The organism is Scandinavium manionii (assembly GCF_024764775.1).
In the GTDB taxonomy this organism is placed as follows: Bacteria; Pseudomonadota; Gammaproteobacteria; order Enterobacterales; family Enterobacteriaceae; genus Scandinavium; species Scandinavium manionii.
Window position 1 is genome coordinate 402,221 of the sequence record NZ_JALIGC010000039.1, and the last position, 115,343, is coordinate 517,563.

At 54.8% G+C, this 115,343-nt stretch carries 101 protein-coding genes and 1 riboswitch (2 of these 102 running past the window's edge); of the genes, 42 read left to right on the forward strand and 59 right to left on the reverse strand.

Going from position 1 to position 115,343, the window contains the following annotated elements; translation table 11 throughout:
* Positions 1 to 1,006 carry the 3' portion of an L-serine ammonia-lyase gene (locus MUU51_RS16315; RefSeq protein WP_159770466.1) on the forward strand. It extends 365 nt beyond the left edge of the window, so only the last 1,006 of its 1,371 coding nucleotides appear in the window; its start codon lies beyond the left edge, outside the window; the stop codon is at positions 1,004 to 1,006.
* Positions 996 to 1,385, forward strand: a complete 390-nt coding sequence (locus tag MUU51_RS16320) for a helix-turn-helix domain-containing protein (protein WP_159770813.1) — start codon at positions 996 to 998, stop codon at positions 1,383 to 1,385. Before MUU51_RS16315 ends, MUU51_RS16320 begins: the two co-directional genes overlap by 11 nt.
* On the opposite strand, the gene fghA is transcribed toward MUU51_RS16320, so the two are convergent.
* Positions 1,374 to 2,222: an S-formylglutathione hydrolase gene (gene fghA, locus MUU51_RS16325; protein WP_258968135.1), complete on the reverse strand. Its 849-nt coding sequence runs from the start codon at positions 2,220 to 2,222 to the stop codon at positions 1,374 to 1,376. The two genes, MUU51_RS16320 and fghA, sit on opposite strands and share 12 nt — an antisense overlap.
* A gap of 138 nt (positions 2,223 to 2,360) precedes the next feature.
* Here fghA and MUU51_RS16330 point away from each other — a divergent pair, with 138 nt between their 5' ends.
* The 8 genes from MUU51_RS16330 to MUU51_RS16365 all read left to right on the forward strand — a co-directional run bounded on the left by MUU51_RS16330 (position 2,361) and on the right by MUU51_RS16365 (position 12,157).
* On the forward strand, positions 2,361 to 3,509 hold the full coding sequence (locus MUU51_RS16330) for a YbfB/YjiJ family MFS transporter (protein WP_159770472.1): 1,149 nt from the start codon (positions 2,361 to 2,363) through the stop codon (positions 3,507 to 3,509).
* Positions 3,510 to 3,610: 101 nt separating this feature from the next.
* Complete coding sequence (gene folE / locus MUU51_RS16335) at positions 3,611 to 4,276, forward strand: GTP cyclohydrolase I FolE (protein ID WP_159770475.1); 666 nt, start codon at positions 3,611 to 3,613, stop codon at positions 4,274 to 4,276.
* Positions 4,277 to 4,295: 19 nt separating this feature from the next.
* Positions 4,296 to 5,453: a DUF418 domain-containing protein YeiB gene (gene yeiB, locus MUU51_RS16340; protein ID WP_258968136.1), complete on the forward strand. Its 1,158-nt coding sequence runs from the start codon at positions 4,296 to 4,298 to the stop codon at positions 5,451 to 5,453.
* Between the two features lie 155 nt (positions 5,454 to 5,608).
* Positions 5,609 to 6,634 carry an HTH-type transcriptional regulator GalS gene (gene galS, locus MUU51_RS16345; RefSeq protein WP_258968137.1) on the forward strand — a complete coding sequence of 342 codons (1,026 nt, stop codon included), beginning with the start codon at positions 5,609 to 5,611 and terminating at the stop codon, positions 6,632 to 6,634.
* Positions 6,635 to 6,917: 283 nt separating this feature from the next.
* Positions 6,918 to 7,916: a galactose/glucose ABC transporter substrate-binding protein MglB gene (gene mglB / locus MUU51_RS16350; RefSeq protein WP_159770484.1), complete on the forward strand. Its 999-nt coding sequence runs from the start codon at positions 6,918 to 6,920 to the stop codon at positions 7,914 to 7,916.
* Between the two features lie 71 nt (positions 7,917 to 7,987).
* A complete protein-coding gene (mglA, locus tag MUU51_RS16355; RefSeq protein WP_159770487.1) occupies positions 7,988 to 9,508 on the forward strand; it encodes a galactose/methyl galactoside ABC transporter ATP-binding protein MglA in 1,521 nt (506 codons plus the stop codon).
* Between the two features lie 15 nt (positions 9,509 to 9,523).
* Positions 9,524 to 10,534: a galactose/methyl galactoside ABC transporter permease MglC gene (gene mglC, locus MUU51_RS16360; RefSeq protein WP_110509419.1), complete on the forward strand. Its 1,011-nt coding sequence runs from the start codon at positions 9,524 to 9,526 to the stop codon at positions 10,532 to 10,534.
* Between the two features lie 255 nt (positions 10,535 to 10,789).
* A complete protein-coding gene (locus MUU51_RS16365) occupies positions 10,790 to 12,157 on the forward strand; it encodes a GGDEF domain-containing protein (RefSeq protein WP_159770490.1) in 1,368 nt (455 codons plus the stop codon).
* Between the two features lie 40 nt (positions 12,158 to 12,197).
* Here MUU51_RS16365 and sanA read toward each other — a convergent pair whose 3' ends face one another.
* From sanA to MUU51_RS16385, 4 genes are all read right to left on the reverse strand, one after another.
* Positions 12,198 to 12,911 (reverse strand): outer membrane permeability protein SanA, encoded by a 714-nt coding sequence (gene sanA / locus MUU51_RS16370; RefSeq protein ID WP_159770493.1) that lies wholly within the window; start codon positions 12,909 to 12,911, stop codon positions 12,198 to 12,200.
* 123 nt (positions 12,912 to 13,034) lie between these two features.
* Positions 13,035 to 13,919: a cytidine deaminase gene (cdd, locus tag MUU51_RS16375; protein WP_258968138.1), complete on the reverse strand. Its 885-nt coding sequence runs from the start codon at positions 13,917 to 13,919 to the stop codon at positions 13,035 to 13,037.
* A 125-nt stretch (positions 13,920 to 14,044) separates the two neighbouring features.
* Positions 14,045 to 14,740, reverse strand: coding sequence for a CidB/LrgB family autolysis modulator (locus tag MUU51_RS16380; RefSeq protein WP_159770499.1), 696 nt, complete (start codon positions 14,738 to 14,740; stop codon positions 14,045 to 14,047).
* Positions 14,737 to 15,138 (reverse strand): CidA/LrgA family protein, encoded by a 402-nt coding sequence (locus tag MUU51_RS16385; protein WP_159770502.1) that lies wholly within the window; start codon positions 15,136 to 15,138, stop codon positions 14,737 to 14,739. Before MUU51_RS16385 ends, MUU51_RS16380 begins: the two co-directional genes overlap by 4 nt.
* A 222-nt stretch (positions 15,139 to 15,360) precedes the next feature.
* Between MUU51_RS16385 and dusC the strand changes: the two genes are divergently transcribed.
* Positions 15,361 to 16,308, forward strand: coding sequence for a tRNA dihydrouridine(16) synthase DusC (gene dusC / locus MUU51_RS16390; RefSeq protein ID WP_258968139.1), 948 nt, complete (start codon positions 15,361 to 15,363; stop codon positions 16,306 to 16,308).
* Positions 16,309 to 16,310: 2 nt separating this feature from the next.
* Here the strand turns inward: dusC and MUU51_RS16395 are convergent, their stop codons facing one another.
* Positions 16,311 to 17,045: a class I SAM-dependent methyltransferase gene (locus MUU51_RS16395; protein WP_258968140.1), complete on the reverse strand. Its 735-nt coding sequence runs from the start codon at positions 17,043 to 17,045 to the stop codon at positions 16,311 to 16,313.
* Between the two features lie 229 nt (positions 17,046 to 17,274).
* Between MUU51_RS16395 and mdtQ the strand changes: the two genes are divergently transcribed.
* On the forward strand, positions 17,275 to 18,708 hold the full coding sequence (gene mdtQ / locus MUU51_RS16400; RefSeq protein ID WP_258968141.1) for a multidrug resistance outer membrane protein MdtQ: 1,434 nt from the start codon (positions 17,275 to 17,277) through the stop codon (positions 18,706 to 18,708).
* Between the two features lie 57 nt (positions 18,709 to 18,765).
* Complete coding sequence (locus tag MUU51_RS16405) at positions 18,766 to 19,539, forward strand: SDR family oxidoreductase (RefSeq protein ID WP_258968142.1); 774 nt, start codon at positions 18,766 to 18,768, stop codon at positions 19,537 to 19,539.
* Between the two features lie 13 nt (positions 19,540 to 19,552).
* Here the strand turns inward: MUU51_RS16405 and MUU51_RS16410 are convergent, their stop codons facing one another.
* Positions 19,553 to 20,137 (reverse strand): DedA family protein, encoded by a 585-nt coding sequence (locus MUU51_RS16410; protein WP_258968143.1) that lies wholly within the window; start codon positions 20,135 to 20,137, stop codon positions 19,553 to 19,555.
* A 174-nt stretch (positions 20,138 to 20,311) separates the two neighbouring features.
* Here MUU51_RS16410 and MUU51_RS16415 point away from each other — a divergent pair, with 174 nt between their 5' ends.
* Both MUU51_RS16415 and pbpG read left to right on the forward strand, forming a co-directional pair.
* Positions 20,312 to 20,899, forward strand: a complete 588-nt coding sequence (locus MUU51_RS16415; RefSeq protein ID WP_159770566.1) for a Yip1 family protein — start codon at positions 20,312 to 20,314, stop codon at positions 20,897 to 20,899.
* A gap of 177 nt (positions 20,900 to 21,076) precedes the next feature.
* Positions 21,077 to 22,024 carry a D-alanyl-D-alanine endopeptidase gene (gene pbpG / locus MUU51_RS16420; RefSeq protein ID WP_159770569.1) on the forward strand — a complete coding sequence of 316 codons (948 nt, stop codon included), beginning with the start codon at positions 21,077 to 21,079 and terminating at the stop codon, positions 22,022 to 22,024.
* Positions 22,025 to 22,066: 42 nt separating this feature from the next.
* On the opposite strand, the gene MUU51_RS16425 is transcribed toward pbpG, so the two are convergent.
* A complete protein-coding gene (locus MUU51_RS16425; RefSeq protein WP_159770572.1) occupies positions 22,067 to 22,621 on the reverse strand; it encodes a GNAT family N-acetyltransferase in 555 nt (184 codons plus the stop codon).
* Between the two features lie 234 nt (positions 22,622 to 22,855).
* Entirely contained in the window at positions 22,856 to 24,619 is a 1,764-nt protein-coding gene (dld, locus tag MUU51_RS16430) for a D-lactate dehydrogenase (RefSeq protein WP_258968144.1), read from the reverse strand.
* A 211-nt stretch (positions 24,620 to 24,830) separates the two neighbouring features.
* On the opposite strand from dld, the gene bglX reads away from it, so the two are divergent.
* The 5 genes from bglX to MUU51_RS16455 all read left to right on the forward strand — a co-directional run bounded on the left by bglX (position 24,831) and on the right by MUU51_RS16455 (position 31,034).
* Positions 24,831 to 27,128 carry a beta-glucosidase BglX gene (bglX, locus tag MUU51_RS16435; protein WP_258968145.1) on the forward strand — a complete coding sequence of 766 codons (2,298 nt, stop codon included), beginning with the start codon at positions 24,831 to 24,833 and terminating at the stop codon, positions 27,126 to 27,128.
* A 174-nt stretch (positions 27,129 to 27,302) separates the two neighbouring features.
* A complete protein-coding gene (osmF, locus tag MUU51_RS16440; RefSeq protein ID WP_159770581.1) occupies positions 27,303 to 28,211 on the forward strand; it encodes a glycine betaine ABC transporter substrate-binding protein OsmF in 909 nt (302 codons plus the stop codon).
* Between the two features lie 4 nt (positions 28,212 to 28,215).
* Positions 28,216 to 29,373, forward strand: a complete 1,158-nt coding sequence (locus MUU51_RS16445) for an ABC transporter permease (RefSeq protein ID WP_159770584.1) — start codon at positions 28,216 to 28,218, stop codon at positions 29,371 to 29,373.
* The gene (locus tag MUU51_RS16450; RefSeq protein ID WP_258968146.1) at positions 29,366 to 30,313 is read left to right on the forward strand and encodes an ABC transporter ATP-binding protein; all 948 of its coding nucleotides are present in this window, start codon (positions 29,366 to 29,368) and stop codon (positions 30,311 to 30,313) included. Before MUU51_RS16445 ends, MUU51_RS16450 begins: the two co-directional genes overlap by 8 nt.
* Positions 30,297 to 31,034, forward strand: a complete 738-nt coding sequence (locus MUU51_RS16455) for an ABC transporter permease (protein ID WP_159770590.1) — start codon at positions 30,297 to 30,299, stop codon at positions 31,032 to 31,034. Before MUU51_RS16450 ends, MUU51_RS16455 begins: the two co-directional genes overlap by 17 nt.
* On the opposite strand, the gene MUU51_RS16460 is transcribed toward MUU51_RS16455, so the two are convergent.
* Together MUU51_RS16460 and mlrA are read right to left on the reverse strand one after the other, a co-directional pair.
* A complete protein-coding gene (locus tag MUU51_RS16460) occupies positions 31,009 to 31,122 on the reverse strand; it encodes a protein YohO (protein ID WP_159753519.1) in 114 nt (37 codons plus the stop codon). The two genes, MUU51_RS16455 and MUU51_RS16460, sit on opposite strands and share 26 nt — an antisense overlap.
* Positions 31,123 to 31,181: 59 nt before the next feature.
* Positions 31,182 to 31,913, reverse strand: a complete 732-nt coding sequence (gene mlrA / locus MUU51_RS16465; protein WP_159770593.1) for an HTH-type transcriptional regulator MlrA — start codon at positions 31,911 to 31,913, stop codon at positions 31,182 to 31,184.
* A gap of 211 nt (positions 31,914 to 32,124) precedes the next feature.
* On the opposite strand from mlrA, the gene MUU51_RS16470 reads away from it, so the two are divergent.
* The 3 genes from MUU51_RS16470 to MUU51_RS16480 are packed head-to-tail and all read left to right on the forward strand — an operon-like array spanning position 32,125 to position 35,050.
* Complete coding sequence (locus MUU51_RS16470; RefSeq protein WP_258965365.1) at positions 32,125 to 33,813, forward strand: sensor histidine kinase; 1,689 nt, start codon at positions 32,125 to 32,127, stop codon at positions 33,811 to 33,813.
* Positions 33,807 to 34,526, forward strand: a complete 720-nt coding sequence (gene btsR, locus MUU51_RS16475) for a two-component system response regulator BtsR (protein WP_258968147.1) — start codon at positions 33,807 to 33,809, stop codon at positions 34,524 to 34,526. The genes MUU51_RS16470 and btsR overlap by 7 nt, the downstream gene beginning before the upstream one ends.
* A gap of 44 nt (positions 34,527 to 34,570) precedes the next feature.
* Positions 34,571 to 35,050 (forward strand): YehS family protein, encoded by a 480-nt coding sequence (locus MUU51_RS16480; protein WP_159770619.1) that lies wholly within the window; start codon positions 34,571 to 34,573, stop codon positions 35,048 to 35,050.
* Positions 35,051 to 35,093: 43 nt separating this feature from the next.
* Here the strand turns inward: MUU51_RS16480 and metG are convergent, their stop codons facing one another.
* Positions 35,094 to 37,127, reverse strand: a complete 2,034-nt coding sequence (gene metG / locus MUU51_RS16485) for a methionine--tRNA ligase (RefSeq protein WP_159770643.1) — start codon at positions 37,125 to 37,127, stop codon at positions 35,094 to 35,096.
* A 163-nt stretch (positions 37,128 to 37,290) separates the two neighbouring features.
* Between metG and apbC the strand changes: the two genes are divergently transcribed.
* On the forward strand, positions 37,291 to 38,400 hold the full coding sequence (apbC, locus tag MUU51_RS16490; protein WP_159770646.1) for an iron-sulfur cluster carrier protein ApbC: 1,110 nt from the start codon (positions 37,291 to 37,293) through the stop codon (positions 38,398 to 38,400).
* A gap of 56 nt (positions 38,401 to 38,456) precedes the next feature.
* Here the strand turns inward: apbC and MUU51_RS16495 are convergent, their stop codons facing one another.
* The 3 genes from MUU51_RS16495 to MUU51_RS16505 form a co-directional block, all read right to left on the reverse strand.
* Positions 38,457 to 38,906, reverse strand: coding sequence for a hypothetical protein (locus MUU51_RS16495; RefSeq protein WP_159770649.1), 450 nt, complete (start codon positions 38,904 to 38,906; stop codon positions 38,457 to 38,459).
* A 135-nt stretch (positions 38,907 to 39,041) separates the two neighbouring features.
* Entirely contained in the window at positions 39,042 to 39,467 is a 426-nt protein-coding gene (locus MUU51_RS16500) for a GNAT family N-acetyltransferase (protein WP_159770652.1), read from the reverse strand.
* Between the two features lie 65 nt (positions 39,468 to 39,532).
* Positions 39,533 to 39,862, reverse strand: coding sequence for an RcnB family protein (locus MUU51_RS16505; protein ID WP_159770655.1), 330 nt, complete (start codon positions 39,860 to 39,862; stop codon positions 39,533 to 39,535).
* Positions 39,863 to 40,085: 223 nt separating this feature from the next.
* On the opposite strand from MUU51_RS16505, the gene MUU51_RS16510 reads away from it, so the two are divergent.
* The 6 genes from MUU51_RS16510 (at position 40,086) to MUU51_RS16535 (ending at position 48,636) form a co-directional block, all read left to right on the forward strand.
* Positions 40,086 to 41,000 carry a LysR family transcriptional regulator gene (locus MUU51_RS16510; RefSeq protein ID WP_258968148.1) on the forward strand — a complete coding sequence of 305 codons (915 nt, stop codon included), beginning with the start codon at positions 40,086 to 40,088 and terminating at the stop codon, positions 40,998 to 41,000.
* Positions 41,001 to 41,216: 216 nt separating this feature from the next.
* A complete protein-coding gene (locus MUU51_RS16515) occupies positions 41,217 to 42,647 on the forward strand; it encodes a GGDEF domain-containing protein (RefSeq protein ID WP_159770661.1) in 1,431 nt (476 codons plus the stop codon).
* A 63-nt stretch (positions 42,648 to 42,710) separates the two neighbouring features.
* Positions 42,711 to 45,194 carry a bifunctional diguanylate cyclase/phosphodiesterase gene (locus MUU51_RS16520; protein WP_159770664.1) on the forward strand — a complete coding sequence of 828 codons (2,484 nt, stop codon included), beginning with the start codon at positions 42,711 to 42,713 and terminating at the stop codon, positions 45,192 to 45,194.
* Between the two features lie 27 nt (positions 45,195 to 45,221).
* On the forward strand, positions 45,222 to 47,831 hold the full coding sequence (locus tag MUU51_RS16525; protein WP_258968149.1) for an EAL domain-containing protein: 2,610 nt from the start codon (positions 45,222 to 45,224) through the stop codon (positions 47,829 to 47,831).
* 104 nt (positions 47,832 to 47,935) lie between these two features.
* Complete coding sequence (locus MUU51_RS16530) at positions 47,936 to 48,361, forward strand: GNAT family N-acetyltransferase (RefSeq protein ID WP_159770670.1); 426 nt, start codon at positions 47,936 to 47,938, stop codon at positions 48,359 to 48,361.
* 5 nt (positions 48,362 to 48,366) lie between these two features.
* The gene (locus MUU51_RS16535; RefSeq protein WP_258968251.1) at positions 48,367 to 48,636 is read left to right on the forward strand and encodes a dihydrodipicolinate synthase family protein; all 270 of its coding nucleotides are present in this window, start codon (positions 48,367 to 48,369) and stop codon (positions 48,634 to 48,636) included.
* Between the two features lie 160 nt (positions 48,637 to 48,796).
* On the opposite strand, the gene MUU51_RS16540 is transcribed toward MUU51_RS16535, so the two are convergent.
* The 11 genes from MUU51_RS16540 to MUU51_RS16590 form a co-directional block, all read right to left on the reverse strand.
* Positions 48,797 to 51,214: a DUF3772 domain-containing protein gene (locus tag MUU51_RS16540; RefSeq protein WP_258968150.1), complete on the reverse strand. Its 2,418-nt coding sequence runs from the start codon at positions 51,212 to 51,214 to the stop codon at positions 48,797 to 48,799.
* 293 nt (positions 51,215 to 51,507) lie between these two features.
* Complete coding sequence (locus MUU51_RS16545) at positions 51,508 to 52,362, reverse strand: tagatose bisphosphate family class II aldolase (RefSeq protein ID WP_159770679.1); 855 nt, start codon at positions 52,360 to 52,362, stop codon at positions 51,508 to 51,510.
* A 20-nt stretch (positions 52,363 to 52,382) separates the two neighbouring features.
* The gene (locus MUU51_RS16550) at positions 52,383 to 53,573 is read right to left on the reverse strand and encodes an SIS domain-containing protein (protein WP_159770682.1); all 1,191 of its coding nucleotides are present in this window, start codon (positions 53,571 to 53,573) and stop codon (positions 52,383 to 52,385) included.
* Complete coding sequence (locus MUU51_RS16555; RefSeq protein WP_159770685.1) at positions 53,570 to 54,868, reverse strand: D-tagatose-bisphosphate aldolase, class II, non-catalytic subunit; 1,299 nt, start codon at positions 54,866 to 54,868, stop codon at positions 53,570 to 53,572. Before MUU51_RS16555 ends, MUU51_RS16550 begins: the two co-directional genes overlap by 4 nt.
* A 15-nt stretch (positions 54,869 to 54,883) precedes the next feature.
* Entirely contained in the window at positions 54,884 to 55,669 is a 786-nt protein-coding gene (gene agaR, locus MUU51_RS16560; RefSeq protein ID WP_159770688.1) for a transcriptional repressor AgaR, read from the reverse strand.
* Positions 55,670 to 55,993: 324 nt separating this feature from the next.
* The gene (locus tag MUU51_RS16565) at positions 55,994 to 56,911 is read right to left on the reverse strand and encodes an ROK family protein (protein ID WP_258968151.1); all 918 of its coding nucleotides are present in this window, start codon (positions 56,909 to 56,911) and stop codon (positions 55,994 to 55,996) included.
* Positions 56,912 to 56,943: 32 nt separating this feature from the next.
* Positions 56,944 to 58,242 (reverse strand): Gfo/Idh/MocA family protein, encoded by a 1,299-nt coding sequence (locus tag MUU51_RS16570; RefSeq protein ID WP_159770694.1) that lies wholly within the window; start codon positions 58,240 to 58,242, stop codon positions 56,944 to 56,946.
* 37 nt (positions 58,243 to 58,279) lie between these two features.
* On the reverse strand, positions 58,280 to 59,401 hold the full coding sequence (locus MUU51_RS16575; RefSeq protein WP_159770697.1) for an ABC transporter ATP-binding protein: 1,122 nt from the start codon (positions 59,399 to 59,401) through the stop codon (positions 58,280 to 58,282).
* 31 nt (positions 59,402 to 59,432) lie between these two features.
* Complete coding sequence (locus MUU51_RS16580) at positions 59,433 to 60,215, reverse strand: carbohydrate ABC transporter permease (protein WP_258968252.1); 783 nt, start codon at positions 60,213 to 60,215, stop codon at positions 59,433 to 59,435.
* Between the two features lie 106 nt (positions 60,216 to 60,321).
* Positions 60,322 to 61,293, reverse strand: a complete 972-nt coding sequence (locus MUU51_RS16585; RefSeq protein WP_159770703.1) for a carbohydrate ABC transporter permease — start codon at positions 61,291 to 61,293, stop codon at positions 60,322 to 60,324.
* Positions 61,294 to 61,360: 67 nt separating this feature from the next.
* Positions 61,361 to 62,641 carry an ABC transporter substrate-binding protein gene (locus tag MUU51_RS16590; RefSeq protein ID WP_258968152.1) on the reverse strand — a complete coding sequence of 427 codons (1,281 nt, stop codon included), beginning with the start codon at positions 62,639 to 62,641 and terminating at the stop codon, positions 61,361 to 61,363.
* A 470-nt stretch (positions 62,642 to 63,111) separates the two neighbouring features.
* Here MUU51_RS16590 and MUU51_RS16595 point away from each other — a divergent pair, with 470 nt between their 5' ends.
* Positions 63,112 to 64,815, forward strand: a complete 1,704-nt coding sequence (locus tag MUU51_RS16595) for a DUF4091 domain-containing protein (protein WP_235033634.1) — start codon at positions 63,112 to 63,114, stop codon at positions 64,813 to 64,815.
* 61 nt (positions 64,816 to 64,876) lie between these two features.
* Here the strand turns inward: MUU51_RS16595 and MUU51_RS16600 are convergent, their stop codons facing one another.
* Positions 64,877 to 65,494, reverse strand: coding sequence for a TetR/AcrR family transcriptional regulator (locus tag MUU51_RS16600; protein ID WP_159770709.1), 618 nt, complete (start codon positions 65,492 to 65,494; stop codon positions 64,877 to 64,879).
* 205 nt (positions 65,495 to 65,699) lie between these two features.
* Between MUU51_RS16600 and MUU51_RS16605 the strand changes: the two genes are divergently transcribed.
* The gene (locus MUU51_RS16605; protein WP_258968153.1) at positions 65,700 to 67,391 is read left to right on the forward strand and encodes an amidohydrolase; all 1,692 of its coding nucleotides are present in this window, start codon (positions 65,700 to 65,702) and stop codon (positions 67,389 to 67,391) included.
* Between the two features lie 58 nt (positions 67,392 to 67,449).
* Entirely contained in the window at positions 67,450 to 68,622 is a 1,173-nt protein-coding gene (locus MUU51_RS16610) for an MFS transporter (RefSeq protein WP_159770714.1), read from the forward strand.
* Positions 68,623 to 68,693: 71 nt separating this feature from the next.
* Here the strand turns inward: MUU51_RS16610 and denD are convergent, their stop codons facing one another.
* The 5 genes from denD to otnK all read right to left on the reverse strand — a co-directional run bounded on the left by denD (position 68,694) and on the right by otnK (position 73,753).
* A complete protein-coding gene (gene denD, locus MUU51_RS16615; protein WP_159770717.1) occupies positions 68,694 to 69,677 on the reverse strand; it encodes a D-erythronate dehydrogenase in 984 nt (327 codons plus the stop codon).
* A 20-nt stretch (positions 69,678 to 69,697) separates the two neighbouring features.
* On the reverse strand, positions 69,698 to 71,014 hold the full coding sequence (locus tag MUU51_RS16620; RefSeq protein ID WP_258968154.1) for an MFS transporter: 1,317 nt from the start codon (positions 71,012 to 71,014) through the stop codon (positions 69,698 to 69,700).
* Positions 71,015 to 71,079: 65 nt separating this feature from the next.
* A complete protein-coding gene (gene otnI, locus MUU51_RS16625) occupies positions 71,080 to 71,859 on the reverse strand; it encodes a 2-oxo-tetronate isomerase (RefSeq protein ID WP_159770822.1) in 780 nt (259 codons plus the stop codon).
* Entirely contained in the window at positions 71,859 to 72,488 is a 630-nt protein-coding gene (gene otnC / locus MUU51_RS16630) for a 3-oxo-tetronate 4-phosphate decarboxylase (protein WP_159770723.1), read from the reverse strand. The genes otnI and otnC overlap by 1 nt, the downstream gene beginning before the upstream one ends.
* The gene (otnK, locus tag MUU51_RS16635) at positions 72,485 to 73,753 is read right to left on the reverse strand and encodes a 3-oxo-tetronate kinase (RefSeq protein ID WP_159770726.1); all 1,269 of its coding nucleotides are present in this window, start codon (positions 73,751 to 73,753) and stop codon (positions 72,485 to 72,487) included. The genes otnC and otnK overlap by 4 nt, the downstream gene beginning before the upstream one ends.
* 221 nt (positions 73,754 to 73,974) lie before the next feature.
* Between otnK and MUU51_RS16640 the strand changes: the two genes are divergently transcribed.
* Complete coding sequence (locus MUU51_RS16640) at positions 73,975 to 74,745, forward strand: DeoR/GlpR family DNA-binding transcription regulator (RefSeq protein WP_159770729.1); 771 nt, start codon at positions 73,975 to 73,977, stop codon at positions 74,743 to 74,745.
* Positions 74,746 to 75,061: 316 nt separating this feature from the next.
* On the opposite strand, the gene fucP is transcribed toward MUU51_RS16640, so the two are convergent.
* The 7 genes from fucP to MUU51_RS16675 form a co-directional block, all read right to left on the reverse strand.
* The gene (fucP, locus tag MUU51_RS16645) at positions 75,062 to 76,291 is read right to left on the reverse strand and encodes an L-fucose:H+ symporter permease (RefSeq protein ID WP_258968155.1); all 1,230 of its coding nucleotides are present in this window, start codon (positions 76,289 to 76,291) and stop codon (positions 75,062 to 75,064) included.
* 112 nt (positions 76,292 to 76,403) lie between these two features.
* A complete protein-coding gene (locus MUU51_RS16650) occupies positions 76,404 to 76,748 on the reverse strand; it encodes an L-rhamnose mutarotase (protein WP_159770735.1) in 345 nt (114 codons plus the stop codon).
* Positions 76,745 to 77,521, reverse strand: a complete 777-nt coding sequence (locus MUU51_RS16655; RefSeq protein ID WP_258968156.1) for an L-fucose dehydrogenase — start codon at positions 77,519 to 77,521, stop codon at positions 76,745 to 76,747. Before MUU51_RS16655 ends, MUU51_RS16650 begins: the two co-directional genes overlap by 4 nt.
* The gene (locus MUU51_RS16660; protein WP_159770741.1) at positions 77,499 to 78,359 is read right to left on the reverse strand and encodes an amidohydrolase family protein; all 861 of its coding nucleotides are present in this window, start codon (positions 78,357 to 78,359) and stop codon (positions 77,499 to 77,501) included. The genes MUU51_RS16655 and MUU51_RS16660 overlap by 23 nt, the downstream gene beginning before the upstream one ends.
* A 22-nt stretch (positions 78,360 to 78,381) precedes the next feature.
* Positions 78,382 to 79,665: an L-fuconate dehydratase gene (locus MUU51_RS16665; protein ID WP_258968157.1), complete on the reverse strand. Its 1,284-nt coding sequence runs from the start codon at positions 79,663 to 79,665 to the stop codon at positions 78,382 to 78,384.
* A gap of 22 nt (positions 79,666 to 79,687) precedes the next feature.
* Positions 79,688 to 80,530, reverse strand: coding sequence for a fumarylacetoacetate hydrolase family protein (locus tag MUU51_RS16670; RefSeq protein WP_159770747.1), 843 nt, complete (start codon positions 80,528 to 80,530; stop codon positions 79,688 to 79,690).
* Between the two features lie 60 nt (positions 80,531 to 80,590).
* Positions 80,591 to 81,331 (reverse strand): SDR family oxidoreductase, encoded by a 741-nt coding sequence (locus MUU51_RS16675; RefSeq protein WP_159770750.1) that lies wholly within the window; start codon positions 81,329 to 81,331, stop codon positions 80,591 to 80,593.
* 222 nt (positions 81,332 to 81,553) lie between these two features.
* Between MUU51_RS16675 and MUU51_RS16680 the strand changes: the two genes are divergently transcribed.
* Positions 81,554 to 82,315: a FadR/GntR family transcriptional regulator gene (locus MUU51_RS16680; RefSeq protein ID WP_159770753.1), complete on the forward strand. Its 762-nt coding sequence runs from the start codon at positions 81,554 to 81,556 to the stop codon at positions 82,313 to 82,315.
* 200 nt (positions 82,316 to 82,515) lie between these two features.
* Here MUU51_RS16680 and MUU51_RS16685 read toward each other — a convergent pair whose 3' ends face one another.
* From MUU51_RS16685 to MUU51_RS16700, 4 genes are all read right to left on the reverse strand, one after another.
* Complete coding sequence (locus tag MUU51_RS16685) at positions 82,516 to 83,685, reverse strand: dihydrodipicolinate synthase family protein (protein WP_258968158.1); 1,170 nt, start codon at positions 83,683 to 83,685, stop codon at positions 82,516 to 82,518.
* A 16-nt stretch (positions 83,686 to 83,701) separates the two neighbouring features.
* Entirely contained in the window at positions 83,702 to 84,943 is a 1,242-nt protein-coding gene (locus MUU51_RS16690; protein WP_258968159.1) for an MFS transporter, read from the reverse strand.
* A gap of 66 nt (positions 84,944 to 85,009) precedes the next feature.
* Positions 85,010 to 85,843, reverse strand: coding sequence for a sugar phosphate isomerase/epimerase family protein (locus MUU51_RS16695; RefSeq protein ID WP_258968160.1), 834 nt, complete (start codon positions 85,841 to 85,843; stop codon positions 85,010 to 85,012).
* 10 nt (positions 85,844 to 85,853) lie between these two features.
* A complete protein-coding gene (locus MUU51_RS16700; protein ID WP_258968161.1) occupies positions 85,854 to 87,005 on the reverse strand; it encodes a Gfo/Idh/MocA family protein in 1,152 nt (383 codons plus the stop codon).
* 199 nt (positions 87,006 to 87,204) lie between these two features.
* On the opposite strand from MUU51_RS16700, the gene MUU51_RS16705 reads away from it, so the two are divergent.
* The 4 genes from MUU51_RS16705 (at position 87,205) to MUU51_RS16720 (ending at position 90,701) form a co-directional block, all read left to right on the forward strand.
* Positions 87,205 to 87,876 carry a TetR/AcrR family transcriptional regulator gene (locus MUU51_RS16705; RefSeq protein ID WP_159770768.1) on the forward strand — a complete coding sequence of 224 codons (672 nt, stop codon included), beginning with the start codon at positions 87,205 to 87,207 and terminating at the stop codon, positions 87,874 to 87,876.
* A gap of 332 nt (positions 87,877 to 88,208) precedes the next feature.
* A riboswitch (TPP riboswitch) is annotated at positions 88,209 to 88,306 on the forward strand.
* A gap of 35 nt (positions 88,307 to 88,341) precedes the next feature.
* Complete coding sequence (gene thiM / locus MUU51_RS16710; protein ID WP_159775630.1) at positions 88,342 to 89,121, forward strand: hydroxyethylthiazole kinase; 780 nt, start codon at positions 88,342 to 88,344, stop codon at positions 89,119 to 89,121.
* Entirely contained in the window at positions 89,118 to 89,918 is an 801-nt protein-coding gene (thiD, locus tag MUU51_RS16715; protein WP_258968162.1) for a bifunctional hydroxymethylpyrimidine kinase/phosphomethylpyrimidine kinase, read from the forward strand. Before thiM ends, thiD begins: the two co-directional genes overlap by 4 nt.
* A gap of 36 nt (positions 89,919 to 89,954) precedes the next feature.
* Complete coding sequence (locus MUU51_RS16720) at positions 89,955 to 90,701, forward strand: GntR family transcriptional regulator (RefSeq protein WP_159775626.1); 747 nt, start codon at positions 89,955 to 89,957, stop codon at positions 90,699 to 90,701.
* On the opposite strand, the gene MUU51_RS16725 is transcribed toward MUU51_RS16720, so the two are convergent.
* The 3 genes from MUU51_RS16725 to MUU51_RS16735 are packed head-to-tail and all read right to left on the reverse strand — an operon-like array spanning position 90,675 to position 93,909.
* Positions 90,675 to 91,628 (reverse strand): PfkB family carbohydrate kinase, encoded by a 954-nt coding sequence (locus MUU51_RS16725; protein WP_258968163.1) that lies wholly within the window; start codon positions 91,626 to 91,628, stop codon positions 90,675 to 90,677. The genes MUU51_RS16720 and MUU51_RS16725 overlap by 27 nt on opposite strands.
* A complete protein-coding gene (locus MUU51_RS16730) occupies positions 91,622 to 92,629 on the reverse strand; it encodes an ADP-ribosylglycohydrolase family protein (protein WP_159775622.1) in 1,008 nt (335 codons plus the stop codon). Before MUU51_RS16730 ends, MUU51_RS16725 begins: the two co-directional genes overlap by 7 nt.
* Complete coding sequence (locus tag MUU51_RS16735; RefSeq protein ID WP_258968164.1) at positions 92,626 to 93,909, reverse strand: nucleoside permease; 1,284 nt, start codon at positions 93,907 to 93,909, stop codon at positions 92,626 to 92,628. Before MUU51_RS16735 ends, MUU51_RS16730 begins: the two co-directional genes overlap by 4 nt.
* A gap of 249 nt (positions 93,910 to 94,158) precedes the next feature.
* Between MUU51_RS16735 and fbaB the strand changes: the two genes are divergently transcribed.
* Positions 94,159 to 95,208, forward strand: a complete 1,050-nt coding sequence (fbaB, locus tag MUU51_RS16740; protein ID WP_110509497.1) for a class I fructose-bisphosphate aldolase — start codon at positions 94,159 to 94,161, stop codon at positions 95,206 to 95,208.
* 49 nt (positions 95,209 to 95,257) lie between these two features.
* On the opposite strand, the gene yegS is transcribed toward fbaB, so the two are convergent.
* The 11 genes from yegS to MUU51_RS16795 form a co-directional block, all read right to left on the reverse strand.
* Positions 95,258 to 96,157, reverse strand: a complete 900-nt coding sequence (yegS, locus tag MUU51_RS16745; RefSeq protein WP_159775618.1) for a lipid kinase YegS — start codon at positions 96,155 to 96,157, stop codon at positions 95,258 to 95,260.
* Positions 96,158 to 96,288: 131 nt separating this feature from the next.
* A complete protein-coding gene (gene arsC, locus MUU51_RS16750; RefSeq protein ID WP_258968165.1) occupies positions 96,289 to 96,714 on the reverse strand; it encodes a glutaredoxin-dependent arsenate reductase in 426 nt (141 codons plus the stop codon).
* A gap of 12 nt (positions 96,715 to 96,726) precedes the next feature.
* Complete coding sequence (locus tag MUU51_RS16755; protein WP_258968166.1) at positions 96,727 to 98,016, reverse strand: arsenic transporter; 1,290 nt, start codon at positions 98,014 to 98,016, stop codon at positions 96,727 to 96,729.
* A 45-nt stretch (positions 98,017 to 98,061) separates the two neighbouring features.
* Complete coding sequence (locus MUU51_RS16760) at positions 98,062 to 98,382, reverse strand: metalloregulator ArsR/SmtB family transcription factor (RefSeq protein ID WP_159775612.1); 321 nt, start codon at positions 98,380 to 98,382, stop codon at positions 98,062 to 98,064.
* 334 nt (positions 98,383 to 98,716) lie between these two features.
* Positions 98,717 to 100,078, reverse strand: a complete 1,362-nt coding sequence (gene trhP / locus MUU51_RS16765; RefSeq protein ID WP_258968167.1) for a prephenate-dependent tRNA uridine(34) hydroxylase TrhP — start codon at positions 100,076 to 100,078, stop codon at positions 98,717 to 98,719.
* Between the two features lie 196 nt (positions 100,079 to 100,274).
* Positions 100,275 to 100,997 carry an envelope stress response regulator BaeR gene (gene baeR, locus MUU51_RS16770; protein ID WP_159775608.1) on the reverse strand — a complete coding sequence of 241 codons (723 nt, stop codon included), beginning with the start codon at positions 100,995 to 100,997 and terminating at the stop codon, positions 100,275 to 100,277.
* A complete protein-coding gene (gene baeS, locus MUU51_RS16775) occupies positions 100,994 to 102,421 on the reverse strand; it encodes an envelope stress sensor histidine kinase BaeS (RefSeq protein WP_159775606.1) in 1,428 nt (475 codons plus the stop codon). Before baeS ends, baeR begins: the two co-directional genes overlap by 4 nt.
* Positions 102,418 to 103,833 (reverse strand): MFS transporter, encoded by a 1,416-nt coding sequence (locus MUU51_RS16780; RefSeq protein ID WP_159775604.1) that lies wholly within the window; start codon positions 103,831 to 103,833, stop codon positions 102,418 to 102,420. Before MUU51_RS16780 ends, baeS begins: the two co-directional genes overlap by 4 nt.
* A 53-nt stretch (positions 103,834 to 103,886) precedes the next feature.
* Positions 103,887 to 106,973, reverse strand: coding sequence for a multidrug efflux RND transporter permease subunit MdtC (gene mdtC, locus MUU51_RS16785; protein WP_258968168.1), 3,087 nt, complete (start codon positions 106,971 to 106,973; stop codon positions 103,887 to 103,889).
* The gene (locus MUU51_RS16790) at positions 106,974 to 110,096 is read right to left on the reverse strand and encodes an MdtB/MuxB family multidrug efflux RND transporter permease subunit (protein WP_159775600.1); all 3,123 of its coding nucleotides are present in this window, start codon (positions 110,094 to 110,096) and stop codon (positions 106,974 to 106,976) included.
* A complete protein-coding gene (locus MUU51_RS16795; protein WP_258968169.1) occupies positions 110,096 to 111,337 on the reverse strand; it encodes an MdtA/MuxA family multidrug efflux RND transporter periplasmic adaptor subunit in 1,242 nt (413 codons plus the stop codon). Before MUU51_RS16795 ends, MUU51_RS16790 begins: the two co-directional genes overlap by 1 nt.
* A 289-nt stretch (positions 111,338 to 111,626) precedes the next feature.
* Here MUU51_RS16795 and MUU51_RS22220 point away from each other — a divergent pair, with 289 nt between their 5' ends.
* Positions 111,627 to 111,686, forward strand: coding sequence for a type I toxin-antitoxin system Ibs family toxin (locus MUU51_RS22220; protein ID WP_125354338.1), 60 nt, complete (start codon positions 111,627 to 111,629; stop codon positions 111,684 to 111,686).
* A 100-nt stretch (positions 111,687 to 111,786) separates the two neighbouring features.
* On the opposite strand, the gene yegD is transcribed toward MUU51_RS22220, so the two are convergent.
* Positions 111,787 to 113,139, reverse strand: coding sequence for a molecular chaperone (gene yegD / locus MUU51_RS16800; protein WP_159775596.1), 1,353 nt, complete (start codon positions 113,137 to 113,139; stop codon positions 111,787 to 111,789).
* Between the two features lie 135 nt (positions 113,140 to 113,274).
* Between yegD and alkA the strand changes: the two genes are divergently transcribed.
* Complete coding sequence (gene alkA / locus MUU51_RS16805; protein ID WP_258968170.1) at positions 113,275 to 114,117, forward strand: DNA-3-methyladenine glycosylase 2; 843 nt, start codon at positions 113,275 to 113,277, stop codon at positions 114,115 to 114,117.
* Here alkA and MUU51_RS16810 read toward each other — a convergent pair.
* Positions 114,114 to 115,343, reverse strand: partial view of an MFS transporter gene (locus MUU51_RS16810; protein ID WP_258968171.1) — the 3' portion only. 21 nt of this gene lie beyond the right edge of the window; 1,230 of the gene's 1,251 nt are visible here — the last part of the coding sequence; the start codon falls outside the window, past its right edge — the gene reads right to left on this strand; the stop codon is at positions 114,114 to 114,116. The genes alkA and MUU51_RS16810 overlap by 4 nt on opposite strands.

Consider the following 115,343-nt stretch of genomic DNA (forward strand, 5'->3'; position numbering starts at 1 on the left):
GACGTTCCGCGCCAGGGATGATTGGTTTACGCTCTATGAAGAAACCTGGTTTTCCATCGGCGATGGACAGACACGCAAAGCCGGGGAGGCAAAGGATCACTCTGCTACGTTAGCCACCTTATCACCTTTCGAATTTCAAAATGCCTGCGAACTGTCGCTGCTATGCCAGCGAAACGGCTTATCTGTGGCGGCGTTGATGATGAAGAATGAACTTGCAACACGTTCAGCGTTATCCGTGCAGGAGGATCTGAACCGGAAATGGGCCGTCATGAAGGAGGCGGTTCAGCGCGGTTTGAATACTGAGGGATTGCTCCCGGGCCCCTGGCAGGTCCCACGCCGGGCTTGCGCGCTTCACAAATTATTACTGGTGAAAGGGGAGGCGAATGATTTTTTGACCGCGCTGAACTGGGTCAATGTTTTTGCCATTGCCGTCAGCGAAGAGAATGCGGCGGGTGGCGTGGTGGTGACGGCCCCGACCAACGGCGCCAGCGGAATTATTCCGGCGGTATTGTGCTGGTATGAAAAATTTATCGGCGAACTGAATCCGTCATCCGTCAGCCGTTTTTTTCTGACCGCAGCTGCTGTGGCGATGCTCTTTAAACGTAATGCGTCCATTTTAGGGTCGGAGGTAGGATGCCAGGGAGAGATTGGCGTGGCCTGTTCAATGGCCGCAGCAGGGTTAGCGGAATTGATGGGGGCGTCGGTCGGACAGGTGTTGAGTGCGGCGGAAATCGCCATGGAGCACCACTTGGGGCTGACCTGCGACCCGGTTGGCGGTCAGGTACAAATACCGTGTATAGAGCGTAACGCGATATCAGCAGTGAAAGCCATCAACGCAGCAACCATGGCGATGAGTCGCGTAAGCGAGCCTTGTGTTTCACTGGATGAGATCATTGCCGCGATGTACGAAACCGGGAAGGACATGAGCGCGAAATACCGTGAAACTTATCATGGCGGCCTTGGCAAAGTGCAGCCAAGAAGAAGGGGAGCATCCAGTGAAATTTAATACCATGAATAACGATGAGATTATTTTATCGTTGTGCGCCCGCATTAAAGAGACGCGGATATCATTAGCGCTGACCCAGCAACAGCTGGCTGAACGGGCGCAGGTAGGCATTGCGACGATCAAACGGATTGAAAAGGGAGGCGGCCTGAATCTTGACACGCTTATTTCTGTGCTTCGGGCGCTGGATAAATTACATAACCTTGATGCGATATTATTTGAATCAGAGATGCGTCATTTTCACGATTCTCATGAAGGGGGCGAGCGGATCGGGCGGCTACATGTCCGACAGCCAGTGGCTGAGCTGAAAAAGAAATCATTAGCGCCGCAGGCTGACGAACTGAATTTCAGTACGGCGCTGGAAAAGACATTACGCTGGTGATGACGACAGCAAATGCCGGGCATGGAAGCGCAGATGGTCCTCAATAAAAGACGCAATAAACCAATAGCTGTGATCGAACCCGGACTGAATGCGCAGCGTTAACGGCCACTGGGTCTGGCGGGCGGCTTCGGCCAGCACCGCAGGTTGCAGTTGATCCGCCAGGAACTGATCGGTATCACCCTGATCGATTAACGTCGGAATGGCGCTGGCCGCGTCACTCGCTAACATCAGCGCACAGCTGTCCCACGCTTGCCAGCTGGATTTGTCTTCACCGAGATAAGCACTAAACGCCTTCTGGCCCCACGGCACGCGGGTCGGGTTAACGATTGGTGCAAAGGCGGAAACGCTGGTGTATTTGCCCGGGTTTTTCAACGCCAGAATCAACGCGCCGTGGCCACCCATCGAATGGCCGGAAATCGCGCTGCGCTCGGCGACGTTAAACTGTGCCTGAACCAGCGCGGGGAGTTCGTCGCGCAGATAATCGTACATCCGGTAATGCGCGGCCCACGGGGCCTGCGTCGCGTTGAGGTAGAACCCGGCGCCTTTGCCGAGATCGTAGCCTTCGTTGTCCGCTACGTTTTCGCCGCGTGGGCTGGTGTCTGGCATGACCAGAACGATACCGAGTTCGGCTGCGACGCGCTGGGCCCCTGCTTTTGTCGCGAAATTCTCGTCGTTGCAGGTCAGGCCTGACAGCCAGTACAGCACTGGCGGCGGCGTATTATCGCGCGGCGGTGGCAGAAAAATACTGAACGTCATGGCGCAGTTCAGCGTGCTGGAGTCGTGCCGCCAGCGTTGCTGCCAGCCCTCAAAACAACGGTGCTCTTCGAGCAATTCCATGCAAGGCCCCCGGGTGAGTGATTGAAAATGTTCTGTTTCATCATACAGATCATGCGCAGTGATGAATAACTTTCGCTTCCGCATTGCAGTTACATGCTGCATCATAAACATAACTTTACATTAACATGCGAGACTAACATGGCGCTACGTACCGCGCTGAGTGGGTTTGTCATGCTGGTGGTCGCCATGGGGATTGGGCGTTTTGCCTTTACGCCTCAGGTGCCGCTGATGATTGCTGACGGACAGCTTACGCTGACCAGCGCCGGGCTGGTCGCCGCGATGAATTATCTGGGATATTTACTGGGGGCATGGGATGCAATGCGTGCCCATCGCGGCGTGGAAGGGCGATTGTACGCTGGGATCCTCGGCGCGGTGGGGCTGACGTTTCTCTCTGCCTGGGCCGATAACGCCTGGTTGCACGCCGTTCTGCGACTGGTGATTGGCGCAATGAGCGGCTGGGCGATGGTGTTGACCGCAGCCTGGACCAATGAGCGTCTGGCACAGGCCGGACGTCCCGGCCTGAGCGCCGCGGTGTTTGCCGGGCCGGGGGCGGGGATTGCGGTGAGTGGCCTGTTGGCAGTCTATATCCATGCACAGCAGCTCAGCGCCGCCGCGGGCTGGTTGCTTTACGGTCTGCTGGCGCTGGTGTTGATTGCCTTTATTTCTCGTTGGTTACCGCGTCCTGGCGATTTTCATCGTCCGGGCGGCCAGCCTGAACCTTTGCATTTGACGGCAAGCCTGAAACGGCTGGTCTGGAGCTACAGCCTGGCGGGCTTTGGTTATATTCTGCCCGCCACCTTTTTATCGCAAATGGCCGCCACGCGTTTTCCCGGTAGCCTGTTTGCCCAGTTTCTGTGGCCGGTATTTGGCGCGGCGGCGGTGGTTGGGATTGGATTGAGTATTTTGCTGCGCGATGTTGGCCACAGCTATCAGCGACTAGCGATTGTGTTGTGGTTACAGGGCGTCGGCGTGCTGGCCGCCTGGTTGGTTCCGGGAATGAGCGGTCTGGTGATCGGCGCGTTGCTGGTGGGCGGCGGCTTCCTGTGCGCGGTGCAGCTTTCACTACTCTACGGACGGGAACTCGCACCGCAGCATACCCGTTACATGGCGGGTTTACTGACCACCGGTTATGCCATTGGTCAGCTTGTCGGGCCGATGACTTCCGCGCTTTCCACCTGGCTTACCCAACGCCTTGAACCGGCCCTGGGCGTGGCGGCTATCGCGCTGTTGATAGGCGGAATGCTGGTCTGGCGTTCGCCGCAAGAAAGGTTAAGCCAATTTCAATAATTATCGCCGTGAATACTGGATTCTGTGCGCGGCCTCACGCACAATGAGTGCTCACTTTGCCCTCAGAGTGCAAAGGTCGCCACACCTGCAGGAGAACAAGAATGCCATCATTGAGTAAAGAAGCCGCGCTGGTTCATGAGGCGCTGTTAGCGCGTGGTCTGGAAACGCCGCTACGTCCCCCGGTTGAACTGGATAATGAATCACGCAAGCGTCTGATTGCCGGTCATATGACTGAAATTATGCAGCTGCTGAATCTCGATCTCAGTGATGACAGCCTGACGGAGACGCCGCACCGCATCGCCAAGATGTACGTCGATGAAATCTTCTCTGGCCTCGATTACGCCAACTTCCCGAAAATCACCGTCATTGAGAATAAAATGAAGGTCGATGAAATGGTGACCGTACGTGATATCACCTTGACCAGCACCTGTGAGCATCACTTTGTCACCATCGACGGCAAAGCGACCGTGGCCTACATTCCGAAAGAGTCGGTGATTGGCCTGTCGAAGATTAACCGCATTGTGCAGTTCTTTGCCCAGCGTCCGCAGGTGCAGGAGCGTCTGACGCAGCAAATCCTGACCGCGTTGCAGACTCTGCTCGGCACCAATAACGTGGCGGTTTCCATTGATGCTGTGCATTACTGCGTGAAAGCGCGTGGCATTCGTGATGCGACCAGCGCCACAACGACCACTTCGCTCGGTGGACTGTTTAAGTCGAGCCAGAACACCCGCCAGGAGTTTCTGCGCGCCGTTCGTCACCACAACTAATTCTTAAAGCAGGTACTTAATGGAGCGAAACGTCACGCTGGATTTTGTTCGCGGCGTCGCTATTCTCGGGATCCTGCTGCTTAATATCGTTGCCTTTGGCTTGCCAAAGGCGGCGTATCTCAATCCTGCCTGGTACGGCGATATCACTCAACGCGATGCGTGGACGTGGGCCGCTCTCGACCTGTTTGCACAGGTTAAATTCCTGACGCTGTTTGCTCTCCTGTTTGGCGCTGGCCTGCAGTTGCTGCTTCCTCGCGGCAAACGCTGGATCCAGGCGCGGCTTTCTCTGTTAGCAATACTCGGTTTTGCACATGGGCTGCTGCTCTGGGACGGCGATATTCTGCTGGCGTATGCACTAGTAGGCCTGGTCTGCTGGCGGATGGTGCGTGAAGCGCAAAGCGCTAAATCGATGTTTAACACCGGCGTGGTGCTGTACCTGATTGGCATTGCGGTCCTGGTGTTTTTAGGGCTTATCTCCGGCGATACGCCAAACCGTTCCTGGGTCCCGGACCCGGCCAACCTGCAATATGAGCAGTACTGGAAGCTGAAAGGCGGAATGGAGGCTATCAGCAATCGTACGGATATGCTGTCCGACAATCTGCTGGCGCTTGGTGCACAGTACGGCTGGCAACTGGCGGGTATGATGCTGATGGGGGCCTCGCTAATGCGCTGCGGCTGGCTGAAAGGCCAGTTCAGCCTGTCACATTACCGTCGCGTGGGCATGCTGTTGATAACCCTTGGCGTGCTGATAAACCTGCCTGCGACGATCGCGCAATGGCATTTTGACTGGTCTTATCGCTGGTGTGCGTTCTTGTTACAGGCTCCGCGCGAGCTGAGTGCGCCGTTTCAAACTATCGGATACGCCGCGTTAGCGTACGGCTTCTGGCCACAAATTTGTTTTTCACGCCTGGTAGGAGCGATAGCCTGCGTCGGGCGTATGGCGCTTTCCAACTACCTGCTGCAAACCCTCATCTGCACCACGCTGTTCTACCGGTTTGATTTGTTTATGAAATTTGACCGATTGACGCTGCTCGCCTTTGTGCCAGCCATTTGGCTGGTGAATATCCTGTTCTCCGTTATCTGGCTGCGCTATTGCCGTCAGGGGCCGGTGGAATGGCTGTGGCGGCAGTTGACCGCACGTGCCGCAGGGGTATCCATTTCTAAAACATCCAGATAACGATCTGGATCACAATCATTAACAAAACGGATGTAACCGTTTCCATCAGTGTGACCTTCTTCACGTAGTCCTCGCCCACTCGCTGCCAGAATAGCCACCTTGCTCAACACAGGGGGTGACTGTGAGTTGCTGCCAATTTCAACAGGACGGTGGTTATGATCACCATTCGTGATGTGGCCCGCCATGCGGGTGTTTCCGTCGCGACCATTTCCCGCGTGCTGAATAACAGCCCGCTTGTCAGTCCTGAAACCCGGGAAATCGTAATGAAAGCCGTCTCGGCGCTGGGGTATCGGCCCAACGCCAACGCGCAGGCGTTAGCGACCCAGGTCAGCGACACCATCGGCGTGGTGGTGATGGACGTGTCGGATGCGTTTTTCGGGGCACTGGTAAAGGCCGTCGATACCGTTGCTCAGCAGTTTCAGAAAAACGTGCTGATCGGCAACAGCTATCACGAAGCGGAAAAGGAACGTAACGCCATTGAGGTGCTGATCCGCCAGCGCTGCAATGCGTTAATTGTGCATTCTAAAGCATTGAGCGACGCAGAAATCAGCGAGTTCCTCGAGCACATCCCCGGCATGGTGATGATTAACCGCATTGTGCCTGGCTATGAACATCGCTGCGTTGGGCTGGATAACGTCAGCGGCGCAATGATGGCGACCAGGATGCTGCTTAATCAAGGGCATACCCGCGTGGGTTATCTGGCCTCCAGTCATGGTATTGAAGATAACCAAATGCGTCAGGAAGGCTGGCTGCGCGCGATGAGCGAGCAGGGCATTGTTGCGCCGGAATCCTGGATTGGCACCGGCTCACCGGATTTGCAGGGTGGCGAAGCGGCGATGGTCGAGCTGTTGGGACGCAATCAGGGCCTGACGGCGGTGTTTGCCTACAACGACAACATGGCGGCCGGGGCGCTGACGACGCTGAAGGATAACGGTATTGCGGTGCCGCAGCATCTGTCGCTCATTGGTTTTGACGATATTCCGATTGCCCGTTACACCGATCCGCAGCTGACGACGGTGCGATACCCGATTGTGTCGATGGCAAAACTGGCGACGGAACTGGCATTAATGGGCGCGGCGGGGAAGCTGGATCCTTTGGCAACTCACTGTTTTATGCCGACCTTAGTGCGTCGTCATTCGGTGGCATTGAAGCAATCTGTGGGGTCGATCACTAACTTATAAAGTGCCGTGATGTAACCGCTTTCAATTTGTGAGTAAATTCACAGTATCTTAACATTTGCCTGTCTATGATGTCAGCGTTTGTAAGGCTGAAACACTATGTAACGGTGATTAATCACTTTTAGTAGTGCAATAAAGCGATAAGCAATCAATTAAACGCACGTTGGAGCGTTACCGAACACGGAAGAGGATTTTTGGATTAATTTTACTTCGGCGGTCAGTAACAATTCATTAACGTTGTGCCTGCCGACATAAGCTACCCTGCATAAAAATAACCGGAGATACCATGAATAAGAAGGTGTTAACCCTGTCCGCTGTGATGTCTTGCATGTTGTTCGGTGCCGCTGCTCATGCAGCTGATACCCGTATCGGCGTAACCATCTACAAATATGACGATAACTTCATGTCTGTGGTGCGCAAAGCAATTGAGAAAGACGGCAAAGCAGCGCCAGACGTTCAGCTGCTGATGAACGACTCGCAAAACGACCAGTCAAAACAGAACGACCAGATCGACGTACTGCTGGCGAAAGGCGTGAAAGCGCTGGCCATCAACCTCGTTGACCCGGCTGCGGCAGGCACCGTAATCGAAAAAGCACGTGGTCAGAACGTGCCGGTGGTGTTCTTCAATAAAGAGCCGTCCCGCAAAGCGCTGGACAGCTATGACAAAGCCTTCTACGTCGGTACTGACTCTAAAGAGTCTGGTGTGATCCAGGGCGATCTGATTGCTAAACACTGGGCGGCTAACCCAAATTGGGACCTGAATAAAGATGGTCAGGTTCAGTTCGTGCTGCTGAAAGGCGAACCGGGTCACCCGGATGCTGAAGCGCGTACCACCTACGTTATCAAAGAGCTGAACGCGAAGGGCCTGAAAACCCAGCAGCTGCAGTTGGATACCGCAATGTGGGATACCGCTCAGGCGAAAGACAAAATGGACGCATGGCTGTCCGGCCCTAACGCTAACAAAATCGAAGTGGTTATCGCCAACAACGATGCGATGGCAATGGGCGCAGTTGAAGCTCTGAAAGCACACAACAAATCCAGCATTCCTGTGTTTGGTGTGGATGCGCTGCCAGAAGCCCTGGCGCTGGTGAAATCCGGTGCAATGGCCGGTACTGTGCTGAACGATGCAAACAACCAGGCGAAAGCAACCTTCGATCTGGCGAAAAACCTGGCTGATGGCAAAGAAGCCGCTGCGGGTACCAACTGGAAAATCGAGAACAAAGTGGTTCGCGTTCCTTACGTTGGCGTCGATAAAGACAACCTGGCTCAGTTCATCGGTAAGTAATTTTATTTCAGTGTATATCTCCCGTGCTGGATAGTCAGCACGGGAAAATATTAGCGCAGCCAGGGTTAACTATGGTCAGCAATAAAACAGAATCGTCAGGTGAAATCTTGTTGGAAATGAGCAATATCAACAAGTCATTTCCTGGCGTCAAAGCGCTCGATAATGTTAATTTAAAAGTCCGCCCTCATTCCATTCATGCATTAATGGGAGAGAACGGTGCTGGCAAATCGACATTATTAAAATGTTTGTTTGGGATCTACCAAAAAGATTCCGGTAGTATTATTTTTCAGGGAAAAGAGATTGACTTCCATTCCGCGAAAGAAGCACTTGAAAACGGTGTTTCGATGGTGCACCAGGAATTGAATCTGGTTCTCCAGCGCTCGGTGACGGATAATATGTGGTTGGGACGCTATCCGACCAAGGGTGTATTTGTCGACCAGGACAAAATGTACCGTGATACCAAAGCGATATTCGATGAGCTGGATATTGATATTGATCCTAACGCTCGCGTGGGAACATTATCCGTATCGCAAATGCAGATGATCGAAATTGCTAAAGCGTTTTCGTATGACGCCAAAATTGTCATTATGGATGAGCCGACGTCTTCCTTAACGGAAAAAGAAGTCAATCATCTGTTTAAGATTATCCGTAAACTGAAAGAGCGTGGCTGCGGTATTGTTTACATCTCGCATAAAATGGAAGAAATTTTCCAGCTATGCGATGAAATCACCATCCTGCGTGACGGACAGTGGATTACCACTCAGCCGCTGGAAGGGCTGGATATGGACAAGATCATCTCGATGATGGTGGGCCGTTCACTGAACCAGCGCTTCCCGGATAAATACAACACGCCGGGTGAAACGATCCTTGAGGTACGTAACCTCACCTCGCTACGCCAGCCGTCAATTCGTGACGTTTCCTTTGATCTGCGTAAAGGGGAAATCCTCGGTATCGCGGGTCTGGTGGGGGCGAAGCGTACCGACATCGTGGAAACGCTGTTTGGTATCCGCGAAAAGTCAGGTGGCACAATAACCCTGCACGGTAAGAAAATTAATAACCATAGCGCGAACGAAGCCATTAACCACGGTTTCGCGCTGGTGACGGAAGAGCGTCGTTCGACAGGGATTTACGCATACCTGGATATCGGTTTTAACTCACTGATTTCGAATATCAAAAATTACCGCGGCAAAGTGGGCCTGCTGGATAACTCCCGCATGAAGAGCGACACCCAATGGGTAATCGACTCCATGCGTGTAAAAACCCCTGGGCACCGGACGCAAATCGGTTCGCTTTCCGGTGGTAACCAGCAGAAAGTCATTATTGGACGCTGGTTATTAACGCAGCCGGAAATTTTAATGCTGGATGAACCAACGCGCGGAATTGACGTTGGCGCTAAGTTTGAAATTTATCAGCTGATTGCGGAGCTTGCGAAAAAAGAGAAAGGGATAATTATTATCTCTTCTGAAATGCCTGAGCTGCTGGGTATTACTGACCGTATTCTGGTAATGAGTAATGGTATGGTTGCCGGCATTGTTGACACTAAAACGACTACGCAGAACGAAATATTACGTCTTGCGTCTTTGCACCTTTAAGATCAGGGGCTCCTCATGAGTGCGTTAAATAAAAAAAGTTTTCTCACTTATCTGAAAGAAGGCGGCATTTACGTTGTTCTTTTGGTATTACTGGCCATCATTATTTTCCAGGACCCCACGTTCTTAAGTCTGCTGAACTTAAGTAACATTCTGACTCAGTCATCTGTCCGTATTATTATCGCCCTCGGCGTCGCCGGGCTGATTGTGACCCAGGGTACAGACCTTTCTGCCGGTCGTCAGGTGGGCCTGGCGGCGGTTATCGCGGCCACGCTGTTGCAGTCCGTCGATAACGCTAACAAGGTGTTCCCGGATTTGGCGACGCTGCCAATTCCAGTGGTGCTGCTGATTGTCTGCGCCATCGGCGCGGTGATTGGCCTGGTGAACGGGATTATCATCGCTTACCTGAACGTGACGCCGTTTATCACCACGTTGGGTACGATGATCATCGTGTACGGGATTAACTCCCTGTACTACGACTTCGTTGGCGCGTCGCCGGTGTCGGGCTTTGACTCGCACTTCTCGACGTTTACCCAAGGATTTATTGCGCTCGGGACATTCCGTCTCTCGTACATCACCTTCTACGCGTTAATTGCGACGCTGTTTGTCTGGGTGCTGTGGAACAAAACCCGCTTTGGTAAAAACATTTTCGCCATCGGCGGTAACCCGGATGCAGCACGCGTATCCGGCGTTAACGTTGCCCTGAACCTGCTGATGATTTACGCGCTGTCTGGTGTGTTCTACGCCTTCGGCGGGATGCTGGAAGCGGGCCGTATCGGCTCGGCAACCAACAACCTCGGCTTCATGTATGAGCTGGATGCGATTGCCGCCTGCGTGGTCGGCGGGGTGTCATTCAGCGGCGGCGTCGGCACGGTTATCGGCGTAGTGACCGGTGTCATCATCTTTACCGTCATCAACTACGGTTTGACCTATATCGGCGTTAACCCGTACTGGCAATATATTATCAAGGGCGGCATCATCATCTTCGCTGTGGCCCTTGATTCACTGAAGTATGCCCGTAAGAAGTAATCTTTCGTGTAGCAGCGATAAAAACCCGCCGTGAGAACGGCGGGTTTTTTCGTTTATCATCAGAGGGATAAGTGTCTGTATAAATTTAAACAAATTATTACTCCGGTTGTTATTTCACCTTTGGCAGAATTTGTCCTCAAATGCCTTTTCTGATTGTGGCTTTCCGCACGGGAATATCCCGCCTTAAGCAACCGTATTTCCTGCCGTTAACAAGAAAACTGCCACATCTGCCGTGATATCAACATTGAGTAATTCATGAACTATAGCGAAAAAATTGTACAAGAATGGATGGAGTTTTCCGGCGTTCTTCCCGAACCCGCATTGGTGACGTTAACTGCGATCGCGGAAGAAAAAGCGGGCACATTGGCCGATGCGTTTTACGACATCATGCTCACCGATCCGCATGCCAGCGCATACATCAGTTCTGACGTCGTGCAGTCCCGTCTTCGCAACTCAATGAAAAAGTGGATTATCAACGCGCTGACTCTGAAAGGGGAAGAACTGCTCGGGTTTGCCGCCCATCAGTATGAGATTGGCAATATCCACTCACGCGTGGGCATTCCGGCAAGCCTGGTGCTGAAAGGTATGCGTATCATTACTCAGGAAATGCTGACCTATATTCAGTCGCTGGCATTAGAGCCGCAAACCAGCGTGCTGATGCAGAAATATGTATCGGTCTCGATTCAGATTGCCAGCGAGCTGATGACCTATGCCTATGAAAACTATCAGCTCAACGAAGCGAAGAACGAAGAGTCCTACCGCATCTCCAACCTGATTGATAATCCTGAACTCGAAAAAGGCAAACAGCAGGCGGCGCTGTTTAACTGGGAAAACGGGCTGATGTACGCGCTGGTATCACGCACCAGTAATATCCAGTCTTATCTGCTGAACGACTCGGAGTTTGGCCTGTGGTTTCGTCACAAATGCGGCCAGCATTTTGGCAATAAGCCGGAAATTTCTAAGATTGGGATGCTGATTGAAGAGATTGACGGCATGCTGCAAAAAACCGCCAATACCGAAGGCAGCGCGCTGGAGTATATTCAGTCGTTATTAAGCGATATTCGCGCGAAAACGATGATCATCAATAACTTATTCACATCACTGTTTGAAGATGCCACGCGTCTGGAAAATGGCAAAGATGCGTTAACCAAACTGCTCAACCGTCGCTTTATGTCCACCATTCTCAAGCATGAAGTAAAGCTGGTGATGGAGAATGGGCGCAATTTATCGGTGGTGATGCTGGATATCGATCACTTCAAGAAAATCAACGATACCTGGGGCCACTCTGCGGGCGACGAAGTATTGCGTCATCTGGCGACGATCCTGAGCGATAATACCCGCGCCAGCGACTACGTGTTCCGCTACGGCGGGGAAGAGTTCATGATTGTGTATCTGGAATACAGCAAACAGCAGACGCTCAATTTTGTTGAGTCTATTCGCGAGAAGATTTTCAATTCGCCGTGCGAGATGCCTGACGGCTATAAGCTGCAACTGAGCGCCTCGTTTGGCGTCAGTCACTATCGCGGCCACCCGGATTACCAAAAACTGGTGGATGAAGCGGACAAAGCGCTGTACGAAGCGAAAAACACCGGCCGTAACAAGGTTGTGGAGTTTAAAGCCTGACCTGCCTGTACCTGCCCGCCGGTGCGCCGGCGGTCATCATTTATTTTCCTGCCTGCAATTCCAGAAGCTGATCCGGCGTCACCGCCGGGTAGCCCTGCGCATCCTCCGGCACTTCATGCTGCGCCGGGATCGGCACCAGCGGCCCCAGGAAACGCGGTTCGCGCTTGAACAAATAGAGATCGGCTAACGCGCCAAAACGGGCGCCAAATTCGCGCACCCGCACGCTCCACATATTTTTCGGCGACGGCACGGCATAGCACTGCGCCTGAATCCCCATATGCAGGGCGATAAACAGCGCGCGCTCACAGTGGAAACGCTGGGTGATGATGATGAAGTCGTTGGTGTCGAACACTTTGCGGGTGCGGACGATGGAGTCCAGCGTGCGGAAGCCTGCGTAATCAAGCACGATATCCGCTGGATCGACACCTGCTGCAATCAAATCTTTGCGCATCGTCCGTGGTTCGTTGTAGCTCTGCAACGCATTGTCGCCGCTCAGCAGCAGGTAATTCACCTTGCCGCTGTTGTAGGCGTTCAGCGCGCCCTGAATGCGGTAGCGGTAATACTGATTGATAACCCCGGTGCGGTAATACTTGGCGGTGCCCAGCACCACGCCGACCTGGCGGTAGGGCAGGTCCTGTAGTTCATCGTAGATGTAAGGGGCGGTTTTCCAGCTCATCCAGCGGTCGAGACCCAGTGCGGTCAACAGCAGCAGGCCTGACAGGACTAACAGGCTGTATAACGCGCGCTTTAACATGGACTTGGCTCAATGGTGGAAGAAGATTTACTCAGGCTACTGTACCCGCGGGGCAATCGCAAGAAACAGTAGTTTAATTGGGGGGATTTTCAACAGAGCGGGCAAAACGCCCGCTCTGTGGTATCAGGCCAGTAGTGTGCGGTCGATATTCTGACAGCCCAGCGCTTTAAGAGTCGCGACGGTAGCATCCCACTGAATCAACGGCGCATCGGCGCGTTCGGCCAGCATTGCGCGCTGAATGTCCGGATAATCGTAACCGTTCAGGCTCAGCAGGTTCAATGCGCCCTGTAACGGCGGCAGCGTCGGGTTGAATGCGGCGTTCTCGGCGTAGCTGCCAGAGAAAATCGTACCGTCGTGCAGCTCTAGCGCTACGCCGGACGGGGACTTGCTGTACGGCGCATGACAATGGTTGGCAGCCTGGATCGCGGCCTGGGTCAGCGCATCGCCATCCAGCGGATAACCGTGGTCCTGCGCATCCATCAGCAGGGTTTTGATATCCAAATCTTTCGGGCCAAACGCGTCCGGGAGATAGTCTTTCAGGGTGTGCGGTTCGCGTCCTGGTAGATTGATTTGCAGCTCCAGCCCGCTATTCAGTTCGTTCATGAACTGACGGCAATGACCGCATGGTGTGTAGTTCACAGTAATGGCTTTCAGCGCTTTTTCACCACGCAGCCAGGCGTGGCTGATGGCGCTTTGTTCCGCATGAACGGTTTGCTGCATGGTGGCGCCAAGAAATTCCATATTGCCGCCGAAATACCAGGTGCCGCTCACGCCGCGGGCGATAGCGCCAACGTTGAAGTGGGAAAGGTCAGCCCGGGCGCAGGCCGCCGCCAGCGGCAGAAGTGCGAAAGCCAGCGCGTCTTCGTCCAGTCCCGTCGCGGATATCAGGCCAGAGACCTGCTCAGCGCTCAGCATGGCAGGGAAATGCACATCAGCGAGCACCGGAGCGAGGGCTGACTGCAGTTCCGCACTGAGTTGCGGGAAAGCAGATTGAAAACGTGGATGCATGGCAATTGCCTCATTACAGGTTAAGGGATGACAGTGTACGGACCTGTTAACGGCTAATGTGTGACTTGGATCTTATTTTTTATGCAACTAATGAAAATTGAATGAAAGTTGTGTGATGTATCGCATTAACCGACCACGGCTAAAATCACCGGAAACAGGAATGGGGCAATCAGTGAGGTCATTATTCCGCAAATCACCAACGCCAGCGAACTGAACGCACCTTCCTGATAATCAAGCTCAGCACAACGTGAGGTCCCCAAGGCGTGTGAAGCGGTACCCATCGCCAGGCCACGGGCTGCTTTGGTGTTGATACGCATAAGATTTAACAATGTATGCCCAAATACCGCCCCGAGAATACCGACAAAAATGACGCATACCGCGCTAATGGCGGGGATCCCGCCGATACTACCACTGACCGCCATTGCAATCGGCGTGGTGACAGATTTGGGTAGTACTGACGCGGCGATTTGCGGTGTGGCGCCCATCAGCAACGCGACCGAGGTCCCGGTTATCATCGCCACAACACTGCCAATAAAGCAGATGGTAATAATGGATTTCCAGCGAGCACGTATCTGATGCAGCTGTTCATACAGCGGGAACGCCAATGCGACAACAGCAGGTTGCAACAGGTCGTTGAGTACTTTACTGCCCTGGAAATAGTGGTCATATGGCGTACCAGTGAGCAGCAGAACCGGGATAATCACCACCATCGCGACCAGCAGTGGATTCAGAAGTGGGATTTTAAAACGCGCGGCGAGTCTGCGAGCGGAAAAATACACAATGAGCGTTAACGGTAAAGACCACCAGATGTAATGCATCATTTGTTTTCCGCTCCTTTCTGACCGACGACTTTACGTTCGCCGTGTACGATATGGGAACTCCAGCTGACCACCACCAATATCACCAGCGTACTGACCGCACAAGACACGACCACCGGGCCAAATTGGGCACGTAACACATCAACATACTGCATCACGCCCACGCCAATCGGCACAAACAGCAGCGCCATATAGCGGATGAGAACGTAGCAGCCAGGGTTCACCCATTTTGCCGGGAGAATTTGCAGCGCCAGTAGCACGAAGAGGATAAGCATCCCGATAATGCTGCCAGGAATGGTAATGGGTAGCAGCGACGCGATAAAAATACCCGCATACAGGCAAGCGTAAATCAGTACGAAAGCGCGCAGATATTGCCAGATGATGTTCAGTGTTTTGCTCATGGTCATCGCCCTTGAAGAAACGCATTCATCATACAATTAAACCCTGAACTGTGCTACCGATCACATCATGAATTATGCGCATACAAAATATTCTCTTTTGGCACACAGGGCAAAGCGCTAAAAAGCGCGAGAAATCTATGGCATACAGTGTAGTTGAAATGGGGCTTCAAACCGCAGGGCAACAACGCTACCATAGCGCTCCATTTTTCTCCGGATACTGATATGCGTGTTCTGCTGGCGCCGATGGAAGGCGTACTCGATTCACTGGTTCGCGGGTTGCTGACTGAGGTCAATGACTACGATCTTTGCATCACCGAATTTCTGCGGGTGGTGGATCAGCTGCTGCCAGCAAAATCCTTCCATCGCCTGTGCCCGGAACTGCTGAATAACAGCCGGACCGATTCCGGCACGCTGGTCCGCGTCCAGCTGCTGGGCCAGCATCCACAATGGCTGGCTGAGAACGCCGCTCGTGCAGTGGAACTCGGCTCATGGGGCGTGGATCTCAACTGTGGCTGTCCATCTAAAGTGGTGAACGGCAGCGGCGGTGGAGCGACGCTGTTAAAAGACCCGGATCTCATTTATCGCGGCGCTAAAGCGATGCGTGAAGCCGTGCCTGCCCATTTGCCGGTAACGGTGAAAGTACGCCTCGGATGGGACAGCAGCGACCGCCAGTTTGAGATTGCCGATGCCGTTCAGCAGGCAGGCGCCACGGAACTGGTTGTACACGGTCGCACCAAAGATGACGGCTACAAGGCTGAACGGATTAACTGGCAGGCGATTGCCGATATCCGCCGCCGGTTGTCGATTCCGGTTATCGCCAACGGCGAAATCTGGGACTGGCAAAGCGCGCAGGATTGCATGGCGACCACCGGCTGTGATTCGGTCATGATTGGTCGCGGAGCGCTAAACATTCCTAATCTGAGCCGGGTGGTGAAATTCAACGCACCGCGCATGCCGTGGCCGGAGGTGACGGAACTGCTGCGCAAATACAGCCGCCTTGAAAAGCAGGGTGATACCGGGCTGTACCATGTGGCGCGCATCAAACAGTGGCTCGGCTACCTGCGAAAAGAGTATGACGAGGCCACCACGCTGTTCACCACCATCCGCAGGCTACAGGACTCTGCCTCAATCGCCGATGCGATTGAAAAGTATGCGCAGCAACAGGCCTGAATTCACCCCGGTTTACGCGCGCTCAACAGAAAGAGCATCGGACGCTCTTTCTCTTCCACAAGCCCCGGATTCGCTGCAATCTGCTCTGCGCTCGGGCCCCACTCATCGACGTGTTCAATCACAAAGCCCGCGGCAATCAGCGCGTTTACCCATGTGGCCAGCTTGCGGTGCTGCTTCTTCACGCCGTCGGCAAACCAGTTACTGATGCGCTCGCCTTCCAGCTGATAATGATTTACCGGCCAGGATTTCTGTCCGTCGTTATCTACGCACCAGACCGGCTGTAGCGCCGCCGTGTAGATCGGGTGTTCGGCGGAAAACACCAGCTGTCCGCCCGGTTTCAGCGCCTGAAACAGCGTGGCGAACAGTCCGTCGATGTCCTGCAAATAGTGCAGGGCCAGCGAACTGTAGGCTACATCGAGGCTCGCTGCGGGCAGCGACAGCGTCTCGAGGTCGGCGTGCTGATAGTCAATCTGCGGCGCAGTGGTCATTTCCCGGGCGCGATTGAGCATCATTTCTGACACGTCCACGCCCAGCACGTGGGCCGCGCCGTGCTCCTGCGCCCAGCGGCAGAACCAGCCGTAGCCGCAGCCTAAATCGATAATTTGTTTGCCCTGCAGGGTCGGCAGCAGAGCCTGCAGCGCGGGCCATTCGGGTGCGCCATCCAGCCCTTTGACCGAACGGTCGAGGGTGGCATAACCCGCAAAAAACTGCGGGTTGTCGTAAATGTTCTGAGTCATAGACCCTCCCTGAGATGATTCACCGTGCGACCGGGCGAGTATAAGACCTTCTCTCGTCAGGCGTTGTCAATTCAGACGGTTTTTTATGGGCTAAGATTCTGGAGGCAGTGTGGAGATCAATGTCCGGATATGTCTGGCTATTGCTTTTTAGAGGTTGACACGCTTTCCTAAACACCAATCTGCATTTTTATAATAAAATGCGCGTCCTTTCCGAAAACAGAATAACGATATGAAACGTACTGCTCTTGTTGCAGCAATGCTCAGTTTGCCGCTGGCAGCTGTGTTATCCGGTTGCGCACCGTCTCACGACACGGGTGCTCCTGTTAAACAGCAATTACCTGCTTCTCATGTTGATAATACCCTTCCGGTCGCCCTGCAAAATGGCTGGCCGCAGAGTACCTGGTGGGAGGATTATCACGATCCTCAGCTCAACAATTTGATCAACAGCGCATTAAGCAATGCGCCTGATATGCAGGTGGCGCAGCAGCGCATCAAACTGGCAGAAGCACAGGCGCAGATGGCGCAATCACAGCTCGGCCCGGAAGTGGATTTCGGCGCTGACGTTGAGCGTCAGCAAATGTCTGCTGAAGGTCTGATGGGGCCGTTTGCGACCCACGAAGGCGGTGGCCCGTGGTACACCAACGGTACGCTGGGCCTGACCGCTGGCTGGGATCTCGACCTGTGGGGCAAAAATCGCGCATTGGTGCAGTCACGTATCGGGATGGTCAAAGCCCGCTCCGCAGAGCTGGCGCAAACTCGCCAGGTGCTCGCCAGCAGCGTGGCGCGTCTCTACTGGCAGTGGCAGACCGAAGCAGGCATCAAACAGGTGCTCGAACAGGTTAAGCAGGAACAGAACAGCATTATCTCCGTTGATAAAGCGCTCTATTCCCGGGGCATTACCTCCTCCGTGGAAGGGGCAGAGAACGACATCAGCGTCAGCAAAACCGATCAGCAACTGACCGAAGTTGCCGGTAACATGAAGGAAATCGAAGCCCGTTTGATGGCGCTGACTAACAGCCAGAGCAGCGCGCTGTCGCTGCATCAGGTCGCCCTTCCGGCGGTGAAAACTCAGATGCCTGCGTCGTTGGGCTACGACCTGCTGGCGCGTCGTCCTGACCTCCAGGAAGCGAACTGGTATATCCAGTCATCCATGAGCGAAGTGGATGCGGCGAAAGCAGCGTTCTATCCGGACATCAACCTGATGGGCTTCCTGCAACAGGATGCGTTGCACCTGAGCGACCTGTTCAAACATTCTGCGAACCAGATGGGTATCACCGCCGGTCTGACGCTGCCCATTTTCGACAGCGGTCGCCTGAATGCGAACCTGGATATTGCCGATGCGCAGCGTGATTTGTCGGTTGCCAACTACAACAAAGCGGTGGTGGATGCGGTCAATCAGGTCGCGAAAACCGCCAGCCAACTGGAAACGCTGATGGAGAAAAATCAGCAGCAACAGCAGGTGTTGAAAGACTCTGACCGCGTAGTGCAGCAGGCGCAGGCGCGACTGTCGGCCGGGATCCTGTCTGGCTCTCAGGTCAGCATGGCGAAATTGCCTTCCTTGCAGGAGCAAATCGGTTCGCTGCGCCTTCAGGGCCAGTGGGTTGACGCCAGCATTCAGCTGACCTCCGCGCTCGGCGGTGGCTACCACTACACCGGAAAATAATCCCCCGCAGTGTGACTTTCCTATACTTACCTCCTGGGTTAACGCCAGGAGGTTCTCATGACAACAAAAGTTGCGGTCGTCACCGCATCGGATTCCGGGATTGGTAAACAGTGCGCGCTGCAACTGGCGCGCAAAGGTTTCACGCTTGGCGTGACGTGGCACTCTGATGAACAGGGCGCCCGTCAAACCGTGCAAGAGCTTAACTCTCTGGGCTGCCAGGCTCAGGCCATTCAACTCGATTTAAGCCATCTTCCTCAGGGCGCGCAGGCGCTGGAAACCCTCATTCAACGGCTGGGCCGCATAGACGTGCTGGTCAACAATGCTGGACGAATGACCAAATCTTCCGTATTGGACGTGACGCTGGACGACTGGCGGGAAACCTTCTGCGTGGATGTTGAAGGCGCGTTGCTGTGTTCGCAGATTGCGGCCCGACACATGATTCAGCAGGGTGAAGGTGGGCGGATCATTAATATCACTTCCGTGCACGAGCACACGCCGTTGCCGCAGGCGAGCGCCTACACCGCCGCCAAACACGCCCTCGGCGGGCTGACTAAATCGCTGGCGCTCGAGTTGGTGGATCACAATATTCTGGTCAACGCCGTTGCGCCAGGGGCCATCGCTACGGCGATGAATAATTTGAAGGATGATGATGTGCAGCCCGGGTCACTGCCCAATGTACCGATGGCAAGGCCGGGGAAAACCGAGGAGATCGCCGGGCTGGTGGTGTGGCTGTGCTCAGACGATGCGTCGTATGTGACCGGGCAATCGATGATTGTCGACGGTGGATTTATGCTGGTGAATCCACAGTACCTGACGCAAAAACAGGGCTAAGGAGAACTGTGCCTTATTCTTTGTCGCCTGATTGCGCATCTTTGCGGTCGCGGTAGGAAAACCACAGGCGCACCGCAATGACCGCGAACACCACGATAATCAGCCATGCCCAGTGCTTAATATGCTGATCCAGATGATGTAACCACGGGCCGATCACTTCCCCGCCGAGATACCCCAACGTGGTGAACAGCATCGCCCACAGTACTGCGCCAAAGATATTGAGCGGCAGGAAGATTTTCGGTGGCAGACGGCTGGCACCAATTAACACCGGGCCAATCACCCGAAAGCCATACATAAAACGGCTGCCGATAACGAACAGCCACGGACGGTTCTGAATCAGCCGCTGTGCCTTCTGGATTTTCTTTTGATGGCGGGAAAAGCGCTTAAGCAGGCGGCCACCGAAATGGCGTCCGAGAAGGTACAGCACCTGATCGCCTATCATCCCGCCGAGCGCTACCGACGCCACCACCAGCCAGAAGCGCAGCAGACCCTGGTGTGCCGCAACGCCGCCGAGCAGCGTGACGGTTTCCCCTTCGGCTAACGCTCCAACAACCAATGCGGCATAGCCATAGTGGCTAATCAGAGAATTGATATCCATACGGGTTTTATTGTCTCCCTAAACGCCGAATTCCTTTAAGCATACACCCCTGAATGACAATCACCAGGCAACGGACGCTCTGCCGTGGCGCTCTTTTTGGGTTGTACAAAATATAATCGCCAGTCTGCATTATACTTAACTCATGCGGTGTGAAGCCGAGAGAAGGAGGGCTTTATGAATCATGTCTGGGGACTTTTCTCCCATCCTGACCGTGAAATGCATGTCATTCAGAGCGAGAACGAAACTGTCTCGCATCATTACACTCACCATGTGCTGGCGATGGCGGCGGTACCGGTCATCTGCGCGTTTATCGGCACCACGCAAATTGGCTGGAACTTCGGCGATGGCACCACCGTAAAACTCTCGTTGTTCACGGGATTCGCGCTGGCGGTGCTGTTTTATGGCCTGATGCTGGCCGGGGTCGCGGTAATGGGACGGGTCATCTGGTGGATGGCGCGTAACTACCCGCAACGGCCATCGCTCAAGCGCTGTATGGTGTTTGCCGGATATGTGGCGACGCCGATATTCCTCAGCGGCATCGTGGCGCTTTATCCGCTGGTCTGGCTGTGTGCGTTGGTGGGAACCGTTGCACTGTGTTACACCGGCTATCTGCTGTACATCGGCATTCCGACGTTCCTCGGCATTAACCGCGAAGAGGGGATGAGCTTTGCCAGTTCGACCCTGGCGATTGGTGTTCTGGTCCTCGAAGTGCTGCTGGCGGCGACCGTCATCCTGTGGGGTTATGGCTATCGTCTATTCTGACCTTAACGCATAGCGGGTGTTGATGATTTCATCACTCGCCATGCAGCATTTATTCACGATTAACTTGTGGCACGAGAAAGCTCTGGCGCGGTATGATGCCCCGGCTTGCGTTTGTGAAGTGCATACAAATGCCTCCCGATATCATAACTTGCGTAAATAATTACCAGACACCTCACGATGCCTAAATTTCGAGTTTCTCTGCTCAGCCTCGCGCTGATGCTGGCAGTACCTTTCGCGCCTCAGGCGAGTGCTAAAACTGCCGTGGCAGCCGTTGCGTCGCAGCCGGACATTGCTTCCGGTAGCGCGATGATTGTCGATTTAAACACCAATAAAGTGATTTACGCCAGCGAGCCAGACCTGGTGCGACCTATTGCGTCGATTACCAAGCTGATGACGGTAATGGTGGTGCTGGATGCCCATTTACCGCTCGATGAAATGCTCAGCGTGGACATCAGCCATACGCCGGAGATGAAAGGGATTTACTCACGCGTACGCCTGAACAGCCATATCAGCCGCAAAAACATGATGCTGCTGGCGCTGATGTCTTCCGAGAACCGCGCGGCGGCAAGTCTCGCACATCATTACCCTGGCGGTTACGACGCGTTTATTCGCGCCATGAACGCCAAGGCGAAATCCCTGGGCATGAGCCACACGCACTATGTGGAGCCAACGGGTCTGTCGATTCACAACGTGTCGACCGCGCGCGACCTGTCTAAATTGCTGATTGCCACCAAACAGTATCCGCTGATGGGCCAGTTGAGCACCACCAAAGAAGACATGGCAACCTTCAGCAACCCGAATTACACCCTGCCGTTCCGCAATACCAACCATCTGGTTTATCGCGAAAACTGGAACATCCAGCTGACCAAAACCGGGTTTACCAACGCGGCGGGCCATTGTCTGGTGATGCGTACGGTGATGAACAATCGTCCGGTGGCGATGGTAGTGATGGATGCATTCGGCAAATATACGCACTTTGCGGATGCCAGCCGTCTGCGTACCTGGGTAGAAACCGGGAAAGTGATGCCGGTACCGCCTGCGGCCCTGGCCTACAAAAAGCAGAAAGAAGCGCAGATGGCGAGTGCCATTCAGAATTCGTCGCAGCAGATAGCACAGGCTGATTGACAGGCGTTGCCCGGAAAGCGCTAGCGCCGCCGGGCAATAAAACTACTCCGGCAGCGTCCAGTCACCATCGTTAAGCGGACGCTGCACAATCAACGTATCTCGCCAGTCACCCATCTTATAGCCGACGCTGCGCAGCTGCCCGGCCACTTCAAACCCGTGCTTTTTATGCAACCGCAGCGAGCCGGCATTATTGTTGCCATCGCCGATCACCGCCACCATCTGTCGCCATGGGCCTTTTTCGCACACGTCGATCAATCGGCTAAGCAATGAACTGCCGACGCCGCGCCCGGTCATGCTGGCATCAACGTAGATGGATTCTTCGAGGGTGTAACGATAGGCCGGGCGAGGGCGGTACGGGCTGACGTAGCAGTAGCCGACGATAATGCCGCGATAGAGCGCCACCAGCCAGGGAAGATCCTGTCCGGCGACGACGTTCATCCGCTCGCGCATCTCATCGACAGACGGGGGAACTTCCTCAAAAGAGGCGCGACCGTTTAACACATGCCAGGCGTACAGGGCAGCAATTGCATGCGCATCGTCAGGCCTGGCTTCGCGAATTTCAACTTCTGCACCGTATAAGACATCGACCGCTGACATAGTAATCACTCCTCGAGCCTCGGTATCAGGCTACTTTATTTGCCATTTTGGGCTTGGGCAGTGCTCGAAATCCTCACGTACTTCGTGTACGCTCCGGTTTTTCCGCGCTGTCCGCACCCAAACTGGCTGCAACAGTTACGCCTTGCGTTTAGCAATTGACCAGGCCAGAGAAACGTTTCTCCGGCCCTTAACGGCTACTGTAATCGGAGTTAAGCAGCAATACACTACTCCCCCTTAATTCTGGGAGGGGGTTGCTTCAGTTACGCTTTCAGCATCTTCGGGCGTACGGCTTTCACCCCAATATTTCTGCTTACTGGTTTTACCAATGCCGGGGTTCATGCTGTTGGTTGGATCATTTTCGCGATAAAACTGTTTTAACGTATCCGCTGCTTCATAAAGATGGCCCACGTTATGTTCCGCAGGATATTGTGCGCCGCGTTCGCGCAGCAGAGCCAGCATCTGTTCCTTCAGCGCGTGCGCGTCCACGCCTTTCTTCACGATGTAATCCTGATGGAAAACGTGACACATAAAGTGACCGTAATAGAGCTTATGAGTCAGCTTGCTGTCGATTTCCGGCGGCAGGCGCTCGAACCAGTCGGTGTCGTTGCGACGAAGCGCAATATCCAGCGCCAGAATATCCTCCACTTCATTCGCATGGACCGCCTGATAGCGAATTGCCGCGCCCGCCGCAGCAAAGCGGTGCAGGAAGGCTTTGCTGCCTTCTTCCGGCGTACAGGCGAAGAACGCGCCGTCGGCGGCTTTGAAGAATTCCGTCAGCCAGGTTTGCGCCTCGTCGATGCCGTCTCCGGCCATCTTCAGCATTAAATGATGCTCGTACTGGTTACGGTAACTTTTCATGCGATCCGGCAGATGCGCCGGGAACGCATGGCCGAGTTTCTGCATAAAGCGGTCGGTGAAATGCGGTTTAAACAGCGGTACTTTTTCCAGCATCGCGTCGGTACGGCCCTTCAAAGTGAAAAACAGCGGCATTTTATCGGTGCCGAGTTTGTCGATCATCAGGAAGGTGTCTTTGCCGTACTGTTCCGCGATGTCGTAAATGTCGCGGTGCATATACTCCCCGGCCACCGGCAGATTGGCGAAATTGGCCAGCATATGGCGGCGGATTTCGGTCAGCACTTCCGGCTGATTGGTGCCGATGTAAAACACCTGCTGACGCTTTTCGGCTTCGAACGTATCCAGACGCGCGGCGAAAACGGCGAGCTTCCCGGCGCAGCCGGAAGATTCAAACAGGCGATCCGGGTCGGCGTTATAGCGCGCCGGGGTATCGGCATCGACGTCACGCACGCGAGTCACGTAATCGTGATCATGGGCGTGACGGCCATCGTGTCGCACGTCGCTGTCTTTCAGGCGATCGTCATCGAGCTTACTGAGGATCTGCTCCGGCGTTTCCCCCAGATCGATGCCCAGATGGTTCACCAGCTGCAGTTTGCCATCGTCGGTAATGCGCGCAAACAGCGACATTTCGGTATACGCCGGGCCGCGCTGCACCAGCGAGCCGCCGGAGTTATTGCAGATCCCGCCGATCACCGAGGCGCCAATGCAAGACGATCCGATCACCGAGTGCGGTTCACGGCCAAGCGGCTTCAGCGCTTTTTCCAGTGAATAGAGCGTGGTGCCCGGGTAGGCCAGCACCTGCTGGCCGTTGTCGATCAGGTGCAGCTTATCGAGGCGCAGCGTGCTGATTATCACAATCTGGCGGTCGTAATCGTTGCCGCTCGGGGTAGAGCCTTCGGTCAGACCGGTATTGGCGGCCTGCATCAGAATAATTTTGTCCGCCTGGACGCAGGCGCTCAGTACGCGCCACAGCTCCAGCAGCGTGCCGGGGAATACCACGGCGAGCGCATCGCCATTGCCAGAACGGAAGCCCTTGCGATAGCGGGCGGTTTTGGCGGGGTCAGTCAGCAGGTGTGAATGACCCACCAGACGGGTCAGTTCAGACAGAAAAGCGTTGTTATCATTTGTTGTCGTGGAAGACATCTTCTCACTCCTTGTGATGAGGAAAGTGTGGTGAGGCGCTTTTTTCGTGACTCAAGGATAGCGCTTTGTATGACCATTTTGTGCAGGAATTCAATGAAAATTCAGAGCATAACCTCTGCTTTCTGTTCGCACCCTTATCGGGCTTATGGCAAACTGCTGTTTTTTGGCAGGCTTTTGCCGTGATACCCGGTCTGAAGAGAGAGAATATAAGATGAAATGGCTTTGTTCTGTTGGCGTTGCCGTTAGCCTTGCGCTGCAACCCGCGATGGCCGACGAAATGTTCGGTAACCACCCGCTGACGCCTGAGGCGCGCGATGCGTTTGTCACCGCTCTGCTCAAGAAAATGACCGTCGATGAAAAAATTGGTCAGCTGCGTCTGATAAGCGTCGGCCCGGACAACCCGAAAGAAGCCATCCGCGAGATGATCAAAGACGGTCAGGTGGGCGCGATTTTTAACACCGTGACGCGCAAAGACATTCGCGCCATGCAGGATCAGGTGATGCAACTCAGCCGCCTGAAAATTCCTCTCTTCTTCGCCTACGACGTGGTTCACGGTCAGCGTACCGTCTTCCCGATTAGCCTCGGCCTTGCCTCTTCCTTTAATCTCGACGCGGTGCGTACCGTGGGCCGCATTTCCGCCTACGAAGCCGCCGACGATGGCCTGAACATGACCTGGGCGCCAATGGTCGACGTTTCACGCGATCCGCGCTGGGGCCGCGCATCTGAAGGTTTCGGCGAAGATACCTATTTAACCTCGATGATGGGTAAAACCATGGTCGAAGCGATGCAGGGCAAAAGCCCGGCTGAACGTTACGCGGTGATGACCAGCGTCAAACACTACGCGGCGTACGGCGCAGTGGAAGGCGGGAAAGAGTACAACACCGTAGACATGAGCCCGCAGCGTCTGTTCAACGATTACATGCCGCCGTACAAAGCGGGGCTGGATGCGGGCAGCGGCGGCGTGATGGTGGCGCTGAACTCCCTGAATGGTACCCCGGCGACCTCCGACACCTGGCTACTGAAAGACGTTCTGCGTAAAGAGTGGGGCTTCAAAGGCATCACCATTTCCGATCACGGTGCGATCAAAGAGCTCATCAAGCACGGTGTGGCGTCGGATCCGTCAGACGCAGTCCGCGTGGCGCTGAAAGCCGGGATCGACATGAGCATGAGCGACGAGTACTACAGCAAATATCTGCCGGAGCTTATCAAGAGCGGCAAAGTGTCGATGGCGGAAGTGGATGACGCCACGCGCCACGTGCTGAACGTCAAATATGACATGGGTCTGTTTAACGATCCGTACAGCCACCTGGGGCCGAAAGAGTCTGACCCGCAGGACACCAATGCTGAAAGCCGTCTGCACCGCAGCGATGCGCGTGAAGTGGCGCGTGAAAGCCTGGTGTTGCTGAAAAACCGTCTGAACACGCTGCCGCTGAAAAAGTCCGGCACCATTGCCGTGGTCGGCCCACTGGCCGACAGCAAGCGTGACGTAATGGGCAGCTGGTCCGCTGCGGGTGTGGCTGATCAGTCTGTGCCGGTTCTCGACGGGATTAAAACCGCCGTCGGCGATAACGCCAAAGTGATTTACGCCAAAGGCGCGAACATCACCAACGATAAAGACATCGTCAACTTCCTCAATCTGTACGAAGAAGCGGTGAAAGTGGATACCCGTTCACCGCAGGCGATGATTGACGAAGCGGTTGCTGCCGCCAAGCAGTCTGACGTAGTGGTTGCGGTCGTCGGTGAAGCGCAGGGCATGGCCCACGAAGCGTCCAGCCGTACCGAAATCAGCATTCCGCAGAGTCAGAAAGATTTGATTGCCGCGTTGAAAGCCACCGGTAAACCGCTGGTGCTGGTGCTGATGAACGGCCGTCCGTTAACGCTGGTGCAGGAAGATCAGCAGGCTGACGCGATGCTGGAAACCTGGTTCGCCGGGACCGAAGGCGGCAACGCCATCGCCGACGTGCTGTTTGGCGACTACAACCCGTCGGGCAAACTGCCGATGTCCTTCCCGCGCTCGGTGGGTCAAATCCCGACGTACTACAGCCACCTGAACACCGGTCGTCCGTACAACGCCGACAAGCCGAACAAATACACCTCCCGTTACTTTGATGAAGCCAACGGCCCGCTGTATCCGTTCGGTTATGGTCTGAGCTACACCACCTTCAACGTTTCTGACGTGAAAATGTCTGCCGCGACCATGAAGGCCGACGGCAGCGTGACCGCCAGCGTTGACGTGACCAACACCGGTAAACGCGAAGGCGCGACGGTTATTCAGATGTACGTGCAGGATGTCACCGCGTCGATGAGCCGTCCGGTGAAACAGCTGCGCGGCTTCGAAAAGGTTACGCTGAAGCCAGGTGAAACCCAGATCGTCAGCTTCCCGATCGACGTCAACGCGCTGAAGTTCTGGAACCAGCAAATGAAATACGCCGCAGAGCCAGGCAAATTCAATATCTTTATCGGCGTCGATTCTGCCCGCGTGAAGCAGGGCGCATTCGAACTGCAGTAAATCTTCAAAGGCCGGGAAACCGGCCTTTTCTTTTGGTTGTTTTTTTGACTCTGCGACACCACCGCTTCGCTTTAATCCATCTATCTAAATACGCTTTTGAGATTTCGAAAATACGGTTTTTCAACTATCTTTTAGTCTAACGCCCTGAAAATACACAACAGACGAGGAATACGAATGGTCATAAAAACGTGGGGTATTGCGGGGGCGCTGTTGCTTGCGGCGACCGCTCAGGCTGCAGAACCAGTGAAAGTGGGTTCGAAGATTGATACCGAAGGGGCGCTGCTCGGCAACATTATTTTGCAGGTACTGGACAACCACGGCGTGAAAACCGTGAACAAAGTGCAGCTGGGCACGACGCCGGTTGTGCGCGGGGCGATAACCTCCGGGGAACTGGATATCTACCCGGAATACACCGGCAACGGGGCGTTCTTCTTTAAGGATGATAACGATCCGGCGTGGAAGAATGCGCAGCAGGGCTACGAGAAAGTGAAAAAACTCGACGCCGAACAGAACAAGCTTATCTGGCTGACGCCGTCTCCGGCGAACAATACCTGGACCATCGCGGTACGTCAGGATTTGGCGCAGAAGAACACACTCATCTCGCTGGAGGATTTGGGCGCGTACCTGAAAAAAGGTGGCACCTTCAAACTGGCGGCGTCGGCAGAGTTTATTGAGCGTCCGGATGCGCTGCCCGCTTTTGAAAAAGCCTACGATTTCAAACTCGACCAGAGTCAGCTGTTGTCGCTGGCGGGCGGTGATACTGCGGTGACCATCAAAGCGGCGGCGCAGCAAACCTCCGGCGTAAACGCGGCGATGGCCTACGGCACCGATGGCCCGGTGGCGGCGTTGGGTCTGCAAACGCTGACTGACCCGAAAGGCGTTCAGCCAATTTATGCGCCGACACCGGTGATACGTGAGGCGGTGCTGAAAGAATATCCGCAAATCCCGGAATGGCTGAAGCCGGTATTTGAAAAACTGGACGCGAAGACGCTGCAAAAACTGAATGCCAGTATTGCGGTAGAAGGGCTGGATGCGAAGAAAGTGGCCGCTGACTGGCTGAAACAACAAGGACTGGTGAAGTAAGTACGTGCGAATATCCTGTCAAAACCGGGTTCTGTTGCTGCTGGTGCTGATTGCACTGGCAGCCGCAGCGTTACCCTTCGTGAATTATGCCGCCAACCGGCTGCTCTCGGGCGAAAGCCGCCAGTTGTGGCAAATCTGGACTTTTCCGCCTGCACTGTTGCTTATTGTGCCGCTGGTCCTGGCGGGCTTAAGCCTGCTGAGAGGCCGGGGGGCGTTGGTATTGACGCTGATTCTGGCACAGATCCTCTTTATACTGCTGCTCTGGAGCAGCGGCAAAGCGGCGACGACTTTGGCGCAAAGCGGTAGCCCGCTGGCGCGCACCTCGCCGGGCAGTGGGCTGTGGCTTTGGCTGGCGGTGGCGCTGCTGATGTGCAGCGATGCTATCCGACGGCTTACTCAGAAATCGCTTTGGCGCTGGCTGCTGAATGCCCAAATCTGGATTATCCCGGTGGCGCTGCTGTGGTCCGGTGAGCTCGATTCACTGTCGTTGATGAAAGAGTATTTCAACCGTCAGGATGTGTTCGACAGCGCGTTGCAGCAGCATCTGATTTTGCTGTTCGGCACGCTACTGCCGGGCCTGCTGATTGGGGTGCCGCTCGGGCTGTGGTGCTGGCGTCATCAGGGGCGGCAAACCCGCGTCTTTACCGTCCTCAATATTATTCAGACTATCCCTTCCGTAGCCCTGTTCGGCCTGCTGATTGCGCCGCTCGCCGGGCTGGTGAAACAATTCCCGTGGCTGTCTTCCTGGGGCATTGGCGGTACTGGCTTGACGCCCGCTCTGATTGCGCTGGTGTTGTACGCTCTGCTGCCGCTGGTGCGCGGCGTGGTTGCCGGAATGCAGCAGGTTGCCGCCGACGTGCTCGAAAGCGCGGCGGCAATGGGCATGAGCCAGGCCCAGCGCTTCTGGAAAGTCCAGCTGCCGCTGGCGTTGCCGGTGCTGCTGCGCAGCCTGCGGGTGGTCACCGTGCAAACGGTCGGTATGGCGGTAGTGGCGGCGCTGATCGGCGCGGGCGGTTTTGGTGCATTGGTGTTTCAGGGCTTGTTGAGCAGTGCGCTCGACCTGGTGTTGCTTGGCGTTATTCCGGTGATTGCGATGGCGGTGGTTGTGGATGCGCTGTTCAGCCTGTGGATAGCCTTACTGGGAGGAGAAGCCCATGATTGAATTTCAGCAGGTAAGCAAAATATTTGACGGCAAAGCGGCGGTGAAAAACCTCAATCTGAATCTGAAAGAGGGCGCTTTTTCGGTGCTTATCGGGACCTCAGGTTCCGGAAAATCCACCACATTGAAGATGATTAATCGCCTGGAGGAGCATGACAGCGGCACCATTCGCTTCGCCGGGGAAGATATTCGCCAGCAGCCGGTGCTGGCGCTGCGCCGTAGGATGGGATACGCCATCCAGTCGATAGGCCTGTTTCCTCACTGGACGGTGGCGCAAAACATTGCCACCGTGCCGCAGTTGCAAAAATGGACGCGGGCACGCATCAATGAGCGCATTGACGAACTGATGGCGCTACTGGGGCTGGATGCCTCTTTGCGCGATCGCCTGCCGCATCAGCTTTCTGGGGGACAGCAGCAGCGTGTCGGCGTGGCCCGTGCGCTGGCGGCCAATCCTGAAGTATTGCTGATGGATGAACCCTTCGGCGCTCTCGACCCGGTGACGCGCGGGGCGCTACAGCAGGAGATGCGCCGCATTCATCAGTTACTCGGGCGCACCATCGTGCTGGTGACGCACGATATCGATGAAGCGCTGCGCCTGGCTGATCATCTGGTGTTGATGGATAACGGCGAAGTGGTCCAGCAGGGCACGCCGCTGTCGATGCTGACTGCGCCGGAAAACGATTTTGTGCGCGAATTTTTTGGACGCAGCGAGCTGGGTGTGCGATTGCTGTCGCTGCGGGGCGTCGGGGATTATGTCCGCGCCGACGCGCACATTACAGGTGAACCGCTGCGGGCATCGATGTCGCTGCGTGAGGCGCTCTCATTGTTTGTGGCGCGTCGCAGCGAAGTGCTGCCGGTGGTGAACGACGACGGGACGCCATGCGGATCGCTGCATTTTGCCGATCTGCTGCGTGGGGAGGACTCCCGTGAAGGTGGTGCGTGATCCGCTTGTCTGGCTGTTACTGCTGTTTATCGCGCTGCTGGCGCTGATGCCCTACAGCGGGCCGCTGTTCAGCGCGATGTTCCCTGAGCTGCCGCGCCCGGTCTATCAGCAGCAAAGTTTCTGGTCGCTGACGCTGGCGCATTTCTCGCTGGTGGGCATTTCGAGCCTGGTGGCAACGGTCGTTGGCGTGGGGGCCGGGATAGCGGTGACGCGCCCGGCGGGCCGTGAATTTCGCTCGCTGGTGGAAACCATTGCCGCAATGGGGCAGACGTTTCCGCCGGTGGCGGTGCTGGCGATTGCGGTGCCGGTGATGGGCTTTGGCCGTGAACCGGCGATTATTGCGCTGATCCTGTACGGCATTTTGCCTGTTTTACAGGGCACGCTGGCCGGGCTGGCGTCGGTGCCATCGAGCGTATTGAGCGTGGCGCAGGGGATGGGGATGAATGGCTGGCAGCGGCTGCTGAAAGTGGAACTGCCGCTGGCCGCACCGGTGATGATCGCCGGGATCCGCATTTCAGTCATTGTGAATATCGGCACCGCGACCATTGCGTCAACGGTGGGGGCGAACACCCTCGGGACGCCGATTATCATCGGCTTGAGCGGGTTTAACACGGCGTATGTGATTCAGGGAGCGGTGCTGGTCGCGCTGGCGGCAATTCTGGTTGACCGGGCGTTTGAGCGTCTGGCGAGGTTACTCAGCCGACACCACCGCGGACGATAAAGGAGTAGCCCGCGAGCATTACACCGCCAATGCCGCCCACGGCCATTAGAACGAATAGGGTGATCATAGCCAGTTTGGCAGGTTTCATCATGTGCTCCTTATGTTAACCCGCCGATTATATGATGAAGCACGCTTGTTAATGAACCCTTAATTTCCCAGGCGCAGCACGTTTAGCCCCTGATCGTGCCACTGCTGCAACTGTGCCTGTTGCCCAACGGTGGAGCTGTCACCGCACCACACCAGCAGGGTCTGACCGTCAAACAGCTCCGGGCGCAGCTGGTGTAGTGAGTGTGCCAGCACGTCCACGCGCCAGCCCTGTTCGCAGGCGACCCAGCCTTCGAGCCATAGCCGGGTGGTGTCGGTAATGTTCCAGCCGACCACCAGCGCATCGCGTCCCTGACGTTTTCGCGCCGAGGCCATGCACACCGAAATGTAATTGATAAGCACCCCATCCAGCACGCTTAACAGCGTTTGTAGTGTTGGTTGGGAGCTTTGCAGGCGAAGCCTGAGCGGAATGAACAGATGAGAAACCAGGGTTTGAGCGGGATAATCGCGCCCACGCTCTTTGATCCACAGTCGCAGACGGTTGAGATTACCACCCTGCAAAAAGCGCAGCAGCGTTTCCTGATGCTCTCGCCAGCCGCTTTGCTGTTCGGCGGTGACCTCAATAAGCAGCGTTTTGACTTTACTGACCTGCACGCCGGTTTCTATCCAGCGTTTGATCTCGCGAATTCTGTCGATGTCACCATCGTTGAACAGCCGATGCCCACCATCGGTTCGCTGGGGCTTTAACAGTCCGTAACGCCGCTGCCAGGCACGCAGCGTCACCGGATTAATATCACAAAGCAGAGCCACTTCACCTATCGTGTAAAGCGCCATGTATCACCTCAGCTCGCGCATCCCCATCATAACTGTAGACGGTGTTCGACGAACCAGGAAAATCTGATCGTTTTTTGTTCAGAAAAGCCGCATCAGGTCAGCGAAAAGTGTGAGCGACAGCAGGAATTTCGCGTTTTGCCTCGGCGGTCAAGGAAACAGCTGGTTACAACGTGTATGTTACGCGCTTTCAACGTTTATGCGGTCGGCGGGTATGTACGAATTTAATCTGGTGTTGTTGCTGCTTCAGCAGATGTGCGTGTTTCTGGTTATCGCCTGGCTGATGAGCAAAACACGTCTGTTCATTCCGTTAATGCAGGTCACCGTCCGTCTGCCCCACAAGCTGCTGTGCTACGTCACATTCTCCATTTTTTGCATTCTGGGGACCTATTTCGGTCTGCATATCGAAGATTCGATAGCCAATACCCGGGCCATCGGCGCAGTGATGGGCGGCCTGCTCGGCGGCCCGGTGGTGGGTGGTCTGGTCGGGCTGACAGGCGGGCTGCACCGCTATTCGATGGGGGGAATGACTGCGCTGAGCTGCATGGTGTCGACCATTGTGGAAGGCCTGCTGGGCGGGCTGGTTCACAGCGTACTGGTGCGGCGTGGGCGCAGCGATAAGGTTTTTAATCCGTTCACCGCGGGCGTGGTGACCTTTGTCGCCGAAATGGTGCAAATGCTGATAATCCTGCTGATCGCGCGTCCATTCAGTGATGCGCTGCATCTGGTGCAAAGCATTGCTGCGCCGATGATGGTCACCAATACCGTGGGTGCCGCACTGTTCATGCGTATTCTGCTCGACAAGCGGGCGATGTTTGAGAAATACACCTCGGCGTTTTCCACCACCGCGTTGAAAGTGGCGGCCTCGACCGAAGGGATCTTGCGGCAGGGTTTTAACGAAGAAAACAGCATGCGGGTGGCGCAGGTGCTGATTCAGGAGCTGGATATCGGCGCGGTGGCGATAACGGATCGAGAAAAGCTTCTGGCGTTCACCGGGATCGGCGACGATCACCACCTGCCCGGTAAACCGATTTCCTCGCGCTATACCCAGAAAGCCATCGACAGCGGGGAAGTGGTGTACGCCGACGGCAACGAAGTGCCGTACCGCTGTTCGATTCACCCCAACTGCAAACTCGGCTCGACGCTGGTTATCCCGCTGCGCGGCGAAAATCAGCGGGTGATTGGCACCATTAAACTGTATGAAGCCAAAAACCGTCTGTTCAGTTCCATTAACCGCACGCTGGGCGAGGGCATCGCCCAGCTGTTGTCGGCGCAGATCCTCGCCGGGCAATACGAGCGGCAAAAGGCGCTGCTGACCCAGTCAGAAATTAAGCTGCTGCACGCCCAGGTCAATCCGCATTTCCTGTTTAACGCCCTGAATACCCTGAAAGCGGTAATTCGCCGCGACAGCGAGCAGGCCGGACAGTTGGTGCAGTATCTGTCGACCTTCTTCCGCAAAAATCTCAAACGCCCGTCGGAAATTGTCACCCTGGCCGATGAAATTGAGCATGTGAATGCGTATCTGCAAATTGAGAAAGCGCGCTTCCAGGCGCGGTTGCAGGTGCATCTCAACGTGCCACCCGCGCTGGCCCATCACCAGCTACCGGCGTTTACCCTGCAACCAATAGTGGAAAATGCGATTAAACATGGCACCTCGCAGCATCTGGGGATCGGCGAAATCACGGTGCAGGCGAGCCTGCATCAGCGCTGGCTGCAACTGGATATTGAAGATAACGCCGGGCTGTATCAGCCTGACGCTCAGGCGAGCGGCCTGGGCATGACGCTGGTGGATAAACGGCTGCGGGCGCGCTTCGGCGACGAATGCGGAATAACCGTCACCTGCGAGCCGGATATTTTTACCCGTATTACCCTGCGACTGCCTGTGGAGGAAAATGCATGCTGAAGGTATTGATTGTCGATGATGAGCCGCTGGCGCGGGAAAATCTGCGCATTTTGCTGGAGAAGCAGGCCGATATTGAAATCGTGGGCGAATGCGACAACGCGGTAGAAGGCATTGGCGCGGTGCATCATTTGCGGCCCGACGTGGTGTTTCTCGATATTCAGATGCCGCGCATCAGCGGCCTGGAAATGATTGGCATGCTCGACCCGGAGCACCGTCCGTGGGTGGTGTTTCTCACCGCCTTTGACGAATACGCGGTGAAGGCGTTTGAAGAACACGCTTTTGATTATCTGCTCAAGCCCATCGAAGAGAAGCGGCTGGATAAAACCCTCGGGCGTCTGCGCCAGGAGCGCTGCCAGCAGGATATCTCGGTGTTCGGCGAAAGCCAGCAGGCGCTGAAATTCATTCCCTGCACCGGGCATAGCCGGATTTGGCTATTGCAGATGGAAGATGTGGCGTTTGTCAGCAGCCGCAAGAGCGGTGTGTATGTCACCGATGGCGCGGGTAAAGAAGGTTACACCGAGCTGACGCTGCGCACCCTGGAAAACCGTACGCCGCTGCTGCGCTGCCATCGTCAGCATCTGGTGAATATGTCGCACCTGAAAGAGATTCGCCTGGAAGAGAATGGGCAGGCGGAGTTATTGCTGCGTGCCGGACAAACCGTGCCAGTGAGCCGTCGTTATCTAAAGAGTCTGAAAGAGGCGTTAGGGCTGTAAAACTGGTACACTTCGCCTTTGTCCAAATACAAGTTTAAGACGCTATGATCAGTAACGATATCATCCGTAGCCTGCGCTACATCCTGAAAACCAATAATGCCGGGCTGGTTCGCCTGTGGGCGCTGGCGGAAGCCGTTGCCACCCCAGAGATGATCGATGCCTGGGTGCGTAAAGAAGACGACGCCGGTTTTCAGCGCTGCCCGGACATTATGCTGTCGCTGTTGCTCAACGGACTTATCTATGACAAGCGCGGGAAAGATGACTCTGCCCCGGCGCTGGTGACAGAACGCCGCATGACCAATAACCTGGTCCTGAAAAAGCTGCGTATCGCGTTCTCTCTCAAAACCGATGATATTCTGGCTATTCTGACTGAGCAGCAGTTCCGCGTTTCAATGCCGGAAATTACCGCCATGATGCGCGCGCCGGATCATAAAAATTACCGCGAATGCGGCGATCAGTTCTTGCGCTATTTCCTGCGAGGATTGACGGCTCGTTTTAATCCGAAGCCTGAAAAGAAAGCCTAAACGACGCATAAAAAAAGGCCGGATAATCATCCGGCCTTCTTCATTATTTAACCTGCTGACCAGGCTGCGCACCGCTGTCCGGGCTTAACAGGAAAATATCTTTCCCGCCAGGGCCTGCGGCCATCACCATCCCTTCGGAAATACCGAAGCGCATTTTACGCGGCGCAAGGTTTGCCACCATCATTGTCAGACGACCAATCAGCGCCTGTGGATCAGGATACGCAGAACGGATCCCGGAGAAGACGTTGCGTTTCTCTCCGCCGATATCCAGCGTCAGGCGCAGCAGCTTGTCAGAACCGTCAACAAACTCCGCGTTTTCAATCAACGCAATGCGCATGTCGACTTTGGCGAAATCATCAAAGGTGATGGTTTCCTGAATCGGGTCATCCGCCAGCGGGCCAGTCACCGGCGCGCTCAGGGCTTTCACTTCTTCTTTAGACGCGTCAACCAGCGCTTCAACCTGCTTCATGTCGATACGGTTATACAGCGCCTTGAAGGTGTTTACCTTGTGGCTAAGCAGCGGCTGCTGAATACTGTCCCAGCTCAGTTCGGTGTTCAGGAACGCTTCGGTACGTTCTGAAAGCATCGGCAGAACCGGCTTCAGGTAGGTCATCAGCACGCGGAACAGGTTGATACCCATGGAGCAGATGGACTGCAGGTCAGCATCACGGCCTTCCTGTTTCGCCACCACCCACGGTGCCTGTTCGTCAACATAGCGGTTGGCAAGGTCAGCCAGCGCCATAATTTCACGAACGGCTTTACCGAATTCACGGCTTTCCCACGCGTCGCCAATGGTCTGTGCGGCGTCGATGAAGGTTTTGTACAGCGCAGGGTCAGCCAGTTCCGCCGCCAGCACGCCGTCGAAGCGTTTGGCGATGAAGCCCGCGTTACGGGACGCCAGGTTCACCACTTTATTCACGATGTCGGCGTTCACGCGCTGCACGAAATCTTCGAGGTTAAGGTCGATATCGTCGATGCGGGAAGAGAGCTTCGCGGTGTAGTAGTAGCGCAGGCTGTCGGCATCGAAATGGTTCAGCCAGGTGCTGGCCTTGATGAAGGTGCCGCGAGATTTGGACATCTTCGCACCGTTCACTGTCACGTAACCGTGGACGAACAGGTTGGTCGGTTTACGGAAACCGCTGCCTTCCAGCATTGCAGGCCAGAACAGGCTGTGGAAATAAACGATGTCTTTACCGATGAAGTGATACAGCTCGGCGTCGGAATCTTTTTTCCAGTATTCGTCGAAGCTGGTGGTATCGCCGCGCTTGTCGCACAGGTTCTTGAAGGAACCCATGTAGCCAATTGGCGCGTCCAGCCAGACGTAGAAGTATTTACCCGGTGCGCCGGGGATTTCAAAGCCAAAGTACGGCGCATCGCGGGAGATATCCCACTGCTGCAGACCGTGCTCGAACCACTCCTGCATTTTGTTCGCGACCTGCTCCTGCAGCGCACCGCTGCGGGTCCATGCCTGCAGCATTTCGCTAAAGGATGGCAGGTCGAAGAAGAAGTGCTCAGACTCGCGCATCACCGGCGTAGCGCCGGATACCACCGATTTCGGCTCGATAAGCTCGGTTGGGCTGTAGGTCGCGCCGCACACTTCGCAGTTATCGCCGTACTGATCCGGGGATTTACATTTCGGGCAGGTGCCTTTCACGAAACGGTCCGGCAGGAACATGCCTTTTTCCGGATCGTAAAGCTGAGAGATGGTGCGGTTTTTGATAAAACCGTTCTCTTTCAGGCGGCCGTAGATAAGCTCGGACAGCTCACGGTTCTCATCGCTGTGCGTTGAGTGGTAGTTGTCATAGCTGATGTTAAAGCCGGCGAAATCGGTCTGATGTTCCTGACTCATTTCGGCAATCATCTGCTCCGGGGAGATGCCAAGCTGCTGAGCTTTCAGCATGATAGGCGTGCCGTGGGCGTCATCGGCGCAGATGAAATTGACCTGATGGCCGCGCATTCGCTGGTAACGGACCCAGACATCAGCCTGGATATGCTCCAGCATATGACCGAGGTGGATGGAGCCGTTGGCGTACGGCAGTGCGCACGTTACCAGAATTTTTTTCGCGACTTGAGTCATAGTGAACATTACTTCCTGCTTTTGAAGGGGGTGTCGATATTACCAAAACGCCAAATAATCCGCTACGCGAGTGGGACATTAATCCATATCTGAATAATTGTTACCTCCGCGTCGCACTCGCAGTTACAATTAGTTCTTCCAGAATAACGACAAAGGAGTCGGGATGAATTCACAATCCCAGGCCAAATCCCCGGAGCGCCTGCGTGCGATGGTCGCGGGTACGCTGGCCAATTTTCAGCACCCAACCCTGAAGCACAACCTTACGGCCCTGAAAGCGTTGCACCATGTGGCGTGGCTCGATGACATCATTCACGTTGAAATCCAGATGCCGTTCGCCTGGCAGAGCGCGTTTGAAGAGCTGAAAGAGCAATGCAGTGCCGATCTGCTGCGCATTACCGGTGCGAAAGCGGTCGACTGGAAGCTGTCGCACGCGATTGCCACGCTGAAACGCGTTAAAAATCAGCCGGGCATTAACGGCGTGAAGAACATCGTTGCCGTGAGTTCTGGCAAAGGCGGTGTAGGTAAATCGTCTACCGCGGTAAACCTGGCGCTGGCGCTGGCCGCTGAAGGCGCAAAAGTCGGCATTCTTGACGCCGACATTTACGGCCCGTCCGTGCCGATGATGATCGGTGCAGAAGGCGAACGCCCGACATCCCCTGATGGCACCCACATGGCGCCAATCATGAAATTCAATCTGGCCACCAACTCGATTGGTTATCTGGTGACCGACGACAACGCAATGGTCTGGCGTGGCCCGATGGCCAGCAAAGCGTTGTTGCAGATGCTGCAAGAAACGATGTGGCCGGATCTCGATTATCTGGTGCTGGATATGCCGCCAGGCACTGGTGACATTCAGCTGACGCTGGCACAGAACATTCCGGTCACCGGCGCGCTGGTGGTCACTACCCCGCAGGACATTGCGCTGATCGACGCCAAAAAAGGCATCGTGATGTTCGAGAAAGTCGAAGTGCCGGTGCTCGGTATCGTCGAAAATATGAGCATGCATGTGTGCAGCAACTGCGGTCACCACGAGCCCATTTTTGGCACCGGTGGCGCAGAGCGTCTGGCACAGCAGTATCACACTCAGCTGTTGGGACAGATGCCGCTGCATATCAGCCTGCGTGAAGATCTCGATCGCGGCACCCCAACGGTTGTCGCGCGTCCGGACAGTGAATTCACCACCCTGTATCGCCAGCTGGCAGGCCGCGTGGCCGCACAGCTTTACTGGCAGGGAGAAGTCATCCCAGGTGAGATTGCCTTCCGCGCCGTGTAAGCACGCGTTCGCACTGAACAGAAAAGCCACCGTCGGTGGCTTTTTTTTCTGCCATTTCAGGTAATAGGCCGCAACCCCTGCGGCGTTGATAACCAGCGCGGGGCCAGCATGGTATCGGTCATAAACGCGGTCAGCTCATACAACAGGCCCTGCAACGTCTCTTCGACGCTGATGCTCAGTGGGTTGCCGGACAGCAGATGGCTCAGTGCCAGACAATACTCGCACAGCAGTTCACTTTCGGTATCCATGGTGGGACGAGAGCGGGGCAGGGTGCTGACGGTAAACTGCGCCATCTGATTTTCATCAATCGGTTCAAGCAGCGTCGGTTGTAACTGAGTCAGGCATTCGTGCAGGCGTTGGTAAAGCTCATGCTGCGTTGGCAGGTGTTCCGTATCCAGCGCACCGGCGGCTAGCTTCTCGCAGTGGGTGGCGGCTTCGGCAAAGTCAGTTTGGGGTTCTATGTCAACATAGAGTAGAGGGTGAGTCCAGACGGCGGGCGCTTCCATGATAGTCTTCTCCAGAGTGTAGCGGTGACTGGTTATATATACAGTGCATTGTAAACTCTGACGTGACGCTGACAAGGGCTAATCCCTGAAGGAAGCTCTCAAAATTGAATGATAAAAATGTATGCGGATGGGGCGTCAGCGGAGACGGTAATGCAATAACCAGTAATCGCCATCAGGTGACGCGCCGCGGGCCTCTGTATGCCATCCGTGATGATGATAAAACGTCAGCGCCTGTTCATTCTGCACCAGGCATTTCAGCGCGCCGGTGCTGGTAAAGGTTGTTTGCACATGCTCAAGCAGCGTGGCACCCACGCCCTGACCCTGCCAGTTCGGGTCAACAAACAGATTATGCAGAAAATTATCGCTCTCCCAGACGGAAGCAAACCCGACGCGATGGCCGTCAATTTCAGCAACCCACACGGTTTCATCGAGCGTGGCGGCATCAAAATCTTCCAGCTGCCAGTCGCTGCTGTCGGCCCACGGCCAGCTGATTCTACGTGCGTGAAGGTATAAGGTGCGAAGGAAAGGACGGTCAGAAGGATGTCCTGGGCGAATGATCATCACGTTCTCCAGGTTAATTCAGAAGACACTGTGAGCGTCATGACTAACGCTCACAGCTTGCAGCATTAACGATGATAGAAGATTTCACCATCGTAGACTTTCATAATCTTGCCGTCGGTGTCGCCAATCAGGACGTAGTTGCCGCCCATGTAAGTCCAGTGGCTACCCGCATCCGGGGCTGGCAGGTTACGCAATTGCCACTGCTTGATATTGTACTCTTGCGAACGGTACATTGCTGGCACGCTATCACCGATGTTGAAATGGGTGAAATCAGCAATAAAATCTTTTAACTCGTATTTCTGAATCCCAGAAGTCGGCACAGTTGCCGGTGCAGCTGATACCGCACCTGCTGTCGCCAGCAGTACGCCCAGAAGCATCATTTTTGTTTTACGCATACCTTCTCCACACATACATTCACTAGACAGCCTGGACTTAAATTTTCCGCCCCGTATCATTCCCGATGAAACCGCCTGCTGGCAAGCCCTTTACGGGCAAAAAAGTGTAAGCAAACCTCGAAAGAATACTGCGTATGGCAGGCGCTGGCGCGGCTGTCAGGCATTTTGAGACGATTCCGGTTTTTGTGCTTACAATGCATAAAGTTATCAGCAGGAGAGAGAAATGCTCAGACTGGAAGACTTAACGTTGTTTGTTCGCGCGGCGGCGTTGGGCAGTTTTAGCGAAGCGGCGCGCGAGGCGGGAATGCCGCCTGCGCAGGTGAGCGCGGCGATTAAGCGCCTGGAAACGCAGCTCAATATCCGCTTATTTGCTCGTTCGACCCGTAGCCTGCGCCTGACGCCGGAAGGGGAAACCTGGCTGCCGTTCGCCACCCAAATGCTCGACACCCTCCATGCCGGGCTGCAACAAATACAGGCCCCGGAAGATGAAGTTCGCGGTACGTTGCAGATTGCCGTGCCATCCGATCTTGGTCGTAACCTGCTGTTGTCGGTGTTTCAGGCTTTTCGTCAACGTCACCCGGCGCTGCGCTTGCGGATTCTCTTTTCCGACAGTTTGACCGACGTGTTCAAGGATCCGGTGGATGTCGCGTTTCGCTATGGAAATAATGAGGATGCGTCCTTTATTTCATTACCGGTAGCGTCTGAAAACCGCCGCGTGCTGGTGGCATCACCGGAATGGATTGCGCGAAATGATGTACCAAAAACGCCGGAAGAATTGCGCCAGCACGACGTGCTGACCTATATTCTGCGTGGGCGCGTTTACGATCGCTGGACCTTTTTACGCGACGGGCAGAGGCAGGAAATTCAGGTCAACAGCAGCGTGATGAGCGACGACGCCGAGGTCATTCGACGGCTGGCCATCGCGGGCGAGGGGATTGCCAATAAATCCTGGCTCGACGTCAGCGACGATATTGCCCAAGGGCGATTGAACATTATTCTTCCCGGTTATCAGGGGGATAAAGTTCCACTGAATATGATTTGCCCGCATCGAAAACAGCTCTCGGCGGCGGTGCGTTTATTGTATGACGCGGTGTCGGAAAAGTGCGCCACAATAATGCAACATATGCCGGGTTGTTAACCACATATTGTCGCGATAATAAGCAATGATTTCATTTTTTTATTATCGCGCATTGTCGGAAATAGAGTGTCTGGCATTATAATCCCCGCTCACCAATAAAATTGTTAATGTTTATTTTTGAATCGGTTTATGTTTGTCGCCTTACGCGTGGATGCGTATTCTCTGTATGCCAAACCTGTCTGCACCAGGCAGATATCCCAGAGTAACTAGTGACCCATGCATAAATTGACGATTCATCCTTCGACGATGCTGAAGGAAGAAAATACGCTATTTAATACCATCGTCCTGACGGTGACGACGCTAGTCCTTTTTCTTGCCAGCAGCATGATGCAGCAAACTGGGCATTTGGCTCTGTTCTGGCCGCTCAATGCGGTATTGGTTGGTTTGTTTTTACGGTTCCCCTTTTTTAATCGGCCGCATAACTATTTAATCTGTTTATTAGTATTGCTGCTGTGTTCCGGTGCGTCCGGTAATAATGACGCGGGCTCGGTGCTGATTACGATTTCTAATATGTCGTTCGTCGTTATTCTGACGAAAGCCATTTTATACGAGAAGAAAACGCCGGAAGATCAGCTGAAAATTAACGTCCTGCGTCTTTACAGTTATTGCCTGCTGAGCGCGTTAATTTCCTCGCTGCTCGGAAGTTACGGTTTTGGGCTGACATCCCACCAGACTTTCCTCAATATTTATTCCGTCTGGTTTAGTGAGCAATTTTCTACCAGCGTGCTGGTACTGCCTTTCTTATTGACCTGGAATGGCAATCTGCTGCCGCAAAAATTTGATATCCGCCGGGTGATGCCGCTTGGCCTGCTGATTTTGTCTATTACTGCTTCCGCGCACAGCGGGGGCATTGGCAGTCTGGCCGTTACGCTGCCTGCGCTAATTTGGTGTGCGATCAGTTATTCGCTGCAGGTGACCTGTTTGCTGACACAGCTAACCGGTATCGCCGAGGTCTTGATGGTCGATTCTCACTGGGTGTATTCCGGCATTAACGGGCATATCACGCAGATTGTTTCTGCGCGCATGGGGATTGCCTCTGTCGCTATCAGCCCAGTGATAGTGGCCGTGAGCGTACAGGCCATCAACACGCTGGTTAAACAGCTGTCGGCTCGCGCCAATTACGACTATCTGACCCGCGTGCATTCGCGTTTCGGCTTGTATGAAAAATTGCGTTTGCAGGATGAGAAAACGGTCAATACCGCACTGAACGTTTTGCTGCTGGATATCGACCATTTCAAAAGCATCAACGATACGCACGGCCACGACTGCGGCGACAGCGTATTGACCGAATTCGCTCGCCGGGTCAAAGACGTGGTGGGTGAGAAGGGCATTGTGGCGCGTATGGGCGGCGAAGAGTTTGCCGTCGTGATGCCGGATGCCTGCGGTGATAACGGCTATCTGCTGGCAGAAGAAATTCGCGCCGAGATTGAACAGATGGAAGTGAATTGGGGAGGAGACACGCTTTCTCTGACCGTCAGTATCGGGCTGAGCCACGGCCAGGCCACACGGCGACAGCTGGTTGAGGCCTTCGACAAACTGCTCTCTGAAGCCGACCGATACCTGTATCAATCGAAAAAAGCAGGGCGTAACCGCACCTCTGCCGCACCTGCGGTCATGGACAAACTTCTGGTGCCTTCTGCCTCTTAAGGCAAATGACACACTGTAATTTTTACCTCTTTTAACGCTAGAGCTAACGCAATCACCCAAGCTATGGAAAAGTCTTCCCTGAAAGCCTACCCATTCACTTTGCTGAAAAGTGTGATGATAATTTTGCTGGTCGCACTGCTGGTCATGATCCTGTGCGCTACCGGTCTGCTCGACTATCAGTCCCGTAAAGCGGGAAATCTGATGAATGAGCAATTGTTAAACACGCAGAGTGAGATGGTTCAGCTCAAGCTGGGAGATTTTCTCGACAGCCCGCACCAGCTCAGCCTGTTGATGCAGAAATTCCTCCAGGGAAGCCAGGCCGCCGTCAACGATGGCATGGTACGCCCCGAATTAGTCTATTTAGGTTCCCGGGCTTTTGCGGATATTCAGGCGATGCAAAGTTTCTCCTGGACCGATGCCAACGGGAATTATTTCTCCGTAAAGCGTGACAGCACCACCGGGCGTATTTACCTCGAGCGCAGCAGTTCGCAGGATCCGACACAGCTCGTCACCTACAGCGGGATCAGCGAACAAAGCAACATCGTTAAATCCGTCAACAATTTCAACGTGAACCGCTTCTCGTGGTTCCATATCGCGCAGCACCAGCGTAACCCTTGGTGGATAAGCGAACCCGGCGTTAAAGGCCATATCGCCACCTATCATCTGCCGGTGTACACCAAAGAAGGGCTGTTTGCAGGCGTGATTTCAAGCGGATTGATGCCAGCCAAAATGAGCGGCTTTCTGGCGCAGCTGTTGCCGGGTAAAGATTACGCCCTGCTTATTATCGACGAAAACAAGCGCATCATAGCCAGCACCGATAACGCGATGACGCCTGACAAACTGCCATCTTCGCTGACTAATGACGCCGAAGACTGCAATTGCGAGAAATTGACTTCATTCCATGTCAACGGGAAACGCTTCCTGGCGACGGCCTTTGACGTGCGCGACAGCGAATACCTGCTCAAATGGCACGCCGTGCTGGTTGCGCCGCGTCAGGCGGCACTGGCGACCACCCGGCAGCAGCATTTGATGATTACGCTCGCCAGTGCGATGGTCATCCTGCTGCTGATGGCGACACTTAGCCTGGTTATCCTGCGCTTTACCGGCTCGCTGAAAGAGACCGTCGAGAAGGTCAAAGAGATTGGCCTCAAGCCGTGGAAAAAAGAGACCAAAAAGCGAACCTTCCCGGAACTGGCGACGCTAAACGAAGAGCTTGAACGGGTGTCCGAACTGACGCCGTCGGCGGGTGCGCACCGTACCAGTCTTGAGGAAGATGCGGAAACTGGCTTACTGACGCTCGGCGGCCTGATGCACACGCCTGCACTGTATGACAACCGTAATCTGCTGGCGATGATTAAGGTCAGTAACTTCAATTCCGTCAAAAATGCACTCGGCAGCGCGCTGGCGAAAGAGTTTATTCAGTCCTTTGCTGCCCGTCTGCGCAGCATTCTGCCGGAAGGCGCGCTGTGCTGTCGCGATCGTGAAGACACGTTCATCATCGCTTTTACCGGGACGTACGAAAGCAAAGACGTGGCGTGGTATCGCGGCGTGATCACCTCCGTGTTTCGCGAACAGTCGGCGGATATTGTCGGAGAATCGCACATCTTTACCGGCCATGCTGGGATGATTATCGAACCGCTGACCAAAGAAAATTTCAGCGAATGCCTGCGTAACGTCAGCCTCGCCGTACAGCACACTCAGGATCAGCGCAATGGTGCGTGCGAACTCTATACGCCTGAAATGCGTGAAGAAGAGGTCAACAACCTGCGTCTGCACCAGGCACTGCGTAACGATCTGCAAGCCGAAGGTTTCCACCTCGTGCTGCAGCCAATCGTGCCATTTGCGGAACAGGTGCAATGTAAGGAAGGGGAGTGCCTGATTCGCTGGCAGTCCAACGTGCTTGGCTTCGTGCCGCCGGATAAATTTATCGCGCTGGCCGAACACACCGGCATGATAGTGCCGATGGGTAAATGGATAATCGATACCGCCTGCCGTGAGCTGGCGACGTTTATCGCTCGAGGCGCACCGTCTGACTTTAAACTGCACATCAATATTTCTGCGGTACAGCTGCAACAGGCTGATTTTTCACGCCATCTGCTGGAGTGCATTCATCGTTATGAACTGCACAACAACAATATCTGTATCGAGATTACTGAAAGCGTGCTGTTGCATGACACACACCGGATCGTCGAGATCCTCGCGTACCTGCGCCGCCTGGGCATTTCCGTGGCTATTGATGATTTCGGTTCCGGTTATTCGAGCCTGTCTTACCTGCATTCTTTGCCATTCGACTGCCTGAAAATTGACCGTGGTTTTGTGAGAAACGTGCTGGAAGACAAGAAAAGTGAAGCGGTCATTGCCTCGGTGCTGATGCTGTCACGCAGCTTCGAAGTGCCGCTGGTTGCCGAAGGGGTGGAAACCGCCGAAATGGCCGCCAAGCTGCGCGAAATGGGGTGCGATCTGGCGCAGGGATACTATTACTCACGACCAAAACCCTTTGCCGATTTTGTCACGGCCAATGGTCAGTTTGTTGTACAGCCTGAATAACAGCCTGAGCGGAAACCGAGGCGCGCTATGCAAATCCTGAAGGAAAAGTTCTCCGTCGACACCTACCCGTTGTCGTTGACCAAGACCATTTTATTGACGCTGTTGCTGACGTTTTGCGTGGTGCTCGCCACCATGTATACGTTCCTTAACTATGTCGGGTACGCGTTCCTCGACACCATCAGTGAGGAAATCCTCAGTTCGAAAAAGCAGACTATCGAGCGAGCGGTTAATAACTATATCAACGTTCCGCAGCAGTCGAACGCGATTGTCGTTCACGCCCTGAGCAAAATGGATGCCAGCACCTTTACAGTGCGGGATCTCAGCGGTCTGCTTATTAACAACGTCACTAATGTTTTTTCCGAGCGTGACTATCTCGACATGGTGGAGTTCGGCAGTGCTGATAATGATTTCATTGGTATCTCGCACGACAGGCTGCAAGAGAACTATCTTGGGATAAAGGACGCCTTAACCGGCAATCAGCTCACGTTGCTCAGTGACTACAGCCTCGATTCGTCAGTTGAAAAAGTGATCTCCGCATACGATAACAACTCGCGCATCTGGTACAAGGCTGCGGCGGTCGATCGCCGATCGCACTGGACGCCTGCTTTTCGTGATTATGATGCCGCTGGAACGGCGGGTATCGCCTGGAGTTCACCGGGCTTTGACCGCAACGGTACGTTCATGGGCGTGGTGGCAAGCGAGCTGCATTTCTCTGAACTGAACAATAATCTGGAGCGTTTCAAACCGTACCCGGAAAGTATTCTGCTTATCGTGAACGATAAAAATGAGCTGGTGGCCTCGTCGATGCCGTCGTTGACCAAATCGATGCTCAAAGAGAAGCGCCACGAACTGGCGCTGCAAACGTTAGATAAAATCGGCGTGCCAGAAATTGTGAGTGCCGGAAACGCGCTGGCGAAGCGCAAAGAACCTGGAATGTTGTCCGTGAAGGTCAACGGCAAGCGTTTCTATGCCGACACGTTTGATGTCACAGATCAGGAAGGCCAACTGCACTGGAAAGGGATCATTGTGAGCCCGGCAACGGCGATTACCCAGACCATGCTTAATTATGGTCAGGTGGTCATGCTGGTGCTGTTTATCGCCTGCGGTCTCGGTTTCCTGGCGGTTGGTTTTGTGCTGTCACGCGCCACGCGGCCGCTCAATGAGATCGCCCGCAAAGCGGATGAGCTGGTGACGCACCGCTGGACACCTTCCAAAGATAAACGCCACTTCCCGGAAATCGCCTCGCTGGAAACGACCTTTATGGCCCTGTCGCACAAACTGGCAGAAACCTTTGAATTACAGCGTAAAAAGATTGAAGAGGATGACGGTACCGCGCTGTGGACCCGCGCGGGATTGCGCCAGCAGCCTGGGCTCTATAAACGGCGCAATATGGTCGGACTCATCCACATCAACAACATGTACAGCATCGTGAATGCGCTGGGGACTGAGTTCGCCGATACGTTTATCAACGAGTTTATTTCCCGTCTGCGCGACCTGCTGCCTACCGATATCCTGATTGCTCGCGATACCACCGATAAACTGTTGGTGGTGTTCCCCGGGATGAATCAGCACAAAGATTACCTGCGCTACCGCGGCGTGATGGAATCCATGTTCATGGGCGAAGACAGCGAGCAGCGAGCCAACGACAATAAATATGTCTATACCGGCAACGTGGGCATGGTTATCGATACGATCACTGAAGAGAATTTCTCGGCGATCCGCCGTAGCGCAGGCATGGCGTTGTTGCAGGCAGAGGCTACCGGTAACGGCGTGGTCATGCTGTTCTCGCAGGAAATGTACGAAAAAGAGCTGTACAACATCAAGCTGCATGCGCATCTCAACGATGCGATTCATCAGCATGAGTTCCATCTGGTGCTACAGCCGATTATCGATCAGAACAACGAAGCCCACTGCCGTGAAGGTGAGTGCCTGCTTCGCTGGCAATCTGAAGTGCTTGGCAATATCCCACCGACGCGCTTTATTCCGCTGGCGGAAGAGAGCGGCCTGATCGTGCCGCTCGGCAAGTGGGTGATTGAAGAAGCCTGTCGCGAACTGGCGGAAATGATCGCGCGTGGGGCGCCGCAGGATTTCCTGCTGCATATTAACGTGTCGGCCATCCAGCTGCTCCAGCAGGATTTTGCCTGGCATCTGATGGATTCAATTCGCCAGAATGGCCTCGCGAACAGCAATATCTGCATTGAAATCACCGAAAGCGTGCTGATGCAGGACATGCAGCGCATCGGCAAAATGTTGAGCTATTTGCGCCGTCACGGTATTTCAATCTCGCTGGACGATTTTGGCTCCGGCTTCAGCAGCCTCTCGTACCTGCACGCGCTGCCGTTCGACAGTATTAAAATTGACCGTAACTTTGTGCAAGGCGTAATGGGCGATGAAAAAGCGCAGTCGGTCATCAGCTCGCTTATCATGCTGGCCAGCGGCTTTAACGTGCCGCTGATCGCCGAAGGTATCGAAGATGAAGACGTGATGCTGAAGCTCAAAGCGCTGGGCTGCGAGAAAGCGCAGGGCTACTACTTCCGCCGTCCGGCAGAGTTTTCCAGCTTCCGCTGCGAAGCCGGTGAGTTCTATTACCAGGGCCGCGAAGGGCCGGAAGACATTACCGTCAAAAACAGTGACTAACCAACGGGGCGATCAGCCCCGTTTTTTTATTATTTGCCGCCTGAATATGCCTTTCCCCATGACTCTGCTAAAAATGATAGACCTGTTTTTACGGAGTTTCTCTCATGACCGAGTCTTATAGATTCATTGACACCGTCCCATCCGTGGATGATTTCTGCCGTTTACGCCGGGTAGCCGGTCTTTCGCCGCGCCCGCCGGAAGCCGTCAGTAAGGCGTTGCCGAACAGCTGTTATGGCGTGCATATTCTTTATCAGGGTGTACCGGTTGGGATGGGGCGCATCGTAGGCGACGGCGCGTTGAATCTCGAGATCGTCGACGTTGCCGTTGACCCGGATCACCAGGGCAAAGGCCTGGGCCGCGGCATCATGGAACACATCGTCGCCTGGCTGGATAACCATGCCTGCGATGGCGCCTACGTCACGCTGATGGCCGACGTGCCTGAGCTATACGAGAAGTTCGGCTTTGAGTCCGTTCGCCCCGAAAGCGAAGGCATGGCCAGGGTGTGGAAATCGCGTAAAACCCCTTGTTGATTGCCGTGCTGGGCTCAACGGGCTGTTATTCCTATCTCTCGATTGAGGATCGGCGAAAGGCGATTCAGATTGCGGTCGATCTGGCCGACGGTATTCCGGTAATGGCGGGCGTGGGAGCGCTGCGTACCCGCGCCGTTGCAGACATTACGGAGCGATGCACGTGCAGAATTAACGCGCGTACTTCATATGACTGGGTTGGTGGTGTAAATCTGCGGGAGAATCGCGGACACGACATGACAACAGGGCCATTAAATGTTCAGACTAAGAGGGGCTAAGAAGCGCCATGACCTTTTATTTGTCATTGTTACTTTTCTCTGCTGGCTGCATCCATGCATCATCATATTTAATATTCCCTCTGACATAATTCCATTCAATACTCCGAAATCTTAGTCCCACAACCTCATGCATGTTAGGTGAAGAACTTCCCGGATTTTATTATTCCTCTGTCACTGCTTTGTGCGGCTGCTCGAGGATCATGGTTTGCGTCTGACTCAGGCTGACACCCGCCTCGCGAAGCATTTTGAGGATTTCATATAGCAGGTCACTGCGCGTTGAGCTGACCATACGCGGGCTGTTCACATAACCCGTGACGCTCAGCACAATGCCGTTCGGTCCGAGTTCCTTAAAGCTCACCGACGGTGCCGGGGCGTCCAGAATGGATTCGTGCAGGGTATAAGCCATCAGCAACAGGTTACGCACCTGTTCAGGATCGATGTCCAGCGGAAAGGTCAGGGCGATGGTCGCCACACCTTGTGCGTTCCCCATGGTGGCGTTGCGCACATTCTGCGAGATGAGCTGCGAGTTCGGAACGATCACCGTCGATTTATCGCTCAACTGGATTTCCGTCGCGCGAACGTTGATTCGACGAATATCCCCCTCCACACCGCTAATACTCACCAAATCACCCACTTTGACCGGGCGTTCAGTCAACAGGATCAGGCCGGAGATAAAGTTCTTCACAATCTCCTGCAGACCAAAACCGATACCCACCGACAGGGCGCTGACAATCCACGCCAGCTTGTTCCATTCGATGCCGAGCATCGAAAGCGTCAGCATGATGATCAGCACATAACCGACGTTAGTGAACAGCGTGACAAGCGAAGCCCGTAGACCGCGGTCCATCATAGTTTTTGGCAGGAAATCGTTATCAAGCCAGCGACGGGTTGAGCGCAATACGTACCAGCCGACCACCAGGCACAGGAAGGCATTCATGGCATGCGCCGGGATAATATTTATCCCACCGATACCTTCCCCGCCCCAGATATCCACGATTTTTTTCAGCAGCTCCACGGGAGTAGTGCTGCCGAAAGTCCCGTTGAGCAGCGCAATGGCTGCCATCAGCAACAGCGAGGTTTTACCGACGGCCGAGAACAACGTTGCGGCGAGTGACAGGTGGCGATCGTTAAGACTCAGTGTGCTTTTGAGGATTTTGCCGCTTTGGGTGGAAGGTGAGAATACGCACTCGCAGAGATCGACCACGAAGTGAATCAGCAGATACAAGCAGCTGACGACCAGACCAATCCACAGCAGCTCGAAGGTAAAAAAGCGCGCCAGTGGGATATAACCAATCAGCAGCGCACCCAGAATGATGACAGCCGTCAGGCTTATTACCAGATGAATCAAGCCCGCAATCGTAGAGCGAGCTTCAGTTTGCTCGCCATCGGCCCGCATTTTGCGGCGCATACGGTTAACCCGTACCGGCGCTATCAGGCAGTTCAGCGCGACCAGCAAGGCCGACAGTCCATTGCCAAACAGGGTGGCGGCAATGCTGGTCCCGACAAGGGCGTTGAGCTGCTCGATTGTGCCAAAGATAAAGATGAAGGTAGCCAGCAGGACAGGAAACGAGCCAAGCGTTTTTGCCAGCGAATCGGCAATCCCCGGCAAACGCCAGGAAGGATGGTTGTTTGAGAGTAATGCAATCCCAAGCCCGGCGATGACCGACGAGAAGTAGGTTAGCTCAACCAGCTGATCGGCAAACTCCAGCACCGGCTGCGAGGTATCCGGTAGCCGCGTGAAGATATAACACAGCAGCTGCATGCTAATACCCAGCGTGAACATCGTGCTGAGTGTGGTGAAACAGGCGAGAAAGCTGCGACGAAAACGCCCCTGAGGCAACCAGCGGGGGAGGATCCAGCCGACGGGTTTATCCAGCGCTTTGCGTCCGAATAGACCAATAATCAGCGCAAGCAGTAAGTAGAAGCCGGAGCCGATACGCCATTCATCGCTCCATGCCTGATCCCAGACGACGCTAATCTGTGAACCAAAATCATCAAAGCGCGCGGCATCTTTCTCCGCTGGATTGATAAGCGGAGCCCAGAACTTTTCGCCCAGAATACTGCCCGTATTCAGCGCAATTTGCGTTTTCAGCGCATCGCGGCGTAAACCAAAGATTTGCGCAGACAGGTTTTGCGCCCCCACGCCGATGGCTTTGGTTTGCTCAATCTGAGTGGTGAGAAGGGTCTTGCTATTATTGAGCTGTTTACGCTGGCTAACGACCTGCGGGGTTTCCGTCAGGGTGCCAGGCGCAGGCGGCGGGCCGAGGACATCAAGCTGTGCCTGAACCTGTGCCAGCTGCGGAGCCAGCGCCACGGCGAGCTTATCGGCATCGCTGACCAGACGCTGAGCGTCATCGTTCAGGGCGGTAAATTGCTTATCCACCTTAGCGGCGGAAACCTGCTGCTTCAGGGCATCCAGACGTTTTTGCAGCGCAGGTAACGCGATGTTGGCATTAACCTTAACAGGTTGCTCCACGTCGGTTTGCGCGGGGCTGTCATCCGCCAGAGACAGAAAAGGCGCCATCATCAAACATGACAACAATGCCAGTAGCAGCGGCACTTTTAACATTTTACGCATAGAAGGGTGTACCTGAAATTTCACTCAACAAGGGGTCTGGACCTGATCGGCTAAGCATACCCGTTATTTGTGAAAATCCTATCAGGCAAATCTGTGTTAAATGGGCAAGTGTGAGAGATTTGGATGGACATGATTTGGTTGTCGGTAAAAAGCGATTATTTCAGAGTCATTCTCTGGTTCAGATTACGAGAAAACTATCCTCACAAATACACCGGTTTTTTGGGGAGATGTAGTGGTCAACAAAAGCTGGCCACTACAGTTAGGGTTGCGATAGAGATAGGGAGGTCAGCAGACTAAAGCCGTCCGGCGCTGCCGCAGATGCGTATTTTTTCGGCGACCACCTTTTTCATCGCCAGCTTGCCTGGCACAATGTATTTTCGTGGGTCGTTGGCATCAGGGTTCTGGCTAAAGTAGCTTTTCACCGCATCGGCAAACGCAATTTTTAGCTCTGTTGCCACATTGACTTTACAGACGCCCAGCGAGATTGCCCGCGCCACCATCGCTTCCGGAATGCCTGATGCGCCATGCAGAACCAGTGGAATATCCACACAGTCACGGATCTTCTCTAAGCGTTCGAAATCCAGCTTCGGTTCACCCTGATATAGCCCGTGCGCCGACCCAATCGCGACGGCCAGTGAATCAATGCCGGTAAGTTCAGCAAATTCTTTTGCCGCCAGCGGGTCGGTAAAAAAGCTGTCGGCAGAATCGACCACCAGATCGTCTTCTTGACCACCGAGTCGCCCCAGTTCGGCTTCCACGCTGGCGCCGTAACGGTGACAGAGTTTAACCGCCTGAACCACGATATCTATGTTCTGACGAAACGGCAGGTGAGAGCCGTCGATCATCACTGAGCGGATCCCCTGACGCACTTTATCGGCGATATCGTCCATCTCTTCATGGTGATCCAGATGCAGCGCCAGCGGCAGGTTATAGCGACGGGCGGCCGCCTGGCAAATTTCCACCAGGTAGTCAGTACCGGCATAGGAGAAGGTGCCGGGCGTACCGGCCATGATCACCGGTGACCCCATTTCCGCTGCGGTTTCAGCCACGACCTGGACGGTTTCGAGATTGTGCACATTAAATGCCGGGACGGCGTAACCTTCGCGCTGGGCTTTTTTTAGCATTTCACGGTTCGAGACTAAGTACATAAAGACCTCTGGGTTATCGGTTACGGCTGGAGGGCCGCCGCGCTTGCAGCTACGCTCGTTCTGGAATAACGATAAATAGTGACGCCTTTTACGACCCGGTTAACTTCACCTGTCGGGCAGGGGTTATCCGGTGTCAGTCCCTGCGCCAGCGAGGTTTCCATCGCCAGCATCTGTACAAACAGCAGGTACGGGAACATCAGCCACAAATCGTTCGGGTCGTCGTGCATGGTTTGCACTCCCGTAGCGTCATAAGGTTCGCCGCTCAGCCCGACCATCTGTTGTGCCAGACCGTCGCGTTTAAGCTCATGCCATAAATCCACATCGTACTGACGGGCATAGCTGTCACTGGAGAACATCAGCACCACCAGGGTTTTGTTATCGACCATAAATTTCGGACCATGGCGCAGGCCCAGCGATGAGTCATAACGCGTGACGATACGCCCGGCGGTCAGTTCCAGCATTTTCAGTGAGGCTTCTTCGGCGAGGCCGGTAAAGCAACTGCCGCCGAGGGTGATGTAGCGGCGAAAACCGCTGTTAGCCAGGGCTTTAACCTGAGATTGCAGGGTTTCGCGCAGTTCACGGCAGCGTGCAACCATACGCATCAGCGGCTCCCGTGTCTCATTTAGGGGTTGCGGGCCAAGCAGCAAGGCGGCGCTCAGTAGCATGCAGCTAAAACTGGAGGTCATGGCGAAGCTCTGGTCGTTAGAGCCTTCTGGCATCATTACCGCCAGCACGTTATCGCGGCCTTCGGCATAATTCGCCAGCTGGCTGTCAGGATTACACACCAGCATCAGGTGATAGCAATCGGGTAGCAATTGATCGGCTAGTTCCACGCTGGCGATGCTTTCCGGGCTGTTACCTGAACGGGCAAACGAGACCATCAGCGTCGGACGTGTCCGGTCAAGATACTGATGCGGGTTAGCCACAATATCCGTCGTGCCATAAGCCACCACATCCCGTCCCGTTTGTTGACGCAGCCATGGTGCCAGCGCACGCCCGGCAAACGCAGAGCTTCCGGCGCCGCACAGCACAATTTGCAGACGTTGGTTGTCGAGAAGAGGTTGCAGGAAGGGCTGCCACTGAGCCTGAGAACGCTGTAATTGCAGATGCAGCGCAGACCACAAATCGGGCTGTTGCCAGATCTCACGTGCGGTATGCAGAGCATTGTGCTGTTCCAGCCAGTCACTGCTGTAAGAAAAATAGTGATTCATGATACGAGCTCCCTGGAGTCTGGCTGACAGGCATTGGCGTAATCGGCCAGCACTTCGCTAATTTTATGTAACACCCAATCCTGCGGATCGGATGAAAGCTGGCCGGCGTTGATGGCACGTGCCTGTTCGGGCAGATACTGGCTGAGTAACGCCTGCGGTACCGGATGACGGCGTAAATTGTCGAGCATGCTGTCGACGGCAGCGCACACTTCCGGGAGTGGCCAGTAATAGCGAACCCGATCGCTCAGGCTGTACTGGCGATGAAGATGTTGCTGATGGGGTTTGCCAGGATAGTAACGACGCCATTGTTCAGGACGTTCACACATCACCTGTTCAAGGGTCGAACACAGATGAGAAGCCTGATGTTCACCCAGCCATTCGCGCTCAATATGGTCGAGTGCGAATAACGCTTCACGTAAGGCAAAAGTCAGGGCCGGGCCAACCTTAAGGATCGCAAAGTGACCGCGAACCAGCTGACGATAGGCCAGCGGTGCCTGATAATCCGTGGAGTGTGCTTCATAAACCAGCGTTGGCCAGTTTTCAATAAAACGGCTCAGCTGGCGGGCGCGTTCAGGCTGATAGCGTTCAACGCTGTGATTATCGAATTCGACACCGGGCTGCACGACAACGGCGATAACCCGTGGCCAGACGGCAGCCAGACCGTGAGCCATCCAGGCACTGCGATGGACGCCCAATGTCGTTTCGACGGCGTCAGGTGTGGTGACATGCATCCCTTCTTCCAGCGCTTCCTGGGCCCCACCGGGCACCGGAACTTCGGTGCCAATGACATAAACCGGCGCTTCGCCACCGTGTTGCTGCCAGCTGTTTTCCGCCACGGCACACAGTCGTGCCGCACGGCGGGCGACTTCATCATCGCCTAATGGCGAGGGGTCACCCGCACAGGACATCGAGCAGTCGAGATGAATTTTGCGAAAACCTGCAGCGACATAATCCGCTATCAGAGTTTCGGCTAATTGCATGGCCTCTTCGGCTGGCTGACTTTGCCACGCATTGGGACCGAGATGGTCACCGCCCAGCCATACGCGTTCACGAGGTACACCGATCGCGTCCGCCTGCTGCCACACCGCATCGCGGAATTGATGCGGCTGCATACCGGTATACCCGCCGAACTGATTCACCTGATTTGACGTTGCCTCAATCAGTACCGCGGTGCCGCGCGCTAAAGCCTGACGCAGCGCCGCTTCGATAACCCACGGATGGGCGGAGCAGACAGAGAACACACCTACCGGTTCACCGGCTTTGTGACGCTGTATCAGTTCCAGTAGTTGTTGCATAAACCAAAACTCCTATCAGAATGAGGCTGGAAGGCGGTCGGCGATAATCACGTCAACCCCGGCGTCATGCAGCGCCCGGCGATATTCGTCGGGGATGCGACTGTCAGTGACCAGTTTGTTAATTTTGCTGATTTCGCAAATCATGCAAAAACTGGTGCGGCCGAACTTGCTGGCATCAGCGACGGCAATCACTTCGCGCGCCACTTCGCACATCGCCCGGTTAAGCTGGGCTTCACCAGGGTTAGGGGTGGTAATGCCGCTGACGAGGTCGAACCCGTCAACGCCGAGAAACAGTTTGTCGAAACGGTACTGGCGAATGTGCTGTTCGGCGCTCGGGCCGTACAGCGACCAGGATTTACGCCGTACGTTGCCGCCAATCACCATCAAATCCACCTGTTCATTACTGGCCAAATCGAAGGCGATATTGAGGGCGTTAGTCATCACCACCAGTTCCTGCTTGCCCTGTAATTGCGGCACCATCTGACTGATGGTCGAACCTGAATCAAGAATCAATGAATCGCCATCGTTCACCAGCGCTGCGGCGGCACACGCGATGGTGTATTTCACATCGCGGTTGATCCGTCCTTTGTCCTGCAATGGCCTGTCAAACACGAATTGCTTGTTCAGCTTTGCTCCGCCGTAGCCCCGGATAGCGCAACCGCTTTTTTCCAGATACCGCAGGTCATTACGGATGGTCACACTCGATACGTCGTATTGTCCGCTGAGTTCTTCGACCCGCACGGAACCCTCACGACATAACTGGTCGATGATCAATTCCCGGCGTTTTAGCGTATTTATCATTGGCGCTTATTCCCCTAAACAGCATTGAACATGTCATGGTCGCTTAGCGGGCTGCTTTCGGTGTTGCGAACTGAATTACAACAAACGGAAAACCGAAATGCAACGCTAAATTACAAATAAATTATTATATATCATAGTGTTATGTGTGAGTGTTGCTTTCGGTTTTAACGGAATCGAAAGACAATAGACACGCGTTTCCGTATCAAAATCGTTATGTTTCAGTGTTCCTTTCACTTATTTGTTGTTTAAAGTGAAAGCTGTCGTGCCAGGCAATGACTTTTATCCTTCGTTTATTACGCCGCATTTATTTTGATATTTATGCTGTTATTGCATTCTGTACGTGTGCTGTTCCAGCAAGGCGGCGCCGCGAACGCCACTGCTGTCGCCAAATACCGGCGATAAAATGGCGGCAGGCTCACTGCCCGGGAACAGCCAGCTGCGCATTGCCTGTGGCAGCAAGAGGTAAAGTTCAGGCGTGTTGGAAACACCACCGCCAAGTACAAACGCATCCACATCAAGCATCAGTTGCAGGCTGGCGAGCGCACAGGAGAGGATGTCGACATAGATAGCTATCAGCCGCCGGGCCAGCGGCTCTCCCTGACGATAAAACCCGATCAGCTCGGGCACACTGGCAGCCTGATGGCGGAAATGTCGACTGAGCGCCATCAACCCGCTGCCGGAAACGTAACGCTCAAAGCAACCCGTTAGCCCGCAGCTACAGGTAAACAAGGGCAGGTTGTAACGCTGAACCAACTGGGCAGAAATCGGGATATGTCCCCATTCTCCGGCCAGGCCATTTTTGCCTTTATGCAGGTGTTTGTTCAGCACCAGACCGCCGCCCGCGCCAGTGCCAAGAATGGCGCCAAAAACGATATCGTGGCGCTGTGTTTGCTCGGTGCAGGCTTCTGACAGTGCAAAACAGCGGCAATCATTTTCGATGGCGACCGGCCGGTCGAGCGTACAAGCGAGATCGTCGGCCAGGCAGTGACCGGTAATACAGGGCACGTTGACCGAAAGCTGTTTACGGCTTTTCGGGTCGGTGATCCCCGGTAAGCCAATACCGATCGTGCCGCGTGTTTGCAGCGTCAGATCCGCCTGGGCGACCAGTGTTTTCACACAACCTAAAAACTGGCTGTAGTCCATCGTCGGCGTGCTGACGCGCTGGCAGAACACCTGATTTAGCCGCTCATCGTAGGCGGCCATTTCAATTTTGGTGCCGCCAATATCAAAGCCATATCGCATCACTCTTTTCCCCGTTGTCGACGTTAAACTGGTTAGTCGTGGACGCTGACGACCACGCCTTCACGGCGGGCGCGTTCGGCGGCAAAAACCATCAAATGGCTTTCGAGCGTTTCTTTCGGGCCGGAGAGGATTTGGCTGGCATCGTTGCTGCGAACGGCATCAATAAAGTGCGCCATCAGGTAATAGTCACCACCACCGTGTCCCCCCATCGCGCTGTTCAGCGCCGGGTCGGTATCGTCCACATCCTCGACGTCATAAACCGTTTCGCTGTCATCAACAAACGAAGTAATGCGGATATACCGCCCGTCGCCTTCGAGCTGACCATGGCTGCCAAACAGTTGCGTTTTACGATCTTCGTGGCGGGTAAAGGCGGTCATCGTAAAGGAGGCGGTTTTGCCGCCGGCAAACTGAATATTGACCACCTGATGATCGACAACGTTGTTGTCACAACGATAAACACAGCGGCCATAAGGCCCGTCACGCAAGGCTGCCGTCAGCGTTTGTTGGTTGACCTCCGGGGTCAGCACGCGCAGGAAACCGGGTGTCGATTTATGCTGCTCACCCAGATAGATTTTTTTCGCAGAATACGGGCAGGTGGCTTCCACCGCGCAGTCGAGGCAGCGCTCAGCCGCACCCGACGGCTGATTTTCAGCACGGAAATGGCGTAGCCCGCCGAATGAACTGACCTGTTCGCAAGAGGTGTCCATGATGTAGCGGATCCAGTCGATATCATGACAGGACTTTTGCAACAGCATTGAGGCGGAAAGGTTGTCGTTTCGCCAGTTACCTCGCACAAAAGAGTGGGCTTGATGCCAGTAACCGACCGGTTCGAGGTGCTGCATGCTGATGACGTCGCCAATCACGTTGTCGCGAAGCAGTTGCTTGAGTTTTTGGGTGTAGCGGGTATAACGCAAAACATGGCCGACGGAAAAAATGACGCCAGCACGCTCTACCGCAGCAACGATGGCTTCGCATTCCCGGCTGTCAGGCGAAAGGGGTTTCTCCAGCAGCATGTGGTAACCCTGTTCGGCAAACGCCAGTGCCGGTTCCAGGTGGAGATTGTCCTGGGTGCAGATAAGCACTGCATCGGCCAGTTTTTCTGTGGCGGCAGCTTCACGCCAGTCATGAAAGACATTGGCAGCGGTAATATTATGCTGGGCGACAAATTGCTGGCGGTAGGCTTCGCGGGGTTCTGCCACCGCGACAACGCGCATCAGTTCAGGGTGGGCGAGGGCGTAGCGCGAATAAATTTCACCGCGCGCACCTGCGCCGACGACCAGCACTGTGACGGGTTGATGACGACCACTCTTGTTTACAGACTCGAATGACATTGTGATTCTCCACATTGCGCAAAGCAGGTATACGGCCTTAATGGCGTTGTTTTAAGTTCAGCCCTGTCTCTTTATCGAACAGGTGCGAGTGATGCAGATCGAAACTGAGCCAGATCTTCTCGCCGGGCAGTGGTTCCCAGTCGTGACAGGTGGCAACCCGGGTGATGAAGCGGGAACCACCGATATCGCAGTGCAGCAGATCTTCGTTACCCATGCGTTCCACGGTTTTGATGGTCGCCTGGGCGGCATTCTCTTCAGGACCGGCAACAATGCGCAGATACTCTGGACGGATGCCGAGGCAGACAACGTCATGGCGGTAGCTGAGCATCTGTTGACTGAGTTCCGCGCTCAGATTCAGGGTGGCATCCTCACTCAGACGCAGGCTGACCACGTTGTGGTTATGCATAACGGGCAGATCGTGAAGGTTCATCGATGGGCTGCCAATAAACTCGGCGACAAATTTATTGGCGGGCTGGTGGTAAAGGTTAACCGGCTTATCAACCTGCATAATTTCACCCCGGTTGAGCACACAGATGCGGTCGCCCATGGTCATGGCTTCAACCTGATCGTGGGTGACATAAATCATGGTGGCGCCAACGCCTTCGCGCTTGAGCTGGTTATGCAAATCAATCAACTGGACACGCATGGTCACGCGCAGTTTGGCGTCGAGGTTGGAGAGCGGTTCATCGAATAGAAAGACTTTGGGTTTACGCACAATCGCCCGGCCCACCGCCACGCGCTGACACTGTCCGCCGGACAGTTGCCCGGGTTTACGTTGCAGCAGGTTGGTTATCTCAAGTTTTTCAGCGGCTTCACGCACCCGACGGTCGATCTCTTGCTTACTGGCTTTGCCCATCAGGCTAAAGGCCATGTTTTTGTAGACGGTCATGTGCGGATACAGCGCGTAGTTTTGAAACACCATCGCGATACCGCGATCTTTTGGCATGGTGTCATTCACGCACTGGTTATGGATCATAATCTGGCCTTCGCTGACACTTTCCAGCCCGGCGATCATTCGCAGCAGGGTGGATTTGGCACAGCCAGAAGGCCCGACGAAGACCATAAATTCACCTTCATGGATTTCAAGATCGATACCGTGCAAGGCTTTGAATCCATTGGGATACACTTTTTCCACGCTGTGCAGTTGTATTCCGGTCATCACTTTTTCCTCAATGTTTAAGCTCACAGGATTAACTCTTCACACCGACACCGGCGATGCCTTGAATGAAGTAGCGCTGGAAAACGATAAACAGCATTAGCATCGGAATAATGGCCATCAGCGCACCGGCCATGAGCATCGGATACTCCTCGCCAGCACGACTGGAGAGCGAAGCCAGCCCAACAGGCAGCGTCAGTTTGCTGCTGCTGGTGTTGACGATCAGCGGCCACATCAGGTTATTCCAGCTCCATAAGCCGTTGATAATGATGCAGGCGATAATGCCGGGGCGGATCAGGGGCAGCATGATCCGCCAGAAAATGGTGAAGTGGTTGTACCCATCCATCAGCGCGGCTTCTTCCATTTCGCGGGGAACGGCCATAAAGAACTGCCGCAGTAGGAAGGTGGCATAAATGCTGAAGATGCCTGGCAAAATTAACCCGGACAAAGTGTTGAGCAGGCCAAGTCTTTGTACCGCTAAAAATTGCGGGATCAAGAATGCCTGACCGGGCACCATCAGGATGGAGATGCAGAGCATGAACACGATATTGCGGCCACGAAAATGCAGTCGGGCGAAGCTATATGCCGCCATGGTGGCGATAACCATTTGTAACGTGACGGTAAAGAAAGTGGCGAAGATTGAATTCAGATAAAAAGTGGTGAAAGGGATCTCATGCAGAATACGCCCGTAAGCGGCAAAACCAGGATGGGCGGGCAATAACTGCAATGGGATCTGAATACTTTCAGCCTGGGTTTTTAGCGAGGTTATCAGCATCCAGACAAAGGGGGTCACTGAGGCAACGCCTGCCAGCAGCATAAACAGATACACCAGTGCTTTTTGGCTATCGATTTTCTTGCGCGGCCTCACCTGAGAGGGCGCGCGGAGGTCTGTTGTTGCGGAGTCAATTGTCATCAGGAGTTCCTTACGCCACTTTCAGGCGTTTGCCGATGGCCATTTGCACGAGAGTTATCAGCATGGTGACAATAAATAGCACCACGGTGATGGCGGAGGCATAGCCTTTCTGTTGCAGATAAAACGCATTTTTATAGAACAGATAAGTGACGGTCATGGTGTCGCTTTCTACCATCGAACGGTCAAACATCAGGAACACCACATCGAAAATTTGCAGCACTTCGATAAAGCTCATCACCGAAACAAAGAACAGCGTCGGCACCATCATCGGCAGCGTCAGGCAGAAAAAGCGGCGTAAGGTGCTGATACCGTCAATGTCTGCGGCTTCATAGAGAGAGCGGGGAATACTTTGTAATCCGGCCAGCAAAATAATGATTTTCAACGCCAGTGAAGACCAGATAATGATGATGGAAACACTGATGCGGACAATATCCGGATCGGAGAGCCAGCCCACCGCCGAAACACCAAAGAAATGCAGCAAGTAATTGATAAGGCCGAAATCTTTGTTGAACAACCATTGCCAGACCATTGCGACCGCTGCAGGCATCGTCACCGCGGGCAAAAACAGCAGAGTACGAAACAGGGCTTTACCACGAATGTTTTGATTCAAGCCAATGGCCAGCAGCAGAGAGAGGGCCAGGCTGACAGGGACGCACACAACGACATAAAACAGCGTATTGAAGACCGCTGCGTAAAAATCATCATCACTGAACAGGTCGAGATAATTATTGATGTCGAAGGTGCTCCAGTTCATGAACTGGTCAAGATCGGTAAAGCTGTAAAAAATATTTTGCACGAAAGGGATGAAATAAAACACCGCCAGCCCTGCCAGCAAAGGCAGCACCATAATCCATCCCCAGAACCGTTCGGCGCGCTCAAGGCGGGTGAGGGCCGGACGGGTTCGGGTTTTCGTTGGCAGGTTTACCTCGTCGGTATGGCTTTTATGCTTTACCGTAACGGGAACAGAATCTGCAAGCGACATAACGGAAGTCCTCTGCATAAGGAAATAATTCGCTCAGAGCCTGCCGGGCAGGCCTGAGCGAAAGCGATTAATTTTCCATCACACGTGAGATTTTTTTCACCGACTTATCCATTTCCTTTTTGGCATCGGCCCCCATAAAGATTCGCTTCAGACTGGCTATCCACATGTTTTGCCATTTCGGGGTATTGGTGCCTGCGGTTGGATAGGCTTTAGTAAACTCAAGCGTCTCAACATAGGGACTCACATCGACATTTTTGATGTTGGCAGCCCAAGCTTTCGCCGCCGTCTTATTTGCCGGGATCACCGCTCTGGCGAGGATCTCCTGCGATGACTGCGAGCTCATAAACTGGATATAGCGCCAGGCTTCCGCTTTGTGCGTGCTTTTGGCCGACATGGCAAAACCAATACTGTGAGCCACGCCAGACTGGCGATCGATTTTCGGCATCAGTACCACGCCGATGTGAGCGTTGATAAGGTCATTGGCAGCAAAAGGTGCCGCCAGCCACGAACCGGCGTACGCCATGGCGGCGCGGTTGGACTGGAAAATGTTCTCGGTTTTGACTTCGCTCATTTGCTGTGCGGTCGGCAACTGGCCGGATTTCATCATTTCCTGAAGTTGCTGATAGACCCAAATGGATTTGTCGTTGGCAATATCCGTCGGTTTGCCATCGACAGGCACAACATTGTTCCCTTTCTGATAAAGCAGATTAAGGTAGCTGTCCTGTCCGTCATTGCTCAGGTCCATCACCAGCGGGAAGGCATCACTTTTCAATCCGGCTTTCAGTTGGCTGGCTTTTTCTTTCAGCTGATCCCAGGTCCAGTCGCTGGTTGGGTAGCTGACTTTGGCTTCATCAAACAATTTTTTATTATACCAGACGGCGATAGAGTCAACGTCACGGGGAATGGCCAGTTGCTGTCCATTATATTGATAGGCTTTTACAGAACTGGCGACGATATTATTCAGGTCAAGCTTGCTTTTGCTGATGTCATCGTTTAATGGCGCCAGCAGACCGTTTTTAGCGTACTGAATAAAGTACGGCATGTTGATCCAAAATATATCCGGAGAAACACCGCCAGCCGATGCTGCATCTAATTTGACAAAATATTGTGCCGATGGTGTCAGCTCAATATCAATCTTAATATCAGGATTTTCTTTTTCGAAGTTTTTGGCAATTTCCTGTTCTGCTGCCAATTGGTTTTTATCCCAGACGGCGTAACGTAATGTCACCGGGTCTGCGGCATGTGCAGAGAGTGAAAACAGAGCCGGTAATACGATTGCTGAGGCTATGATATGGCGGCGAAATGACGCCTGAGCAAAGAAAGAGGTGGTGCATTTTGTGCGTGGCATTGACATCCCCTTGAGCGTTCGAAATTCAACATTTACGTAACGTTTGAACGTTCTATCCCCTAATATTCAGTGTGTCAATCAGCCGCAAATGCTCTAAAATAGTGCGTTTGCCTTTCGATGTTGTTAAAATCGAAAGGATTAAAGTGAAAGATTAGAGGTCTTTTTTGTTACCTTTTTATAACATTTAGTGGTGTTGCTGCCAGACGATGCGGACGATCAACTCCAGAGAGGATGGGTTAACACACGAAAGGCTTTGCACTAATATGGGGAACATAAATGCTGTTGTTGTGCAGCCGGATAAATCTTTCATTTTTGTGATGTAAATAAACAAAAAAAGATCACCTGATTACCACTCATCCTGCTGAATTGTGTCGACTGGACGCTATCAGGAATCATTCTTATTTGCCATGCGTCGCCACTTTCGGGAACCGGAGTTTACAGGGTTGTTTATTTAAAGAAGAACTGGCAGGATGGATTTTCATTTTATTTGCCCCTCATACAGGTATTCCATCATGCACCTGTCCTTAATCTTTACACATAGTCTGGAAAAAATATTCCATCAGCGTGAATTAAACGAAGGGCACGAAATTACCAGACTTTCATTATTGAAGAATGAAAGCCTGTCTTTTCAGTGTCGATATTTTTTGCAGCAGAATGATGATGAACCGCGCAGGCAATTACGCTATGAATTAACGGGTGAGCTTTCCTCTTTTATTTCTGTGCGTCAGGTGCAGCATGTTCCCAGCCTTTTTCCCTGTTACCGCGCTACCGACGACGATTATCTGACAACATCACCAGGTCTTTTTCCCGACCCTTTGCTACCGCTGCCGGATAAAACCTTTTTCGTGAACGGAGGGTATTCGGGCAGTTTATGGTTGACGGTGAATCCGCAAAACGAAAGTCTGCCTGCGGGCAAAAGTTCAGTGTGCTTACAGTTATCGGATATTGTCAGCGGGGAAATATTGGGGAGCGTGACGCTTGAGATGGAGGTCGTGGCGAAGAGCTTACCGCCGCAAACCTTGCTGCACACAGAATGGCTGCATACCGATTGTCTGGCCGATGTTTATAACATTGAAGTCTTCAGCGAGAGCTGGTGGCTGGCAGTACGACATTATGTACGTTGCGCAGTGAACAACGGCGTGAACATGATGCTGACGCCTGTCTTCACCCCTCCACTTGATACCGCCATTGGCGGTGAGCGCACCACGGTGCAGCTGGTTGGCGTCACGCAAACGGAGACGGGGCAGTATCAATTTGATTTTTCTGCCCTGCAACAGTGGGTGGCGCTGTGCCAGCAGGAGGGGATCACGACGTTTGAGATTTCTCACCTGTTTACTCAATGGGGCGCGCATCATGCACCGAAAATCATGGTGTATAAAGGTGGGCAGAGTGTGCAGGCTTTTGGCTGGCAAACCGATGCGCATGGCCCGGAATATCGTGATTTTTTGCACGCTTTTTTACCCGCGCTCTGCGACTGGCTGCGTGCAAAGGGGCTGGGAAAGCATGCATGGTTCCATGTGTCTGATGAACCCAAAATAACGGATATCGAGGCTTATCAGCGTGCCAGCGATCTGATTCGGCCATTGATTGGTGATTTTCCGGTTCTGGATGCCTTATCTGATTACGCATTTTATCAACAGGGGCTGGTGGAGAATCCGGTCACCGCCAGCGATTGTATTGAGCCATTCCTCTCTCATCAGGTGCCAGGATTATGGACTTATTATTGTTGCGTACAGAAACGGGATGTTGCTAACCGCTTTTTTGCACAACCTTCATACCGTAATCGGATCCTCGGTGTTCAACTCTATCTTTACCGCATCACCGGCTTTCTGCACTGGGGATTTAATTTCTATAACAGTGGGCATTCGCTGGAGAAACTGAATCCGTATGCGGTGACCGATGGGCGAGGGGCATTTCCTTCGGGTGACCTGTTCGTGGTGTATCCTGGGAAAGATTTTCAGCCAGTAGAATCGTTGCGCCTGATGGTGTTGCGCGAAGCATTTCAGGATCTCCGCGCCTTGCAACTGCTGGAGTCACTGACCCGTCGCGAACATGTGGAGCAGCTTATTACTCGACTCGCGGGAATGCAGATTACGTTTGCACGTTATCCGCGTAATGCGCAGTTCCTGCAAACCTTGCGTTATGAGGTCAATCAACAGATTGCAGGGGCCTGATATCGGCAGATATTACGTTAACACGGCAGGGCATTGCGGCCCTGCCGCTAATCCAATCCTGCTATTGCATTCCGCTCAGCATAAACGCCGTTGAACGACGGGTATCGGCCCAGAACGTTTGTTTGTCCGGCTCCGACTGGGTACACAGGCGCAATAACTGCAGGTGGCCGTAGTCGTTGAGCATAAACGCGGCGTATTCGATGTCGAGAGTGGCACGCAGCAGCCCGGCCGAACAAAGATCGCCCAACAGTAAGGTCAGCTCCTGAACCAGCGCGTCGTTCACCCGTTTATAGGCTTCCGGCAGAGCGCTTTGATCCGGGCCGAGCAGCGGCAGCAGGGGCGGTAATATTTCACGCCACAACGCAGGCGGCATCACCTCAAAGGCATATTCAGTCAGCCGTCGCTGAAAATCACAGATGGCATCAAGCGGGTTAGCATACTGCGCGATACGTTCGCGGGCTTCGGCAATCGCGCGCCGGTCTGCGGCATGCAATTTTTCTAACAGTATCTCCTGCTTACTGCCGAAATAGGCGAATACCGTGGGTACTGAGACCGCCGCAGTACGGGCGATTTGCTCCATCGTCGTGGCCTGAAACCCCTGATGGGCAAACAGCGTGAGCGCCGACTGGCTAATGGTCCGACGCCGTAACGCTTTCTGTTGTTCCCGTAATCCACTCACACACCACCTCCGTTAGTTGACGCCCTGGCGTTCAGCATGGCCTGACTTGCATCGTATAAAAATTTTATTGACTAAAGCAATTTTATTTACTTAATTTCTTTTAACAAGTAAATTTCTTTACCCACTAAAGTTTTTAACAAAAACACAACAACGTGTTCCGATACTCCGTGAAGGAACGCCCTACAACTTACCGATGAGCTCGACAATGACTACAGAATCTAGCTATGCCGACACGATTATCCATCATGGCCGTATTTACACCGTCGATCCGCACCTGCCCTGGGCCAGCGCGGTGGCTATCCGCGATGACCGGATCCTGTATGTCGGTAACGACAAAGACGTGCGCGTCTGGGCCAACCACAATACGCGGATGATTGATGCCGAAGGAAAACTGGTGTTACCGGGGTTTGTCGAATCGCACTGGCATTTTTCCACCACCGCGTTTGCTTTCCAGGCCTTCGTTAATCATGAAGATCCGCAGCAGGTATTATCGATGCTGAAACGCTATGTTGATGAGCATCCTGAAGAGAAAGCGATTACCGGCATGGGGTGGGTACAGGCCACCATTCCGCCGGAACTGTTACGTAAGGAGACGCTTGATGCGATTTGTGCGGATAAGCCGGTATGCCTGCTGGCAACCGATTATCACTCCATGTGGGTGAACTCAAAAGCGCTGGCACTGGCCGGTATCGACCGCGATACACCGCCGGTGGAAGAAGGGGCCAGCTGGTTTGAAAAAGACCCGCACACCGGAGAACCGACGGGGCTTATCGTCGATGGCGCGGCCTATTCGTTGCTGATGCAGCGGCTCAGCGAGGCCGGTTATTTCCCGGTTGGGATGGCGCTGTATCTGCGGTCGATTCCCCTGTGGCAGGAAAAACTGGTGGCAGCGGGGATCACCACGGTATTCGATGCCGGATTCCTCGATCCCAGCGGCGACCAGTCATTACTGTATCAAACCATGCAGCAGCTGGAACGTGAAGACCGCCTGAAACTGCGCGTAGTCGGCAGCTATATCGATATGGGGACTGACAGCGACCCGGTGAGTACCTTGCTGGCGTTCCGTGAACGCTATCATTCCCCGTTAGTGAAGGCCCAGGCCCTTAAGCTGATGCTGGACGGTACCGAGAATAACCATACCGCTTACCTGCTGGAGCCCTATTGCGATAAGCCGCACAGTTGCGGCTCAACGGTAATGCCCGCAGAGGTTTTCGAGGGGCATGTGCGCAAGGCGGATGCCAACGGGATCGACGTGATGGTCCATGCTGTCGGGGATGCCGCAGTGCGGCTGGCGCTGGATGTGTTCGAACGCACCGCTCAGGACAACCCACCACGCGACCGTCGCCACGTTATCACTCATGCCTTTTTGACTCATCCGGATGATATTCCGCGTTTTCGCCGCATTGGCGTGATGGCGAATACTCAACTGCAATGGGGGGTTGTGGATGCGTATACCCAGGCGATTCAGAAGTCCTATGGCTATCCGCGCTGGAGCTCGATGTATAAATTCCGCACCTTCATCGAGCAGGGGGTCACAGTCTCCATCGGCATGGACGGGCTGGCTTGTCAGTGCCGTTGCCAGCACCGTCCGGTGGAACATATCGAATCCGGTCATACCCGCCAGTTGGCTGGCGAAGCGGATGCGCCCGTGATGCCCGATATTAACGAAAAGCTGAGTATTCCTCAGTTGCTCGCTGCGTATACCATTAATGGCGCATATCAACTCGGTCTTGAAAAGGAGATTGGATCGATAAGCGTCGGCAAAAAAGCGGACATTATCATCATGGAACATGATCTGTTTGAGCAGGACAAATACCAGATTGGCAAAACGGAGGTGGCCCTGACGATGATGGGGGGGCGCATCACCCATGATGCCCGTACCGGGAAAAACGACTGAGCAACAGGCGCGCGGGGAGACCTGCGCGCCTCTCCTTAAGCATTCAGGAATCATTACCATGAATGACAATTCGTCATGTTACCTGCGTATCCTGTTTATCTTTATTGCCAGCACCTCCATCATCAGCATCGGCGTTCAGCCAATACTGATCGGTTTACTCGAACAGCGCGTCGCGTTGTCGCTCAGTCAGCAGAGCGGCATTATGGCGGGCGAGCTGGCGGGGTCGGTGCTGGGGGCGTTGCTCAGTCCTCTGGCGGCACGTTATCTGAGCCGCCGTAACGTTTATGTTGCGGCCGCGGGCTGTGCGTTGTTGTTCAGCCTGCTGTGTGCTGGTGCAGAACATCTTATCGGACTGATGGTCTGCCGGGTAATGGTCGGCATCGGTGCCGGCCTGCTCTGTACGCATGCAATAAGCGACCTCGGACGCTTACCCGGTCAGGACCGCTCGTTTGGTTTGACGCTGCTGCTGCAAACCACGATTTTTGCATTTTTTGCGTCGGCATTACCGCAAATCGCGGTATGGGTGGGGATCAGCGGTGCGATTGCCTCTATCGGCGGCTGGTTTATGCTGATGTTGCTCGGTGCGCCGACCATTCCTCGCCACCCGGCGCAGCCGCCGGAGATCGTTACGCAATCGCAGGTTATCGCAGGGCAAGGAAGCGTGATACTGGGGCGGTTATCGATGCTTGGCATGGTGCTGTTGCAGCTGGCTATCTATTCCGTCTGGGGATTTATCGATCAGATAGGCCGTGACCGTGGTATCAGCCCGGTGGATATCGGCTGGGCCTTTGGGCTGGGTATTCTCGGCGGGCTACCGGGGGCCGGGATCCCCAGTCTGCTGGGCGCGAACATCAACCGTAATCTGGCGATAGCTGTCGGATTGCTGGCAGTATTGTTGTCGATTGTCCTGCTGGCGAAGTTTGTCGACACTCCCGCTATGCTGTTTGCCGCTATTTTCGTCATGAATTTTGGCTGGGTGCTGGCGCTGAGCTATTTTATGTCGTCGATAACCGTGAACGATCCCAATGGAAAACTGACCCCGCTTATCGGTATTGCCCAGGTGGCAGCGGCAGCCATTGCCCCTACGCTGATGGCGCTTCTGCTCCAGGTTGCAGAAACGCAGATTATTTTTATTGTTGCAGCCAGCGCCGCCATCGCCAGCTTTGTCATTAATTACAGCGCCGGGGTTTATGCGAGGCGAGGTCGGAGGCGGTTGTCATCGCTAGTCTGATACACGTAAATGAAAAAATCCACGCATCTGCGTGGATTTTAGATTGCTGGGATCAGTAGCCATCGGGCAGGTCAGGACGCGTAATCGGCCAGATACTCCTCAATCATCTGGGTAAAGCTGTCATTGGCGGTAAACCCTAATTCATTTGCATAGCGCGTATCGAAGTCACCAGGCCAAGAATTAACGATTCGCTCAATCGTCGCATCCGGGACAAACGCTATCTTTTCCTCGACTCCGGAACCGACAACCTGGGCTAACGCGGTCACCATTTGTCCCACGGTGACCGATAAACCTGTCAGATTAATCACCCGGCCTTGCGTGAACTCTGAGTCCTCAATGTCATGCCCGTGGATTAATGCTTCAATCGCTTTTCGCGGTGAGAGGAGCCACAGGGGGGTGTCTCGCGATACCGGGCAAACTGCGGGTTCACCGTGGATGGGTTCGCGAATGATCCCGCTGGCGAAGCTTGATGCCGCCATATTGGGGCGACCTGGGCGTACGACGATAGTCGGCATTCGCAGACTCCTGCCATTTACCCAGCCTCTGCGGCTATAGTCAGCCAGGAGCAGATCGCAGATAGCCTTTTGCGTACCGTAAGAACTTTGCGGCATCCAGACTTCCCGATCGGTGACCTTCGCAGGCAGACAACCACCAAACACCGCTACGGAACTGGTGGTGACCAGCTTGACCGGGTCTGCGCGATGACGCAGCAACTCAAGCAGTTGGCGGAAGGCATCGACGTTAATGTGCATCCCTAAATCGAAGTCCTGTTCGGCCTGGCTTGAAACGATCGCGGCCAGATGGAAAACGCTGTCCACTGTCGCAGGCAGAATCGACTTCAGCCATTCTCCGTCGCTAATGTCGCCGGTCACCACGTCAAGACGGCTATCCTTTATTCCTTGCAGCGCAACCCGGTCAATGGCAATGAGCTTGCCAATTTCTCGCGGAATACCGTGATTATCGGCCAGTGTTTCGCGTTGCAGAAGCGCTTTAACCAACTGACTTCCCAGAAAACCCGCGGCGCCGGTGACAACAAGGGTGAGTTTTTTGTTCATAGCATGCATTCTCAATGTAATTAGTGGTTAACCATACGGGCAGGTATACGGAATATCGCGATGGCACCAATAAACAAGGTTGCCGAAATCATTAGCGTTCCGATAAGTGTTGAATGTGTCATATCGGTCAGGAGCCCCATCACCCAGGGGGCGACAAAACCGGCAAGGTTTCCGAAGGAGTTGATCACGGCGATACCTACCGCCGCAGACGCACCGCCCAGAAATGCCGTCGGCAGGCTCCAGAACAGGGGCAGGGTACTTAAGCCGCCTGCTGCGCCGATCGTCAGGCCGATCATGGCGATGACTAAATCATGGCTGAATAAAGCAGCAATAATCATGCCTGCACCACTCATTACCGCAATGAGAGCCAGGTGCCAACGCCTTTCCCGATGTTTATCCGCACTTCTTGAAACGAAAATCATGGTGAAAATTGCGGCAGCGTATGGAATCGCCGTCAATAAACCCACTTTAAGCACGTCGCCTTCACCTGCATTATGAATAAGCGTCGGCATCCAGAAACTTACGGTATAAAATCCGGCGATCAAACAAAAATAGATAAATGTTAAGAGCCATACTTTGGGGTTGGAAATAACAGCCAGCATACCGCTATGGTGATCGCTTTTAAGACTGCCATCAGCGTGAATTCTTTCTTCCAGCAGTGCTTTTTCATCGGCGCTTAACCATTTCGCCTGTGATATTCTGTCGGTCAGTAAGAAAATAACAAGAATACCGATAAGAAACGAGGGTATCCCTTCGATGATATACAGCCATTTCCAACCGGCCAGCCCGCCGTATTCATGAAAATGTCCCATGATCCAGCCGGATAACGGTGCACCTAAAATACCTGACAATGGAACTGCGGTGGCAAAAAGGGCAAACATCCTCCCTCGGCGATAGCTTGGAAACCAAAAAGACAGGTATAAAATGACGCCAGGATAAAAGCCTGATTCCGCCACACCTAAAAAAAAGCGAACGGTATAAAATTCGAATGGCGTCGTCACGAATGCCGTAAGGGGGGCGATTAGCGACCATGAAATTAACAGCCCGCCCAGAAGGCGTCGGGCCCCAAAACGGTGGAGGATTATATTACTTGGGATTTCAAAGAAGAAAAATCCGATAAAGAAAATCCCCGCGCCAATACCGTATACGGTGTCTGAGAAGGAGAGGTCGATCGACATCTGTAACTTTGCTATGCTGACATTCACCCGGTCAAGATAGGCGAGAATATAGCAGATCATTAATAGAGGAAGCGTATGCCTGACGACTTTTTTCCAGACGAGTTCTTCGTTTAATGAGCCAGTAGGTGTCTCCAGACTCAGTGCTGAGTGATTGGACATAGTTCTATCTCCAGAATGATGAAGGTTTCACTCCTTCATCGAGGTATAATGTAGGGAATTAATTTTTATTTATTCAGCCACTGCCGCGCCCATTCAAGACCGGTTACTGTTTCACCCCTCGGGTTATATTCCGCCGCGACATAGCCGGTATAATTTATTTTTTCCAGCGTCGAAAAAATCCATGTGTAATCCACTTCACCATCAATGGGTTCATGGCGCTCGGGTACGGAGGCAATTTGCACATGGCCAATATATTCTTTTAATTCGTGGATTAAATGAGTGAGATTTCCGTCGACCTGTTGCGCGTGGAAGACGTCAAATTGCAGAAGAACGTTATCCCTACCCACTTTTTGAATATATTCCAGCGCGTGATATTGGCTGGAAAACAAATACCCAGGACGTGTGGCCGGTGCCAGACCTTCAAGCAGGATGGTTATCCCGTACTTTTTGGCTTGGTTCGCTGCATACCTGACGTTATCAATAAACGTATTAGCGCATTGTGATTTATCCAGCCCGTGGGTGACGCCCGCCATGACATGTACGGCCGGGCAGTTGAGAGAGCGGGCATAACTCAGAGCCAAATCAATCGCTTTACGCGCCTCTTCTTCCCGCCCCGGCAGGGCGGACAGTCCCCATTCTCCGTGCGCAATTTCACCTGCAGGCGTATTTATCCCCATTAGCGTGAGATCATGGGTATTCAGTTCGTGTGCAATGACGTCTACCGGGTATTCATACGGAAACCATACTTCAACTGCTTTAAAACCCGCTTTTGCAGCCAGTGCAAAGCGTTCATGCAAGGGGCTTTCGGTAAATAGCATGGATAAATTTGCGACGAGTTTTACCATCATGACATTCCTCTTAATACGCTGACTTGCTCATGATTCAGATAGTTTACGGCATCGTTTTTCAGCGTAAAAAATAAGCGTGCCGATGCTTCCATCTCTTCCAGATTATCCGCGGCATCACGTAATGATGATCCCATCACCACCGGGCCATGATTCGCCAGTAAAAAAGCTTTATATTTCGTGGCACGCTGAGCGAGCCAGTGTCCAATGTCCGGGTCTCCCGGGCGAAAATAGGGCACTAGTGGTACGTCACCAACGCGCATCACGACGTAGGGGGTACATGCCGGGAGCGTATTGGTCGGATCAATGCTCTGCAGGCAGGAAATCGCGGTCAGGTAATGGCAATGGAGATGCACCACCGCACGGCACTGCGGGTTATTGCGGTAGAGCGCCAGATGAAAACTGACCTCTTTGGACGGTTTATCGCCGGAGAGCAATACGCCATCCCTGTCCACGTGTGAAAGTGTCTCAGGACTGAGCTCGCCCAGACAGGAGCCGGTTGGTGTCGCGAGAATAGTTCCGTCGTCCATCAGGAGCGAAAGATTTCCAGCTGAGCCGGTGGCATAGCCTCGCTGGAAAAAAGATCGAGCGATGGCAACCATCTGCTCACGGAGTAAAGATTCGGTCATTGCGTTACCTCGGATTTCTGCGCGCGGGAAAAAAACGCCAGATCGCCAAAATTTCCCGACTTCAGTAATAAATACAGTTGCCGGTCATCTGCTTTTATCCACGGCACGCCAGGAGAAACGGCCTTGCCAATAGTAAAACGCTGGATCCTGAGTGCTTCAGTCACGGCACCGGACGTTTCGCCTCCGGCTACGATAAAGTATTCAATACCTGAAGTTACGAGGCGGCGGGCAAGCATAGCGAAAAGGTTTTCAATCAGTAAGCGGCTGGCTTCGGCACCGTATCGTGCCTGGATGTTTTTCAACTCCGCTACGGATGTCGTCGCATAAATTAAGGGGGCACAGGTTGCCTGTGGTAACGTTTGCAGCCAGTCGATTATTTTCGAAACGTAATCGGCCAGATCCCACTCATTCTCCAGTAATCCCGCGACATCAATAGCCATCGATGGGGCAATTTTTATGTAATTCGCCACCTGTTCCTGCGTTTTTACGGAGCATGAGCCGGAAAGAATGACCGTATTGCTGGCATCGGGAACTGCGGTAAATGGAGTTGTCCGGACGGCATCGTGTGCCCAGGCTTTGGCTAATCCTGCCGCCAGTCCTGACCCGCCTGTCACCAATTTCATATCGCGCAAGGCGCGCCCCTGGAGCTCAAGATGTGTGTCGTTGAGGGCATCAATGACGACATATTGATAGCCTGCGGCGGAGAGTTCCTCAATGCGTTGAGTCAGTTGCGCGGCATTGGCGTCGAGGAACTGTGCGTTAATAAGCGCGCATTTTCCCTCGGATTGCTGCTCCATCAGGCGGCGCAGATCGCTATCCTCCATCGGATTCACCGGATGATTCCGCATTCCAGAGTCTTGCAGCAGGCGGTCTTCGACGAACAGATAACCTTGATATACTGTGCGCCCGTTTACCGGCAGAGCCGGTGAAACCACGGTCACGCGAAGATCCAACGCTGCCATCAGGGCATCGGTCACGGGGCCGATATTGCCTTGCGCAGTACTGTCGAAGGTCGAACAATATTTAAAGAAGAAGCGATCACATTGCTGGCGCTGTAGCCATTGTAGAGCGTCAAGCGACAAACTGATGGCCTCAGTTGCCGTGACGGCACGTGATTTAAGGCTAATTACCAGGGCCGTTGCCTCACTGGTGTCATCCTCATCGGGAACACCGCTGAAGAGGCGGGTTTCAATTCCGTGATTAGCCAGAAAACTGGCGATATCTGTTGCGCCAGTAAAGTCATCGGCAATGATGCCTGCTTTCATAAACAATCCCCTGTGTGGGCGATGAATGTTAATTTACGGTATTTTGTGGTGTTAAATGTTAATATCCTTGATCGTAGGGATGAAAAAAGAGACTTTAATCACAATAAACAACATTAATTACCTAATTTTCACATTTAATGCCGATTTTAGGCGCTGGACAGAGCAAGGTCATGTGATAAAATGTTAAAAAATGAGCCTGACGTTCATGCCTGGAGAGAAAGATGCTGCCTCTGGAAAGACAAGAAAAAATACTCGGAATAATAAAGGATAAGGGGGTCGTCAGCGTCGGGGAGTTGGTCAACGCGCTGGGGGTGTCGCATATGACGATCCGCCGGGATATTCAGCGACTGGAGCAGCTCAATGCTTTAGCCAGTGTTTCTGGTGGCGTGGCGTTGCCACAAAGGACGCGGTTGCTGAATGAGCCCTCACATCGGGATAAGACCCTGATGTTTCCTCAGGAAAAGGAAGCCATTAGTTTAGCGGCGATGCACCATATTCCACGGAACAGTACGGTTTATCTTGATGCAGGAACCACAACGCTGGCTCTGGCCAGAAAATTAGTGAACCACAAGGATTTGTTGATCGTGACGAATGACTTTGCGATCGCCAACCTGATGATTGAGCAAGGTCAGGGTGAATTGATTCATACCGGTGGAAGGCTCTGCCGGGAAAATCAATCCACGGTAGGGCACCTGACCGCCGTGATGCTGGAAAACTTGTTCATTGATGTGGCATTTATCTCTGCTTCGTCCTGGAATCTACGCGGGCTGTCAACGCCAAATGAAAATAAAGCCATTGTAAAACAGGCCGTTGCAAGAGTTAGCGAGAAATGTATTTTATTAAGCGACTCATCAAAATATGGCAAAATGGCAAATTTCCGCGTAATGCCTTTAACCGAACTCGATCTTATTATCAGCGACGAGGGGTTAAGCGATTCTGTCGAGCAGCTTACCAGCCAGAAGATAGCGGTTGAGCTAGCCCCACCGGTTTGACGGTTTCAGCGCAAAAGCGACCTGTTCCTCGGTATAGCGGGTCTTTTTCATGGCGATGTGCCTCTCTGTGAGATGAAAGAAAGACCGGAGACTTCAGTTTAGACTGGTACTGTTTACAGGGGGGAGATCAACGGTTAAGCGTGAACTACTGGCAGGGGCCTGGTGGTGGTGAGGACACCGTAACCTGGAGCACTGGTGGCGGCATCGCTGAAATTGCTGATAAAGAAGGAAAAAGGTTTTTTTCCTTCTTTATGGTCATCAGTCTGAGCAGCCTGCAATGCATTCGAGGCTGCTGCTTTTGTCCCAACAGGGCTGTTTATTTCGCCCGCTGCTTCAGCGCGTAAATCAGCACCACCGCGAAACACACCATTGGCAGCGCGTAGGACACTGCGGTGCTGTAGCGATCGGCAATAGCCCCCATCAGATATGGCATGATCGCGCCGCCGACAATCGCCATGATCATGACTGAGCTGGCGCGTTTTGTTTGTTTACCCATGTTCTTGACGCCCATGGCGAACAGGGTTGGAAACATGATCGACATGAAGAAGAAAATGGCGACCAGTGCAATCACCGATACGCTCTCAATCCCGGCAACGACTACGCCGCACAGCACAATATTGATAATGGCGTAAATCACCAGTAGCGTGGCAGGGCGGACAAACCCCATCAGCCATGTACTGAAGAAACGGCCAACCATGAAGCTTATCATGCCGACGGAAAGGAGGTATGACGCATTCTGGTTCGACAGCGTATGCCAGTGTTCCGTGGTGTAGTTGATGAAAAATGCTCCGACGCCAACCTGCGCCGCAACGTAAAAGAACTGAGCAATCACGCCGCCGGTGAAATGTCCGTGCTGCCACAATCCTTTCTCGATGCCGCGATCTTCTGTGGTGCTTTGCTCGCGAATGTCAGGCAATTTTGTGCGCCCGAACAGGAAGGCGATCAGCAGAACCAGGACTGCGATAGCGACGTAGGTGGTTTTTACCGATGACAACCCGTCAGCGGTGGTGCCCTGGGTGGCGGAGAAGAACAGCGAGCCGCCGATGATTGGGCCAATGAACTGGCCTAAGCCGTTGAATGACTGGGAAAGGTTCAGGCGACGCTCGGCCCCAGCGGGATCGCCCAATACGGTGGCAAACGGGTTAGCTGCGGTTTCCAGACATCCCAGACCGAGAGCGATGACAAACAGTGCGAACAGGAACATGGCAAAGCTGCCTGCGGAAGCCGCAGGGACAAACAGCAGCGCGCCCAACGCATACAGACATAATCCGACCAGGATCCCGGCCTTGTATCCAAACCTGTCCATAAAGAAGCCAGCGGGCAGGGCGATGATAAAATAGGCCCCGAAATACGCGGCCTGTAGCAGGCCTGACTGGGCTTTGTTAACGTGCAAGACTTCCTGGAAATGCTTATTCAGGACATCCAGCAGTCCGTAGGATAAACCCCACAGGAAAAACAGCGTGGTGACAAGAATGAACGCCAGTCGGAAACCGGACGTCGTTTTGCGCTGCGCATAAGCAGGCGCGGCAGTTTTGTCGGCGAGCATAGTGTATTCCTCAGTATCTGGTAAGGCGTGTAGGGGGTCAGCTCAGTTGGCTGATTTTTTATGTCAGATAACATGAAAAACGTAATGAACTCCCTCATTGCAGGGAGCGGATCTACTGCTGATCGGCAAGCGAAAAAATCCTCTCCATTTCCACCCACTTTTCACCGGCGGGCGTCCACGGCGTGGGGCGCTGATATTTCCACATCAGGGCTTCCCACTCACAAATTTTCGGATCGGCAAGACTGCGGCGTTCAAACAGGCCGCTGTCAAAATCTTCTGTGGTTTCCATCACCATGAACAGCCGGTTGCCCAGCCGGTAAATTTCCATCTCCGCGATGCCATAGCGGCGAAGATGCGCGGTGACTTCCGGCCAGATCTCGCGGTGATAGCGCTGATATTCTTCGATAAGCGCTGGATCGTCCGCCAGATCCAGAGCCTGACAATAGCGGCGCTTCATGTCAGCGCCCGGTCGAGATGCATATAGCCGCCGTCCACGGTCAGCCACTGGCCGGTAGTGTGGGAGGCGCGGGAAGAGAGCAGGAATACCACGGTATTGGCAATTTCCTGCGGCGTGGTCATGCGCTGGCCCAGCGGAATATGCGAGGTAATTTGCTGCAGTTTTTCTTCGGGATGGTCGAAGCTTTTTATCCAGCGTTCGTACAGCGGTGTCATCACCTCCGCCGGGATCACCGCGTTCACCCGGATACCATCACCCAGCAGCGCCGCCGCCCATTCCCGTGTCAGTGCCAGAATGCCGCCTTTCGCGGAGGCATAACCGCTGGTATTACCTTGACCGGTCAACGCGGTTTTTGAACTGATATTCACGATGGCTCCTCGACTGGCGCGCAGGGCGTCCAGGCTCAGATGTGCCATCAGGTAGTAGTGAATCAGGTTTTGTTCGAGCGATTTAACAAACGCTTCCCGACCGGCATCCAGTCCGACGCTGTCGTTAGCTCCGGCGTTATTGACCAACCCGTCGATGCTGCCGTAGCGCGTGAGGACATCGTCCACGCAGGCCTTGCAGCTGGCTTCCTCCCGTAGTTCAGTCAGCACAAAACTGGCCCGGGGCGAAAGTTGCTGCAGCTTATGCATCAGCTCATTAGCCGGTTCGGTATTGCTGATAATCACCGGAATGGCACCTTCTTCCGCCAGCGTCAGCGAAATTGCGCCACCGATACCGGAGCCACCACCGGTAACGATTATTATCTTATTTTGCAGATGCAGATTCATAACTTGTTTCCTGTAGTCGGTAAACCGTGCGGGCAGTGTTGCCATAGATAGCTGCCTGCTCGTCGGCACTCAGCGCTGCCGTAGCCCGCTCACTAAAATCCCACGGATTTTCATCCGCTCCGGCCAGCAGACACACCGGCCAGTCGGAGCCAAACATCAGCCGCTCACTGCCAAAAATCTCCAGGGCAGCGTCGAAATAGGGCAGCAGGTCGCGGGACGACATCCCCGCAGGTCGGGGTTCGGTCAGCAGTCCGGAGATTTTGCAGCTGACGTGTTTTAACGCCGCCAGGGGCGCAATCTGTCTCTTCCAGTGCGCGGCACCCAGGCTGAGATCGGGCTTGCCGCAGTGGTCGAGCACCAGAAAATAGCTGTCATGACGTCCGGCAAACTCTACAGCCTCTGACAAATGACGGTGCGTAACCAGAATTTCATAGACGTATTCCTGCTGCTGAAGCTGACGGAGTCCGCGATTAACCGCCGTATCCGCCAGCCACTGCGCAGGGGAAAGCTCGTCCTGGACCTGATGACGAAAACCACGCAGCAGGGGATGAGAGATAGCCTCCAGATCCTTTTGCAGCTCAGGCGAGGAGAGCTCCAGCCAGCCGGTTACGGCGCGCACGAAGTCAGTTTGTTCTGCTATCTCCAGCAGCCAGCGCGTTTCAGCGGCGGAGGAGCGCGCCTGAACCAGGATCGCACTCTGCATATCATGACGTTGTAACGTTGGCTGCAGCATGTCCGGCAATAAGTCCTGCTTCAGCACTCCCATTTCGGCACTTATCCACGGATAATCCTGCGGCGTGTAGCGCCAGAAATGCTGGTGACTGTCGACTCGCATCATCGGCGTTCTCCTGCGTCGGTCATTAAGACCTGTCGTGATGGCGATATTTTTCGATCGAGGCCTGATGCATTTCGATTGAAAATCCCGGGGCACGCGGTGGCATATAAGCCGCGTCGCGGATATCGCACGGATGAACAAAATGTTCGTGAAGGTGGTCAACGTATTCGATCACGCGGCCTTCATACGTGCCGGCAATGCAGAGATAATCAATCATCGACAGATGCTGCACGTATTCGCACAGCCCGACCCCCCCCGCATGAGGACAGACCGGCAGATTGTATTTGGCCGCCATCAGCATCACGGCCAGCACCTCATTCACGCCACCCATGCGGCAGGCGTCAATCTGCACCACGTCAATGGCCTCGCGCATGATGAACTGCTTGAACATAATGCGGTTCTGGCACATTTCGCCGGTGGCGACTTTAACCGGCGCAACGCCCTGGCGGATTTTGCGGTGGCCTTCGATGTCATCCGGGCTGGTCGGCTCTTCAATAAACCACGGACTGGCAAAGGCGAGGGCGTTCACCCAAGGTATCGCCTCGTTGGTTTCCCATACCTGATTGGCGTCGATCATCAGTTTGCGATCCGGCCCAATGACCTCGCGCGCAATGCGCACGCGGCGAATATCATCTTCCAGATCACGCCCGACTTTCAGCTTCAGATAATCGAAACCGGCATCGACGGCCTCCTGGCACAAACGGCGCAATTTATCGTCGGGATAGCCCAACCAGCCCGCCGACGTGGTGTAGCAGGGGTAACCTTCCGCCAGCAGCTTCGCCGTACGCTGGGCTTTGTTGTCGGCTCGCTGCTGCAATAATGCCAGCGCTTCCTGCGGCGTAATGCAGTCGGTGATGTAGCGGAAATCGATACAGCGCACCAGCTCTTCCGGCGACATATCGGCAACCAGTTTCCACAGCGGTTTGCCGGCCGCTTTGCTCCATAAATCCCATATCGCATTCACTACCGCGCCGGTCGCCAGATGAATAGCCCCTTTGTCAGGGCCAATCCAGCGCAGCTGGCTGTCACTGGTAAAATCACGCCAGAATTTGCCCATATCGGCGGTGATGTCAGTCAGCACGCGGCCAACAACCAGATGTTCCAGCGCTTTAATCGCTGCGCAGCAGATTTCATTGCCGCGCCCGATAGTAAACGTCAGGCCGTGCCCGCTCAGCGTCGGATTATCCGTTTCCAGAATCACGTACGCTGCGGAATAATCCGGGTCCGGATTCATCGCATCCGAGCCATCCAGCGCCTGAGAGGTAGGGAAGCGTACATCTTCAACACGTAGAGCCGTAATCGTTGTCATCGCAAAGTGTTCCTTCCGCTGTTTATGCCTGCACCGTCTTCTGACGTTGCTCGCCCAGACCTTCGATCCCCAGACACATCACCTGTCCGGCCTGCAGGTATACCGGTGGCTTTTGTCCAAGCCCGACGCCCGGCGGCGTGCCGGTGGAAATGATGTCGCCCGGTTGCAGGCTCATGAAACGGCTGAGGTAGCTGATAATTTCGGGGATCTGGAAAATCATGGTGCGCGTGTTGCCGTTCTGATAGCGCTGGCCGTCCACCTCCAGCCACAGATTAAGGCGGTGAGGGTCAGGGATTTCATCGGCCGTGACCAGCCACGGACCGGTAGGGCCGAAAGTATCGCAACCTTTGCCTTTGTCCCATGTGCCGCCACGTTCAATCTGAAATTCCCGTTCGGAAACATCGTTGATCACGCAGTAACCGGCGACGTGCGACATTGCATCAGCCTCGCTGATATAGCGCCCGCCGGTGCCGATGACCACGCCAAGCTCCACTTCCCAGTCGGTTTTGGTCGAATCACGAGGGATTTCTACATCATCGTTTGGGCCGACTATGGCGCTGGTCCATTTATTAAATACAACCGGTTCTTTCGGGATTTCTGCACCGGTTTCAGCCGCGTGGTCTGCGTAGTTCAGCCCGATACAGATAAATTTACCTACGTTGGCGACACACGCGCCGAGGCGTGGCTCGCCACTCACCAAAGGCAGGCTTTGTGGATCGAGCTTGCGTAAAGCTTCAAGCGTTTCCGGCTGTAAAAATTCGCCGCTGATGTCAGCGACATGTGCGCTCAGATCGCGCAGTTTGCCGTTAGTGTCCAGCAGGCCGGGGCGCTCCGAACCTGCATTGCCGTAACGAAGTAATTTCATGGGGCAGTGTCCTTCTGTGAAAGTAGAATCTAAAGTCTGCTGTTTGCAGCTTCCGGCGCGTCAGTTGCTCCAGCCGCCGTCAATAATTTGTACCGTGCCGGTGGTGTATGAACTGGCGTCGGAGGCCAGATACAGCGCCAGCTGGGCGATTTCCTCAGTTTTGCCGATGCGTCCGATCGGCTGGCGGGCAACAAACGCCGCGTAGACGTCGGCTTCGCTGCGGCCTTCGGCCTCGGCCTGTGCGGCAATGCGCTGGCGCAGGGAAGGCGACTCCACCGTGCCCGGACAAATGGCGTTGCAGCGGATACCGCGGGTGACATAGTCCGCCGCGACGGAGCGCGTCAGGCCAATAACGGCAGCTTTGGATGCGCTGTAGGCAAAGCGATTAGGCACGCCTTTGACGCTCGAAGCGACCGACGACATATTGATAATCGAGCCGCGGCTGCCTTCGAGCATGGCGGGTAAAAAGGCGCGGATCATACGGAACATCGCAGTCACGTTAAGATCCAGCGCAAACTGCCATTCACGTTCGGTGCAGCTCAGAATGTCACCGCTGTGAACCACCCCGGCGCAGTTAAACAGCACGTCGATTGCGCCGGTCTCTTCCGCCAGGGCGGAAATGGCCTGAGGGTCGGTAACATCCAGTAGGCGTGGGGTGATCCCCGGAATATCCAGCAGCGCATCGATGTTGATATCGGTGGCAATCACCTCTGCGCCTTCACGAGCAAACAGTGAGGCGGTGTTAAAGCCGATGCCTTGTCCGGCGGCGGTAATCAGCACTTTTTTCCCTGCCAGGTTCATAGCCACTCCCAGGTAATGTTGCTTTAAAGGCCTAATGGTCAGGCCATTAAGGGTGAAAAAAAGGCGTGATAAGCGCTGCTTTTTGCTAAGATGTCGGGCAAGCTGCCACTTAACACGCCATTTTGGTTAACTAATTTTTTACATGTATAAAACAAATCAGCAAGATTTTTGTCCGAATAATGCTAGCTGAATCACTTAATAAGCGTTGACCTCAGGTGCCAGATGCCGATAAAAAAATTAGAGAATCCTAGAATATACAGACAGATAGCTGATCAGCTAAAGACGCTGATTGATAATAAAGAATTTCCACCCGGTAGCCGTCTGCCCGCAGAGCGCGATCTGGCCAGTCAGTTTCAGGTGAGCAGGGCGTCCGTACGGGAGGCGCTGATTGCGCTGGAAGTGATCGGTCTGGTGAGCGTGCGGGTCGGTAATGGCGTGATTGTTTGCCAGCCTCCGGCGGCACCTGCCACGTTATCGCAGGAGCCGGTCATGTCGCTGGCAGGGCGAAATCAGTGGGCGGATGTTGATGATGAGTTAAATATCGAGCTGGATTTCACCGCCGAACTGCCGCCGTTCTCCCTGCTGCAAACACGGCGTCTGATAGAACCTGAGACCGCCGCACTGGCGGCAAAAAACGCCACTGACGAAGAACTTGCGGCGATCAGGCAGGCATATGAGCAAAATTGTCGCGATAACCGAAACGGCTCGGCTACGCATCCGGGCGACCGTTTGTTTCATATCCGTATTGCCCAGGCCAGCGGCAATCCGGCGTACGCCTTTATCATTGCACACCTGCTCGGCCACCGTTACGGCACCATGTTCCGCAGTCTGCAGCTCCATTACACACCGCAGGATATGCCGCACCGTTCAGAAGTAGAGCACCTTGGGATCCTCACCGCACTGGAAGCCCGCGACAGCCGTGCGGCGAAAAAAACAATGAAAGACCATCTCGATGCAGTGATTAAAATTTTTGGGCAGGGATGAGTAAGGACGCGGAACCCTCGGGATTGTCTGGCCACCTCTTCTGGGGCTGAGAGGGGACGCCTGCGTTTTCATGCTGGCATTAAACCAGCCTGGTCAGTAACCCGCTCCCTTACGGCTGTCTCTTGATCAAAAGATCTGAGCAAGAGACAGCTCTACACAGAGGGGTAATTATCGATATCATATCCTCCGACAGTTTTAACCTATATTCCCTGCAGTTTTGCCAGTAATGACATCCTTTCAGTGGCGACATCAATATCGTTGAGTAATCCCGCCTCATCGGCCAGCCGGAACAGTTCACTGTAATGGGTGAGGCTGCGCGCACTCTCCATACCGCCCAGCAGGGTGAAATGGTGCTGATGTCCATTGAGCCAGGCAAGAAACACGATGCCCGCTTTATAGTACTGCGTTGGACGGGCAAAAATGTGCCGCGCCAGCGGCAGCGTGGGCGTGAGTATCTGCTGATATTGCTGCCGATCGCCTTGTGCCAGCGCATGTAATGCTCCTGCTGCTGCAGGGGCAATCGCATCGAGGATCCCCAACAGTGCGTGTGAGTACCCTTGCGCATCACCGGCTATCAGTTCGGGATAGTTAAAATCGTCGCCGGTATACATTTTTACAGTGGCCGGTAACTGACGACGCATCTCTATCTCACGCTCTTTATCCAGCAATGAGATCTTGATACCGTCGATTTTTGCCTGATGGCGTTGGATAACCGATAAACAAATTTCCATTGCGTTGTGGATGTGTTCGCTACCCCAATAACCACGCAGTGCGGGATCGAACATATCGCCGAGCCAGTGAATAATGACCGGTTCCCGTACTTGCCGGAGTACTGTGTCATAGACCCGAATATAATCGTCGGGCCCTTTGGCTATCGCGGCTAACGCCCGGCTGGCCATCAGAATAATGCGTCCGCCGCAGGCCTCAATGGCCGAAATCTGTTGTTCATAGGCATCAATCACATCCTGAAGCGTCAACGCGGAGAAATCACTCAAATGATCGGTGCCTGCCCCGCTGGCTACTGCGATGCCAGGGAAGTCTTTCGCCTGTTCGACACTGCGCTGGATAAGCTCAAGGCTGGTTGGCCAGTCTAACCCCATTCCGCGCTGGGCCGTGTCCATGGCTTCTGCCACCCCAAAACCGAGCGACATTAAATAGCGGCGATATTCCAGAGTCGCCTCCCAGTCGATAGCGATATCGTGGCTGGGATCGCGCATTTTCCGTGGGTCCGTCACGACATGCGCAGCGGCAAAAACGTGGCGATTGAACACTGGTGAGGGCGGCAAACTCCAGCTGCGCTGGCCTTTTACGCGATAGGTGTACGGTTGACCGTTGTTATCCAGAATGCGCACATGATTGCTGACAGTCATCGTTGATACCTCGTCATTAATGCTTGAGTTGTTGCCCAACAGGCAATGGATCATCGGCGTTATTTACTGTGGTAACGGCGAGTTTGCGTACCACGGGCAGGACCAGACTGCTGGCGAGGATAACCGCGGCGGCGGCCAGCCAGACGGGTTGCAGCGTGTATTGCTGGGCGAAATAGCCTGCGACAATCGGTGAGATACCCCCGGCAGCCATTCCCATATTCATCACAAAACCGATAGCGGAACCTCGCAGGGAAGGCGGCACCAGTTCAGCGGTGATAGAGAGGACAATCGGAGTAATGGGATAGCCAAGGAATCCCAGCAGCATCACCAGCATAATAACCAACGGAACGGACAGGTTGAGGGTCATGGCTGCCATCAGGAAACCGCTGACGATAGTGATAGCCATCAGGATATGACGACGGCGAAGAAAATCACCTTTGTCACAGTATCGACCCAACACAAACCCACCCAGCGCCCCGGTAAGTCCTAACAGACTGGCTATTGTCCCGGCGGTGCCAATGGTCAGGTTTTTAACCTGCATCAGATAGCTTGGCGCCCACAGCAGCACAATCCACCATCCGGCCAGTAAAATGAAGTAATACAGGGCTATCATCATCACCGGAGCATGCCGAAACAGGGTACGCAATGGGACTTTTTCTGCCGCCTGGCGGGCAATTAAATCGGAAGGTTTGCGATCGTTTTTTACCAGGAAGGCATATAACAGGGCCACCAGAATACCCATCGCCCCCGCGACATAAAACACTACCCGCCAGCCAAATACCGGGCCGAGCACCGCCCCCATCCAGGTGCCAAGAAAACCGCCGATCGGATAACCCATCCAGTACAATGACATCACCGTCGTGCGCTGTTTCTCGCTGGTGACGTTAGCGACTTCGAGCGAGGCGGCAGGCCAAAAAATACCTTCCCCGACACCGGTCATCACGCGATAAAAAATAAGGCTGGTCAGGCTGCCTGCGACACCGGTCAGGAGTGTCGCAAAGGAGAACAGCATCAGGCCGAGAATGAGGACTGGCTTTCCACTCAACTTGTCGGCAATGATCCCGGCAATGAACAGGAAGACAATAAAACCAAAAAAGAAGGAAGAGAGCAGAATCCCGCTTTCACCTTTGCCCAGACCAAATTCAGCAGCAATCAGGCCGATAGCGGAGGATACGGTCATGCGGTCAACCGAGTACATCATGTATCCCAGCCCACACAGGACGGTGACCAGAATCATTTTTCGGGTATCTGTATTCATATTTTCCTCGACATGTCTGTTGAACGACGAAAACAGCTTTTCAGCTCTGTCAGATACAATGGATGTTTAACCGTACTCCTGATGACGCGTTTTGCAGGTGTCGAGAACATCGTCGGGATCTGTTGTCCACCAGTGATGGCGGGAGAAGATTTCGACTTCATGGAAACCTTGATATCCCTGAGCCTCCACCGCCTGCCGGCATCCGCGGATATCAATCACACCATCTCCCATCATGCCGCGATCTTCCAGCAGATCCTGGGTTGGATTGAGCCAGTCGCAAATGTGGAAGGCCAGCAGACGTTTTTGTCCGGCACGGATGATTTGCTGATGGAAATCGGCATCCCACCAGGTGTGATAGAGATCGACGGCGATGCCCAGCCCGTCATCGCCCAGTGCGTCACACAGATCATTCGCTTGTTTCAGGCTGTTTACACAGGCGCGGTCGGCGGCATACATCGGATGAAGCGGTTCGATAGCTAATGGCATGCCTCGTGGTCGCGAATATTCCAGTAATGCGTTCAGTCCGTCGTGGATCTGTTGGCGCGCACCGGCTAAATCCTTCGAGCCGGCAGGCAAACCACCGACGACCAGCACCAGGCAGGCGGCATTAAGCGTTAGCGCTTCATCTACTGCCCGAAAATTATCGATGAGGTTGTCATGGCGTGCTTCGGCGCTGTTGGCCGGGAACATGCCGCCACGGCAATAGCCGGTGACGCTGAGCTGATGCGCACTTATCAGCCTGGCGGTTTCCTGCAATCCGAGTTGCGCCACCTGATCGCGCCAGGGGGAAATTCCGTGAATACCGTGACGGGCGCAGCCTTCAATGATCTGTTTAAGATCCCATTGCTGGCGTACCGTTGCGGTGTTGAGAGAGAGTTTTTGCGGATCGGGTCTGGACATAGACTGGGCCTCAGCGAGTCAGGGAAGGGACATCAATCCAGCGGCGCTCTTTCCAGCTTTTCAGCGCCAGGTCGACCAGTTGCAGACCTTTTGCGCCTTCCAGCAGGTCCCAGCGATATTGCCCTTCTCCAAAGACATGACGGAGAAACAGTTCCCACTGTACTTTAAAAGCGTTGTCGTAAATCTGGGTGTCCGGCACCGTTGCCCAGTCTTCGAAGAAGTTATGCGTCTGTCGCACGTCAGGGTTCCACACTGGTTTTGGCGTATTGACGCTGGCCTGAGTAAAACAGTCTGTCAGCCCGGCAACGGCGGAGCCTTTCACACCGTCAACCTGGAAAGTCACCAGGTCATCGCGGCGAACGCGAACGCACCAGGAACTGTTTATTTGCACAATTGTGCCGTTATGCAGTTCAAAGGTGGCGTAAACCGCGTCATCTGCGGTAGCCGGGTAGGGCTGATGTTGTTCATTCCAGCGCTCAGGGATATGCGTGGCGCCAATACAACTGAGGCTTTTAATTTCACCAAACAAATTGTCAATGACATACCGCCAGTGACAAATCATATCCAGAATAATGCCGCCGCCCTCTTCACTGCGATAATTCCAGGATGGACGCTGGGTGGGCTGCAGATTGCCTTCAAACACCCAATAGCCGAACTCACCGCGTACGGATAGCACTTTACCGAAGAAACCGGATTCATTAAGCAGTTTGAGTTTCTGCAAACCCGGTAGCCATAGCTTGTCCTGCACCACGCCATGACAAACGCCTTTCTCACGGGCGAAATGGTATAAATCCAGGGCTTCATCCAGGCTCATCGCCACCGGTTTTTCGCTGTAAACGTGTTTCCCTTTGCTGATTGCTTTTTTCAGAAGAGCAGGGCGGGCCTGCGTGGTAGCGGCATCAAAAAAGATAATGTCGTTGGGATTGTTCAGCGCCTCATCAAGGTCTGTTCCCCAGCGTTCGATCCCAAACTCTTGCGCCAGCGCGGCCATTTTCTCCGCATTGCGACCAATTAAAATCGGATCCGGCATCAGGCGATCGCCATTTGCCAGCATCACGCCACCTTGCTGGCGAATGCTGACGATCGAACGGATTAAGTGCTGATTCTTCCCCATGCGTCCGGTTACGCCATGCATGATAATGCCAACGGAAATCTGAGACATTCATTCACCTCATTATCAAATTTTATGATTGACGCACTCCTTGAAGGAGTCACCAACCGGGTTAATACTATTCAACTAACTGGTTGATGATTTCATCATAGGATCCCGATCCTATTCTGACTTTGACACACTTCACATAACCAACTAGTTGGTTGAAAATGAGTTGAGACTTGTTTTACCGCCAAATTGAGGCACTATAATGTTAAAAAAAGCAGGGAAAGACGAGGAATGGAGCGTGGTTAAAAAGACGGAAAACGATAAAAACGCGTCTGCCGATAAACAGATTCGTATTCTTCAGGCGGCGCGCGCTGAGTTTGCTGAGAAAGGTTTTGATGGCGCACGGGTAGACAGTATTGCCGCCCGTGCTCATGCCAATAAACAGCTTATTTATTACTATTTTACCAACAAAGATGTGCTGTTTACCCGGGTGCTGGAAGATGCCTACCGGGATATCCGTAAGCATGAGGCTGCGTTGTTACTGGATGATTTTCCTGCCGATGAAGCGATTCTGAAACTGGTTGAGTTTACCTGGCAATATTATCTCAAAAATCCAGAATTCATTCGCTTGCTGAATAGTGAGAACCAGTTAAAAGCCCGGCATCTTAAAGATTCTGCGGTGACTGTCGGTATCAACCAAAGCTGGATAAGCATCACTAAAAGTCTTCTGGAACGCGGGAGCCGTGAAGGAACGGTCAGACCCCATCTCGACGTCATGCAACTCAACATCAACATTTCGGCACTGGGCTTCTTTTATCTGATCAACCAGTCGACGCTGTCCATCCTGTATCAAAAGGATCTCAGTGAGAAAGCCGCGCTGGATGAACGCCTTCGGGTGATGAAAGAGTGCATCGCCGCATGGATAAAACCATGAGGATAGGGTGGCTTTATACAATCTGGCGAGCGCTAGCCTGTCAATTACGAAAATCTCTACTACCGTGGCGATCTGATCAGCTTCGACATTAATCGAGCCTTTAACGTGATTCCTTTTTTCGGAAAAGCTCTTATAGTTCAAATAATTTAAGTTGGACTAAATATTTATAAGCGTTTCCAATATTGTTAGGCAGTCAATAAATATTTTCTTCGGCCCTTGGTTTTCATCGGTGTCTTAACGAAGGCCGCTTTACCGTTTACAAGACTTCCCGCTGGCATTACTATCCTGTCCAGGGATTAACGAAATATTAATCCCAACCTATTGATTTTGATTTAAATGACTCGGGGTGCCCTTCTTCGTTGAAGGCTGAGAAATACCCGTACCACCTGATCTGGATAATGCCAGCGTAGGGAAGTCAGAAACCCGCGCAGGGTATCGCTTCTTACCGACTGGCAGGAGCGACCCATGCAACCCGAACTTCTAAGTTCCGCGCAACTTGCGCACACTTCACATCTTTTACGCGACCGTTCGCCACTCGTTCACTGCATGACCAATGACGTGGTGCAAACCTTCACCGCCAATGTGTTGCTGGCGCTGGGCGCATCTCCGGCGATGGTCATTGACGCCGAAGAAGCCCCGCAGTTTACGACTCTCGCTGACGCGCTGCTGATTAATGTCGGTACGCTGACCCAATCACGTGCGGCGGCGATGCGTTCCGCCGTGGAAAGTGCGAACGCGAACCACAAACCCTGGACGCTGGACCCGGTAGCGGTCGGCGCGCTTAGCCTGCGCACTGAATTTTGTCAGCAGTTACTGGCGCTTTCGCCTGCCGCCATTCGTGGCAATGCCTCCGAAATTCTGGCGCTGGCGGGCATGAGCCACGGCGGGCGTGGTGTCGACACCACAGATACCGCGGCGGCGGCGTTACCCGCAGCACAGGCGTTGGCGCGACAATTTTCTACAGTGGTAGCGGTAACCGGTGAAGTGGATTACATCACCGACGGGCGGCGCACGGCGAGTGTGAAGGGCGGTTCCTCACTGATGACGCGCGTGGTGGGCACCGGTTGTGCGTTGTCGGCAGTCGTGGCGGCGAGTTGCGCGTTATCGGGCGACCGGCTCGATAATATCGCTGCGGCCTGCGGATTAATGAAACAGGCTGGTGGTGTTGCAACGGAAAACAGCAATGGGCCTGGCAGTTTTGTCGCCGCCTTCCTCGACGCGCTTTACGCAGAGGGTCAGCCATGAAACGGATTAACGCACTCACCATCGCCGGAACCGACCCGAGCGGCGGGGCAGGGATTCAGGCAGATCTGAAAACTTTCTCTGCGCTGGGCGCTTACGGCTGTTCGGTCGTGACGGCGCTGGTGGCGCAGAATACGCGGGGCGTGCAGTCGGTTTATCGGATCGAACCTGATTTTGTCGCTGCCCAGCTGGATTCGGTGTTCAGCGACGTACGAATCGACACCACCAAAATCGGGATGCTGGCGGAAACGGATATCGTGGAAGCCGTTGCGGAACGCCTGGCGCGCTATCGCATCGAAAACGTGGTGCTCGACACCGTCATGCTGGCGAAAAGCGGCGATCCGCTGTTGTCTGCCTCGGCGGTCGCCACGTTGCGCAGCCGACTTTTACCGCAGGTTTCACTGATTACGCCAAATTTGCCGGAGGCCGCCGCGCTACTGGAAGCGCCGCACGCGCAAAACGAACGCGAAATGCTCGAGCAGGGCCGCGCGCTGAGGGCGCTGGGATGCGAAGCGGTGCTGATGAAAGGCGGGCATCTGGATGATGCTGAAAGCCCGGACTGGCTGTTTACCGCTGAGGGAGAAATGCGGTTCACCGCGCCGCGCGTGCAGACCAAAAATACTCACGGCACCGGCTGCACGCTGTCGGCGGCGTTAGCGGCGCTGCGCCCGCGTCACGCAAACTGGCTGGAAACGGTGCCTGAAGCCAAGCGCTGGCTGTCGGCGGCGCTTTCCGCGGCGGATTCTCTGGAGGTCGGTCACGGAATTGGCCCGGTGCATCATTTTCACGCGTGGTGGTAGTATACTGGCTGAAACTGTCTGTCAGGAAAACCAGAGATGGAACAAGCGCATACCCGGCTTCTCGCCCAACTGAACGAGCGCATCGCCGCCGCCGATAATACGCCGCTGTACCTGAAATTTGCCGAAACGGTAAAGAACGCGGTGCGCAGCGGTTGGCTTGAGCATGGCAATATTCTGCCCGGTGAGCGCGACCTCAGCCAGCTGACCGGCGTTTCGCGTATTACCGTGCGAAAGGCGATGCAAACCCTGGAAGACGAAGGCGTGGTGACGCGCGCCCGCGGCTACGGGACGCAAATCAACAACATCTTTGAATACTCGCTGAAGGAAGCGCGGGGGTTTTCTCAGCAGGTGGTGGTGCGCGGCAAAAAACCGGACACGCTGTGGGTCAACAAACGGGTCGTTGAATGCCCAGCGGAGGTGGCCGAACAGCTGGCGCTGGCGCCGAAAAGCGAGGTATTTTTGCTCAAGCGCATTCGTTACGTGGATGAAGAGGCGGTGTCGATTGAAGAGTCGTGGGTGCCATCGCACCTGATTGCGGACGCCGATGACATCGGGATTTCGCTGTACGACTACTTTCGCAGCCAGCATATTTTCCCGCAGCGGACCCGCTCGCGAGTCAGCGCCCGGATGCCGGACGCTGAGTTTCAGTCGCACATCAAAATGGATGACAAAATCCCGGTGCTGGTGATCAAACAGGTGGCGCTGGATCAGCAGCAGCGGCCGATTGAATACAGCATCAGCTACTGCCGCAGCGATTTATACGTGTTTGTGTGCGAGGAGTAATTCCTCGCGCGTAGGCGCGCAGTCACCGCCCCGGTGGCTGACCACCCACGACGCCACCGCATTACCGAGCGTCACCGCGTCGGCCAGCGACCAGCCTGCGGATAACCCCGCCAGCACGCCGCCCGCATGGCTGTCGCCCGCGCCGATGGTGTCGACCACCGTCGTTGGAAACGCTTCTGCCTGCCCACATGCCTCAGCGCTGAAATACCATGCCCCGTCTTTATCCTGACGCACAATCAGTGGCGCATTCCAGCGTGCAAGCCAGGCTTTGCCCAGTGGCGCTGTATCCGCCGGGATTTTCATTTGTCCGGCGACAATCTCCGCTTCCTGGCGATTAAGCGTGATAAGCGGTTTGCAGGCCATGATCCGCTCAAACAGTTGCGCAGGCACATCGGCAATGCGCGGTCCGAAATCAATCAGCGCCGTCACGTCGGGCGTCGATTCCAGCCAGCTAATCAGCAACTCAGCGCAGGGGGCGGTGAGCTGATAACCGGAAAGATACACCAGCCCGTTTGCGTCACGCGGCAGACGCGCCAGCCAGTCGTCATTCCAGGCATTCTCCACCCCAGTGAACGACATAAACGTGCGTTCTCCGTCCGGCTCGATCAGCGCCAGACACCAGCCGTTATCGCCTTTGTCGGTGTCGATAATGCTGCTAATGCCCTGGCGGGAAAGATTGTTGCGCACGATGTCGGCCCACACGCCCTGGCCGAGCGGCAGGGCGTTACAGGCGTCAATGCCCAGACGTTTCAGCGCCACGGCGACGTTCAGCGCGCAGCCGCCAATATTGACGCTTTGCTGTTGTAATTCGATATCGCAGCCGCGCCACGGCAGGGCATAGGCGTCGGCGATGACGTCAATCACCGCCGAGCCGATAACCGTCACCGGGCGCTGCTGGCGAAGCTCGCTCAGTGTGTCGCTCAGCATGTTTCCTCCCGCCGTTGACGATAGCCCAGCAGGGCCGTGGCGTAGCGGCCAAAGTCCAGCTGATTCACGTCGTCGAGTTCCTGTTTCAGTGCCGGGTCGATACCGTCAATGCCGTGCAGCGCGCCGCAAATCGCCGTGGCCATCGCGCCGATGGTATCGGTATCGCCGCCGAGGTTGGCGCATAAAATGGCGCAGCGGTTCGGGTCCGTTTGTGCCAGTTCGACCATCGCCACCGCACAAGCGACCGATTCGATGGTGCTGGTACCCGCCCCGACCAGTTGATAAAGCTGTTCGCTGGCAGACTCCACGCCGTTAGCCTCGCGCACAGTTTTCAGCGCCAGTTCGATACGCATCGCCAGCGAGGCGTTGAAAGTGGTGACGCGCTTTTCCTGTGCCTGACGGGCAATGGCGGGCAGCACATCGACAATGTTCTGCCAGTTGTCACCATCAATCGCGCGGGACACCGCCCAGCCGATCACCGTCGCGCCGGCAATCGCTAAATCGGATTTATGCGTCGGGCTTGAGGCCAGCGCAATGTCATCAATAAAGGTGTCGAGACAGGTGGTGGGTAACACGCAGCCGAGCGGTGAAACGCGCATCGCCGCGCCGTTGGTCACGCCGTTATTTTCCAGTTCGCTCACCGGTTTACCATCACGAATGGCGTTCAGCGCGATTTTTGAGGTCGGGCCGAGCACGTTTTTGTTGAAGGCGTCAAAGCCTTCCGCCCATGCAAGAATGTGGCGGCCAATCACGTCCGGGACGATGTCGCCATCGCATTCGATCAGCGCATCCGCCAGACACAGCGCCATCGACGTGTCGTCGGTAAACTCCGCGCGTTTGAAATAACAAGCGGCGTTGTTCTCCGCCGGGCCATCGAGAAAACGGTCGATCCAGCCGAAGTGTGCTTTCACGCGGGAGCGGGGCCACAGTTCAGAGGGCATCCCCATCGCATCGCCTAACGCCTGACCGTACAGGGCACCGAGAATTCGTTGGTGTTTCATTTCACTTCCTCATGTGTCATCGCCATGTCGCGTTCGTCGTTGTCGACGTGGACGGCGGTAATGTCTTTGTCCGATTCGCGGAAGAACAGCATAAACAGCACAGCAATCACTGCGATCATGATTGCGCCGAAGGTCCACATGCCTGCCCAGTTAAAGGTCAGCCCATTGACGGGCGTCTTGTAGGCGAACATTTTTTCCATCATCACCCCGCCAAGACGGTAGCCAAGCAGGCTACCAAAGCCCTGACAGCACAGGGTTATCAGGCCCTGTGCGGCATTACGCATCTGCACTGGCGCTTTCTTGTCGACGTAGATATACGCCGTGACGTAGTAAAAATCGTAGCTCACGCCGTGCAGCAGAATTCCGAGGAAAAGCAGGCCGTAGGTAAAGTATTGTTCTGCGCCGCCGTAGACGAAAAAGCCGTAGCGAATGGCCGCTGTCACCAGACCCAGTAATAATACCTTTTTAATACCAAAGCGCTTTATGAAGAACGGTAGCGCCAGCATAAAGAAGATTTCGGAAAACTGGCCGAGCGTCATCCAGCCGGTAGCGTTATGCATCCCGACTTCGGTCAGATAGCCGTTGGCGAAGATGTAGTAGAACGCCAGCGGCATCGCGAACAGGAACGAGCAGAAGAAAAAGACGAGGAAATTTTTGTCACGCAGGAGCACCAGCGCGTCTAATCCAAGCATCACTTTCAGGCTCATTTTGCCGGTGCTTTTCGGCGGCGTATTCGGCAGGAACAGCGCGAATACGCCCAGCAACGCAGAGCTCGCGGCGGTGATCAGCAGCGGAATGCTGGTCGGTGAAATGTCGTTGTAGCCCATCATCTGCGGCAGGAACCCGCACACCAGGCCTGAGGCAATCCAGCCGACGGTACCCATCACACGAATGCGTGGGAAGTCGCGTTCGACGTCCGGCACGTGAGAAAATGCGATGCTGTTGGTCAGGGCGATGGTTGGCATATAGGTCAGCGAGTACGCCAGCAGCAGCGGGAAGAAGCCGCTGAACGTTGTCTGCTGCGCGGCGAAGAACATCAAAATCGCTCCGGCGAACATCAGCACCGCCAGGACTTTTTGCGCCGGGAAGAAGCGGTCCGTCAGCGAGCCGACGAGAATAGGTGAGAGGATCGCGGCGATGGCGGTACAGGCATAAGACCAGCCGATTTCTCCGGCGCTAAAGCCGTTTTTGCTCAGCCATAGCCACAGCGGTACAAACCACGCGCCCCAGATAAACCACTCCACGAACATCATGAACGACAGCTTTACTGTAGTTTTCATCTTTAAATCCTTCATGACAGGTAAGGTACACCTGCACACTACCATTTAATAATACCTTTTAAATACCTTTAAGGTGATTCCTTGAGCGACTTAACATTTTTCCACACCTGAATCGAGCCAGCGGAATGTGCTTAAAAGACTCGAATAACCTGGAAAAATCTGCCTCAGGAGACCAGGCTTAGTGTTGCCTGAAAAACAGGCACAGGACATTCATTGCCAGCCTGGCTGGCACTTACGGGAGTTATCGCTATGACTGATATTGCGCAGTTGCTTGGCAAAGACGCCGACAGCCTTTTACAGCATCGTTGTATGACCATTCCGTCCGGGCAGCTCCATCTTCCCGGTTCCGATTACGTCGATCGCGTGATGATTGACAACAATCGTCCCCCAGCCGTACTGCGAAACATGCAGACCCTGTATAACACCGGGCGTCTGGCGGGCACCGGCTATCTCTCTATTTTACCGGTAGACCAGGGCGTTGAGCACTCAGCGGGCGCATCGTTTGCTGCAAATCCGCTCTATTTCGACCCAAAAAACATTGTTGAGCTGGCGATTGAAGCGGGCTGTAACTGCGTGGCCTCAACGTATGGCGTGCTGGCGAGCGTATCGCGCCGTTACGCGCATCGAATTCCGTTCCTCGTGAAGCTGAATCACAACGAGACGCTGAGCTACCCGAATACCTTCGACCAGACGCTGTACGCCAGCGTAGAGCAGGCATTCAACATGGGCGCGGTGGCGGTAGGGGCGACCATTTATTTTGGTTCGGAAGAGTCACGTCGACAGATTGAAGAGATTTCTGCGGCCTTTGAGCGTGCGCATGAACTCGGCATGGTGACCGTGCTGTGGGCGTATCTGCGTAATTCCGGCTTCAAAAAAGATGGCGTGGATTACCACGTTTCTGCGGATTTAACCGGTCAGGCCAACCATCTGGCGGCCACTATCGGTGCGGATATCGTGAAGCAGAAAATGGCGGAAAATAACGGTGGCTACAAAGCGGTGAATTTCGGCTATACCGACGAACGCGTGTACAGCAAACTCACCACCGACAACCCAATCGATCTGGTGCGTTACCAGCTGGCGAACTGCTATATGGGTCGCGCGGGCCTGATTAACTCCGGCGGTGCCGCTGGTGATAACGATCAGGTCGACGCCGTTCGTACCGCGGTTATCAACAAACGCGCGGGCGGGATGGGGCTGATCCTCGGCCGTAAAGCCTTCAAGAAATCGATGGCTGACGGCGTGAAGTTGATTAACTCCGTGCAGGATGTCTATCTTGACGAAAAAGTGACGATTGCCTGATATACCCCTGAATAAAAAAGCCTCCAGACATCGGGAGGCTTTTTTTCTGTCAGCGCAACAACGGACAGCCCGGCGGCAGACGACAGCGCAGGGCGTTGGGCAGAATTTCTATGCGGAAATCGCGGCCCGTTTTGGGTTCGCCGTCGAGATTAAAGGTGATGTCGTGCGGCGCAGTGATTTCAAACCACGACGACACGCCGTCTATCAGGTTCGGATTTTCTTCCGGGCGCGAGAGGGTGGAGAACAGCGCGGGCAGCAGTTCCTCGCCGGTGAAAATGCGCAGGTGCAGCAGGCCGTCGTTGATTAACGCTTCCGGGCAAAGCTGCTGCCCGCCACCGGCCTGACGCCCGTTACCGATGCCAATTACCAGCGCGTCACCCTGCCAGTAAAAACCTTCGCCACGAATTTCACAGCGGTCGGCTTTCAGGGTGTCCATACGCATCAAACCGTGGATCAGATACGACACGCCGCCGAGCGCGGCTTTCAGTTTTTCCGGCGTTTCACTGGTGATGCGCGTGCCAAAACCGCCGGTCGCCATGTTGATAAAGCAGGTTTTATCGTTGACCTGGGCGATATCAATTTCAGTCGCGTTCCCGGCGATCGCCAGTTTCAGGGCTTTGCTCAGATCGTCGGGCACGCCGACGCTGGTGGCAAAATCGTTGGCGGTGCCGAGCGGCAGAAGGCCAAGCGCCGGAATGTGGCTGTGTTGGCAATGGATAATTGCGGTCGCGACTTCATTAATGGTGCCGTCACCGCCGCCCGCGATAACTGTCGCCACGCCTGACTCGCAGGCTTCGTCCAGATAACGCGCCGCATCGCCTTTCTCCCAGGTGACGCGGACATGGATTTCCACGCCTTCGTTACGCAACTGGGTGATGGCTTCACGCAGCTCCGGGTTTCCGGCTCCTTTGCCATTTAAGATCAACATGCTGGGTGGAAAGTCAGTCATCCTTTTTATCCAAATTATTCAACATGATAAAAAGTGTACCTTATGAACTGGGGTTGTGCATGAGACCAGGCTGAAATACATGGGCGTCGTGATGCTTTTCTGAACCTGCATCACGACGCAATCGGTCGGCGCTAAATGAGTCGCTTCCCGGCGTTATCCACCACTTTTTCACCGTCTTCTTTGCTGAATGCCCTTTTTTGTGGTTCCGGAAGAATATCCAGTACCACTTCGGACGGTCTGCACAGTCGGGTTCCCATCGGCGTGACCACAATTGGGCGATTAATCAGGATGGGATGCTGGAGCATAAAGGTAATCAGCTGCTCGTCGGTAAATTGCCCGCCAGCCAGACCAAGCTGTTCGTAAGGCTCTACGTTTTTCCGCAGCAACGCCTGAACCGTAATCCCCATATCGGCAATCAGTTTTACTAACTCGTCATGAGAGGGAGGGGTGTCGAGATAGTAAATGATGGTGGGTTCGTTTCCACTATTGCGAATCATCTCCAGCGTATTACGCGACGTACCGCATTCCGGGTTGTGGTAAATAGTGATGTTGCTCATTTTAATCTCTCATTACGGTGTGACAGAGAGCCGCAGCACCAGAGCGGCCAGCGTGACAAACAGCACGGGTAACGTCATGACAATGCCCGTGCGGAAATAGTAGCCCCAGCTGATGGTCATATTTTTCTGCGTCAGAACGTGCAGCCACAGCAGGGTGGCCAGGCTGCCAATCGGCGTAATTTTGGGACCTAAATCGCAGCCAATCACGTTGGCATACACCATCGCCTCTTTGATGACACCGGTCGCGGTGCTGCCATCAATCGATAGCGCGCCAATCAACACGGTTGGCATATTGTTCATGATTGATGAAAGGAATGCGGTCAGGAAACCGGTCCCAAAGGTGGCGGCCCAGAGTCCTTTCCCGGCAAGCATATTCAGTACCCCGGAAAGATAATCCGTAAGCCCGGCGTTTCTCAGACCGTAGACCACCAGGTACATGCCAAGAGAAAAGATCACAATCTGCCACGGTGCGCCGCGCAATACCTTGCCAGTATTGATAGCGTGGCCTTTTTTCGCTACGGCAAACAGGACAGCAGCGCCAACGGCGGCAATTGCGCTGACGGGGATCCCCAGCGGCTCAAGTACAAAGAAACCGACAAGCAGCAGGAGCAGAACAACCCAGCCTGCTGTGAACGTAGCCGGGTCTTTAATCGCGCTGGCGGGCTCTTTCAGCAAGGCAATGTTGTACGTCGCCGGAATGTCTTTGCGAAAGAACAGATGTAGCATGATCAGCGTGGCAATAATGGCGGCCATATCAACCGGAACCATGACCGACGCATATTCCGTAAAACCAATGCGGAAGAAGTCCGCAGAGACGATATTGACCAGGTTCGACACAATGAGTGGCAGGCTGGCGGTATCGGCGATAAACCCGGCGGCCATGACAAAGGCCAGCATCGTGCCTTTGCTGAACCCCAGTGCGAACAGCATGGCTATGACAATGGGCGTCAGAATGAGCGCCGCACCGTCGTTGGCAAACAGTGCGGCAACCGTCGCACCCAGTAAAACAATCCAGGTAAAAAGTAACCGCCCGCGCCCGCCTCCCCAGCGGGCGACATGCAGCGCCGCCCATTCAAAGAAGCCCGATTCGTCGAGCAGCAGGCTGATAATAATCACCGCGATAAAGGTCGCCGTCGCGTTCCAGACGATATTCCAGACCACCGGAATATCGCCGAGTTGAATAACGCCGAATGCCAGTGCGAGGACAGCCCCGATGCTCGCGCTCCAGCCAATACTCAAGCCTTTCGGTTGCCAGATAACCAGAATCAGCGTCAGTAAAAAAATACTCCCTGCCAATAACATTTCATACTCCGTCACATATGTTTTTGTGGATGTGTTTTGCGCGGTTTAGCAAGGTGCTGAGCCAGTCTTCGCTAGCCATTCGCGGACATCGTCCCGCATGCATTGCCAGGCTGTGGTAATGGTTTCTGCCGCCCATGCAGGCATGTGTGGCGAGAGTCGATAGTAAACCCACTTGCCTTCACGACGATCCAGAACCAGCTCGGAATCACGTAGAATAGCCATGTGTCGGGATATTTTAGGCTGTGATTCCGACGTCGCACCGCAGATGTCACAGACGCACAGTTCTCCGGATTCTCTCAGCAGCATGATGATGGCCAGCCGAGTGTCATCTGACAGAACTTTGAAAAGCTGAACAGGTAGTCGCATTTTTAGTCTCAGTACATTTAAAACCCATCACATATGGTAATTCATATGTGATGGGTTTTAAATCATCATATTCAGATGAAGGATTAAAAATAGAAAAGCCCTGCATAAGCCATGGTTTTGGCGGTGCGGGTCAATAGGTGGGCGCAGATTGTGTGTTAAAACCAAAAAAATAAGCCCACGTAAGGGAGATTACGCGGGCTAAGGAGGTGGTATCTGGTACAGCTAGCATTTATGGGTTATGTTTTTCAGCGCTTTGGATAATACCCGTATCAAGCGAAGCGGTATGTGATCCGTTTCTAAGATTTTTCCCTACTGAAAAAATAACCACTCTGTACTACTTCAGCATTGGATTTCGGGTGTTCTGTCCGTCAAAATTACGCATCAGCAGCGCATACTCCAGCGCAATCTCTTCTGGCACCGGGATCCATACGGTGTGACCATCGCCAGGCGCGATGTCGGTCGGCTGTCCTTTGTTGGTTTCCATGTGCTCGAGGGTGAAATTGATGTTGCCCTGTGGCGTCATCAGCTCAAGGTTGTCGCCTTTGAGGAACTTATTCTTCACCGCGACGGCCGCGAGGCTGCCTTTGCGCTCCCCGGTAAATTCACCAACAAACTGCTGGCGTTCGGAGACGGAGAAACCGTATTCGTAATTCTGGTAGCTGTCGTGGGTGTGACGACGCAGGAAGCCTTCGGTATAACCGCGATGTGCCAGCCCTTCGAGGGTTTCCAGCAGCGAAGCGTCGAACGGTTTGCCTGCGGCGGCATCGTCGATGGCTTTGCGGTACACCTGCGCGGTGCGGGCGCAGTAGTAATAGGATTTGGTGCGGCCTTCAATTTTCAGGGAGTGCACGCCCATTTGCGTCAGACGTTCCACGTGTGCGACGGCACGCAGGTCTTTGGAATTCATAATATACGTGCCGTGTTCGTCTTCGAAAGCGGTCATGTATTCGCCCGGACGCTGCGCTTCTTCCAGCATAAATACGCTGTCAGTTGGCTGGCCTTCTCCAAGCGTTGGCTCGACGTTTTTCACCGGGATGGGCTCGTGCTTATGCACGATATTGCCGATGTCGTCCTCTTTGCCTTCCTGAACGTTATATTCCCAGCGGCAGGCGTTGGTGCAGGTGCCCTGGTTCGGGTCGCGCTTGTTGATGTAGCCCGACAGCAGGCAGCGGCCGGAATAGGCCATGCACAGCGCGCCATGAACGAAAATTTCGAGTTCCATATCCGGAACCTGTGAGCGAATCTCTTCGATTTCTTCCAGCGACAGTTCGCGGGAGAGGATCACGCGGGTCAGGCCCATCTGTTTCCAGAATTTGACCGTCGCCCAGTTAACGGCGTTGGCCTGCACGGAGAGATGCACGTCCATCTGCGGGAAATGCTCACGCACCAGCATAATCAGGCCCGGATCGGACATGATCAGCGCGTCCGGCCCCATATCCACAACAGGCTGCAAATCGCGAATGAAGGTTTTCAGCTTGGCGTTGTGCGGCGCAATGTTGACCACCACGTAGAATTTTTTACCGAGCTCATGGGCTTCGTTGATGCCCTGCTGCAAATTCTCGTGATTGAATTCGTTATTGCGCACACGCAGTGAGTAACGCGGCTGGCCGGCGTAGACCGCATCGGCACCATAGGCGAAAGCGTAACGCATATTTTTAAGCGTTCCCGCCGGGGAAAGGAGTTCCGGTTTAAACATGATTTTCTCGTTCTGATGACAGGTCAGACTCGCTTCGCGGGGAAGCGATCGGGGAGGTTCCCCTACATTAAGGGCGGGAATTGTAGCGCTGCGGGGGAGGGGAGTAAACCTTTGCGTGTCAGGGAAGACCGCGTGGCGCTTCGCTTGCACTGGCCCAAAGGGGCGGCCAGTTCAGGCGAGGCGCCGTAGATGCGCGTTACGTCAGGCGGCAGGCATCGGCTTCCCAACGGTAGCCAACACCATACACCGCGCGAATAAATGACTGTTCGGCGTCCTGCGCTTCGAGCTTACGGCGCAAGTTTTTGATGTGGCTGTCGATGGTGCGGTCGGTGACCACGCGGTAATCATCGTAAAGGTGGTTAAGCAGTTGCTCACGCGAGAACACTTTACCCGGTTCCTGAGACAGCGTTTTCAGCAGGCGGAACTCGGCGGGCGTGAGGTCCAGCAGCTTGTTGCGCCAGGAGGCCTGGAAGCGGCTTTCATCGACAATCAGCGGGCTTTCGGCGTCCATGGCTTGCAGCTCGCGGTACGGACGGCACCGGCGCAGGATCGTTTTCACACGTGCCACCACTTCACGCGGGCTGTACGGTTTGCAGATGTAATCATCCGCACCGATTTCCAGCCCCAGCAGACGGTCGATTTCTTCGATTTTGGCGGTGACCATCACAATCGGCACCTCGGAGAAACGGCGGATTTCGCGGCACAGCGTCAGGCCGTCGGTGCCCGGCAACATCAAATCCAGCAGAATCAGATCCGGCGGGGTCTGATGCACATAGCTCAGCACTTTGTCGCCGTGATTAATCAGCGTCGGCGCGTAGTTGGCCGCCAGCAGATAATCAATCAACAGCTGTCCCAGCTTGGGTTCGTCCTCGACAATCAGGATGCGTGGGGTCTTATCATCAATCGGTAATTCGGTCATACGGCTCCTGGTAAATCGCGGTCCAGAGGGAGTTCTACTTTAATGCTTACCCCGCCAAAAGGCGAATGCCCGGCACTCAGCGTGCCGCCGTGTGCGGCGACGATATTGACGCAAATCGCCAGGCCTAATCCTGAGCCGCCGCTGGCCCGGTTGCGCGATCCTTCGGTGCGGTAGAAGCGTTCGCAGAGCATCGTCAGCTGGTCGTCGGTGACGCCCGGCGCGCTGTCGGCAAAGGCCAGGGTCAGGTTATGCGCGGATTTTTCGGCTGAAATGTGCAGCTGTCCGCCGCTATCGGTGTAGCGCAGGCTGTTTTCCAGCAGGTTGTTAAACAGCTGCATCAGTCGGTCGCGGTCGCCGAATACGGTGGCGCTCTCCGGTAGCTTGAGACGGATGGACAGCCCACGGCTGGCGAAGCGTTCGCGGAAGGCCCCCGCGGCCATTTCCAGCAAAGAGATAATATCGACGGAGGTTTTCTGGTACGCCAGCGCGCCTTCGTCGGACATAGAAAGCTGATGCAAGTCGTCAACCAGTTTGGTCAGGGTGCCGACTTCCGCCTGCAACGAGGCCACGGATTCCGGGGTGAATTTGCGCACGCCGTCCTGAATCGCCTCCAGCTCACCGCGTAACACCGCCAGCGGGGTGCGTAGCTCGTGGGAAATATCGGCCATAAAGTCACGGCGCATTTGTTGATTGCGCTCCAGCGTGCTGGCGAGCTGGTTAAAGTCCTGCCCAAGACGCCCCAGTTCATCCGACCCGGTGGCGGTCACGCGGGTCGAGAAATCCCCGGCAGCCAGCTTGTGCGTGCCTTCTACCAGACGTTTGACCGGAGCCAGCAGTCCGCGCGCCAGCGGGAACGTCGCCAGCGCCGCCAGCAGCGTCGACAGTACTACAATCATCCAGCTTGAGCGCCGCTGCTGGCGGTCGAAATTAATATCGGTGTTACGGGTCAAACGTTCGACAGGGGAGGCGATGACCGCGCCCACTTCCACACCATTCACCAGAATGCCGCGGCGGGTGCCGTCCGGCGGCACAGGGGAGCGCGGGCCGACCATCACTTTGGCATGCTGATCGATAACCCAGAACCGGGTGCGCCAGCCATGAGGCGGCATATCTGGCGGTCCACCTCGGTCATCGGGGCCATGCTTATCGTCAGACGCATCGTGTTCGAATGAGCGCAGGATTTGAAACACAAACCGATCGTTGCCGCGCAGGAATTTCCAGTTGTTATCGTGGGTGGCGTACTGCTCCGCGAGGGCATCACTCAGCATCTGTAGCCGCTGTTCGTTACCGCGCTTGATATAGTCGATGAAGCCGTGCTCAAAGCTCAGTCGCACCGCCCAGTGCATGCTGATCAGCAGCACGATGCAGGTGGTGAGGATGGCGAGGAACAGTTTTCCAGTAATGCCGGGGCGCCAGACTTTCACGGCTTGCTCCTTTTGCGTCGTGCAATAATTACGTTTTTGCTGATGTCGTCAGGCACACGGGCAAAAATCAACGCCGGAAGTGCGATGATGACCGCCATGCTGAGGTAGGTATACAAAAAGACCTGATGGGAACCCGCGCTGTCGATGCTGATATGATTCTGGCCGTACATCCCGAGCAGCAGGCCCGCCACCGTGACGCCGATACTCATCGACAGCTGCATCACCATCGACAACATGCTGTTCCCGCTGCTGGCGAGGTCATCCGGCAAATCTTTCAGCGTCATCGTATTCATGGACGAGAAGCGGCTGGAGTTAATCATCCCTTGCAGGAACAGCACCAGCGGCAGCAGCCAGTACCAGCCCATCAGCGCGACCGTCATAAACAACAGGCTGATGAGCGCGAGGCCCAGCGTGGCGCAGATAAGCACCCGGCGATAGCCAAAGCGGTTCACCACCTGTACCACTATGCGCTTCATGCCCATGCTGCCAAGCACCATCGGGATCATCATCAGCCCGGCGTGGAACGGTGAAAAACCAAGGCCAATCTGCAAAAAGACCGGAGTGATAAACGGCAACATTCCGCTGCCGATGCGTCCGGCGAAACTGCCCGTCAGCCCGAGCGAGAAGGTGCGGGTGTTGAATAAATTGAGGCTGAACAGCGCGTTGTCATTTTTGCGCGCGTGCCAGAGATAAAACAGCAGCGACAGCGCGCCGACGGCGATAAGCCCCGCCAGGGTCAGCGATGAAATGCCCAGCCCGCGCTGCCCGTCGAGCGCGAGGGTGAGTGTCGCCATTCCCAGCGCCAGCATAATAAAACCTGAAATATCAAAACGCCGGGTCTGCATGGTGTAGTTTGGCATCAGCCATAGCGTGGCTATCGCCCCGACAATGCCGACCGGAATGTTGATCAGGAAAATCCAGTGCCAGGAGGCGTATTCCACCAGGATCCCGCCGAGCGCCGGGCCGAGTAATGGCCCGACCTGGCCGGGAATGGTGACAAAGGTCATCGCCGCCATGTACTGCGAGCGTGGGACGATTTTCATCACCGTCAGCCTGCCAACCGGCACCATCATTGCGCCACCGACACCCTGTAATACGCGCGCCATCACCAGCTCGTTAAGCGTGTTGGCGCTGGCACAAAATACCGAACCCGCGGTGAACAGCACGATGGCGGTAAAGAAGATATTGCGCACGCCGACCCGGTCCGCCAGCCAGCCACTGGCGGGCAGCATTACCGCCACCGTCAGCACGTAGGCAACCACCACCATGTGCATGTGCAGCGGACTTTCCCCGAGGCTTTTTGCCATTGAGGGCAGGGCGGTATTGACGATGGTGGTATCCAGCGCCTGCATAAAGAAGCCGAACGCCACAATCCACAGTTGCCAGCGCACGCTGGCAGGCAGCTCTTCCATAATGACTCTGTTATCGGTTGACGAGAATGAGATCCTGGCCCATTAGGGCTCTTTTATTTGCCATTTGGAACCAGGGCCTGGCTCTTACGCGTAAAACGCAGTCGCAGACGGTCGAAGAACAGGTACACCACCGGGGTGGTGTACAGCGTTAACAACTGACTCACCACCAGACCGCCGACGATGGTTATCCCCAGCGGCTGGCGCAATTCGGAGCCATCACCGCCCGAAAGCACCAGCGGTAGCGCGCCAAACAGCGCCGCCAGCGTGGTCATCATTATCGGTCTGAAACGCAGCAAACAGGCCTGGAAAATGGCTTCTTCCGGCGACAGATTACCGTTGCGCTGCGCCTCAAGGGCGAAGTCGACCATCATGATGGCGTTTTTCTTCACGATGCCTATTAAGAGCATGATACCGATTAACGCAATCAGGCTGAACGGCGCGCCGAATAATTCCAGTGCCAGCAGCGCACCGACTCCGGCGGAAGGCAGCGTTGACAGAATGGTCAGCGGGTGAACGTAACTCTCATACAATATCCCGAGTACGATGTAGACCGTGGCGATGGCCGCCAGAATCAGGATCACCTGCGAGTTCATAGTCTGCTGGAACACCTGCGCCGTACCGGCAAAGCTACCGCGAATGGTCGGCGGCACGCCAAGCTGGGTCATGGTTTTGTCGATAACGTCACTGGCTTCCGACAACGATTTACCGGTCGGCAGGTTGAAGGACACCGTCGAGGCCGCCGACAGTCCCTGATGGTTCACCGACAGCGGCGCGTTGGCGGGCTGCCATTTGGCAAAGTAAGAGAGCGGAATCGCTTTGCCGTCGCTGTTAATCACGAACATCTGGTCCAGGGCGCTGATGTCCTGGGTGTAAACCGGGTCGACGCCCATCACCACTTTGTACTGGTTCAGCGGCTGATAAATAGTGGAAATCTGCCGCTGGCCGAAGGCGTTATTCAGCAGGCTGTTGGCATCTTCAACGTTTATGCCGAGCCGCGACATGGTCTCTCGGTCGTAAACCAAATCCATTTCGGCGCCGTTATCCTGCTGATCGGAGTTCACGTCCGCCAGTTGATCGGGCAGCTTCGCCAGCGCGGCGGTGATTTTAGGTGTCCACTCTCGCAGGTCGGCGAGATTATCCGACAGCAGCGTGTACTGATAACCGGCATTGGCCTGGCGTCCGCCGACGCGGATATCCTGTACCGCCATCAAAAACAGATTCGCACCAGGCTCTTTGGCGAGTTTTTTACGCAGACGGTCGATGACCTGCTGCGCTGTTTCGTTGCGCTCGCCGCGCGGCTTGAGGGTGATAAACATCATCCCGCTGTTGACCCGTGAACCGCCGGTAAAGCCGGTGACATTATCCACGGCTTTGTCTTCACGAATGATTTTCATGAAGTCCTGCAATTTGCCGCGCATCGCCTGGAACGAAATGCTCTGGTCAGCCTGAATGTTACCCATCACTACGCCGGTGTCCTGCTCCGGGAAGAAGGTTTTTGGAATGGAGATATACAGCCAGACGTTCAGCGCGATGGTGGCGAGCAGCACCACGCCGACCAGGCGCGCGTGATTCAGCACCCATTTCAGCGATTTGCCGTAACCGCGCTGCATGGCCACCAGCAAACGACCAAAGCCGCGATCGCGGGTGGGCTCGTGACCACGGGACGCTTTCAGCATCCAGCCGCACATCATCGGCGTGAGCGTCAGCGATACCGCCAGCGAAATACCAATCGCCACCGACAGCGTGACCGCAAACTCGCGCAGCAGGCGGCCAGGCAGCCCGCCCATCAGCAACAGCGGCAGGAATACCGCCACCAGTGACAGGCTCATCGACAGCACGGTGAAGCCAACTTCGCGGCTGCCCTGAAGCGCGGCCTGCAACGGCTTCATACCCGCTTCCAGATGGCGCGAAATATTTTCCAGCACCACGATGGCGTCATCGACCACAAACCCGGTGGCGATGGTCAGCGCCATCAGCGACAGGTTGTTGAGGCTGAAGCCACACAAATACATGGCGGCGAATGTGCCTATCAGCGAAACCGGCACCGCCACGGCGGGAATAATCGTGGCGCGGCCCGAACGCAGAAACAGGAAGACCACCAGAATCACCAGCCCAACGGAAATCACCAGCGTTTGCTCGACTTCTTCGAGCGAAGCGCGAATAGTTGGCGAGCGGTCCTGGGCAATTTGCATATCGATAGCCGCCGGAATGGTCTCTTTCAACTCCGGCAGCTGCGCGCGGATCGCGTCCACGGTCTGAATAATATTGGCTTCCGGCAATTTGCGGATCATCAGCAAAATCGCCGGTTTGGCGTTGGTCATCCCGGCGTTACGCACGTCCTGCACTGAGTCTGAGACGTTGGCCACGTCGCTTAGCCGCACCGCAGAACCGTTGTTGTAGTGAATGATCAGCGGCTTGTATTCTTCCGCCGTTTTCAGCTCGTCGTTGGTCGCCAGTTGCCAGCGCTGACCCTGGCTTTCAATCGCCCCCTGCGGGTTACGCACGTTGGCATCGTTGATGGCGGAACGCACGTCGTCCAGCGACACGCCCTGGTTAAACAGCGCCTGTGGATTGAGGTCCACGCGCACCGCGGGCAGGGAGCTGCCGCCAATATCCACATCGCCCACGCCGTCGATTTGCGAGATGGTTTGTGCCAGCTGCGTGGAGGCGTAGTCGTACAGCTGGCCCTGAGAATAGGTGTCCGAGGTCAGCGTCAAAATCATGATGGGCGCATCCGACGGGTTCGCTTTGCGATAGGTCGGGCGGCTCGGCATTCCGGTGGGCAGCAGGCTTTGCGCAGCATTGATGGCGGCCTGCACGTCACGCGCTGCGCCGTTGATGTCGCGGTCAAAATCAAACTGCAAAATGATACGCGTGCTGCCAAGCGAACTCATGGAGGTCATTTCGTTGACCCCGGCGATGCGTCCGAGCGAGCGTTCAAGAGGCGTTGCCACCGACGAGGCCATGGTTTCCGGTGCCGCACCCGGCAGCGAGGCGCTGACCATGATCACCGGGTAATCAACCTGCGGCAGCGGGGCGACCGGCAGCAGCTGGAAGCCGAGCACGCCGCACAGGGTGATGGCGAGTGAAATCAACATCGTCGCCACCGGGCGGTAAATGAAGAGGGCGAAAAACTTCACTTACGCCTCCTCTTCACGCGCGGGTAGTCGGCTTTTCAGGTACAGCGACAGGCGGTCAAACAGCAGGTAAATCACCGGTGTGGTGAACAGGGTCAGAACCTGGCTCACCAGCAAACCGCCGACCATGCCTACCCCCAGCGGACGACGCAGCTCTGCCCCGACGCCGGTGCTGAGCATCAGCGGCAGCGCGCCGAGCAGCGCGGCAAGGGTGGTCATCAGGATCGGGCGGAAACGCAGCAGACAAGCCTGATAAATGGCTTCGCGCGGCGGCATTCCCTGTTCACGTTCGGCGGCCAGCGCAAAGTCGATCATCATGATCGCATTCTTCTTCACGATGCCTATCAGCAGGATTATCCCGATGATGGCGATGACGTCGAGCTCGCTGCCCGATACCCACAGCGCCAGCAGCGCGCCCACACCCGCGGTCGGCAGGGTGGAAAGAATAGTAATCGGGTGGATGAAGCTCTCATACAAAATGCCGAGCACGATGTACATCGCGACCACCGCTGCCAGCACCAGCCAAACGGTGCTGCCCAGCGCGGCCTGGAAGGCGAGGGAGCTGCCCTGGAATTCGGTGCGGATATCGGTCGGCAGGTTTAGTGTTTTTTCCGCGTCGGTAATAGCCTGCACCGCGTCACCCAGCGAGGAATCCTGTGCCACGTTGAAGGAAATCGTGGTCACCGGGAACTGGTCGAGGTGATTAATCGACAGCGGTGCAAAACGTTCTTCAACTTTGGCGATGGTATTCAGCGGCACAACGCCGCCGCTGCTGCTGGTGATGCGGATATTATCCAGCGCCGAAAGCCCTGGCGTGTCGCTGATGTCGTGTTCCAGCACCACGCGGTACTGGTTGGACTGAGTGTAAATGGTGGAAATCAGCCGTTGTCCAAACGCGTTATACAGCGCGTTATCGACATCCGCCATGCTGATCCCCAGCCGGCTGGCGCTGTCGCGGTCAACGTTCACGTACGCCGACAAACCTTTGTCCTGCCAGTCACTGCTGACGTCTTCCAGCTGCGGCAAGGTCTGAAGTTTCGCCATCAGCTGCGGCACCCATTCACTGAGCGCATCGAGCGAGTTGGCCTGCAGGCTGAACTGGTACTGCGTGCGGCTGACGGTGGTATCGATGGTGAGATCCTGCGTCGGCTGCAAATAAAGCGCGATGCCCGGCACGCGGTCAATGGAGTGCTGCAGACGGCGAATCACCTTCTGCACGCGATCGTCACGGTCAGCGAGCGGCTTAAGGTTAATTTGCAGACGTGCGCTGTTCAGCGCCGGGTTGGTGCCGTCGACGCCCACGAATGAGGTCAGGCTTTCCACCGCCGGGTCTTTCAGAATGATGTCAGAAACCTGCTCCTGTCGCTGCGCCATGCTGGCAAACGACGCGGACTGCGGGGCCTGCAAGGTGCCCTGAATAATGCCGTTATCCTGAATCGGGAAGAAGCCTTTGGGGATAAACACCCACAGCAGAATCGACAGCGCCAGGGTACTGAGCGCCACGCCGAGCGTCAGCCAAGGGTGGTTGAGCACTTTGGTGAGCATCCGTCCGTAAGCGGCAATCACCCGCTCAAAGAAACGTTCGCTGGCCTGAGAAAAGCGGTTCTGCTTGCGCAGGGATTCATGGCTCAGCATGCGCGCACACATCATCGGCGTCAGTGTCAGCGAGACAATGGCAGAAATTAATATCGCGACGGCAAGCGTGACGGCAAATTCTCGGAACAGACGCCCAACGATATCGCCCATAAACAGCAGCGGGATAAGCACCGCAATCAGCGAGAAGGTCAGGGAGATAATGGTAAAGCCGATTTCACCCGCACCCTTCAGCGCGGCGGCCATCGGGTTTTCACCTTTCTCGATATAGCGTGAGATGTTCTCGATAACCACGATCGCATCATCGACCACGAACCCGGTGGCGATGGTCAGCGCCATCAGCGTCAGGTTGTTAATTGAAAAATCGAGGAACACCATCACCGCGAAGGTGCCGACCAGCGACAGCGGCACCGCCACGGCGGGAATAATGGTCGCTGGAACGTTGCGCAGGAACAGATAGATGATCATCACGACCAGGGCGATGGCCAGCATCAGCTCGAACTGGGTGTCATTGACCGACGCGCGAATGTTGTTGGTGCGGTCAGACAGAACCTTCACCTGCACCGATTTCGGCAGGCTGCTGGTGAGCTGTGGCAGCATCTGGCGAATACTGTCGGCGGTAGAAATAATGTTTGCACCCGGCTGACGCTGGACGTTCATCACAATCGCCTGCTGCTTATTGGCCCATGCGCCAAGCCAGGTATTTTCTGCCCCTTGCTCAACGGTCGCCACATCGCCCAGGCGCACCGGCGCACCATTTTGGTAAGCGATAATCAGCTTGCGATACTCTTCGGCGGACTGCATCTGGTCGTTGGCGGAAAGCGTCACCGCGCGGGTTGGGCCATCGAGGCTACCCTTCGCCGAGTTGACGTTAGCGCCGGTGATGGCGGTGCGCACGGTTTCGCTGGTCAGCCCAAGAGCCGCAATAGCCTGAGCATTCAGCTTCACGCGCACGGCCGGACGCTGACCGCCCGCGAGGGTCACCAGACCGACGCCGGACACCTGGGAAATTTTCTGCGCGACGCGGGTTTCTACCATGTCTTCAACTTGCGTCATCGGCAGGGCTGATGAGGTAACGGCGAGGGTCATGATCGGCGGATCCGCCGGATTGACCTTGCTGTACACCGGCGGGTTAGGCAAATCGTTCGGCAGCAGGTTGGTGGCGGCGTTGATGGCGGCCTGTACTTCCTGCTCGGCGACGTCCAGCGACAGTTCAAGCTGGAACTGCAGCGTCACCACCGACGCACCGCCTGCGCTCTGGGAGGACATCTGTTTCAGGCCGGACATCTGCCCGAACTGGCGCTCAAGCGGGGCGGTGATCGACGAGGTGACGACATCCGGGCTGGCACCAGGGTACAGCGTGACCACCTGGATGGTCGGATAATCAACTTCAGGCAGGGCGGAGACCGGCAAAAAACGGTAGCCGATAATCCCCGCGAGCAGAATCGCCACCATCATCAGCGTGGTGGCGACCGGGCGCAGGATAAACAGACGTGACGGCCCGCCCGTATTGCCAGGAGGTAAAACGTGCATCAGGAGCGAACTCCTTTTTTGCCGCTGTGCTCAGCCGTCGGTTTTTGTTCTGTGGTTGCGTCGTGGGCTTCAACCACTTCGACTTTCGCCCCTTCGGTCAGACGGTCAATCCCGTCGGTGACCACTTTATCGCCCGCGGAAAGCCCTGCCGTGATAACCACTTTTTGGCTGTCCTGAATACCCGGCACCACGATGTGTTTGCTGACTTTGTTGTCATCGTTCAGCACCCATACGAAGTTGCCTTCGTTGCCCATTTGCAGCGCAGCGGCAGGAATGACGACCGCGTTCTGCTCGGTATCCACCAACAGACGTGCGTTAACGAACTGGTTCGGGAACAGCGCGTCGTCCATGTTGTTGAAGCGCGCTTTCAGCTTGATGGTGCCCGTGGTGGCGTCAATCTGGTTATCCAGACTCAGCAGCGAACCGCTACTCAGCTTCTGTTTGTTGGTACGGTCCCAGGCTTCGACGGTCAGGTTTTGCCCGGCTTTTTGTGCTTTCACTATCGTGGCGATGTCGTTTTCCGGCAGGGTGAAAATCAGGTCAATCGGATGGGTTTGTGTCAGCACCACGATCCCGGTGGTATCGCTGGTGGAAATCTGGTTACCGATATCGACCTGTTTCAGGCCCACGCGGCCGTCAATCGGCGCGGTGATGCGCGTCCAGTCGAGTTGCAATTGCGCGCTGGCGACGGCGGCTTCATCCGCTTTCACGGTGCCTAAGCTTTCGGTGACTAACGATTGTTGGGTATCAAGTTCCTGACGAGACACGAGATTGGTTTTGACCAACTGCTGGTAGCGAGCCAGGTCGCGGCGGGCATTGGACAGCGTGGCGTTATCTTTTGCCAGCTGGCCCTGGGCCTGTGCGAGAGCAACGTTGAACTGGCTCGGATCGATTTCCGCCAGTAGATCCCCGGCTTTCACCTGTTGACCTTCCTGAAAGTGTAGCGCCAGCAGCTGGCCGTTGACCCGGCTGTGGACCGTCACCGTGTTTGCCGCGGTGATGGTGCCGAGCCCGGTCAGGTAGCGAGGCACGGCTTCGCTGGTGGCCGTTGCCGCCTGAACCGGAGCCAGGGCGCCGCTGAAACGCCCGCCATGGCGACCGCCACCGGCATGCTGGCCCTGTGCTGCAGTAGACGACGCGGAATCAGACGATCCGCTGTTGTGCCAAAAATACACGGCGACACCTGCAATCACCACCACACCCAGCGCGACTAACCAACGCGATTTATTGCTGCCTTTCATCGTTATACGTATCTCGTCCTGAAAACTTTCACGGAATGATACTAGTTTAGTAACGGAACACCCCGGAAAGATGGAGGAAATATGAAGTACTGTCTGGAAACGTCTGAATGACGGGGGTTTTACGAGGCTGCTCGCAGGGTTGGCGAAAATTTGTGCGAAGCAAGTGACGAGCACGCTACAGTCGGCGGCGGCCACATTTGAATGTTAATTGAGGCTGATAAGGATGTTAGCACGGGGCTAAAATGGGAAAGCCCCAACCGAAGCTGGGGCTTTGTAAAAGGAAAGGGATATGATGAAGGTAGTCATCATACTGGTCGTGCTCTTAGTCATTAGCTTGCCAGCATACTAAGAGACCAGAGGGGGGAGTCATCCTCCCTCGCCCTTTGCCTTCAACGGTAGGTCGAAAAAGCAGCAAAGTCAATCCTCGCTTTACGAGACAGCTCGCAAACTCAGGAAAAAATGACCTGAGCCCAGCGCGCCAGACCGGCCGTGACCGAGCCGAAATCATCGCCACCGGCAATTTCAATCCCAGGCAGCTGCTGCGCCAGCGCTTTTTTGATCAGCGGTGAACGGGCGCTACCGCCGGTCAGGTAGATGACGTCCGGTTTTTCGCGACCATTATCCAGCGCCAGTTGTACCTGTTCAAGGATACGGGTTAACGGCTGATTCAGCGCAGCTTCCAGACCCATCTGGTTGATGTCTGCGGCGAGTTCAGGGCTCAGAAACGACAGCGCGGTAGTGATATCTTCTTTGTCTGAAAGGGCGATTTTGCTCTCTTCGGCACTGCGTACCAGGCGATAGCTCAGGCGCTGTTGCCAGGTTTTCAGCAGCAGGTTTACTTTGTCCGAATCGCGGGCATCACGCACCAGGTCACGCAGCATGCGGCCATTGGCGGCACTGTAGAAATCGGTCTGCGCCGGAACGTCGTTGATAGCGACGGCATTCCACCATGGCAATACTGGCAGGGCGATACCTTTTTCAGTATCGCCGCCCATGCCGAGCAGCGGCATCAGGCATTTAAATGCCAGCGCGATATCCAGATCGTTACCGCCTACGCGGCAACCACTGTGGCCGAGCAGGCTGTCCTGACGCTCACGACGAGCGCGCCACTGTGGCCCCATCAGCAGCAGGGAACAGTCGGTGGTACCGCCGCCGATATCGACAACCAGCACACGTTTTTCGGCGGTCAGCGTGGCTTCAAAATCCAGACCCGCCGCAACCGGCTCGTACTGGAAGACCACGTCGGCGAAACCGGCGCGCTGCGCGGCACGTTCCAGAATGCCCTGGGCCTGTTCGTTGGCGTCATCGCCACCGAGGCCCTGGAAGTTAATCGGACGCCCAATCACCGCCTGAGTAATGCTTTCTGATAGTTGCGATTCTGCCTGCTGCTTAATGTGCAGCATCATGGAGCATACGAGGTCTTCAAACAGCGCAACCTGCTGCGGCTTGAGTCCGCTGGCGCCCAGGAAGGATTTTGGCGATTTGACGAAGTACACTTCTTCGGGATCGTCGATGTACTGCTTCAGCGACGCGAGACCGAACTGGACGCTATTGCTCTGAACCTCAATATCTTCTTCGCGGTTGTAGCGGATAGCCCGGCGCAGCAGCGCTTCGGTTTCAGTGCCGGTCGCGGGAACGTCGTGCTGGCGATACAGCCATTCGCTGACCGATTCACGCGTTGGCGCACAGAGCATCGAGGGCAGCAGTGTGCTCCCGTTTTCGAGAGTTAAAAGCTGCGGCGCATCACCGCGCATCACGGCCACTGAACAGTTTGCCGTACCGTAGTCAAAACCAATAAACACTGTGTAAATTCCCCATGCCGGTGAAGAAAGGGCGAAGACTTTAGCGGAATGTCGGTCTGGCGACAACCGGAATATGAAAGCAAAGCGCGAATGGCGCCAAGCGGTTATGCTCTGGAGACTTATTGAGGAGAAACAATGTTCATTTTACCCTGGCAAGCACCTTATGACTGGGCCTGGATGTTCGGCTTTCTGGCAGGGCGTACCGTAGAGGGCGTTGAGCGCTTCGACGATCACACCTATACCCGCAGTTTTTCGCTGGACGGCCATCATGGGCTGATGCGCGCCACGCCCGATCTCACCACTCAGACGCTGGTGGTCACGCTTTCCGATGGGCTGCAGCCGGTTAAAGAGCAGTGTCTGCAACGCCTTGAGCAACTTTTCGATTTGCGCTGCGAGCCACAGCAGGTGTTGGCGGCATTGGGTGAACTGGCCGCTGCGCGACCGGGCCTGCGATTGCCGGGGTGTGTTGATCCGTTTGAACAGGGGGTACGCGCGATTCTTGGGCAGTTAGTGAGCGTGGCGATGGCCGCCAGGCTCACCAGCCGGGTGGCGAAAGCCTACGGCACACCGCTTGAAGAGGCGCCGGAATTTACCTGTTTCCCGACGCCCCAAAAGCTGGTGGTTGCCGATCCGCTGGCGTTAAAAGCGCTGGGAATGCCGCTAAAGCGCGCCGAAGCCTTGATACATCTGGCGCAGGCCGCCATTTCGGGGGAGCTACCGTTATTACCGCCTCACGATGTGGAAGCGGCAATGAAAACGCTGCAAACGTTTCCCGGGATTGGCCGCTGGACCGCCAATTACTATGCGCTGCGTGGCTGGCAGGCGAAGGACGTTTTCCTGCCAGACGACTACCTGATTAAACAGCGTTTTCCTGGCATGACGCCAGCACAAATCCGCCGATATGCACAGCGCTGGCAGCCCTGGCGCTCCTACGCACTACTGCACATTTGGTACAGCGATGGCTTTCAGCCGGGCTAGTGGATGTGCTGCTCGCGGTGAGTGGTCCCTTCAGGCTGATGGCCGGAAATCACCACCCCGCGCGTTTCCCGACCAAAGGCGACAAACAGGCAGATAAGAATGGCGACTGTCCCGGCGACCAGCGCCATCGCCATCCCGTAGTTACCGCCGTTGGCTTCGGCGATACGCGCCTGTAGGGTGGCGTTCACTGAGGCCAGCAAATTTCCCAGCTGGTAGACAAACCCTGGCAGCACCGCGCGGGCATTCGCGGGAACCAGTTCGTTGAGATAGGTCGGCACCACGCCCCATGCGCCCTGAACCATAAACTGCATCAGGAATGCGCCGAGCCCAATGTTGAACGAGCCGGTCGAAAAGGCCCACAGCGGCAAGACCGGCAGCGCCAGAAACGCCGCGATGATCATCGCTTTCTTCCGCCCGATTTTTTCCGACACCGAGCCGAAGAAGATCCCGCCGAGCATCGCCGCGATGTTGTAACCGATGGCGATCAGGCTGACGGTGTGTGGGTCAAAACCGTGCTGCACTTTCAGGAACGTTGGGTACAAGTCCTGGGTGCCGTGGCTGAAGAAGTTAAAGCAGGCCATCAGCAGCACCAGATACAGGCACAGCTTCCACTGGTTACGTAAAATGGGTAGCAGCGCCGTGCTCTCTTTGCGTGCGCGCGCCGCCTGCCACACTGGCGATTCGGGCACTTTAAACCAGATGTACGGCAGCAGGAAAATTGGCAGGGCGCCAATCAGGAACATGCCGCGCCAGCCCACGGTGCTGTAGAACAGGCCGAAGATAATCGACGCCAGCAGGTAACCGCACGGATAGCCCGCCTGGAAAATCCCGGACATCAGGCCACGTGAGCGATCGGGAATGGTTTCCATCGCCAGCGACGACGCCACACCCCAAATCCCACCCATTGCGATGCCGTACAACAGCCGCAGCACCAGGAAGGTGGTGAAGGTCGGTGACCACGCAGACAGCAGTTCAAAGATGCTAAAGAACAAAATATTGAGCATCAGGATCGGGCGGCGGCCATATTTTTCCGCCATCCGGCCAAAAATAAGTGCGCCGACAGGACGGACCGCCAGGGTCAGCATGATGGCAATCGAGACGTCTGAAACCGATGAATGAAACCAGCTGGCGAGGTCGCTCAGCACGAAGACGAGGATGAAGAAGTCAAAGGCATCCAGCATCCAGCTTGAGAAGCTGGCGAAAGCGACGTGCTTTTGGGTCGCGCT

What these genes read in the sequence shown, in the direction of transcription:
- fghA (WP_258968135.1), bottom strand. Translation starts at nt 2,222, where the DNA reads ATGGAATTGCTCGAAGAGCACCGTTGTTTTGAGGGCTGGCAGCAACGC.
- MUU51_RS16330 (WP_159770472.1), top strand. Translation starts at nt 2,361, where the DNA reads ATGGCGCTACGTACCGCGCTGAGTGGGTTTGTCATGCTGGTGGTCGCC.
- folE (WP_159770475.1), top strand. Translation starts at nt 3,611, where the DNA reads ATGCCATCATTGAGTAAAGAAGCCGCGCTGGTTCATGAGGCGCTGTTA.
- yeiB (WP_258968136.1), top strand. Translation starts at nt 4,296, where the DNA reads ATGGAGCGAAACGTCACGCTGGATTTTGTTCGCGGCGTCGCTATTCTC.
- galS (WP_258968137.1), top strand. Translation starts at nt 5,609, where the DNA reads ATGATCACCATTCGTGATGTGGCCCGCCATGCGGGTGTTTCCGTCGCG.
- mglB (WP_159770484.1), top strand. Translation starts at nt 6,918, where the DNA reads ATGAATAAGAAGGTGTTAACCCTGTCCGCTGTGATGTCTTGCATGTTG.
- mglA (WP_159770487.1), top strand. Translation starts at nt 7,988, where the DNA reads ATGGTCAGCAATAAAACAGAATCGTCAGGTGAAATCTTGTTGGAAATG.
- mglC (WP_110509419.1), top strand. Translation starts at nt 9,524, where the DNA reads ATGAGTGCGTTAAATAAAAAAAGTTTTCTCACTTATCTGAAAGAAGGC.
- MUU51_RS16365 (WP_159770490.1), top strand. Translation starts at nt 10,790, where the DNA reads ATGAACTATAGCGAAAAAATTGTACAAGAATGGATGGAGTTTTCCGGC.
- sanA (WP_159770493.1), bottom strand. Translation starts at nt 12,911, where the DNA reads ATGTTAAAGCGCGCGTTATACAGCCTGTTAGTCCTGTCAGGCCTGCTG.
- cdd (WP_258968138.1), bottom strand. Translation starts at nt 13,919, where the DNA reads ATGCATCCACGTTTTCAATCTGCTTTCCCGCAACTCAGTGCGGAACTG.
- MUU51_RS16380 (WP_159770499.1), bottom strand. Translation starts at nt 14,740, where the DNA reads ATGATGCATTACATCTGGTGGTCTTTACCGTTAACGCTCATTGTGTAT.
- MUU51_RS16385 (WP_159770502.1), bottom strand. Translation starts at nt 15,138, where the DNA reads ATGAGCAAAACACTGAACATCATCTGGCAATATCTGCGCGCTTTCGTA.
- dusC (WP_258968139.1), top strand. Translation starts at nt 15,361, where the DNA reads ATGCGTGTTCTGCTGGCGCCGATGGAAGGCGTACTCGATTCACTGGTT.
- MUU51_RS16395 (WP_258968140.1), bottom strand. Translation starts at nt 17,045, where the DNA reads ATGACTCAGAACATTTACGACAACCCGCAGTTTTTTGCGGGTTATGCC.
- mdtQ (WP_258968141.1), top strand. Translation starts at nt 17,275, where the DNA reads ATGAAACGTACTGCTCTTGTTGCAGCAATGCTCAGTTTGCCGCTGGCA.
- MUU51_RS16405 (WP_258968142.1), top strand. Translation starts at nt 18,766, where the DNA reads ATGACAACAAAAGTTGCGGTCGTCACCGCATCGGATTCCGGGATTGGT.
- MUU51_RS16410 (WP_258968143.1), bottom strand. Translation starts at nt 20,137, where the DNA reads ATGGATATCAATTCTCTGATTAGCCACTATGGCTATGCCGCATTGGTT.
- MUU51_RS16415 (WP_159770566.1), top strand. Translation starts at nt 20,312, where the DNA reads ATGAATCATGTCTGGGGACTTTTCTCCCATCCTGACCGTGAAATGCAT.
- pbpG (WP_159770569.1), top strand. Translation starts at nt 21,077, where the DNA reads ATGCCTAAATTTCGAGTTTCTCTGCTCAGCCTCGCGCTGATGCTGGCA.
- MUU51_RS16425 (WP_159770572.1), bottom strand. Translation starts at nt 22,621, where the DNA reads ATGTCAGCGGTCGATGTCTTATACGGTGCAGAAGTTGAAATTCGCGAA.
- dld (WP_258968144.1), bottom strand. Translation starts at nt 24,619, where the DNA reads ATGTCTTCCACGACAACAAATGATAACAACGCTTTTCTGTCTGAACTG.
- bglX (WP_258968145.1), top strand. Translation starts at nt 24,831, where the DNA reads ATGAAATGGCTTTGTTCTGTTGGCGTTGCCGTTAGCCTTGCGCTGCAA.
- osmF (WP_159770581.1), top strand. Translation starts at nt 27,303, where the DNA reads ATGGTCATAAAAACGTGGGGTATTGCGGGGGCGCTGTTGCTTGCGGCG.
- MUU51_RS16450 (WP_258968146.1), top strand. Translation starts at nt 29,366, where the DNA reads ATGATTGAATTTCAGCAGGTAAGCAAAATATTTGACGGCAAAGCGGCG.
- MUU51_RS16460 (WP_159753519.1), bottom strand. Translation starts at nt 31,122, where the DNA reads ATGAAACCTGCCAAACTGGCTATGATCACCCTATTCGTTCTAATGGCC.
- mlrA (WP_159770593.1), bottom strand. Translation starts at nt 31,913, where the DNA reads ATGGCGCTTTACACGATAGGTGAAGTGGCTCTGCTTTGTGATATTAAT.
- MUU51_RS16470 (WP_258965365.1), top strand. Translation starts at nt 32,125, where the DNA reads ATGTACGAATTTAATCTGGTGTTGTTGCTGCTTCAGCAGATGTGCGTG.
- btsR (WP_258968147.1), top strand. Translation starts at nt 33,807, where the DNA reads ATGCTGAAGGTATTGATTGTCGATGATGAGCCGCTGGCGCGGGAAAAT.
- MUU51_RS16480 (WP_159770619.1), top strand. Translation starts at nt 34,571, where the DNA reads ATGATCAGTAACGATATCATCCGTAGCCTGCGCTACATCCTGAAAACC.
- metG (WP_159770643.1), bottom strand. Translation starts at nt 37,127, where the DNA reads ATGACTCAAGTCGCGAAAAAAATTCTGGTAACGTGCGCACTGCCGTAC.
- apbC (WP_159770646.1), top strand. Translation starts at nt 37,291, where the DNA reads ATGAATTCACAATCCCAGGCCAAATCCCCGGAGCGCCTGCGTGCGATG.
- MUU51_RS16495 (WP_159770649.1), bottom strand. Translation starts at nt 38,906, where the DNA reads ATGGAAGCGCCCGCCGTCTGGACTCACCCTCTACTCTATGTTGACATA.
- MUU51_RS16500 (WP_159770652.1), bottom strand. Translation starts at nt 39,467, where the DNA reads ATGATCATTCGCCCAGGACATCCTTCTGACCGTCCTTTCCTTCGCACC.
- MUU51_RS16505 (WP_159770655.1), bottom strand. Translation starts at nt 39,862, where the DNA reads ATGCGTAAAACAAAAATGATGCTTCTGGGCGTACTGCTGGCGACAGCA.
- MUU51_RS16510 (WP_258968148.1), top strand. Translation starts at nt 40,086, where the DNA reads ATGCTCAGACTGGAAGACTTAACGTTGTTTGTTCGCGCGGCGGCGTTG.
- MUU51_RS16515 (WP_159770661.1), top strand. Translation starts at nt 41,217, where the DNA reads ATGCATAAATTGACGATTCATCCTTCGACGATGCTGAAGGAAGAAAAT.
- MUU51_RS16520 (WP_159770664.1), top strand. Translation starts at nt 42,711, where the DNA reads ATGGAAAAGTCTTCCCTGAAAGCCTACCCATTCACTTTGCTGAAAAGT.
- MUU51_RS16525 (WP_258968149.1), top strand. Translation starts at nt 45,222, where the DNA reads ATGCAAATCCTGAAGGAAAAGTTCTCCGTCGACACCTACCCGTTGTCG.
- MUU51_RS16530 (WP_159770670.1), top strand. Translation starts at nt 47,936, where the DNA reads ATGACCGAGTCTTATAGATTCATTGACACCGTCCCATCCGTGGATGAT.
- MUU51_RS16540 (WP_258968150.1), bottom strand. Translation starts at nt 51,214, where the DNA reads ATGCGTAAAATGTTAAAAGTGCCGCTGCTACTGGCATTGTTGTCATGT.
- MUU51_RS16545 (WP_159770679.1), bottom strand. Translation starts at nt 52,362, where the DNA reads ATGTACTTAGTCTCGAACCGTGAAATGCTAAAAAAAGCCCAGCGCGAA.
- MUU51_RS16550 (WP_159770682.1), bottom strand. Translation starts at nt 53,573, where the DNA reads ATGAATCACTATTTTTCTTACAGCAGTGACTGGCTGGAACAGCACAAT.
- MUU51_RS16555 (WP_159770685.1), bottom strand. Translation starts at nt 54,868, where the DNA reads ATGCAACAACTACTGGAACTGATACAGCGTCACAAAGCCGGTGAACCG.
- agaR (WP_159770688.1), bottom strand. Translation starts at nt 55,669, where the DNA reads ATGATAAATACGCTAAAACGCCGGGAATTGATCATCGACCAGTTATGT.
- MUU51_RS16565 (WP_258968151.1), bottom strand. Translation starts at nt 56,911, where the DNA reads ATGCGATATGGCTTTGATATTGGCGGCACCAAAATTGAAATGGCCGCC.
- MUU51_RS16570 (WP_159770694.1), bottom strand. Translation starts at nt 58,242, where the DNA reads ATGTCATTCGAGTCTGTAAACAAGAGTGGTCGTCATCAACCCGTCACA.
- MUU51_RS16575 (WP_159770697.1), bottom strand. Translation starts at nt 59,401, where the DNA reads ATGACCGGAATACAACTGCACAGCGTGGAAAAAGTGTATCCCAATGGA.
- MUU51_RS16580 (WP_258968252.1), bottom strand. Translation starts at nt 60,215, where the DNA reads ATGCTGCTGGCAGGCGTTGCCTCAGTGACCCCCTTTGTCTGGATGCTG.
- MUU51_RS16585 (WP_159770703.1), bottom strand. Translation starts at nt 61,293, where the DNA reads ATGTCGCTTGCAGATTCTGTTCCCGTTACGGTAAAGCATAAAAGCCAT.
- MUU51_RS16590 (WP_258968152.1), bottom strand. Translation starts at nt 62,641, where the DNA reads ATGCCACGCACAAAATGCACCACCTCTTTCTTTGCTCAGGCGTCATTT.
- MUU51_RS16595 (WP_235033634.1), top strand. Translation starts at nt 63,112, where the DNA reads ATGGATTTTCATTTTATTTGCCCCTCATACAGGTATTCCATCATGCAC.
- MUU51_RS16605 (WP_258968153.1), top strand. Translation starts at nt 65,700, where the DNA reads ATGACTACAGAATCTAGCTATGCCGACACGATTATCCATCATGGCCGT.
- MUU51_RS16610 (WP_159770714.1), top strand. Translation starts at nt 67,450, where the DNA reads ATGAATGACAATTCGTCATGTTACCTGCGTATCCTGTTTATCTTTATT.
- denD (WP_159770717.1), bottom strand. Translation starts at nt 69,677, where the DNA reads ATGAACAAAAAACTCACCCTTGTTGTCACCGGCGCCGCGGGTTTTCTG.
- MUU51_RS16620 (WP_258968154.1), bottom strand. Translation starts at nt 71,014, where the DNA reads ATGTCCAATCACTCAGCACTGAGTCTGGAGACACCTACTGGCTCATTA.
- otnI (WP_159770822.1), bottom strand. Translation starts at nt 71,859, where the DNA reads ATGGTAAAACTCGTCGCAAATTTATCCATGCTATTTACCGAAAGCCCC.
- otnC (WP_159770723.1), bottom strand. Translation starts at nt 72,488, where the DNA reads ATGACCGAATCTTTACTCCGTGAGCAGATGGTTGCCATCGCTCGATCT.
- otnK (WP_159770726.1), bottom strand. Translation starts at nt 73,753, where the DNA reads ATGAAAGCAGGCATCATTGCCGATGACTTTACTGGCGCAACAGATATC.
- MUU51_RS16640 (WP_159770729.1), top strand. Translation starts at nt 73,975, where the DNA reads ATGCTGCCTCTGGAAAGACAAGAAAAAATACTCGGAATAATAAAGGAT.
- fucP (WP_258968155.1), bottom strand. Translation starts at nt 76,291, where the DNA reads ATGCTCGCCGACAAAACTGCCGCGCCTGCTTATGCGCAGCGCAAAACG.
- MUU51_RS16650 (WP_159770735.1), bottom strand. Translation starts at nt 76,748, where the DNA reads ATGAAGCGCCGCTATTGTCAGGCTCTGGATCTGGCGGACGATCCAGCG.
- MUU51_RS16655 (WP_258968156.1), bottom strand. Translation starts at nt 77,521, where the DNA reads ATGAATCTGCATCTGCAAAATAAGATAATAATCGTTACCGGTGGTGGC.
- MUU51_RS16660 (WP_159770741.1), bottom strand. Translation starts at nt 78,359, where the DNA reads ATGATGCGAGTCGACAGTCACCAGCATTTCTGGCGCTACACGCCGCAG.
- MUU51_RS16665 (WP_258968157.1), bottom strand. Translation starts at nt 79,665, where the DNA reads ATGACAACGATTACGGCTCTACGTGTTGAAGATGTACGCTTCCCTACC.
- MUU51_RS16670 (WP_159770747.1), bottom strand. Translation starts at nt 80,530, where the DNA reads ATGAAATTACTTCGTTACGGCAATGCAGGTTCGGAGCGCCCCGGCCTG.
- MUU51_RS16675 (WP_159770750.1), bottom strand. Translation starts at nt 81,331, where the DNA reads ATGAACCTGGCAGGGAAAAAAGTGCTGATTACCGCCGCCGGACAAGGC.
- MUU51_RS16680 (WP_159770753.1), top strand. Translation starts at nt 81,554, where the DNA reads ATGCCGATAAAAAAATTAGAGAATCCTAGAATATACAGACAGATAGCT.
- MUU51_RS16685 (WP_258968158.1), bottom strand. Translation starts at nt 83,685, where the DNA reads ATGACTGTCAGCAATCATGTGCGCATTCTGGATAACAACGGTCAACCG.
- MUU51_RS16690 (WP_258968159.1), bottom strand. Translation starts at nt 84,943, where the DNA reads ATGAATACAGATACCCGAAAAATGATTCTGGTCACCGTCCTGTGTGGG.
- MUU51_RS16695 (WP_258968160.1), bottom strand. Translation starts at nt 85,843, where the DNA reads ATGTCCAGACCCGATCCGCAAAAACTCTCTCTCAACACCGCAACGGTA.
- MUU51_RS16700 (WP_258968161.1), bottom strand. Translation starts at nt 87,005, where the DNA reads ATGTCTCAGATTTCCGTTGGCATTATCATGCATGGCGTAACCGGACGC.
- MUU51_RS16705 (WP_159770768.1), top strand. Translation starts at nt 87,205, where the DNA reads ATGTTAAAAAAAGCAGGGAAAGACGAGGAATGGAGCGTGGTTAAAAAG.
- thiM (WP_159775630.1), top strand. Translation starts at nt 88,342, where the DNA reads ATGCAACCCGAACTTCTAAGTTCCGCGCAACTTGCGCACACTTCACAT.
- thiD (WP_258968162.1), top strand. Translation starts at nt 89,118, where the DNA reads ATGAAACGGATTAACGCACTCACCATCGCCGGAACCGACCCGAGCGGC.
- MUU51_RS16720 (WP_159775626.1), top strand. Translation starts at nt 89,955, where the DNA reads ATGGAACAAGCGCATACCCGGCTTCTCGCCCAACTGAACGAGCGCATC.
- MUU51_RS16725 (WP_258968163.1), bottom strand. Translation starts at nt 91,628, where the DNA reads ATGCTGAGCGACACACTGAGCGAGCTTCGCCAGCAGCGCCCGGTGACG.
- MUU51_RS16730 (WP_159775622.1), bottom strand. Translation starts at nt 92,629, where the DNA reads ATGAAACACCAACGAATTCTCGGTGCCCTGTACGGTCAGGCGTTAGGC.
- MUU51_RS16735 (WP_258968164.1), bottom strand. Translation starts at nt 93,909, where the DNA reads ATGAAAACTACAGTAAAGCTGTCGTTCATGATGTTCGTGGAGTGGTTT.
- fbaB (WP_110509497.1), top strand. Translation starts at nt 94,159, where the DNA reads ATGACTGATATTGCGCAGTTGCTTGGCAAAGACGCCGACAGCCTTTTA.
- yegS (WP_159775618.1), bottom strand. Translation starts at nt 96,157, where the DNA reads ATGACTGACTTTCCACCCAGCATGTTGATCTTAAATGGCAAAGGAGCC.
- arsC (WP_258968165.1), bottom strand. Translation starts at nt 96,714, where the DNA reads ATGAGCAACATCACTATTTACCACAACCCGGAATGCGGTACGTCGCGT.
- MUU51_RS16755 (WP_258968166.1), bottom strand. Translation starts at nt 98,016, where the DNA reads ATGTTATTGGCAGGGAGTATTTTTTTACTGACGCTGATTCTGGTTATC.
- MUU51_RS16760 (WP_159775612.1), bottom strand. Translation starts at nt 98,382, where the DNA reads ATGCGACTACCTGTTCAGCTTTTCAAAGTTCTGTCAGATGACACTCGG.
- trhP (WP_258968167.1), bottom strand. Translation starts at nt 100,078, where the DNA reads ATGTTTAAACCGGAACTCCTTTCCCCGGCGGGAACGCTTAAAAATATG.
- baeR (WP_159775608.1), bottom strand. Translation starts at nt 100,997, where the DNA reads ATGACCGAATTACCGATTGATGATAAGACCCCACGCATCCTGATTGTC.
- MUU51_RS16780 (WP_159775604.1), bottom strand. Translation starts at nt 103,833, where the DNA reads ATGGAAGAGCTGCCTGCCAGCGTGCGCTGGCAACTGTGGATTGTGGCG.
- MUU51_RS16790 (WP_159775600.1), bottom strand. Translation starts at nt 110,096, where the DNA reads ATGCACGTTTTACCTCCTGGCAATACGGGCGGGCCGTCACGTCTGTTT.
- MUU51_RS16795 (WP_258968169.1), bottom strand. Translation starts at nt 111,337, where the DNA reads ATGAAAGGCAGCAATAAATCGCGTTGGTTAGTCGCGCTGGGTGTGGTG.
- alkA (WP_258968170.1), top strand. Translation starts at nt 113,275, where the DNA reads ATGTTCATTTTACCCTGGCAAGCACCTTATGACTGGGCCTGGATGTTC.